The 115,343-nt window shown below is 36.5% G+C and carries 103 protein-coding genes and 2 tRNA genes (2 of these 105 cut by a window edge); 50 read left to right on the top strand and 55 right to left on the bottom strand.

Features of this window, described 5'->3' with window-relative positions:
- The 3 genes in view from ACTJJF_RS09390 to hemH are tightly spaced (at most 14 nt apart) and all read left to right on the top strand, a layout consistent with a single transcriptional unit that may run on beyond the window.
- Nucleotides 1–238, top strand: the end of a protein-coding gene (locus tag ACTJJF_RS09390; RefSeq protein WP_312298364.1) for a NifU family protein. The gene continues 641 nt to the left of window position 1, outside the view; the window shows 238 of its 879 coding nt (coding positions 642–879); its start codon lies off the left edge, out of view; the stop codon is at nucleotides 236–238.
- Nucleotides 239–252: 14 nt separating this feature from the next.
- Entirely contained in the window at nucleotides 253–783 is a 531-nt protein-coding gene (locus ACTJJF_RS09385; RefSeq protein ID WP_440699484.1) for an NADPH-dependent FMN reductase, read from the top strand.
- Between the two features lie 11 nt (nucleotides 784–794).
- Nucleotides 795–1,829: a ferrochelatase gene (gene hemH, locus ACTJJF_RS09380; RefSeq protein ID WP_440699483.1), complete on the top strand. Its 1,035-nt coding sequence runs from the start codon at nucleotides 795–797 to the stop codon at nucleotides 1,827–1,829.
- A gap of 79 nt (nucleotides 1,830–1,908) precedes the next feature.
- On the opposite strand, the gene ACTJJF_RS09375 is transcribed toward hemH, so the two are convergent.
- Both ACTJJF_RS09375 and ACTJJF_RS09370 read right to left on the bottom strand, forming a co-directional pair.
- The gene (locus ACTJJF_RS09375; RefSeq protein WP_440699482.1) at nucleotides 1,909–3,864 is read right to left on the bottom strand and encodes a M4 family metallopeptidase; all 1,956 of its coding nucleotides are present in this window, start codon (nucleotides 3,862–3,864) and stop codon (nucleotides 1,909–1,911) included.
- A 327-nt stretch (nucleotides 3,865–4,191) separates the two neighbouring features.
- The gene (locus ACTJJF_RS09370; RefSeq protein WP_312298370.1) at nucleotides 4,192–5,412 is read right to left on the bottom strand and encodes a type IX secretion system plug protein domain-containing protein; all 1,221 of its coding nucleotides are present in this window, start codon (nucleotides 5,410–5,412) and stop codon (nucleotides 4,192–4,194) included.
- A gap of 73 nt (nucleotides 5,413–5,485) precedes the next feature.
- Between ACTJJF_RS09370 and ACTJJF_RS09365 the strand changes: the two genes are divergently transcribed.
- Nucleotides 5,486–6,124: an MBL fold metallo-hydrolase gene (locus ACTJJF_RS09365; RefSeq protein WP_440699481.1), complete on the top strand. Its 639-nt coding sequence runs from the start codon at nucleotides 5,486–5,488 to the stop codon at nucleotides 6,122–6,124.
- 498 nt (nucleotides 6,125–6,622) lie between these two features.
- Here the strand turns inward: ACTJJF_RS09365 and ACTJJF_RS09360 are convergent, their stop codons facing one another.
- Genes ACTJJF_RS09360 through ACTJJF_RS09350 form a run of 3 tightly spaced genes read right to left on the bottom strand, consistent with a single transcriptional unit; the run spans nucleotide 6,623 to nucleotide 11,801 of the window.
- A complete protein-coding gene (locus tag ACTJJF_RS09360; protein WP_440699480.1) occupies nucleotides 6,623–9,064 on the bottom strand; it encodes a TonB-dependent receptor in 2,442 nt (813 codons plus the stop codon).
- Nucleotides 9,065–9,087: 23 nt separating this feature from the next.
- The gene (locus ACTJJF_RS09355) at nucleotides 9,088–10,569 is read right to left on the bottom strand and encodes a trehalase family glycosidase (protein WP_440699479.1); all 1,482 of its coding nucleotides are present in this window, start codon (nucleotides 10,567–10,569) and stop codon (nucleotides 9,088–9,090) included.
- Between the two features lie 2 nt (nucleotides 10,570–10,571).
- The gene (locus ACTJJF_RS09350; RefSeq protein ID WP_440699478.1) at nucleotides 10,572–11,801 is read right to left on the bottom strand and encodes an MFS transporter; all 1,230 of its coding nucleotides are present in this window, start codon (nucleotides 11,799–11,801) and stop codon (nucleotides 10,572–10,574) included.
- A gap of 123 nt (nucleotides 11,802–11,924) precedes the next feature.
- On the opposite strand from ACTJJF_RS09350, the gene ACTJJF_RS09345 reads away from it, so the two are divergent.
- Entirely contained in the window at nucleotides 11,925–12,830 is a 906-nt protein-coding gene (locus tag ACTJJF_RS09345) for an AraC family transcriptional regulator (protein WP_440699477.1), read from the top strand.
- A gap of 177 nt (nucleotides 12,831–13,007) precedes the next feature.
- Here ACTJJF_RS09345 and ACTJJF_RS09340 read toward each other — a convergent pair whose 3' ends face one another.
- Nucleotides 13,008–13,562: a thioredoxin family protein gene (locus ACTJJF_RS09340; protein ID WP_440699476.1), complete on the bottom strand. Its 555-nt coding sequence runs from the start codon at nucleotides 13,560–13,562 to the stop codon at nucleotides 13,008–13,010.
- Nucleotides 13,563–13,872: 310 nt separating this feature from the next.
- Between ACTJJF_RS09340 and ACTJJF_RS09335 the strand changes: the two genes are divergently transcribed.
- From ACTJJF_RS09335 to ACTJJF_RS09320, 4 genes are all read left to right on the top strand, one after another.
- Entirely contained in the window at nucleotides 13,873–14,469 is a 597-nt protein-coding gene (locus ACTJJF_RS09335) for a TetR/AcrR family transcriptional regulator (RefSeq protein WP_034694942.1), read from the top strand.
- Nucleotides 14,470–14,834: 365 nt separating this feature from the next.
- Nucleotides 14,835–15,995: an efflux RND transporter periplasmic adaptor subunit gene (locus tag ACTJJF_RS09330; RefSeq protein ID WP_440699475.1), complete on the top strand. Its 1,161-nt coding sequence runs from the start codon at nucleotides 14,835–14,837 to the stop codon at nucleotides 15,993–15,995.
- Between the two features lie 40 nt (nucleotides 15,996–16,035).
- Complete coding sequence (locus ACTJJF_RS09325) at nucleotides 16,036–19,218, top strand: efflux RND transporter permease subunit (protein WP_440699474.1); 3,183 nt, start codon at nucleotides 16,036–16,038, stop codon at nucleotides 19,216–19,218.
- Between the two features lie 169 nt (nucleotides 19,219–19,387).
- Nucleotides 19,388–20,800 carry an efflux transporter outer membrane subunit gene (locus ACTJJF_RS09320; RefSeq protein ID WP_440699473.1) on the top strand — a complete coding sequence of 471 codons (1,413 nt, stop codon included), beginning with the start codon at nucleotides 19,388–19,390 and terminating at the stop codon, nucleotides 20,798–20,800.
- A 228-nt stretch (nucleotides 20,801–21,028) separates the two neighbouring features.
- Here the strand turns inward: ACTJJF_RS09320 and miaA are convergent, their stop codons facing one another.
- Entirely contained in the window at nucleotides 21,029–21,949 is a 921-nt protein-coding gene (gene miaA, locus ACTJJF_RS09315; protein ID WP_440699472.1) for a tRNA (adenosine(37)-N6)-dimethylallyltransferase MiaA, read from the bottom strand.
- Between the two features lie 298 nt (nucleotides 21,950–22,247).
- Here miaA and ACTJJF_RS09310 point away from each other — a divergent pair, with 298 nt between their 5' ends.
- From ACTJJF_RS09310 to ACTJJF_RS09295, 4 genes are all read left to right on the top strand, one after another.
- Nucleotides 22,248–23,105, top strand: a complete 858-nt coding sequence (locus tag ACTJJF_RS09310; protein ID WP_440699471.1) for a YicC family protein — start codon at nucleotides 22,248–22,250, stop codon at nucleotides 23,103–23,105.
- An 82-nt stretch (nucleotides 23,106–23,187) separates the two neighbouring features.
- Entirely contained in the window at nucleotides 23,188–23,754 is a 567-nt protein-coding gene (gmk, locus tag ACTJJF_RS09305; RefSeq protein ID WP_440699470.1) for a guanylate kinase, read from the top strand.
- Between the two features lie 110 nt (nucleotides 23,755–23,864).
- Nucleotides 23,865–24,884, top strand: coding sequence for a quinolinate synthase NadA (nadA, locus tag ACTJJF_RS09300; protein WP_440699469.1), 1,020 nt, complete (start codon nucleotides 23,865–23,867; stop codon nucleotides 24,882–24,884).
- Between the two features lie 52 nt (nucleotides 24,885–24,936).
- The gene (locus tag ACTJJF_RS09295) at nucleotides 24,937–25,098 is read left to right on the top strand and encodes a bacteriocin-like protein (protein WP_409514634.1); all 162 of its coding nucleotides are present in this window, start codon (nucleotides 24,937–24,939) and stop codon (nucleotides 25,096–25,098) included.
- Nucleotides 25,099–25,158: 60 nt separating this feature from the next.
- Here ACTJJF_RS09295 and ACTJJF_RS09290 read toward each other — a convergent pair whose 3' ends face one another.
- The 5 genes from ACTJJF_RS09290 to ACTJJF_RS09270 all read right to left on the bottom strand — a co-directional run bounded on the left by ACTJJF_RS09290 (nucleotide 25,159) and on the right by ACTJJF_RS09270 (nucleotide 26,407).
- Nucleotides 25,159–25,362, bottom strand: coding sequence for a bacteriocin-like protein (locus ACTJJF_RS09290; RefSeq protein ID WP_312298390.1), 204 nt, complete (start codon nucleotides 25,360–25,362; stop codon nucleotides 25,159–25,161).
- A gap of 25 nt (nucleotides 25,363–25,387) precedes the next feature.
- Nucleotides 25,388–25,597 carry a hypothetical protein gene (locus ACTJJF_RS09285; protein ID WP_440699468.1) on the bottom strand — a complete coding sequence of 70 codons (210 nt, stop codon included), beginning with the start codon at nucleotides 25,595–25,597 and terminating at the stop codon, nucleotides 25,388–25,390.
- 34 nt (nucleotides 25,598–25,631) lie between these two features.
- Nucleotides 25,632–25,802 carry a hypothetical protein gene (locus tag ACTJJF_RS09280; protein WP_440699467.1) on the bottom strand — a complete coding sequence of 57 codons (171 nt, stop codon included), beginning with the start codon at nucleotides 25,800–25,802 and terminating at the stop codon, nucleotides 25,632–25,634.
- A 50-nt stretch (nucleotides 25,803–25,852) separates the two neighbouring features.
- A complete protein-coding gene (locus tag ACTJJF_RS09275) occupies nucleotides 25,853–26,050 on the bottom strand; it encodes a bacteriocin-like protein (protein WP_409514635.1) in 198 nt (65 codons plus the stop codon).
- A 159-nt stretch (nucleotides 26,051–26,209) separates the two neighbouring features.
- Nucleotides 26,210–26,407, bottom strand: a complete 198-nt coding sequence (locus ACTJJF_RS09270; RefSeq protein ID WP_440699466.1) for a bacteriocin-like protein — start codon at nucleotides 26,405–26,407, stop codon at nucleotides 26,210–26,212.
- Between the two features lie 456 nt (nucleotides 26,408–26,863).
- On the opposite strand from ACTJJF_RS09270, the gene thrA reads away from it, so the two are divergent.
- From thrA to ACTJJF_RS09235, 7 genes are all read left to right on the top strand, one after another.
- On the top strand, nucleotides 26,864–29,314 hold the full coding sequence (thrA, locus tag ACTJJF_RS09265) for a bifunctional aspartate kinase/homoserine dehydrogenase I (RefSeq protein ID WP_440699465.1): 2,451 nt from the start codon (nucleotides 26,864–26,866) through the stop codon (nucleotides 29,312–29,314).
- Between the two features lie 13 nt (nucleotides 29,315–29,327).
- The gene (locus ACTJJF_RS09260; RefSeq protein ID WP_440699464.1) at nucleotides 29,328–30,254 is read left to right on the top strand and encodes a homoserine kinase; all 927 of its coding nucleotides are present in this window, start codon (nucleotides 29,328–29,330) and stop codon (nucleotides 30,252–30,254) included.
- A gap of 27 nt (nucleotides 30,255–30,281) precedes the next feature.
- Entirely contained in the window at nucleotides 30,282–31,586 is a 1,305-nt protein-coding gene (thrC, locus tag ACTJJF_RS09255; RefSeq protein ID WP_440699463.1) for a threonine synthase, read from the top strand.
- Between the two features lie 4 nt (nucleotides 31,587–31,590).
- A complete protein-coding gene (gene folB, locus ACTJJF_RS09250) occupies nucleotides 31,591–31,959 on the top strand; it encodes a dihydroneopterin aldolase (RefSeq protein ID WP_440699462.1) in 369 nt (122 codons plus the stop codon).
- Between the two features lie 35 nt (nucleotides 31,960–31,994).
- Entirely contained in the window at nucleotides 31,995–33,359 is a 1,365-nt protein-coding gene (locus ACTJJF_RS09245; protein WP_440699461.1) for a DUF4403 family protein, read from the top strand.
- A gap of 32 nt (nucleotides 33,360–33,391) precedes the next feature.
- Complete coding sequence (locus ACTJJF_RS09240; protein ID WP_440699460.1) at nucleotides 33,392–33,901, top strand: RDD family protein; 510 nt, start codon at nucleotides 33,392–33,394, stop codon at nucleotides 33,899–33,901.
- A gap of 58 nt (nucleotides 33,902–33,959) precedes the next feature.
- Nucleotides 33,960–34,030 (top strand) — tRNA-Cys (locus ACTJJF_RS09235).
- A 121-nt stretch (nucleotides 34,031–34,151) separates the two neighbouring features.
- Here the strand turns inward: ACTJJF_RS09235 and ACTJJF_RS09230 are convergent.
- On the bottom strand, nucleotides 34,152–34,301 hold the full coding sequence (locus ACTJJF_RS09230; protein WP_440699459.1) for a bacteriocin-like protein: 150 nt from the start codon (nucleotides 34,299–34,301) through the stop codon (nucleotides 34,152–34,154).
- A 610-nt stretch (nucleotides 34,302–34,911) separates the two neighbouring features.
- Here ACTJJF_RS09230 and ACTJJF_RS09225 point away from each other — a divergent pair.
- Nucleotides 34,912–35,139 (top strand): glutathione synthase, encoded by a 228-nt coding sequence (locus tag ACTJJF_RS09225; RefSeq protein ID WP_440699458.1) that lies wholly within the window; start codon nucleotides 34,912–34,914, stop codon nucleotides 35,137–35,139.
- A 448-nt stretch (nucleotides 35,140–35,587) separates the two neighbouring features.
- Here the strand turns inward: ACTJJF_RS09225 and ACTJJF_RS09220 are convergent, their stop codons facing one another.
- Nucleotides 35,588–36,031, bottom strand: coding sequence for a hypothetical protein (locus ACTJJF_RS09220; protein ID WP_440699457.1), 444 nt, complete (start codon nucleotides 36,029–36,031; stop codon nucleotides 35,588–35,590).
- A gap of 292 nt (nucleotides 36,032–36,323) precedes the next feature.
- Between ACTJJF_RS09220 and ACTJJF_RS09215 the strand changes: the two genes are divergently transcribed.
- From ACTJJF_RS09215 to ACTJJF_RS09180, 8 genes are all read left to right on the top strand, one after another.
- Nucleotides 36,324–36,872, top strand: a complete 549-nt coding sequence (locus tag ACTJJF_RS09215) for a YMGG-like glycine zipper-containing protein (RefSeq protein WP_312298408.1) — start codon at nucleotides 36,324–36,326, stop codon at nucleotides 36,870–36,872.
- A 51-nt stretch (nucleotides 36,873–36,923) separates the two neighbouring features.
- On the top strand, nucleotides 36,924–38,558 hold the full coding sequence (locus ACTJJF_RS09210) for an LIC_10190 family membrane protein (RefSeq protein ID WP_440699456.1): 1,635 nt from the start codon (nucleotides 36,924–36,926) through the stop codon (nucleotides 38,556–38,558).
- 50 nt (nucleotides 38,559–38,608) lie between these two features.
- Complete coding sequence (gene aroC, locus ACTJJF_RS09205) at nucleotides 38,609–39,679, top strand: chorismate synthase (protein ID WP_440699455.1); 1,071 nt, start codon at nucleotides 38,609–38,611, stop codon at nucleotides 39,677–39,679.
- Nucleotides 39,680–39,696: 17 nt separating this feature from the next.
- Complete coding sequence (locus ACTJJF_RS09200) at nucleotides 39,697–40,260, top strand: thioredoxin family protein (protein ID WP_312298413.1); 564 nt, start codon at nucleotides 39,697–39,699, stop codon at nucleotides 40,258–40,260.
- 9 nt (nucleotides 40,261–40,269) lie between these two features.
- Nucleotides 40,270–40,809, top strand: a complete 540-nt coding sequence (locus ACTJJF_RS09195; RefSeq protein ID WP_440699454.1) for a TlpA family protein disulfide reductase — start codon at nucleotides 40,270–40,272, stop codon at nucleotides 40,807–40,809.
- Between the two features lie 85 nt (nucleotides 40,810–40,894).
- Nucleotides 40,895–41,236, top strand: coding sequence for a YkvA family protein (locus tag ACTJJF_RS09190; protein WP_312298416.1), 342 nt, complete (start codon nucleotides 40,895–40,897; stop codon nucleotides 41,234–41,236).
- Between the two features lie 121 nt (nucleotides 41,237–41,357).
- A complete protein-coding gene (gene pyrF, locus ACTJJF_RS09185; protein WP_440699453.1) occupies nucleotides 41,358–42,737 on the top strand; it encodes an orotidine-5'-phosphate decarboxylase in 1,380 nt (459 codons plus the stop codon).
- A gap of 53 nt (nucleotides 42,738–42,790) precedes the next feature.
- Nucleotides 42,791–45,613, top strand: a complete 2,823-nt coding sequence (locus tag ACTJJF_RS09180) for an aminopeptidase (RefSeq protein ID WP_440699452.1) — start codon at nucleotides 42,791–42,793, stop codon at nucleotides 45,611–45,613.
- Between the two features lie 80 nt (nucleotides 45,614–45,693).
- On the opposite strand, the gene ACTJJF_RS09175 is transcribed toward ACTJJF_RS09180, so the two are convergent.
- From ACTJJF_RS09175 to ACTJJF_RS09165, 3 genes are all read right to left on the bottom strand, one after another.
- Nucleotides 45,694–46,497 carry a T9SS type A sorting domain-containing protein gene (locus ACTJJF_RS09175; RefSeq protein ID WP_312298421.1) on the bottom strand — a complete coding sequence of 268 codons (804 nt, stop codon included), beginning with the start codon at nucleotides 46,495–46,497 and terminating at the stop codon, nucleotides 45,694–45,696.
- A 123-nt stretch (nucleotides 46,498–46,620) separates the two neighbouring features.
- A complete protein-coding gene (locus tag ACTJJF_RS09170) occupies nucleotides 46,621–47,412 on the bottom strand; it encodes a carbohydrate binding domain-containing protein (protein ID WP_440699451.1) in 792 nt (263 codons plus the stop codon).
- 93 nt (nucleotides 47,413–47,505) lie between these two features.
- Complete coding sequence (locus ACTJJF_RS09165; RefSeq protein WP_440699450.1) at nucleotides 47,506–48,294, bottom strand: T9SS type A sorting domain-containing protein; 789 nt, start codon at nucleotides 48,292–48,294, stop codon at nucleotides 47,506–47,508.
- A 151-nt stretch (nucleotides 48,295–48,445) separates the two neighbouring features.
- Between ACTJJF_RS09165 and ACTJJF_RS09160 the strand changes: the two genes are divergently transcribed.
- Complete coding sequence (locus ACTJJF_RS09160) at nucleotides 48,446–51,673, top strand: hypothetical protein (protein WP_440699449.1); 3,228 nt, start codon at nucleotides 48,446–48,448, stop codon at nucleotides 51,671–51,673.
- Nucleotides 51,674–51,828: 155 nt separating this feature from the next.
- On the top strand, nucleotides 51,829–52,824 hold the full coding sequence (gene dusB, locus ACTJJF_RS09155; RefSeq protein ID WP_312298426.1) for a tRNA dihydrouridine synthase DusB: 996 nt from the start codon (nucleotides 51,829–51,831) through the stop codon (nucleotides 52,822–52,824).
- A gap of 53 nt (nucleotides 52,825–52,877) precedes the next feature.
- On the opposite strand, the gene deoC is transcribed toward dusB, so the two are convergent.
- From deoC to ACTJJF_RS09130, 5 genes are all read right to left on the bottom strand, one after another.
- On the bottom strand, nucleotides 52,878–53,621 hold the full coding sequence (deoC, locus tag ACTJJF_RS09150; protein WP_440699448.1) for a deoxyribose-phosphate aldolase: 744 nt from the start codon (nucleotides 53,619–53,621) through the stop codon (nucleotides 52,878–52,880).
- 4 nt (nucleotides 53,622–53,625) lie between these two features.
- Nucleotides 53,626–54,096: an Lrp/AsnC ligand binding domain-containing protein gene (locus ACTJJF_RS09145; protein ID WP_047490188.1), complete on the bottom strand. Its 471-nt coding sequence runs from the start codon at nucleotides 54,094–54,096 to the stop codon at nucleotides 53,626–53,628.
- 27 nt (nucleotides 54,097–54,123) lie between these two features.
- Nucleotides 54,124–55,065, bottom strand: a complete 942-nt coding sequence (locus ACTJJF_RS09140; protein WP_312298433.1) for an endonuclease/exonuclease/phosphatase family protein — start codon at nucleotides 55,063–55,065, stop codon at nucleotides 54,124–54,126.
- A gap of 369 nt (nucleotides 55,066–55,434) precedes the next feature.
- Entirely contained in the window at nucleotides 55,435–56,106 is a 672-nt protein-coding gene (gene trmD / locus ACTJJF_RS09135) for a tRNA (guanosine(37)-N1)-methyltransferase TrmD (RefSeq protein ID WP_312298434.1), read from the bottom strand.
- On the bottom strand, nucleotides 56,103–57,365 hold the full coding sequence (locus ACTJJF_RS09130) for an NAD(P)/FAD-dependent oxidoreductase (RefSeq protein WP_312298436.1): 1,263 nt from the start codon (nucleotides 57,363–57,365) through the stop codon (nucleotides 56,103–56,105). The genes trmD and ACTJJF_RS09130 overlap by 4 nt, the downstream gene beginning before the upstream one ends.
- A gap of 65 nt (nucleotides 57,366–57,430) precedes the next feature.
- Between ACTJJF_RS09130 and ACTJJF_RS09125 the strand changes: the two genes are divergently transcribed.
- Entirely contained in the window at nucleotides 57,431–58,294 is an 864-nt protein-coding gene (locus ACTJJF_RS09125) for a glycoside hydrolase family 25 protein (protein ID WP_312298438.1), read from the top strand.
- A gap of 47 nt (nucleotides 58,295–58,341) precedes the next feature.
- Here the strand turns inward: ACTJJF_RS09125 and ACTJJF_RS09120 are convergent, their stop codons facing one another.
- Both ACTJJF_RS09120 and ACTJJF_RS09115 read right to left on the bottom strand, forming a co-directional pair.
- Nucleotides 58,342–59,991 (bottom strand): alpha/beta fold hydrolase, encoded by a 1,650-nt coding sequence (locus ACTJJF_RS09120; RefSeq protein ID WP_440699447.1) that lies wholly within the window; start codon nucleotides 59,989–59,991, stop codon nucleotides 58,342–58,344.
- A gap of 144 nt (nucleotides 59,992–60,135) precedes the next feature.
- Nucleotides 60,136–60,648 (bottom strand): 5' nucleotidase, NT5C type, encoded by a 513-nt coding sequence (locus tag ACTJJF_RS09115; RefSeq protein ID WP_312298441.1) that lies wholly within the window; start codon nucleotides 60,646–60,648, stop codon nucleotides 60,136–60,138.
- Nucleotides 60,649–60,874: 226 nt separating this feature from the next.
- Here ACTJJF_RS09115 and ACTJJF_RS09110 point away from each other — a divergent pair, with 226 nt between their 5' ends.
- A complete protein-coding gene (locus ACTJJF_RS09110) occupies nucleotides 60,875–62,767 on the top strand; it encodes an ABC-F family ATP-binding cassette domain-containing protein (protein ID WP_440699446.1) in 1,893 nt (630 codons plus the stop codon).
- Nucleotides 62,768–62,848: 81 nt separating this feature from the next.
- Here ACTJJF_RS09110 and ACTJJF_RS09105 read toward each other — a convergent pair whose 3' ends face one another.
- The gene (locus ACTJJF_RS09105) at nucleotides 62,849–63,904 is read right to left on the bottom strand and encodes a Gfo/Idh/MocA family oxidoreductase (RefSeq protein WP_440699445.1); all 1,056 of its coding nucleotides are present in this window, start codon (nucleotides 63,902–63,904) and stop codon (nucleotides 62,849–62,851) included.
- A 182-nt stretch (nucleotides 63,905–64,086) separates the two neighbouring features.
- Between ACTJJF_RS09105 and ACTJJF_RS09100 the strand changes: the two genes are divergently transcribed.
- The 3 genes from ACTJJF_RS09100 to ACTJJF_RS09090 all read left to right on the top strand — a co-directional run bounded on the left by ACTJJF_RS09100 (nucleotide 64,087) and on the right by ACTJJF_RS09090 (nucleotide 67,866).
- Complete coding sequence (locus ACTJJF_RS09100; RefSeq protein ID WP_440699444.1) at nucleotides 64,087–66,366, top strand: TonB-dependent siderophore receptor; 2,280 nt, start codon at nucleotides 64,087–64,089, stop codon at nucleotides 66,364–66,366.
- Between the two features lie 92 nt (nucleotides 66,367–66,458).
- Nucleotides 66,459–66,974, top strand: a complete 516-nt coding sequence (locus ACTJJF_RS09095) for a hypothetical protein (RefSeq protein WP_440699443.1) — start codon at nucleotides 66,459–66,461, stop codon at nucleotides 66,972–66,974.
- Nucleotides 66,975–67,275: 301 nt separating this feature from the next.
- Nucleotides 67,276–67,866, top strand: a complete 591-nt coding sequence (locus ACTJJF_RS09090; RefSeq protein WP_065399211.1) for an outer membrane beta-barrel protein — start codon at nucleotides 67,276–67,278, stop codon at nucleotides 67,864–67,866.
- A gap of 99 nt (nucleotides 67,867–67,965) precedes the next feature.
- On the opposite strand, the gene ACTJJF_RS09085 is transcribed toward ACTJJF_RS09090, so the two are convergent.
- Nucleotides 67,966–68,601, bottom strand: coding sequence for a peroxiredoxin (locus ACTJJF_RS09085; protein WP_312298451.1), 636 nt, complete (start codon nucleotides 68,599–68,601; stop codon nucleotides 67,966–67,968).
- 95 nt (nucleotides 68,602–68,696) lie between these two features.
- On the opposite strand from ACTJJF_RS09085, the gene ACTJJF_RS09080 reads away from it, so the two are divergent.
- Nucleotides 68,697–69,584: a mechanosensitive ion channel family protein gene (locus tag ACTJJF_RS09080; RefSeq protein WP_440699442.1), complete on the top strand. Its 888-nt coding sequence runs from the start codon at nucleotides 68,697–68,699 to the stop codon at nucleotides 69,582–69,584.
- A gap of 201 nt (nucleotides 69,585–69,785) precedes the next feature.
- Here ACTJJF_RS09080 and sucC read toward each other — a convergent pair whose 3' ends face one another.
- From sucC to ACTJJF_RS09050, 6 genes are all read right to left on the bottom strand, one after another.
- A complete protein-coding gene (gene sucC, locus ACTJJF_RS09075; RefSeq protein ID WP_312298453.1) occupies nucleotides 69,786–70,976 on the bottom strand; it encodes an ADP-forming succinate--CoA ligase subunit beta in 1,191 nt (396 codons plus the stop codon).
- Nucleotides 70,977–71,144: 168 nt separating this feature from the next.
- Nucleotides 71,145–72,020, bottom strand: coding sequence for a hypothetical protein (locus tag ACTJJF_RS09070; protein ID WP_440699441.1), 876 nt, complete (start codon nucleotides 72,018–72,020; stop codon nucleotides 71,145–71,147).
- 156 nt (nucleotides 72,021–72,176) lie between these two features.
- Nucleotides 72,177–73,454 (bottom strand): chloride channel protein, encoded by a 1,278-nt coding sequence (locus ACTJJF_RS09065; protein WP_312298455.1) that lies wholly within the window; start codon nucleotides 73,452–73,454, stop codon nucleotides 72,177–72,179.
- A gap of 2 nt (nucleotides 73,455–73,456) precedes the next feature.
- Nucleotides 73,457–73,843 carry a DUF423 domain-containing protein gene (locus ACTJJF_RS09060; RefSeq protein ID WP_312298456.1) on the bottom strand — a complete coding sequence of 129 codons (387 nt, stop codon included), beginning with the start codon at nucleotides 73,841–73,843 and terminating at the stop codon, nucleotides 73,457–73,459.
- A 1-nt stretch (nucleotide 73,844) separates the two neighbouring features.
- Nucleotides 73,845–74,933, bottom strand: coding sequence for a hypothetical protein (locus ACTJJF_RS09055; protein ID WP_440699440.1), 1,089 nt, complete (start codon nucleotides 74,931–74,933; stop codon nucleotides 73,845–73,847).
- A 166-nt stretch (nucleotides 74,934–75,099) separates the two neighbouring features.
- A complete protein-coding gene (locus tag ACTJJF_RS09050; RefSeq protein WP_440699439.1) occupies nucleotides 75,100–76,428 on the bottom strand; it encodes a hydroxymethylglutaryl-CoA reductase, degradative in 1,329 nt (442 codons plus the stop codon).
- 155 nt (nucleotides 76,429–76,583) lie between these two features.
- On the opposite strand from ACTJJF_RS09050, the gene ACTJJF_RS09045 reads away from it, so the two are divergent.
- Together ACTJJF_RS09045 and ACTJJF_RS09040 are read left to right on the top strand one after the other, a co-directional pair.
- Nucleotides 76,584–77,843 carry a putative DNA modification/repair radical SAM protein gene (locus ACTJJF_RS09045; RefSeq protein WP_065399739.1) on the top strand — a complete coding sequence of 420 codons (1,260 nt, stop codon included), beginning with the start codon at nucleotides 76,584–76,586 and terminating at the stop codon, nucleotides 77,841–77,843.
- A 33-nt stretch (nucleotides 77,844–77,876) separates the two neighbouring features.
- The gene (locus ACTJJF_RS09040; RefSeq protein ID WP_262917019.1) at nucleotides 77,877–78,638 is read left to right on the top strand and encodes a TIGR03915 family putative DNA repair protein; all 762 of its coding nucleotides are present in this window, start codon (nucleotides 77,877–77,879) and stop codon (nucleotides 78,636–78,638) included.
- A gap of 888 nt (nucleotides 78,639–79,526) precedes the next feature.
- Here the strand turns inward: ACTJJF_RS09040 and ACTJJF_RS09035 are convergent.
- Both ACTJJF_RS09035 and ACTJJF_RS09030 read right to left on the bottom strand, forming a co-directional pair.
- Nucleotides 79,527–80,327 (bottom strand): DNA alkylation repair protein, encoded by an 801-nt coding sequence (locus tag ACTJJF_RS09035; protein WP_440699438.1) that lies wholly within the window; start codon nucleotides 80,325–80,327, stop codon nucleotides 79,527–79,529.
- Nucleotides 80,324–80,962: a peroxiredoxin-like family protein gene (locus ACTJJF_RS09030; RefSeq protein WP_440699437.1), complete on the bottom strand. Its 639-nt coding sequence runs from the start codon at nucleotides 80,960–80,962 to the stop codon at nucleotides 80,324–80,326. The genes ACTJJF_RS09035 and ACTJJF_RS09030 overlap by 4 nt, the downstream gene beginning before the upstream one ends.
- A gap of 95 nt (nucleotides 80,963–81,057) precedes the next feature.
- Here ACTJJF_RS09030 and ACTJJF_RS09025 point away from each other — a divergent pair, with 95 nt between their 5' ends.
- From ACTJJF_RS09025 to gap, 4 genes are all read left to right on the top strand, one after another.
- Complete coding sequence (locus ACTJJF_RS09025; protein ID WP_440699436.1) at nucleotides 81,058–81,405, top strand: winged helix-turn-helix transcriptional regulator; 348 nt, start codon at nucleotides 81,058–81,060, stop codon at nucleotides 81,403–81,405.
- A 300-nt stretch (nucleotides 81,406–81,705) separates the two neighbouring features.
- Nucleotides 81,706–82,578 (top strand): DUF4846 domain-containing protein, encoded by an 873-nt coding sequence (locus ACTJJF_RS09020; RefSeq protein WP_440699435.1) that lies wholly within the window; start codon nucleotides 81,706–81,708, stop codon nucleotides 82,576–82,578.
- Nucleotides 82,579–82,661: 83 nt separating this feature from the next.
- The gene (pfkA, locus tag ACTJJF_RS09015) at nucleotides 82,662–83,648 is read left to right on the top strand and encodes a 6-phosphofructokinase (RefSeq protein WP_065399226.1); all 987 of its coding nucleotides are present in this window, start codon (nucleotides 82,662–82,664) and stop codon (nucleotides 83,646–83,648) included.
- Nucleotides 83,649–83,681: 33 nt separating this feature from the next.
- On the top strand, nucleotides 83,682–84,686 hold the full coding sequence (gene gap / locus ACTJJF_RS09010) for a type I glyceraldehyde-3-phosphate dehydrogenase (protein ID WP_065399227.1): 1,005 nt from the start codon (nucleotides 83,682–83,684) through the stop codon (nucleotides 84,684–84,686).
- 69 nt (nucleotides 84,687–84,755) lie between these two features.
- On the opposite strand, the gene ACTJJF_RS09005 is transcribed toward gap, so the two are convergent.
- A complete protein-coding gene (locus ACTJJF_RS09005; RefSeq protein ID WP_430802418.1) occupies nucleotides 84,756–86,114 on the bottom strand; it encodes a hypothetical protein in 1,359 nt (452 codons plus the stop codon).
- A gap of 205 nt (nucleotides 86,115–86,319) precedes the next feature.
- Here ACTJJF_RS09005 and ACTJJF_RS09000 point away from each other — a divergent pair, with 205 nt between their 5' ends.
- A complete protein-coding gene (locus ACTJJF_RS09000) occupies nucleotides 86,320–87,504 on the top strand; it encodes an oxygenase MpaB family protein (protein ID WP_440699434.1) in 1,185 nt (394 codons plus the stop codon).
- 39 nt (nucleotides 87,505–87,543) lie between these two features.
- On the opposite strand, the gene ACTJJF_RS08995 is transcribed toward ACTJJF_RS09000, so the two are convergent.
- The gene (locus ACTJJF_RS08995) at nucleotides 87,544–88,737 is read right to left on the bottom strand and encodes a hypothetical protein (RefSeq protein ID WP_440699433.1); all 1,194 of its coding nucleotides are present in this window, start codon (nucleotides 88,735–88,737) and stop codon (nucleotides 87,544–87,546) included.
- 252 nt (nucleotides 88,738–88,989) lie between these two features.
- Here ACTJJF_RS08995 and recA point away from each other — a divergent pair, with 252 nt between their 5' ends.
- Nucleotides 88,990–89,994 (top strand): recombinase RecA, encoded by a 1,005-nt coding sequence (recA, locus tag ACTJJF_RS08990; RefSeq protein ID WP_047097753.1) that lies wholly within the window; start codon nucleotides 88,990–88,992, stop codon nucleotides 89,992–89,994.
- Nucleotides 89,995–90,252: 258 nt separating this feature from the next.
- Here recA and ACTJJF_RS08985 read toward each other — a convergent pair whose 3' ends face one another.
- The gene (locus tag ACTJJF_RS08985) at nucleotides 90,253–91,704 is read right to left on the bottom strand and encodes a hypothetical protein (RefSeq protein WP_440699432.1); all 1,452 of its coding nucleotides are present in this window, start codon (nucleotides 91,702–91,704) and stop codon (nucleotides 90,253–90,255) included.
- A gap of 149 nt (nucleotides 91,705–91,853) precedes the next feature.
- Nucleotides 91,854–94,754, bottom strand: coding sequence for a prolyl oligopeptidase family serine peptidase (locus ACTJJF_RS08980; RefSeq protein ID WP_440699431.1), 2,901 nt, complete (start codon nucleotides 94,752–94,754; stop codon nucleotides 91,854–91,856).
- 154 nt (nucleotides 94,755–94,908) lie between these two features.
- On the opposite strand from ACTJJF_RS08980, the gene htpG reads away from it, so the two are divergent.
- Both htpG and ACTJJF_RS08970 read left to right on the top strand, forming a co-directional pair.
- Nucleotides 94,909–96,801 carry a molecular chaperone HtpG gene (gene htpG / locus ACTJJF_RS08975; RefSeq protein WP_440699680.1) on the top strand — a complete coding sequence of 631 codons (1,893 nt, stop codon included), beginning with the start codon at nucleotides 94,909–94,911 and terminating at the stop codon, nucleotides 96,799–96,801.
- 415 nt (nucleotides 96,802–97,216) lie between these two features.
- On the top strand, nucleotides 97,217–97,612 hold the full coding sequence (locus ACTJJF_RS08970; RefSeq protein ID WP_212649529.1) for a helix-turn-helix transcriptional regulator: 396 nt from the start codon (nucleotides 97,217–97,219) through the stop codon (nucleotides 97,610–97,612).
- A 288-nt stretch (nucleotides 97,613–97,900) separates the two neighbouring features.
- Here the strand turns inward: ACTJJF_RS08970 and ACTJJF_RS08965 are convergent, their stop codons facing one another.
- A complete protein-coding gene (locus ACTJJF_RS08965; protein ID WP_312298489.1) occupies nucleotides 97,901–98,197 on the bottom strand; it encodes an MGMT family protein in 297 nt (98 codons plus the stop codon).
- Between the two features lie 100 nt (nucleotides 98,198–98,297).
- On the opposite strand from ACTJJF_RS08965, the gene ACTJJF_RS08960 reads away from it, so the two are divergent.
- Complete coding sequence (locus ACTJJF_RS08960; protein ID WP_440699430.1) at nucleotides 98,298–98,444, top strand: hypothetical protein; 147 nt, start codon at nucleotides 98,298–98,300, stop codon at nucleotides 98,442–98,444.
- Between the two features lie 457 nt (nucleotides 98,445–98,901).
- Here the strand turns inward: ACTJJF_RS08960 and ACTJJF_RS08955 are convergent, their stop codons facing one another.
- From ACTJJF_RS08955 to ACTJJF_RS08935, 5 genes are all read right to left on the bottom strand, one after another.
- The gene (locus tag ACTJJF_RS08955; RefSeq protein ID WP_047097747.1) at nucleotides 98,902–99,876 is read right to left on the bottom strand and encodes a deoxyhypusine synthase family protein; all 975 of its coding nucleotides are present in this window, start codon (nucleotides 99,874–99,876) and stop codon (nucleotides 98,902–98,904) included.
- Between the two features lie 257 nt (nucleotides 99,877–100,133).
- Nucleotides 100,134–100,514, bottom strand: coding sequence for a GreA/GreB family elongation factor (locus tag ACTJJF_RS08950; protein ID WP_440699429.1), 381 nt, complete (start codon nucleotides 100,512–100,514; stop codon nucleotides 100,134–100,136).
- 289 nt (nucleotides 100,515–100,803) lie between these two features.
- Nucleotides 100,804–101,442 (bottom strand): hypothetical protein, encoded by a 639-nt coding sequence (locus ACTJJF_RS08945; RefSeq protein WP_312298495.1) that lies wholly within the window; start codon nucleotides 101,440–101,442, stop codon nucleotides 100,804–100,806.
- A gap of 46 nt (nucleotides 101,443–101,488) precedes the next feature.
- On the bottom strand, nucleotides 101,489–101,881 hold the full coding sequence (arfB, locus tag ACTJJF_RS08940; RefSeq protein WP_440699428.1) for an alternative ribosome rescue aminoacyl-tRNA hydrolase ArfB: 393 nt from the start codon (nucleotides 101,879–101,881) through the stop codon (nucleotides 101,489–101,491).
- Nucleotides 101,882–101,909: 28 nt separating this feature from the next.
- Nucleotides 101,910–102,938, bottom strand: coding sequence for an AMP-binding protein (locus tag ACTJJF_RS08935; RefSeq protein WP_440699427.1), 1,029 nt, complete (start codon nucleotides 102,936–102,938; stop codon nucleotides 101,910–101,912).
- Between the two features lie 98 nt (nucleotides 102,939–103,036).
- Here ACTJJF_RS08935 and ACTJJF_RS08930 point away from each other — a divergent pair.
- Nucleotides 103,037–103,107: transfer RNA gene (locus ACTJJF_RS08930), tRNA-Gln, on the top strand.
- Nucleotides 103,108–103,140: 33 nt separating this feature from the next.
- Here the strand turns inward: ACTJJF_RS08930 and ACTJJF_RS08925 are convergent.
- The 11 genes from ACTJJF_RS08925 to ACTJJF_RS08875 all read right to left on the bottom strand — a co-directional run bounded on the left by ACTJJF_RS08925 (nucleotide 103,141) and on the right by ACTJJF_RS08875 (nucleotide 114,880).
- On the bottom strand, nucleotides 103,141–103,449 hold the full coding sequence (locus ACTJJF_RS08925; protein WP_440699426.1) for a hypothetical protein: 309 nt from the start codon (nucleotides 103,447–103,449) through the stop codon (nucleotides 103,141–103,143).
- A gap of 136 nt (nucleotides 103,450–103,585) precedes the next feature.
- A complete protein-coding gene (locus ACTJJF_RS08920) occupies nucleotides 103,586–104,218 on the bottom strand; it encodes an HdeD family acid-resistance protein (RefSeq protein WP_440699425.1) in 633 nt (210 codons plus the stop codon).
- Nucleotides 104,219–104,482: 264 nt separating this feature from the next.
- Nucleotides 104,483–105,589, bottom strand: coding sequence for an agmatine deiminase family protein (locus ACTJJF_RS08915; protein ID WP_440699424.1), 1,107 nt, complete (start codon nucleotides 105,587–105,589; stop codon nucleotides 104,483–104,485).
- 5 nt (nucleotides 105,590–105,594) lie between these two features.
- Entirely contained in the window at nucleotides 105,595–106,209 is a 615-nt protein-coding gene (locus ACTJJF_RS08910) for a hypothetical protein (RefSeq protein ID WP_440699423.1), read from the bottom strand.
- 100 nt (nucleotides 106,210–106,309) lie between these two features.
- Complete coding sequence (locus ACTJJF_RS08905) at nucleotides 106,310–107,098, bottom strand: AraC family transcriptional regulator (protein WP_440699422.1); 789 nt, start codon at nucleotides 107,096–107,098, stop codon at nucleotides 106,310–106,312.
- 152 nt (nucleotides 107,099–107,250) lie between these two features.
- Nucleotides 107,251–108,672 carry an amino acid permease gene (locus ACTJJF_RS08900; RefSeq protein WP_440699421.1) on the bottom strand — a complete coding sequence of 474 codons (1,422 nt, stop codon included), beginning with the start codon at nucleotides 108,670–108,672 and terminating at the stop codon, nucleotides 107,251–107,253.
- 288 nt (nucleotides 108,673–108,960) lie between these two features.
- Nucleotides 108,961–110,034: a hypothetical protein gene (locus ACTJJF_RS08895; RefSeq protein WP_440699420.1), complete on the bottom strand. Its 1,074-nt coding sequence runs from the start codon at nucleotides 110,032–110,034 to the stop codon at nucleotides 108,961–108,963.
- Nucleotides 110,031–112,772 (bottom strand): hypothetical protein, encoded by a 2,742-nt coding sequence (locus tag ACTJJF_RS08890; RefSeq protein ID WP_440699419.1) that lies wholly within the window; start codon nucleotides 112,770–112,772, stop codon nucleotides 110,031–110,033. Before ACTJJF_RS08890 ends, ACTJJF_RS08895 begins: the two co-directional genes overlap by 4 nt.
- A 16-nt stretch (nucleotides 112,773–112,788) precedes the next feature.
- Nucleotides 112,789–113,295 carry a DUF4280 domain-containing protein gene (locus ACTJJF_RS08885; RefSeq protein ID WP_440699418.1) on the bottom strand — a complete coding sequence of 169 codons (507 nt, stop codon included), beginning with the start codon at nucleotides 113,293–113,295 and terminating at the stop codon, nucleotides 112,789–112,791.
- Nucleotides 113,296–113,320: 25 nt separating this feature from the next.
- Complete coding sequence (locus tag ACTJJF_RS08880) at nucleotides 113,321–114,397, bottom strand: hypothetical protein (protein ID WP_440699417.1); 1,077 nt, start codon at nucleotides 114,395–114,397, stop codon at nucleotides 113,321–113,323.
- 183 nt (nucleotides 114,398–114,580) lie between these two features.
- Complete coding sequence (locus ACTJJF_RS08875) at nucleotides 114,581–114,880, bottom strand: helix-turn-helix domain-containing protein (protein WP_312298518.1); 300 nt, start codon at nucleotides 114,878–114,880, stop codon at nucleotides 114,581–114,583.
- A 184-nt stretch (nucleotides 114,881–115,064) separates the two neighbouring features.
- Here ACTJJF_RS08875 and ccoN point away from each other — a divergent pair, with 184 nt between their 5' ends.
- Nucleotides 115,065–115,343: the beginning of a cytochrome-c oxidase, cbb3-type subunit I gene (gene ccoN, locus ACTJJF_RS08870; RefSeq protein ID WP_440699416.1), read on the top strand. 2,001 nt of this gene lie beyond the right edge of the window; 279 of the gene's 2,280 nt are visible here — the first part of the coding sequence; its start codon is at nucleotides 115,065–115,067; its stop codon lies off the right edge, out of view.

Here is a 115,343-nt window from a genome sequence, read left to right as displayed (position 1 = left end):
AGATGAGCAGAAAATTTCTGACATTTTAAATGAATATGTAGCTCCAGCTGTAGAAAATGACGGTGGAAAAATTTCTCTGATGGAATATGATCAGGAGAATAAAACGGCAAAAATGCTTTTACAGGGAGCATGTTCAGGCTGCCCGAGTTCTACAGCGACTTTGAAGAACGGAATTGAAAATATTTTAAAACAATTCGTTCCTGATTTGGTTGAAAGAGTGGAAGCCGTAAACGGATAAAGCCAATTGTCAGAATGCAGTCCGGAAAGAAAATTCTGGTGATCATTGGAAGTGCTACCAGAAACTCCAGCAATCAAAAGCTTATGGAACAGGTATTGAAACAATATCCTGGTATTGATTTTCAGAGCTATGATGATCTTTCAATCCTTCCGCATTTTGACACTTCATTAACAGATTCTGCCACTCCGGAGGAAGTCGTTAAAATCAGAAAAGATATTGATGATTCGGCGGGGATTATTTTCTGCACGCCTGAATATATCTTCAGTATCCCCGGCAGATTGAAGAATTTGCTGGAATGGTGTGTTTCCACAACTGTTTTTTCCGAAAAACCTGTCGCTGTGATTACAGCTTCTGCCAATGGAGAGAAAGGTCATGAAGAACTGTTATTGCTTTTAACAACACTTGGAGCTCAGACTGATGATAAACATCAGCTTTTAATAAAAGGAATAAAGGGTAAACTGGAGCCTGATGGCTCGGTTGAAAGTGATACCTTTGCCAGAGTATCAGAATTAGTAACAGATTTTACAACTTCTGTTTATAATTAAAATATAAAATATTGAATAACAAAGGAATTTTACTGGTGAATCTCGGATCGCCGAGGTCTACTGCGGTAAACGATGTAAAGGAATATCTTGATGAATTTTTGATGGATGAAAGGGTAATTGATTACCGTTGGATCTTCCGTGCTCTTCTTGTTCAGGGTATTATTCTGAAAACAAGACCTGCAAAATCTGCCGAAGCTTACAAAACAGTCTGGACAGATGAAGGCTCACCACTGGTGGTCATTACAGAAAAAATTCAGAAAAAACTTCAGAAGCTGGTAGATGTTCCGGTAGAAATCGGGATGCGCTATGCACAACCCAGCATTGAAACCGGTATTCAGAAACTGGTGGATCAGGGAATTACAGAAATCGTTCTTTTCCCTTTATATCCTCAATATGCGATGAGTACGACGGAAACTGTCATTGAAAAAGCTGAGGAGGTGAGGAAAAAGAAATTCCCGCAAGTGAAGATCAATTACATCCAACCTTTCTACAACAGGGATATTTACATCAACTGCCTGGCAGAAAGCATTAAAGAAAAACTTCCTGAAAATTTTGATGCTCTTCAGTTTTCCTACCATGGAGTTCCGGAAAGACATCTTTATAAAACCGATCCTTCCAATACCTGTAAAATTGATGACGCCAACTGTATCAACAGCCAGGTGGATACTCATAATGCATATTGCTACAGGCATCAATGTTATAAAACAACAGAAGCTGTCATTGCCAGAATGGGACTTCCAAAAGAAAAGACAATTGTTTCTTTCCAGTCAAGATTAGGAAAAGATAAATGGATTGAGCCTTATACAGATGAAACATTGGAAACCATTCCTAAAAAAGGGATAAAGAATCTTGCCATCGTATGTCCGGCTTTTGTTTCTGACTGTCTTGAGACCCTGGAAGAAATTTCCGAAGAAGGAAAGGAACAGTTTATGCATGGAGGCGGTGAGAACTTTCACTATATCCCCTGCCTGAACGATGAAGACCGATGGATAGATGTAGTAAAAATACTTTGTGAGGAAAAACTAAATGATTTTTATCTCGTATAAATTCTCATTGACTCAAAAATATACAAAAGGCCACAAGAAAAACCTGTGGCCTTTTTGAAAAAATATATTAAAATTCAGTTTACTTTTTAATCAGGCTTCCTGCTTTTTCTCCATTTACCATTACAATATACACCCCTGGAAGTATACCGGACGGAATCTGTATTTCCAGTCTGTTTGTTCCATCAGCTATATTTACTTTTTCAGAGATTTCTCTTTTCCCTGTCAGGCTGATCAGTTCTACAGCTCCTTTTCCTGCTTTCCCTTCAAAACTTACCGTAAATCTGTCTGTTGCCGGATTTGGGCTTATGGTATAAGAAGAAGCATTACCGGCAGATGCAATAAGTCCCGCAGGAGAAGTTCCTCCGCCTACCCCTACGGCATTCCAAGCATTGGTAACCTGAGTTACCTCATTACTACCGGCACCGTAAAGATCTGCTGCTGCCTGTAGAGAATAAGTTCTTGTATTCGCATAGGTAGAGGTAGAAGTAAGATAAGTGGTCAGAGTTCTGTAAGCAATAGCTCCTGCCTTATCTAATCCTATTCCTGAAACATTATAGGCGAAACCGTTATCATTGGTTCCTGTTCCTCCGGTTACCAATAAATAATACCAGAAATTCAGAACTCCGGAATTGGTATGTACTCCACAATAGTCATTCGTTGTCTGCCCCGGAACGGCACATCCTGTAGTGGTTGCATCTTTCCAATAGGTTCCTTTATAGGTATCCGGCTGACGGTAAGCATTAGGGTTTGACATATCTCTGATTACATAACTGAAATCTTCTCCTAATGTCCAGCTTGCCTTAGTAGGTCTTGCCCAACGTTCTATTGTATTTCCGAAAATATCTGAGAAGCCTTCATTCAGAGCTCCGGGCTCTCTCTGGTATACAAGATTGGCTGTTTTGGTAGTCAGCCCATGGGTGATTTCGTGACCGCAGACATCAATGGCTGTCAATGGCTTACCTCCGTTTGTGGTGGAACTTCCATCGCCATAAAGCATTCTTGATCCGTCCCAATAAGCATTGAATATATTATTCCCGTAGTGTACGTAGGATTTTATCGTAAAATTATTGTTGTCTATACTTTTGCGCCCGAATTTTGAATAATAATAATCAAGGGTCATTTCAGCTCCCCAATGGGCATCGGTAGCATATTGGTCTTTATTGGTATTCACATTGTTCCATACGTTATCTGAATCTGTAAAATCCACGGCTCCGGATAAATTGGTACTTTTTCTCGCATTATAGGTTTCTACGGCAGTTCCTGCATTTCTTCCCGTTTCTCTCAGCCTGTAACTTCCGTTATAAGAATCTGTAACAATATTCCTGCTTCCACTGTATACTGTTGTGGCGGTTCCAGGTGTATTTACTTCATGAATGATAGCATCTGTACCCAGAACATTTCCATTTTTCGCATCTACAAAAACGTATTGTCTGCTGATTGGCTTTTCTGAGTAAATGTCAAATTTATAAGCCAGTTTCAGGTCTTTTAATTTTTCATCTGAAGGATCTGAATAATATACCAGTTCCCCTTTCGGAGCAAAGCTGGCATCTGCGCTATTCGTTTCTTTTTTTAAAAAATCTTCTTCCTCTTTGTTCTCCCATTTATAAGAATCTGCCCCTACAAATGCTAATGCACTCTGCAGCGCTATCTTTTCAGAAATATTAGCTTTCTTTTCAGCTTTAGGGCTTGTAAGAACCCAGCTTCCTGACTGTCCTACAATCTTACCATCTCTGGTCTGTACAGCCATCATACCGTATTCTACAGGAATATTATTGATTGTCTGCTGAAAGCGGTGGGTTTCAAATCCCAACGCATCTTTTTCATGCCCCAGTTTAAGGCCCTGGCCTGGAGAAAGTCTTTGGGTAGCTTCATCAAATAAAACAGGGCTTCCCTGAAAAGTTGGTCCGTTTTTATCAAACCGCATAAAATCCGCATGCAATCCGCTTTTTCCCGGAATTATTTTGGATGGTGTATTCTGTCCGGACATAAAAGAAAAAGCAGCAATGCTTGCCACTAAGATAAATTTTGTTTTCATAATAATACTTGTTAAATGTGAAAACGAATTTATAAACTTTTAACAATATAAAAACACATACATTAAATAAAATTCAATAGAAAATATAAATAATTAAACAAAACACAATAATGATTTTAAAAAAAAGAGAATTAATTAATAATAATTTTATCTTTATGAATACTTTTGATTAATTTAATTAATTAAAATCACTATTTTGTGATTATTATTTTTTCACTATTCAGTGCATTATAATTTATACGTAAAAAAATAAAGGCTATCTTCTGGAAGACAGCCTCAATTTAAATACGATCTGTAAAATTATTTAAGATTCACCAAGAACTCAAATTAGCGTTTACTGGAAACGGGTGTTCTGAATTCTCCATAACCCATCAGACCATCATAATTTCTTCCGAAAGGTGCATAATACAGGAAAGCCTGATAAAGGTTTTCCGTTTGCCAGAAGTTTCCGTTAACTTCTCCGAAATTTAAAGGACCGCTCCCTTCTTTGGTCACCAGAACATAGTTATAGAAACCTTGTTTCAGAAATATTTTTGCAATGTATTGCTTGGTTGCAGCATCATACTGCATCTGGTTTTCTTTGCTCGGTGTAAAATTGTTGAACCCTCCCAGTACATAAATTTCTTTATCTACAGGATCAGATTCCAGATAAAAATGTACCCATGAATAGTCTGCTTCTCTTTCGGCATCCCTTTCTCTTCCCAGATCATTTCTTCTGTAATACCAGGCGCCGTTTACATCAGGCTGATACTGATAATTCAGCGGAAACGCCCATACCGGATGCAGGTAGGTCTGGTTGACATCATCTTTTATTTCAGTAGCACGAACCATATCCGCAGCCATATTCATATTTTTATTATCGAAATAATAGAATTCATTGTCACCCGGAAACACCAGATTCATCTGTTGGAAAAGCAACTGATTCCCTAAAACAGTACTTGCCTTCTGATTGGCTATCACCATATTCGGGTTATTGTTCTGCATAATATTCAGGGTCATAGAATTGACATTTGAGGAGATATCTCCCCCTTTCGGAGAGGCTTTCACTTCTACCCTCTGATTCAGATTGGGATTTTTTGCATCAGCAATCCTGGAAATATTCAATCCCAGAGAAGCCATATCTTCCACCAGATAAAATCTTCTTTTGAAAAGAGGTTTATCGGCTGAATCTTTATAGACAATCAGTTCATAGTTACCTGAAATCTTCGGCTGAATCTTATCATTCGGGAAGGTAAGTTTGTAATGGGTGTACGCCTGCAAGGTATTGAAAGAATACTGAAACTGATCAAGAAGTGCATTCATACTTCCCGTAGCAAATTCTGTAAAAAACAGATTATCGTCATTCCAGTTTCTGTCATAATGCTTGATGGTATACCTGTATATATCACTTCTGTTGGTAAGGTCATCAAAGCTTAAAACCAGTTGTTCACCGAATTTGATAACCGGTGTTTCATCATTGGTCTGAGGGTTAAACAGCTGGATACTCTGGATATTTTGTCCATAAACCAGTCCGCCCAAAGAGAGTAAGAGTATTCGCAAAGTTTTCATTATGACGAAGATAGCGAAAAATCGCCATTTTCTTAATAATATTGTATTTTTGAAATAAAAAAATAATTCAGATATGCTTCAGATCCAAGGTTTCGTCTTCAATTTCGCCAGCGAAAATACATACATCATTTACAACGAAAATAAAAATGCATGGCTCATCGATCCGGGAAACATGCACCCGCAGGAAACGCAGGCTATTGCCAATTTCATTGCAGAAAAAGGCTTAAAAATCCAGAAGATACTTCTTACCCACGCCCATATTGATCACGTATTAGGACTTCAGTGGGCTTTTGACACCTTTAAGGTTCCGGTAAGTATGCATCAGGAAGATCAGGAAGTTTTGGATATGCTTCAGGCAAGCGGAGTAAGATTCGGGATGAAAGTTGATCCTGTAAAAGCAGATATTGAATATGTAAAAGAAGGTGACGAACTGGAACTGGATGGAGAAAAATTCAAAATCTATCATGTTCCGGGACATTCTCCGGGAAGTGTAGTTTATCACCATGAAAATCAGAAATTCATGATCTCAGGAGATGTTCTTTTTGAAGGCAGTATCGGAAGAACGGATTTATATAAAGGAAACTATGAGCAACTGATTGATGGGATCAAAACAAAACTCTTTATTCTGGATCATGATACTCAGGTTTTCTCCGGTCACGGAAATCCTACATCGATTGGGTTTGAGAAACAGTATAATCCGTTTTTAAAGTAAAGAATCCATTTAAACCTCACGCAGATGATGCAGATAACGTAGATTACTTTAAGATGAAATGATTTAAGTTTATTTAAAAATACTCATGTAGCTAACCATAAGAAGGATTTAAGTAATAAAGAATAGTTAAGATAAATCATTCTGATTTTTAAGCTTAAAGCGAAGCTTATCTTAATACTCTTAAATGCTTAATTATAAACCTTAATGTTTCAAAAAAAAAAATTTAAACATAATTAACAGGTCGCTCCTACGGAGCTCTAATTTTAAAACAAATACGTTCTATTAACAGTCAGCTCCCATTGGAGCTGGATTTGATCCCGTCGGGATCTACTGTTAGAAAAAAATGTAGCCCCATAAAATAAAGCTCCGGAGGAGCGACCTGTTAATTCATGCCGTAAATATTAATATTTTTATTTATACTTTTTATCGAACAGTAATAATAAAAAATACAAAACCGTCAGAAATTCTGACGGTTTTGTTGTTATAAAGAAATAGAATTTAGAAATCCAGTGTGATTGAAGCTCTGGCAGCTGCTCCCATAATAGGTCTTGCCATTCTGATGTTCCCAACTGAAGTCGTTGATCTTGGATCACCTTCTGTAATTCCTATCGTATTAAAGATATTGGTTCCATCTACAGCAAAACGGATTTTACCTAGCTGATAAGACATTCCTGCTCCAAATTCGGTGAATGAAGGCAGAATATTATCATCTGTATTTCCTTCGTTCTGGAAACGTTTGCCGTAGTAATTCATGCTTACATAGGCTCTCCATTCTTTGGTAATATTTACGGCAGGAGAAATATTAAAATAGAACTTCGGCATTCTTCGCACCACATTTCCGTCGTAATCAAAGGTGCTTCCGTCCGCATTCCTACCACTGAAGTCTTTGTATTTTGGATTCTGAATTGTTCCGTTAAAAGTAACTTCAAGGATATTGTTGAAGAGTCTTGTATACCCTTCAATCTCTAACCCAATATTGGAGGTATTGGCAAATTTGTTCTCAGAAGTTCCGTCCGAGAAGACATCAGTAAATGAAAGGTTTTTCAATGTGGAATAAAACGGAATCACCGCAACATCAAATGTACGGGAATAGTATTTATATCCTACTTCAAGCTGATTGGTTGATACAGGTTTGATCTGGCTCAGATCTGCCATATTGTTGTAATACGCTTCTTCGTTAGGAGACCTGAAACCGCTGGAAAAACGGGCATACACCGCATTCTCTCTATTGATCTTATAATTGGTGGCCAATGTATAAGAAACTTTGTTTACATCATAATACCAATACGTGTACTGATTTCCCAAAACAGACATATTATCATCTGCTGTTGTGGTAGCAAAGCTGTGTGTGCCGTCAATAGTCAATCCGGAATTATTCAGATTTGCCTTTGTGGTATTCACGCCATACCCTTTATAATAATCACGGCTGTAGCGGATTCCGCCGTTAAAACTCCAATCGTCTGTAATATTATAATCTAAATTCAGGTAAACATCATTCAGACTTCCCTGGATTTGTGAATTCCTGATCAGGAAAGACATGCTGGTAACCCCGTTATATGTTTTGGAATATCCGTTGTCTGAAGGGGTAAGAGAAGTATCTACCAGGTTCAGCAATTGTGGTCTGTCTGTAACTGTTGTTAAAATATTACTCCAGTTCCAGTATTGGGTTGACTTCCAGCTTGATTTATAAAAACCTGCCGTCACATTTCCCTTATCGAATTTATAGCTGAACTGAAGATCGTTCACAAAATTGTTCATCTTTTTGTCAATAGCCCAGAATCCCAGTTCCTGAACATTGGCAGGATTCACCACTGCTCCACCGCTCACTAATGAATACTGATAATTATTTCCGGCAATACCGCTTCGTTTGGCAAAATCGCCAGCGGTATATGGAGCTCCAGCAGGGAAGATTCCCGTATAGTTCATATCGATATTGGTGTAACGGGTCTTATTTAAAACAGTGAAATTACTTCCCAGGTCATATTTAAACTCCCCACCTACAACATCCACTTTCGGATGGATCCCGTTTTCCAGATCTCTGTTGAAAAAGCCGCCTCCTGCCTGTGGAATAGTAAGCTGCCCGATTCCTCTGTAGCTGTATGTACCGTAATTCGCATCAAATCCGGGAAATTCTTTGAGTGTATTTCCATCCTGAAGTAAAGGAATTGGGAGATAGAAAGTATTTCTGTCATCCAGCTTTTTATAATACATTTTCACATAGCCTTTATCGAAGACATATTTAAGGTTCATTCTGATCTGCCCGCCGTTATTCGCTTTAAAACCTGTTTTTCTGATTCCGTCATCCGTTCTGTAAAATCCTCCGACATTGAAAAACAGTTTATCTTTTACCAAAGCTCCACCAAGATTAAGGTCTGCACGCATCAGTCCATAAGTACTGGTTTCAAGCTTAGCCGTTCCTTTAAAATCATTAGAACCTTCCTTTGTAATAAAATTGATAAGACCGCCGGGAGAATTATTGGCATAGATTGAACCTGAGCCCCCTCTCAAAGCTTCCAGACGGCTTACTGAATTATCTACACGGAAGAAATTATCTGCATTGGCAAACTGAAGCGCTCCATCCTCAAAAACCGGAAGACCATCTTCCTGTACCTGTACAAATTCATAGGCTCCGGCAGAAGGAATTCCTCTTGCAAAAAGGTTATTTCCCACTTCCCCACCTGAAGTTTCCACAGCAAATCCGGGAACTCTCTGCAGCAGGGCAGCAGCACTGATCGGGTTCTGCTTCTGAATTTCTTTGGCATTAAAAGTAGAAATTGCAGTACTAGATTCTATTTTTTTCTTCGGATTGGAATTTCCTGTAATGACAATCTGATCGATGGAAGAAACTTTTGCAGAATCCTGCGGTGTTTCCTGGGCATAAGCATTATTAAAGTATAACGTAGCTGTTGCGGCGATTAAAAAGATCGATTTTTTTTTCATAGCCTTATTTTTTATTGTTAGTTTCAGTTTTGTTGTAATTGTAAATACACTCCATTGGTCCAACCGAATCCGTCCTGATTGGGGTATTCCCCGCCGCCTGCTATTGTTTCTGTGTCTAATGCATTGTATTTTTCCATCAGTTTCCCGGTATTTTTGTAGACCCTTTCTACATTGGAACACCAGTTGTTTTTAATTTTTTCTGCCAGCTCATCAAAGCCGTAATTTTTCATTGCTTTAAATCCTAACCATTGATAAGGAGCCCACGCATTGGGAAGGTCCCATTGCTGTCCTGAATTTTTGGTAGTTGTCACCAGTCCGCCCGGATACAAGAACTTTTCGGAAAGAGCCTGTGCGATGGCTTCGGCCTCATCCTGATCTGCAATTCCAAGGAATAAAGGATAAAGAGCAGCAATATGTTCAGACGGGGTTGTTGTGTTTTTTTTGATATGATAATCTTTGTAAATCTTCATTCTTTCATCCCAGAAGTATTTGTTGATCATCTGTCTTCGATTTGCTGCTCTTTCAGAAAAATATTTTTCTTTTTCAAAAAGACTCTGAAGCGCTGAGGATTTTGTCAGGGTCGTTTCCAAATGCCACAAAAGGCAGTTCAGATCAACCTGTGCCAGGTTCAGCGTTTCTATCGTCTGTATATGTTCTCCGTCTGCAAACCATCTGCTGGAAAAATCCCAGCCGGATTCACAGGCGCTTCTTATATTTCTGTAAAATTCGTCTCCTGAAGCGGTCTCCTGATCTTCAATATCGATCAGGTAACTTTCGGGACGTGGTGCATTTTCTGCATCGTAATAACGGTTCAGGATATCTCCGTTTATTGTTTTCACTATTCTTTTTACGCTGGAATTGTTTTCAAGCCCTTTTTCCCCATTCATCCAGAAAGCATATTCTTTTTCCAGTGTTTCGTGATATTGTGTATAAATTCCTTCGTCTTGTGTTGTTTCAAAAAGAAGATCCAGCATTAATGAAAAATAAGGAGGCTGTGATCTGCTTAAGAAATGGGTTCTACTTGCGTTGGGAACAAATCCTACATTTTGGATCAGATAAGAACAGTTTTCAACAATATTTTCCATCATTTCTACCCTGCCTGAGGCTTTTAATCCCAACATAATAAAATAGCTGTCCCAATAGAAAAATTCATTGAAACGTCCGCCCGGTACTACATAAGGTTTAGGTAACTTCAAAAGGGTACCTTTTTCTTCATAAGCAGTGCGGGTAAGCTCATCCCAGAGTTTTTCAATATGCTCTTTAATCGGAAGATGGTCTTCTCTTTGAATGGAAATTTTTGCGCCCAGGAAGTCAAAATGAGCCAGTACAAAATCTTTAAGGTCAAAGCCATCAGCATCTTTTGCCTTTTCATAGTCTTCATTGATCTTCGCAATTGGGAATAACGGAACTGCATCCGTCATCATTTTCTGATCTTCAAAAATTTCAGATCTCTGTACCTCATCAAACAGACTTTGAATTTCGTTTATGTAAAGCTGGTTACTCATTGTTATTTTTTAGGATTAATTTTTAATTTATTCATGAAAGCTGCCGAGGTGATCAGTAATGAAAGCGGAATCAGAGAAAGGTAAAATGCCTGCTGCCCACTAAATTCCTGAAACACAAAACCGGTAATGATAGAACCTATCGTTCCTCCGATTGCTGAGAAAACAACGATCAATCCTGACATCGCACTGTGCAGATATTTCGGAATAGATGCCAGAATTACAGAATTAATACTTGGATAAATCGGTGCCAGTAAACCTCCCATCAAAGGAAATAAATACACGACCAAAGGGGCATTCATCCAGTTTGTATTCGTATCAATATGAATATTGTGGGTTAATGGTAAAACCAACAGTAAACTAATGGCAAAACCCACCACACAGAAAGAAACTACATAAATCCAGCTGAACTTCTTAGAGAAAAATCCTGATAAGAATCTTCCCAACGCAAAGGCTCCAGCTAAAACCGCTCCCGCCTGGATACTCATAGAAGTAGGCACTTTTAAAATCTCTTTATAAAATGTGGGCGTCCATGTCTGAAAACTTTGTTCCACCAGTACAAAAAGGAATGCACACAATAAGAAACACAACACTTTTTTATAACTGAACAAACTTGCACTGTTTCTTAAATCTCCAAATAAATCTGTTTTCTCACTTTTAGCTTCCTGCTCGTTCAGTTTTGAAAAGAACAGAAACAAAAAAGATAAAGTTGAAAGTCCACCCAGCACCCAATACACATTCAGCCATTCAGTAGATTTCGGATTATGATCATCAATGTAAAGACTGAATAATACATTGCCAGCCAGCACTCCAATCATGAAAAACCCTTCCAGAAATCCCATAAAGCTGGAGTGTTCTTTATCTGTTTCCGTTACCAGCCCGATAGAAGTAAAAACCGATATTTTGATTAATGCAAATGAAACTCCTACTGTTGCAAATAATAATTTGAATACCCAAAAGTCATTGGTAAACGGCATTACAAAACACATACAGCTTACCAGCAATAAAGCAGTCAGCATTGATTTTTTGATTCCTATCTTCGGAAGAAATGAAGCCAGAATGAAAGAACAGATGGCAATCGGAAGATCTTTGAAACCTTCCAAAACACTGGCCGAAGATTTTGAAATCCCAAAATTCTGCTGTACCTGTAGAATGACTGTTCCTACAGAATTCAGAAGAATGGCGAAGACAAAATAGTTTAAAAATAAAACGGCCTTGATGTTAAGATTTTTCATTCAGGTGATTTCTTGTCGGCTAAGATAGAAGCATTTCTGTTAACGATAATTTAACACAGTAAATCAATATTTGAACTATATTAATATATTTACTATTTTTAATGAATAAATATGATTAATTAGATGAAAGTTACTTTTGAAAGGGTTATCCCTAATGAAAAGAGTTCATTCCGTACCATACACAATAATTCTCCCATTTCAGAATTCAAATGGGAATATCATTATCATCCCGAAATTGAGTTGGTATGTGTCATTTCCGGGAACGGAACCCGCCACGTGGGCTATCATAAAAGTAATTATACGAATGGTGATCTGGTATTAATCGGATCCAACATCCCCCACTCTGGATTTGGATTGAATTCTATTGATCCGCATGAAGAAATTGTACTTCAGTTCAAAGAGGAAATTCTTCAGTTTCCTGAACAGGAAGTAGAATCAAGATCCATAAAAAATCTGTTGGAACTTTCTAAATATGGGATTCATTTTCATCAAAAAGTAAAAAAAGTAATGCTTCCCAAACTGAAACTCATGCTGGAATCAGAAGGCTACAAAAGATACTTATTGCTGTTGGAAATTCTTTTTGAACTTTCGAAATGTGAGGATTATGATCTTTTAAACAAGGAAATCATGCCTTATACCATTATTTCTAAAAATAAAACCCGTCTTGAGAATATCTTCACCTATGTAGAACATCATTACGACAAGGAAATTGATATTGAAGAAGTAGCAAAACTAGCTAATCTCACTCTACCTGCCTTTTGTAATTTCTTTAAAAAAGCAACTCAGATTACGTTTACAGAATTTGTGAACCGATACAGAATTAATAAAGCATGCCTGCTGATGGCGCAGGACAGATCTATTTCGGAATGCAGTTATCAGTGCGGCTTTAACAATGTAACATATTTTAACAGAATGTTTAAAAAATATACGGGAAAGACTCCTTCAGAGTTTATCAGGAATTATTCTCATAATAAAGTGAATGTAGATTTGAAGATTGAAAAGGAAACTAAGGTTAAAGCAAGTTTTTGACAGTAGTATAGACTCCTGCGGAGTGACAAAGCGTAGGAAGAAATTTACTATGTATTAAAAATCTGCGTCATCTGCAAAATCTGCGAGAGAAAATCACCCTGCAAAAAACAAAAAAGCCACTCCAAAAGAGCAGCTTTGTATTATTGAATAAAAACCAGTAACTAAATAAACCAGTAATTATTTCCATTTAATATTACATCCCATACTAGGTCTCTGAATTTCTTCCTGAGCTTCCCCAGCCAAAAGATTTTCAAAAGCAATAATCAGATCCTCACCAGTTACATCTTTATTATTTCCCGGTCTTGAATCATCCATCTGACCTCTGTATACAAGATCAAGCTTATCATCAAAGAAATAAAAATCCGGTGTACATGCTGCATCATATGCTTTTGCAATCGCCTGGCTTTCATCAAACAGATAAGGGAAATCAAATCTTCTTTCAATCTGGAATTCGATCATTTTTTCCGGAGAATCTGCCGGATATTTTTCGATATCATTAGCATTGATGGCGATGAATTCAATTCCATGCTCGTTATAATCTTCATATAGTTCATTGATCTTGTCAATTACATGAAGAACAAACGGACAGTGGTTGCACATAAAGATCACCAAAGTACCTTTTTCTCCTTTCAGTTCTTCCAAAGACTGAAGTTCATTCGTTTTTGACGGGTTAGGAAGTTCAAAAAACGGAGCTTTTGTTCCTAATGCCAACATATTTGAGGGAGTATTCATATCCTTATTTCTTTACCGGCAAAGATAATTATTTCTTTTGTTAATTAGGAAGAAGACATTTTCATTTTTAATAAAGTAAGGAGGCTGGAAGCTGGAGGTGGGAAGATTTCAGCCCTCAAAAATAGTTATAGCCAAATTCTATTATTACATTATTCAACCTTAAAAATAACTTCCAGCACCCATTCTTCCGGCATCCAGGCTTTAATTTATTTTCTTTCAAAAGCCGGCAGATCTATAAAACTCATAATATCCTTTGGAACTTATAGTAAAAAGTTTGTAGTTTTGCTAACGCTGTTAGTAAATAAATATCATGGGTCTACATGAACGCCGTCAACGAGAAAAAGAATCCATCCGTGCAAATATTTTGCAGGCTGCTTTTACGTTGGCGAAAACTGAAGGCTGGGGATCGCTTTCTATGCGTAAGATAGCAGATGCTATTGAGTATAGTGCTCCCGTTGTGTATGATTATTTTGAAAATAAAGAAGCTATTCTATTTGAAATTTCTTTAGATGGCTTCCACAAGTTACATATAGAATTATTAAAAGCACAGCAGAAACATGACACTCCGGAAGAGCAGCTTGTTGCCATTGTGGATGCCTACTGGAACTTTGCTTTTAAAAACAAGGAATATTACCAGCTTATGTTTGGTCTTGGAATGCAATGCTGTGGAAAAGGGCAGATGAAAAAAGAATTCTCATCATTCCAGGAACTGATCTATGAATGTACATACGAGATTATTAAGAAAAACGGATCCAACCCGGACAATGCCTGTCATATGTCTCATGCTCTGTTTTCTGCCGTTCACGGCATGATCTCTATTATGATGATGCGTACTGCTGATATCCCTTCTACAATGAACAAGACTACATTGGACGAAACTGTTTCGGCTTTTATTAAGTCTTTGTAAATTTTTTTTGAATTAAAAATTAACACCGTTAGGAAATTTAACACCGGATTAATTTAGTTGATTCCGTGATTCCTGATTAAAATGAAAACCATTTATGGAGCAATTCATACCATTTCAGTTGTTAAATGTAGTCATTTTTTGCTTATAAATTAACACTGTTAGTAAAATTAACACACCTTACACCAACATTATACACTTTAATACATTAAAAACAATTTTCAATTATGGAAACAATCGACTTCATTGGACATTAAAAATTCTGTAATTTTTTTTGAACTAATTATTAACACTGTTAGGAAAAAATACAGCATTTATCAAAACACTTTACTTACCTCTAACACTTCATTAAAAAAATTAAACCAACAATGAAATTACCTGGAAAAACAAGGTTTATTGTACTTATTGCAAGTATAATTCTTTTACAGAGCTGCACAAAAGCCGCAGAAGGAACCAATGCCGCACCTCCAGCTCCAGAACTTCCGGTTTATACCGTTATTACATCACCCGCTACTACATATCAGGAATTCCCAACTGCATTAGAAGGGAAAAACAACGTAGAAATCAGATCTCAGGTAGACGGATACCTGGATAGAATCTATGTAGAGGAAGGGGCTTATGTAAGAGCAGGACAACCGTTATTTAAAATAGATTCAAGAAGCTACGGCGAGCAGATGAATATGGCTCAGGCCAATCTTCAGGCGGCCAATGCTAATATTCAAAAAGCAAGAGTGGAAGTAGACAGACTTCAGCCACTGGTTGCTGCAAAAGTAGTTTCTGATGTACAGCTTAAAACCGCAAAAGCCAATTATGAAGCTGCCGTTGCCGCTGCTGCACAAGCCAGAGCCTCTGTAGGAAGTGCCAGAATTAACGTAGGATTTACAACGATTACAGCTCCCGTAAGTGGTTATATCGGAAGAATTCCTTACAAAAAAGGAAGTCTGATTTCAAGAACAGATGTAAATCCATTGACTTTATTATCTGATATCAGCGAAATCTACGCGTATTTCTCTTTAAGTGAACTTGACTTCATCGCTTTCCAAAATAAATATCCTGGAGCAAGCCTGGAAGAAAAGCTGAAAAATATGCCGATGGTAGATCTTGTGATTGCCGATAACAGTACTTACCCCGAAAAAGGAAGATTAAGTATTGTAGACGGACAGTTTGATAAAACTACCGGAGCCATCAGTGTACGTGCCGTTTTCCCTAATGCCAACGGAACTTTAAGAACCGGAAACACAGGAAGAGTGCGCATGCCTCAGCTGATCTCTAATGCAGTGGTTATTCCTCAGGAATCAACCTTCGAAATTCAGGATAAAACCTATGTATATGTAATGGACAAAGGCAAGAAAGTAATGGGAAGACCTATTAAAATATCCGGAAAAACAGACAGCTATTACTTTATTTCCGAAGGGCTTGCTCCTGGAGAAAAAATCGTATACACAGGAATTGGCAACCTGAAAGATGGTGCTTCCATCAAGCCGAAAAACATTTCTTCTGACAGCTTGTTAAAAGCAAAACCATTATAGTTCTTTCCGAATACAGAAGACTTAAAAAAATAAACTTCTTATGTTAAAACAATTTATAGAAAGACCAGTCCTTTCAACGGTCATCTCCATAATACTCTTATTATTGGGAGCTTTGTCTCTCTTTAATTTACCGATTGCCCTTTTCCCGGACATCGCTCCACCAAGCGTTCAGGTAACGGCATTCTACCCTGGAGCCAATGCTGAGGTCGTAGCCCGTTCGGTAGCCACTCCTATTGAGGAAGCTGTAAACGGAGTTGAGAACATGACTTATATGACCTCAAACTCCAGTAACGACGGTACTATGACCCTGAGTGTTTTCTTCAAACAGGGTGCCGATGCAGACAATGCGGCAGTAAACGTACAGAACCGTGTATCGAAAGCGATGAGCCAGCTGCCTCAGGAAGTGGTACAGGCCGGGATCTCAACCCAGAAGGTTCAGAACAGTATGATTATGTTCATGGGACTGACCAGTGAAGATGCAAAACAATATGATGAATTATTCCTTCAGAACTACCTGAAAATTAATGTTATTCCACAGATACAGCGTATTCCTGGGGTTGCACAGGCTCAGGTATTCGGAACAAGGGATTATTCCATGAGAATCTGGCTGAAACCGGATCGTCTGGCAGCTAATAATCTTTCTCCACAGGAAGTGTTAGGAGCGATTAAAGATCATAACCTTGAAGCTGCTCCGGGCCGTTTGGGACAGGGAAGTAAGGAAACTTACGAATATATCCTTAAATATAAAGGAAAACTGAATAAGGATGAAGACTATGAGAACATCGCCATCAAAGCAAACAGTGATGGATCTTTCTTAAGATTAAAAGATGTAGCAAGAGTAGAATTTGGTTCTTATACTTATACCGCCACCAACAGAGTAGACGGAAAACCGGTTGCCGGATTTGCTATCCTACAGACAGCAGGTTCCAATGCCAACGAAATCCTGACAGAAATTGAAAAGCAGGTGAAAGTAATGGAAACCACGCTTCCAAAAGGAGTTAAACCCATTATCATGTATAATTCCAAAGACTTTTTGGATGCCTCTATCCATCAGGTTGTGGAAACGCTTGTTATTGCTTTCGTATTGGTATTTATTGTAGTATTTATTTTCCTTCAGGATTTCAGATCTACCTTAATTCCAGCTATTGCCGTACCGGTAGCAATTATCGGAACCTTCTTCTTCCTGCAGTTATTTGGTTTCAGTATCAACATGCTTACCTTATTTGCATTGGTACTCGCCATTGGTATTGTAGTGGATGACGCCATTGTGGTGGTAGAAGCCGTCCATTCTAAAATGGAACAAACGGGAATGCCTGTAGAACATGCTACGATGCACTCGATGAGTGAAATTTCAGGAGCTATTATTTCCATCACATTGGTAATGTGTGCCGTGTTTATTCCGGTTGGATTTATGCAGGGACCTGCAGGAGTTTTCTACAGACAGTTTGCCTTCACGTTAGCGATTGCCATCTTAATTTCAGCAGTGAATGCATTGACATTGAGTCCTGCATTATGTGCAATGTTCTTAAATGATCCTCAGGGAGAACATGGTGAGCACGGTCATAAAAAAGGTTTTGGAGCAAGATTTTTCAATGCTTTCAACGCCAGCTTCAACAGCATGACCAGAAAATATATCTATAGCCTTAAGTTTTTAATTAAAAATAAATGGGTTGCGATAGGAGGTCTTGTTGTCATCACAGCAGCCAGTGTATTTTTGATCAAAAAAGCTCCATCAGGATTTATTCCTACGGAAGACCAAGGATTCGTATTGTATGCAGTGAATACTCCTCCGGGAAGTTCATTAGAAAGAACACACAGAGCGACAGCTCAAATTGATAAAATTATCAACGGGGAAAAAGCAACCAACCACCTTTGGGTAGCAGATGGGATGAACTTTATCAGTAATGCCAACGCTTCTCCATATTCTGCAGGTTTTATTAAGCTTAAAGATTATGACAAGCGTGGTGAAATGAAAGATCCTGATCAGATTGCAGCGACATTGACAGGTAAGGTAAGCCAAGTGAAAGATGCCAATGCATTCTTCTTCAACTTCCCTACTGTACAAGGTTTCGGTAACGTTTCCGGATTTGAGTTCATGCTTCAGGATAAAACAAACGGTTCTTTCGAACAGTTGGGAACAACCACTCAACAGTTCATTGGAGAGCTGATGAAAAGACCTGAAATTGCATTTGCCTTTACAACCTATGCGGCAGGAAACCCTCAGTATACCATTGATGTGGATACGGATAAAGCCAATCAGCTGGGTGTTTCTGTAACAGAATTGATGCAGACCATGCAGATTTATTTCGGAAGTAGCTTTGTATCGGATTTCAACAGATTCGGAAAATATTACAGAGTAATGGCACAGGCAGATATTCCTTACCGTACAGATGTCAATTCACTGGAAGGAATTTATGTGAAAAATAAATCAGGAGAAATGGTGCCTGCCAAAACTCTGGTAACGTTAAAAAGGTCTTTCGGTCCTGAGACGGTAACAAGAAATAACCTTTTCAATGCCGTAACAATTAACGGAACTCCAAAACCTGGTTACAGTACCGGAGATGCCATCAAAGCGGTAGAAGAAGTGGCTCAGCAATCCCTTCCGAGAGGATACGGATATGAGTGGACAGGGATTACCCGTGAAGAAATTAAAACAAGCGGACAGACTGCCTTTATTTTCTTCTTAAGTATTCTTTTTGTTTACTTCTTACTGGCAGCTCAATATGAAAGTTATATCCTTCCTTTTGCGATTATTCTTACCATTCCTACAGGGATTTTCGGAGTATTTGCCTTCACAGGATTAGCAGGAATTGATAACAATATTTACGTTCAGGTAGGATTGATCATGCTGGTAGGACTATTAGCAAAGAATGCCATCCTGATTGTAGAATTTGCCGTACAGAGAAGAAAGGCAGGTAAAACACTGATAGAATCAGCACTTCAGGCATCAAGATTACGTTTAAGACCGATCTTAATGACCTCTTTTGCCTTCATCGTGGGAATGCTTCCACTGGTATGGACGCAAGGTGCTTCTTCAAAAGGAAACCACTCTATCGGTTACAGTACCGTAGGAGGAATGCTTACAGGGGTAATCTTCGGGATCTTTATCATTCCGGTAATGTATGTAGTGTTCCAGTACCTGCATGAAAAAATGCCAAGCAGAAAAAAGAAAAGACTTCTGAAAAAACAAATGGAGGAAGAACTTTTAGCTGCTAGTCACTAATAAAAAAATGAATGACAAAAACTTAGAGAAAATTTTAAGATCATAGGTTTACCTATTTACCTGCCTGTTCTTAATGGTTTTAAAAACTACCTATTTTCTCCTACTAAAGAAATTTTTGCATCAACAGAAACCTCTCTAAGTTTTGTCTTCAATTAAAAGTTTAAAAACTATGAAACGAGTAAAAAATATTATTCTAACATTTGTGCTGGCCATCGGCTCTGTTTCGTGTGTGTCTAAACTGGCCTACACGGAACCTGAGCTTCCACTTCCGGAAAAATTCCAGTACACTGCCACTGCAGACACAGCCAGTATAGCTAACCTGGAGTGGAAACAGTTTTTCAGTGATCCTATTTTACAGGGACTGATTGAAAAAGGAATTAAAAATAATTATGATCTTCAGATTGCCTTAAAGCAGGTGGCTGCTTCACAGGAAAAACTGAAACAGGCAAAATATATGCAGTATCCGGATGTTGGGTTCGGAGTAAGCGGACAGATTTCAAGACCATCCAAAAACAGCATGAACGGGCAAAGCTTAAATTTATTTTTAGGCTCGAGCCATGTTGAGGATTATAATGCAGCCTTCAACCTTTCATGGGAAGCGGATATCTGGGGAAAAATCAAAAACCAGCAGGAAGTTTCAAGAATACAGTACCTTCAGACCTATGAAGGTTCAAAAGCAGTTCAAACTCAGGTAGTAGCAGCTATTGCACAAGGGTATTATAATTTGTTAATGCTTGACAGACAATTGGCTATTGCAAAATCGAATCTGGAACTGACCACCAATACCCTGTTAATGACCCAAAAAATGTGGGAAAGTGGTGACAACACCTCTTTAGGAGTACAGCAGGCAGCAGCACAAAAACAGGCAACAGAACTTCTGATTGCTCAGCTAGAGCAGAATATCGCCATTCAGGAAAATGCATTGAGTATTTTAACTGGTGAGCTGCCCAATAAAGTAAACAGAACCATTGAAATGTCTGATACTTCATTACCTCAAAACATTACAGCAGGTCTTCCGGCAGCTATGGTAAGCCGCAGACCGGATGTACGTCAGCAGGAACTGGTTTTATTAGAATCCAATGCCATGGTAGGAATTGCCCAGGCCAATATGTATCCGGCGCTAAAAATTACTGCCAACGGAGGAGTCAATTCATTCAAGTTTGACAACTGGTTCCAGATTCCGGCTTCGTTATTCGGATCGGTTTTAGGGGGAATTACCCAGCCTATTTTCCAGAAAAGACAGTTGAAAACAGATCTGGAAGTAGCCAAAATTCAAAGAGAGAAAAATGTTCTGGCATTCCGTCAGTCAGTATTGAACGCTGTAGGAGAAATTTCTGATGCTTTGGTTTCCAATGAAAATTTAAAAGTTCAGGAACAGAAAGCCACAGAGCAATCTGCCACGTTGAAAGACGGAATTAAAAGTGCACAACTTCTTTACAAAGGAGGTTCAGCCAATTACCTGGAAGTGATTACAGCACAAGGGAATTCCCTGCAGGCAGAGTTGAATCTGGCTTCCATTAAAAGACAGAGATTAAGCAGCATTGTAGATCTATACAGAGCTTTAGGCGGCGGTTGGAAGTAGTAAATTAAATTATATTTGTTTTAAGATGCGGTTCTTTTCAGAGCCGCATTTTTTTATGGTGTTATTAATGAAATAAATGATCATTGAACCATTAAGAACATTTAAGTTGTTAAGTTTAATTAAGAAAAATCAAATAGATTTTTAAGACAATACTTTACAAGGCGAAGCTTTCTTAATATTCTTAACATCTTAATAGCTCCTTCATGGTTTAAAATAATTCAGGAAAATTTATTTCTGAAATTGCTCCGCAAGCCATTCCAACAAATCTTCATAGTCCTTTTCAGAATATCCCAACTGTAAATAATGAATATCATCCGCCTTTCTATACCATGTCAGCTGGCGCTTCGCATATCTTCGGCTGTTCTTTTTAATTTCTAAAACTGCAAAATCAAGATCCCACTCTCCGTCAAAATATTTGAAAAGCTCAGCATAACCTACCGTATTTAAAGCCGTCAAATCTTTGAATTTCTCAAGACCTTTTACCTCATCCAGCAATCCGTTTTCCATCATAATATCTACCCTGCGGTTGATTCTGTCGTACAGCTCTTCTCTTGGAGCTTCTATTCCGATTCTGATTACATTAAAATCTCTGCCATTCTGAGAAACCGAAATATGTTCAGAATATTTCTTATCCGTTTGCCAGATAATATCAATGGCTCTCAACAGCCTGCGGTGATTGTGAATATCTACCACACTGAAATATTCAGGATCAAGTTCCTGTAAAATTTCCTGAAGTTTTTCTATTCCCTCCTGCTCCATGATATTTTGAAGCTTCTCCTGGTTTTCAACATTCGCTTCTGGTAAATCATGCAGACCTTCTATCACCGCTTTTTCATACATCATGCTTCCGCCAACAAGAATGACCGTATCATGAGTAGCAAAAAGTTCATTAAGTTTTTGAAGCGCATCTTCTTCATATTGCCCGATAGAATAATAGTCTTTCACTGAAAGATTTCCGATAAAATGATGAGGTGCACCAGCCAGCTCCTCTTCTAAAGGTGCTGCCGTTCCTATTTTCATTTCTTTAAAAAACTGACGGGAATCACAGGAAATAATCTCCGTATTGAAATGTTGAGCCAAATCAATTGCCAATCTCGTTTTCCCAATGCCGGTGGGTCCTACAACAGAAATTAAATTTTTCTTTTTCACAGCGCTAATTTACGAAAATGGGTTTATTTGAATTTTTATTTTTAAATACAAAAAACTGCGGATTGTTTTGAACCATTAAGGATATTTAAGTTGTTAAGTTTAATTAAGAAAAAAATCAAATAGATTTCTTTTAAGCATTATGCCAAAAGCGAAGCTCATCTTAATATTCTTAACATCTTCATTAAATCTTAATGGTTTAAAATAAATTTAAAATTGAATGATCAGATTGTATACGTTGGAATTTCATTGTATCACATTATACACTTAATTGTTTATCTTTGTAAAACAATAAAAAACTATGATTTTATCAATGACCGGATTCGGTAGAGCCGAAGATGTTTTTGAAGGAAAAAAAATTACTATAGATATTAAATCTCTGAACAGTAAGAGCTTTGATTTGAATATTAAAATTCCTTTGCGTTATAAAGAAAAAGAATTTGAAATCAGAAAAATTCTTAACGATAGAATTATCCGTGGAAAAGTAGACTGCTACGTTAATATTGAGAATCTTGAAGAGTCTAATGATGTAAAAATCAATAAAAATTTAATTGATTCTTATATCAACGAACTTAAAAACATAGCTTCTGACGGTCCCAATTTCGAATACCTTAAAATGGCGGTAAGACTTCCTGATGCCATCTCATCCAGACCTGACGAATTGACGGAAGGTGAATGGGAAGCTTTGGCTAAGATTGTCAATAATGCCGTAGACAGATTCGAAGAATTCAGAAGAACTGAGGGTGGTATCTTACACGAAGAACTCAACAGAAATATTCAGAATATCGACAAATATCTTAGCGAAGTGATTCCTTTTGAAGAAGAAAGAATTGTAAGCGTGAAAGAACGTTATCAGAAATCTTTGAAAGAATTTGAAAATGTTGATGAAACACGTTTCTATCAGGAAATGGCCTATTTCACTGAAAAACTTGATATTTCTGAAGAAAAGGTAAGACTTGCCCAGCACCTGAAATATTATAAAGAAGTAATGGACAATGAGTCTTTCAACGGAAAAAAACTGGGATTTATTTCTCAGGAAATCGGAAGAGAAATCAATACACTGGGTTCTAAAGCCAATCACGCAGAAATCCAGAAACTGGTGGTGATGATGAAAGACGACCTTGAAAAAATTAAAGAACAAACGTTAAACGTATTGTAATGATAGATACGGGGTACGAGATGCGTGGTTGTTCTAAGAATAGATCACCAAACTCGAAACCCGTAACCCGAAACCCAAAAAAATGGATAAAGTAATTATATTTTCAGCACCATCAGGGAGCGGAAAAACTACATTGGTAAAGCATTCACTGGAGACATTTCCTGAACTGGCATTTTCAATCTCATGTACTACAAGACAGCCAAGAGGAAGTGAAGTACATGCCGTAGATTATCATTTTCTGACACCGGAGGAGTTCAGACAGAAAATTTCCGAAGATGCTTTTGTAGAATATGAAGAAGTTTATACTGACAAATATTACGGTACTTTAAAATCTGAAGTAGAAAAAATCTGGAATCAGGGAAAAGTTGTTATTTTTGATGTAGATGTAAAAGGAGGCATTTCATTAAAAAAATACTTCGGTGAAAAAGCGTTGTCTATTTTTATAGAACCGCCTTCCATTGAAGAATTGGAACGAAGATTGATCTCCAGAAACACAGATGATGCAGAAACCATAAAAACCCGTGTCGCAAAGGCAGAAGAAGAAATGACCTACGCCAGCGGGTTTGACAAGATCGTGATTAATGAAGATCTTGATGCAGCTAAAAAAGAAATAGAAAGTTTAATAAAAAGTTTTATAGAAAGAAACTAGAAGTTAGAAATTAGAAGTTAGTTTTTTAGTGTCAGGAAAATTATCCTCATTTTATACTAACCTCTAGTTTCTAATCTCTAACTTTTATAAAAGAAAAAATTGAGGTTGATATGAGTACCGAAACATTAGAAAAAGCTAAATCTGCAATTCCTGTCAGAGGATTTCTGGATATAAAAGATATTGCGATTCCTCAGGGTGAAGAATTGGTGAAAGCCATTCTTAAACTGAAAGAAGAAAAAAATGCGGTGATCCTTGCCCATTATTACCAGCCCGGAGAAATTCAGGATATCGCAGATTTCCTTGGAGATTCTTTACAGCTGGCAAGACAGGCTAAAGATACCAATGCTGACATGATTGTATTCTGTGGAGTACATTTCATGGCAGAAGCCGCTAAAATTCTGAATCCAACTAAAAAAGTAGTTCTTCCTGATACCATGGCCGGATGCTCACTGGCAGACGGTTGTTCCGGAGAAGGGTTAAGAAAAATGCGCGAACAGCACCCGAATGCTTTAATTGCAACTTACATCAACTGTAACGCAGAAACTAAAGCAGAAAGTGATATAATCGTAACCAGTTCAAATGCTGAAACCGTAATAGAAGCACTTCCGAAAGACAGACCTATCATCTTCGCACCGGATAAAAACCTTGGAAGATATTTATCTAAAAAAACAGGTAGTGATATGATCCTTTGGGATGGAAGCTGTGTAGTACACGAAGCATTTTCAATGGAAAGAATTGCCCAGCAATTGGCAGACAATCCGGATGCAAAACTGATTGCACATCCTGAAAGTGAAGAAGCAGTATTAAAACTGGCTCACTTCATCGGTTCCACTTCTGCCCTGTTGAACTATGTAGAAAAAGATGACTGTCAGAAATTTATCATTGCTACAGAAGAAGGAATTCTTCACGAAATGAGAAAACGTGCTCCTCACAAGGAACTGATTCCTGCATTGGTTTTTGATGAAAGCTGTAACTGTTCAGAATGTTTCTACATGAAGCGTAACACCATGGAAAAATTGTATTTATGTATGAAATATGAGCTTCCTGAAATTCTTATCGACGAAGAATTAAGATTAAAAGCATTGAAACCTATTGAAGCCATGCTTGATCTTTCTAAAAGCATAAAATAATTTTTTTGTTATTCAATATTTATTATATTTAGCATTCAAACTAATAATAAATATGAAAAATCTAAAAAAATTAGACAGAAGAAGTCTTAAAAATGTAAACGGAGGCAGTTATACCTGTAACTTAAACTGTGAAATACATGAAACCTGCGGCTTAGGCTGCAATGGAGAATTAATCTGCGTACCAAGAGGAATGTACATTCCAGACAACTGTTAATAAAAACAATAAAAAGCACTGTTTTCACAGTGCTTTTTATTGTTTTAAACAGATCATATTCTAAGACACACCTCCGCTCATACATGACATATCAACAATCACGCACATTTTACAACGATCAGGAAGCATCTGAAAAGCCTCGCAGGGAGCATCGCCAGGATTGTTTCCGTACGTTGTATTCTTAGGACATCCTGTACATGTGGCCGAGCCTGCTCCTTGCAGTGTTTGAAGTTCTTTTCTGTTTAATTTCTTTAAATTTTTCATAGTCGTTTTAATGTAAATTGATTTTTTAGTTATAAAAGTCAGAATAATCAGGGCCATAGCAATCTGCGCTTACGTCTACACAGTTTCTGCAGTTAGTCGGTAAACTCCAATAGTTCCAGCAGTTATGGGTATATTCAGGGCCGTCTCCATAGTTTCCGGTTGTTGGGCATCCTGCGCATCCTGCCATTCCCTTACCTTTAATATCTTTTAATTTTGTTCTTGATAATTTTCTCATATTGTTAAGTTTATTTGATTTATTTTCATACTGATTACAACATCGGCGCATAGCAGGTTCCTCCCGGTTTCAGCCAGCAGCCCCATCCACCTGGACGGAAGCATACAAATTGTTCACCGCCGCAAGCTTCAATCTGAATAGCAGTAAAACCGCCACCGATACTTTTCTTTTCCTCTCTTGATAATTTTTTAATTGTTGCTTTCATGATCTATTGATTTAAAGATGATAATAGGTTTAATTTTCTATTGTTTTTCTTCAACGAGGGTCAAAGCACTCATAACTTACCAAAACCCTCATTTTGCAGCATTCAGGTAAAGCATGATAATCGGCACATGATCTCGGCTGACCTGGTCCGTAAGGTCCGGCAGGACAATATTCAAAACAATCATTAATGTCATTGCCACCATTAATCGATTTTAAATTTTCTCTGTTTAATTTCTTTGATTTTTTCATAATGTTTTGATTTAGTTAACCTTATAAATATATTAAAATATTTCTTCTAAAGTATAAAATTAATCACAATCAATAGAAATAATTAAGAAGCACCGTCAAAAACAGTGCTTCCTTATATTAAATCTCAGACACTGAGCCACCATGATCAATCGTTGCTTTCTAGCTTTCAAGAACCATACAGCTCCCCGGAACAGACGGATCGTAAGGATAAAAATAAAGACAAACTTTACGCCCTTTCAAATCTGTACATACCGCACATCCTTTTGGCCCGCAGTCAAGATCAACAGCACAGCTGTCCATTGTACCCCCCATAACGGCTCTTAAACTTTCTCTGTTTAGTTTTTTTAAATTTTTCATAATATTCTGATTTAGTTTATCTTATAAATATAATAAAACATTTTATGGTATGCAAAAATTAATCACAATCATAAGAATTAGAAATAATATGATAGTAAACATTATAAAAACACCATTCATCAAACAGTATTAAACCGTATAACCCTATATTAATTGAAAAGCAAAACACCCAATTCGAGACAGATAATTGATTTTTAATTATTTAATTTTGAAGAAAACCTGGCTGTTTCAAAAAAATTTGTACATTTGTTCCGTTACAATGAGTTTATTTAGAAACATATCTGATATTTCTATCCTGAAATCACCTATTTCAGGAGTATCTTCCGTTTCTACATTCACAACAACTACAACAACTACCCCATAACGGGGTAAATTTTCACATATTATTTCGGTACCCTGTACTCTTTTTTTTGAAGAGTAACTATTTCATTTTACCTAACCTCAAATAAATAATTGATGAAAATCTTAAAATTCGGCGGAACATCAGTCGCCAATGTTCAAAATATCATTCTTGTAGAAAAAATTATAAAAGAAGAATCACAGAAAGACCGGATTGTTGTCATCGTATCTGCACTTCACGGCGTTACCGATCATCTGATCAAAGGGGCAGAATGTGCTTCTGCGAAAGATGAAACTTATCTTCAGATCATCAAAACTCTTGAAGAAAAACACATTAATCTCGTAAAAGAACTGGTCCCGGTTCTGGCACAAAGTTCATGGCTAAGCTTTGTTAAAAAACATTTCAATGATATTGAAGACATCTGCAATGGTATTTTTGTGCTGGGCGAACTGACAGATAAAATAAAGGACAGAATTACTTCCTATGGAGAATTTCTTTCTTCCAGCATCATTGCAGCAAGACTTCAGCATGAAGAACTGGACTGTTTATGGATGAACTCTGCAGACCTCATCAAAACAGACAGTAACTTTACAAATGCCAAAGTAGATTTCCCCATCACCGAAAATAATGTAAAAAACTACCTTAGTGAACATCAGAATGCTGTCATTATCGGACCGGGATTCATTGCCAGTGATCAGAAGAACAACCCAACAACACTGGGAAGAGGTGGTTCTGATTACACAGCCTCTATCATTGCTGCAGCTATTGATGCAAAAGAATTACAGATCTGGACAGACGTAAGCGGAATGATGACCGCAGACCCTCGTCTTGCATCCAATGCCAAATCTATTGCAGAGATATCTTATCATGAAGCAATGGAACTGTCTCATTTTGGAGCCAAAGTACTCTATCCGCCATCCATTCAGCCTGTGATGGTAAAGAATATTGATCTTATTATAAAAAATACATTTGCTCCTGAAGCTTCGGGAACTTTAATCTCCCATCATCCTAAAGTATCAGAAAGTGAAAAACAGCAGGTAGCAGTAGGAGTTTCTAATATGAGCCGGATTGCACTGCTTACTTTAGAAGGTAGCGGCATGGTAGGCATTCCGGGAATTTCTGCCAGGTTATTCCATTGTCTCAGCCAGGAAAAAATCAATGTCATTCTTATTACACAAGGCTCCTCGGAACATTCCATAACAATTGCCATTCATGAAAAAGAAATTTTCCATGCAGAAAGCGCCATCAATTCAGCATTTGCCGATGATATCAATATGAAAAGGGTGTATGCTGTAAAAATTGAAACCGGACTTTCTATTGTAGCTCTTGTAGGAGAAAATATGAAAAGTAGAAGTGGTGTAAGTGCCAGAATGTTCAGTTGTCTCGGAAATAACGGTATCAATATAAGAGCTATTGCACAAGGCTCTTCAGAAAGGAATATCAGTATTGTGATCACAGAAAAAGACAGCAAGAAAGCAGTGAATGTACTTCATGAAGAATTTTTTGAATCGGAAATAAAGCAAATTCATCTTTACCTCTGCGGAACCGGAAATGTAGGCTCAAAACTTATCCGGCAGATTTACGACCAGAATGCTTACCTGCAGGAAAACTTTTCAATTAACCTGAGAATTGCAGGGATCTCCAACAGTCGTAATATGCTTTTTTCAGATCAGGGGATTTCTTACGAAAACTACCTCAGCTGGAACGATAAGGCCACAAAAGCATCTGTCCGGGATTTTGCAGGTGAGATTCTATCCAGGAACTTAAGAAATTCCGTGTTTGTTGATGTGACAGCAAGCCCCGAAGTTCCGAAGGTTTACCAAAGCTTATTAGAAAGGAGCATTAATATCGTAGCCTGCAACAAAATAGCAGCTTCATCAGATTTTGAAGAGTATAAAACATTGAAAAATACAGCCAGAAACCACAACTGCAGTTTCTATTTTGAAACCAATGTAGGAGCAGGACTTCCGGTTATAGGAACCATCAGTGACCTGATCAAAAGCGGTGACAAAATCAGTTCTATCCAGGCAGTACTGAGCGGAACTTTAAATTTTGTTTTCAACCATTATGACGGCAGCAGAACATTCTCTGAAGTAGTGGCACAGGCACAAAAAGAAGGATATACAGAACCGGATCCCAGACTTGACCTCTCAGGAACTGATGTGGCAAGAAAAATCCTAATCCTGGCCCGTGAAGCAGGATATCCGCTACAGTTTAAAGATATTGAGAATATCGGTTTTCTGCCGGAAGAATGCATGCAGGGAAGCGTACAAGATTTTTATGAAAAGCTGACTCAGTATGAGGATCATTTTAAAAACCTTTTTAGTAATGCTCAACAGGAGGGTAAAATATTAAAATATACCGCAGAATTCAAAGATGGAAAGGCAAAAGTAGGATTGCAGCATGTACCTCCTGACAGTGATCTTTACCATCTTTACGGCAAAGACAATATTGTCATTTTTAAAACCATGAGATATTCCGAACAGCCTTTGGTAGTAAAAGGAGCCGGAGCCGGAGCTGAGGTAACCGCCAGTGGAGTTTTTGCAGATATTATCCGTTCAATTTAAAAAAATACAATATATGAAAAAAGTAAAATTAAAAGTACCAGCCACTGTAGCTAACCTGGTGTGTGGATTCGATATTTTGGGAATGGCAGTCCATGATCCATATGATGAAATGGAATTCAGATTATTAGAAACTCCTGAAATCATTATAAAACATACTGACTCCTTTGGACTTCCCGAAGAAGCCGCCAAAAATGTTGCAGGTATTGTATTGTTAAAGATTCAGGAACACCTTAAACTAACTCATGGTTTTGAAGTAACGATCCGGAAACATATAAAACCGGGAAGCGGGCTCGGCTCCAGTGCGGCAAGCGCCGCCGGAGCCGCCTTTGGCGCTAATCTCTTATTAAAAAACATTTTGTCAAAAGATGAGATGGTTCATTTTGCCATGTTTGGAGAAGAGCTTGCTTCCGGGGTCCGTCATGCAGACAATATTGCTCCATGTCTTTACGGAGGAATCACTTTGGTAAAATCGGCTGATCCTGTTGATATTATTCCCTTGAATGCTCCTGAACTCTTTGTAGCTGCCGTGCATCCTCAGGTGGAAGTGAAAACTTCAGATGCCAGACAGATCCTAAAGAAAAATATTTCTTTGAAAAGCGCTGTGGAACAGTGGGGAAATATTGCAGGACTGGTTGCCGGAATTCAGAAAAATGATCTTTCACTGATAGGCAGAAGTCTTCATGATGTTATCATAGAACCTGTCCGCAGCATTCTGATTCCGAAGTTTGACGAAATTAAACAGAAAAGCCTTGAAATGGGAGCTTTGGGAGGAGGAATATCAGGGTCCGGTCCTTCTATTTTCATGCTAACCGAGAAAAAAGAAACCGCAGAAAAAATTTCACAGATGATGAAATCAGCCTATGACAGCATCGGCATCGAAAGCTTTGTCTATGTTTCCAAAATAAACCCTTCGGGAATTCAGATTGTCGAAGAAGCTTAAATATAAACTTTACCAATACAACAAAAAATGATATACTATAATTTAAAAGACCATCAGGAAAAAATTGATTTCAAAAATGCGACAATAAAAGGGCAGGGAAAAGAAAAAGGATTGTTCTTTCCTGAAAACATTCCCCAGTTTAATGAAGAATTTATTCAAAATCTTCCTCAATGTTCCAATGAAGAAATTGCTTACCAATGCATGAAAGATTTTGTAGGAGATGAAATTCCTTCGGAAATACTTAAAGAAATTGTAGCAGAAACCGTAAGTTTTGAGATTCCTTTAGTAAAAATTAATGAGCAGATATCCGTACTAGAGCTGTTTCATGGTCCTACTCTAGCTTTTAAAGATATTGGTGCGAGATTTATGAGCCGTTGCCTGTCTTATTTTCTGAAAGATCAGCAGAAAAAAGTAACCGTTCTTGTCGCTACTTCAGGTGATACCGGAGGTGCTGTTGCCCATGGATTTTATAAAATTCCGCAGATTAATGTAGTTATTTTATATCCTAAAAACAGGGTAAGTCCGGTGCAGGAGAAACAATTGACGGCATTAGGTGAAAATATTTCGGCTATAGAAGTAAATGGAAGTTTTGACGATTGTCAGAATCTTGTCAAGCAGGCTTTTTCAGATCAAGAAATCAACAGTCAGCTATTTCTGACGTCTGCCAATTCTATCAACATTGCAAGATGGCTTCCCCAACAGATTTATTATTTAATAGCTTTGAAACAATGGATTCAACAGCATAAGGAGCATCCTGTCATCTGTGTGCCAAGTGGAAATTTCGGAAATATCTGTGCCGGACTTCTAGCTCATTTCAGAGGGATGCCTGCAGACCACTTCATCGCAGCATGTAATGATAATCATGTCATTCCTGACTATCTGAAAACACAGAAATTTGAGCCACATCAAGCAGTGCCTACCCTATCGAATGCAATGGATGTAGGAAATCCAAGCAATTTTGTACGAATTCTGGAACTCTTCGGAAATCAGTTTGATTCTTTAAAAAATACAGTATCTGCCTACTCCGTCAATGATAAGGAAACCATAAATACCATTACCAAAGTATATCAAAAGTATAACTATCTCCTTGATCCTCATACAGCTGTAGCATTTGCTTCCCTTGAGAAATATCTGGAAGAAAATCCAGGAAAAAAAGGATTTATCCTGGGGACTGCACACCCTGTAAAATTCCCTGATGCTGTGGAAAAAGTCATCCATACCTCCATACAAATTCCCGGATCTCTGAACGAGCTGATGAAAAAGGAGAAAAAAACTGTTGAAATAAATTCAGATTTTGAAGAATTAAAACGATTTTTGCTTCATAAAATTTGAAACAATGAGCAAAATATATCTTGAAGATGTAAAAATATATGCTTACCATGGCGTTCTTCCCGAAGAGAACATTATCGGTACCTATTATATTCTTAATGCAGAACTTCATACCGACCTGTGGAAGGCTGCCGAATCTGATGATCTGCATGACACAATAAGTTATGCAGACATCAATGATATCCTGCACAATGAAATGAAGATAAAATCTAAACTTCTGGAACATGTAGCGGGAAGAATTATGACTAAAATTCATGACAGTTTTCCACAGATCGATTATATAAAACTGAAAATTACCAAAACTGCTCCACCCATGCAGGGGGAAATGAAGGGCGCCAGTATAGAGCTGGAAAAAAGCTTCAAACCTCAAAATTAAAATCCTTACCTTTCCATTCATAAAAAACATAAAAATTGAAACTTGTTAAATTATTATTTTTAGTAGTCTTTATCAATGCTTTTGGCCAGACCGGTGTTGACAATCAATTGGCCGGCTATAATTTTCCAAAGATCAGATCCAGCATTACAATGCCGGTTACCATTCCTCTTTCGGAACTAAGTAATATGATCAATGCTTCTGTAAAAGATCTGGTCTATCAGGATGATTCTTATACGGATAACAATAATGATCAGTTTAAAGTAAAAGTTTGGAAAACAAGACCGATCCGTCTGGTAGGAGGAACCAGCCAGAATCTACTGATTGAAGTTCCTTTAAAAATATGGGCAGAAAAAGGAATTGGTACTTTGGGAGTATATACCTATCAGAATACCACCTTCGAAACAGTAATGTCCTTCAATACAACCGTTACTTTTAAAAATAACTGGACTATTGCGACCAATACCCGGCCCAACGGTTTTAGATGGGTTACGAAACCCGTTCTTGACTATGGAAGAATCCAGATTCCTATTACCTCCATCGTTGAAAAGAGCTTAAAAGAACAACAGGAAAAATTCTGTAAAACCATAGACCAGCAGATGGCTACTCAATTGAACTTTCAGCAATATGCATTAATGGCCTGGAATACGTTCCTGCAGCCATTCAATATTTCAGAAGAATACAATACCTGGCTGAAGGTGAGCCCTGTTGGAGTTAATATCACTCCTTTAAAATTCTACGGAAACCAGATCAATGCCACTCTGGGAGTTGACATTTACTCAGAAACCTTTACCGGAAGTAAACCGGCAGCTTCTTCACCGGTAACGTCTGTTGCTAATTTTAATTTCAGCCCTACGGTTGCAGATAAATTTATTTTACAGACTACGGCCAATATCCCTTTCACTGAAGCCAGCAGCATGGCCAGAAAAACTTTTTTAAATAAAGAATTTGATATCCGGGATTCTAAGGTGAAAGTAACTGACATCAGGGTTTACGGTCTCGATAACAGAGTTGTTATTGAAGCTCAGACAGACGGTTACATCAAAGGCACCTCTATCATTTCAGGGATTCCTGTATATGATGAAACGAAGAGAAAAATTGTCTTATCAGAAACCAAATTTAAACTGAAAACAACCAATATCCTTTATAAAACGGCTTCTGTTCTTTTCCAGGGCAAGATTGTAAAAATGATTGAAGAAGAATATGGCATTCCCACTCAGGAACTGGAAGAAACTTCCAGAAAGAGCATTGAAGAAGCTTTCAATAAAGAATACTATAAAGGATTAAAGATGAACGGAAAAGTATTCAATCTTAAACCAAGTAAAATTCTACTCAGCAATACAGGCATCACCGCAGTAATTGATACCAATGCCTCATTAAAATTGCTTGTCAACGGATTTTAAAATTATATCTAAAAAAACTAATACCTAAAACCATGAGAAAATATTTAGTAGTTGTAGATCGAAACAGATCCTCAAAGGGAACAAGATTCGCTAATTTTATTATTGATAGATTTATTATTACGCTTATCTTTTTTGCCGCCGGATTTATTTCATCTTTATTGTATGAATTGGCAAACATTGACATTTTCGTAAATATAATCCGAAAATTGTCACAGGTAAACAGAATTACTGATATCCTGATCACCTCGCTGGTTTATTTTATATTTACTTTTTGTATAGAATTCCTTACCAAAGGAAGATCCATAGGAAAGTATATTACCGGAACTAAAGTTATTTGCATTGATGGTACTGAGCCTACAATGAAGGATTATTTCATACGGAATATTTCAAGAATTGTTCCTTTTGATGCCCTTTCTTTTTTAGGTGAAAACGGATGGCATGACAGTTGGAGCGAAACCAGAGTGGTAAACCTTAAAAAATATATCGCTGAAACTCAAGCCAAAAGCGAAATAGACGATCTTGGAGCAAAAGAAATTGCTTAAAAATTTTTGTTCAAAAAGAATTTTTACTATATTTGCACACCTCAAAAATGGTAAAAATGGTACTTTGGCCGAGCGGCTAGGCAGTGGTCTGCAACACCATCTACAGCGGTTCGAATCCGCTAGGTACCTCAGAAAAAACCTCTAATTTATTTTAGAGGTTTTTTTTTATTTTCTGTTTAAAATAAAATATCCGAAATCATTTTATGAAAACAGTTCCCGCTAGCAGGAGCTACGATTTCTCATTTAAAGTTTAAAACTGACAATAAGAAGAATCAATAGGTCTGCACGTGCGCCCTGCACAACACCACCCTTCACCACAAGGCAGCTCATCATTACAATACTTCAAACCTCCTTTGATGGCTTTCAAATTTTCTCTTGAAATTTTCTTTACATTTTTCATAGTTGTTGATTTTATAATTTGATAAGCCTAAAATATAAAATTTTATTATACAACACATTTTCTTTTCATTACAATTGACATAAAATAAGCTCTTCACATTCAGCAAAGAGCCTGATAAATAATGTAAAAAGTAATGATGGATAGAAAATTATCTTATTTAAAGATAAAAGAATGGTCCAGCATGAGTTTATGAGCTACGTCATATAAGACAAAAAAAATCCTCGGAAATTCCGAGGATAAAAACTAATAACCATGAAAACTCAAATTAAACATGAGTTACATAACTACATTGAAAAATCGTGCCAAGAATGATAATTTTCAGAAAAAAAATTAACTTATGATTAAAGATTGTTTTTTTATCATTTAGTTATTTTATTTCAATTTTATTGTATTTTTAAAAACAGGATCATAATTATTTATAATTAATTCAAATAAAACCAAAGACTCATCAGAATCTATAGAAATAAAATAATTCATTTTTAATTAAAATAAAATTCACATAGCTAAATAAAAAATTCTTTTACAGCTTAAAAACAATAATTATAAAAGTAAAATATAGAAATTGGCATAATTTATTCTTTATTTAATCTAATCCACAAAATTTAATATCATGGCACAAAAAACTTTTAGCAAAGAAGATTTCGTCCAAAACAATGAAAAAGAATATCAGCTGGGTTTTAAGGTAAATGAAGTAGGTAAAGGATCTAATCTTATTGTAGAAAGATTAAATGAAAAAGGGGAATATGAGATCGTTCAGTCACCTTTAAGGAAACTCAATGATCAGATATTCATCATTTGGGATTCTCCATTCAATGGCAGAATATTGTTTGATGTATAGATACCAGGTACTGAAGATCTATAATATGAAAAAGCCTCCGGAAGGAGGCCTCAAAAAACACAAATGATGAAAAAAAATTTTATATCAGAAATAAAAATTATTTTATCCCTTAATCTATTTCCAAATTTAGGCCACTCATCCTTTTTATTTTATGAGTGTAATCATATTTTAAAACAAATTCTGTTTCGGAGTAATTCTGATATCAAAAGATATCTGACATTCTGGAATTATTTCAGACCCGTAAATACCTTTTAAAAGAAACGACCTCCTTACGGAGGCCTAAAAAACACAAATGATGAAAAAAATCTATTTAGAAAAATCCAAACAGAATATTGTTATATAATAATTACTTTCCTCTTGTTACAGAATTACAGCAATTATCACTATTTAAATCAATGTCTCTTTTTGAGATTTTGTAAAGTTAGGTAAATATTTTGTTTTCACAAACTTATTCTTCCCATGCAATCGGAACATATATTGTAATGTATCCGTCAGCATCAACATTATCATCAGAAACAGTAGCAACAACTGTTCCATAACCTACCCAGCCACCTTGTCCCTGAATCCCGGAAAAAGTATAAGTTCCTTCAGGAAGATCGTCTTCTGAATATTGAGGAAGTACAGGCTGATAACCGATACTGAAATACTGCTCTCCTGTAACCGTATTTTCTGCAACAAAGCCACCAAGGTCATAACCTGACCCGGAAAGGATTTTTGTTCCGTTTTTTGCAAGAAGACCATAACGAACCGGATAGGTTTTCGTTTTTGCATCTTTATGAGATACTTCCGTGCGGTCTTTAGATGGAACTTCTACTACATCTGTAGAAGAAAACGAAGTTGTAACAGCCAATAATCCTATAACAGCTGATACTGTAAAAATTGATTTTTTCATATGTAAAGTAATTTAGTATTTCAAAAATAGGTAACTCAAATGAATTCAACAAAAATTATTGATTAACTATATTTTACAATTACTCCAAAAAATCACATCAAAAAACAGAAACGCAAACCATATGCGCTAATTATTGGAAACTCCCTTCAATAGTAGAAAATTTATCAGAAATTATCATTCATAGTTTATTATATTATCAACTTTAACATTCATTAACTAAAATTTGGCTTCATAATTGAAAATAAAACTAAAACTAAAGCCGTTTTGGCTTAAGCTTATTAAAATTTGAATTATGAAAAAGATAGTATTAGCAGGATTTTTATCCGTTTTTTTAATGACGGCCTGCAAGAAAGATGATGCGATAGCAGAAAAATCGCTTGAGGCACAAAAGCTTGAATTCCAGGCAAGACAACTTGAAATAGAAAAGCAAAAACTGGCTATCGAGAAAGAAAAACTGGTGTATGAAGCTCAGAAAAAAGCAGACAGTATATCAGAAAGCAAAAAAGCAAAAACTGCAGCAGCAAATAATTCAAAACCACAGGTTATAAGAGAAACAAGAACGGTATACAGAGACAGAAACTCAGGTTCCGGCTCAGGAAGCAGCAACGGAGGATATGCTGACAATGGAAGTGCTTCGCAGGGAACTACTCAGAAAAAAGGAATGAGTAAGGCTGCTAAAGGAACCATCATTGGAGCCGTAGGTGGTGCTGCCGCCGGAGCAATCATTGCTAAGAAAAACAGAGGACTTGGTGCCGTCATAGGAGGTGTTGTAGGAGGTGCAACAGGATATACCATTGGTAGATCTCAGGACAGAAAAGACGGACGGGTACAACCAAGATAATATTTTCGATATAAAATATAAAGATTGCTTATTTTTAAGCAATCTTTTTTTATGATACTAATCCTCCTTTCTTCTGTTTTTATTATTCCTGTCTTAATGGGCTGGGGAAAGATCATGGAAACGGTTTCAGGAAGTTTGTTCGGAGGAATTTCAGGAAAAATATTTTCCGGAATACTGCTCATCAGTCTCCTATGGACAACGATTGCATTTTTTGCACCATTGAATATGTATATTGAAGCACCTACAGTTTTGATGGGGCTGTTCTGTTTTTTTAAATATAAACTCTATCAGGATCTGTACAGATTTTCAAAAAAAGACTGTTTGCTGATAAGTATTGTTTCCTTTATTATTTTATTTGCAGGCTCTTTTCACCCTTATATATTAGATCATTTCGGGTATTATGTACCCACAATCAAATGGCTTACAGAATATGGAATGGTCAAAGGAATATCTAATCTGGATTTTACATTGGGACAAATGTCTCTCTGGCATATTTTTCAGTCCGGACTTTCAAATTTTTCTGATCCTTTCTTAAGAATCAATACAGTTTTACTGATTTTCTATACTCTTTACAGTATTGAAAAGAAACACTGGATACATCTGTGTTTTTTGCCAATCCTGTTTTTATTCTCACAATCTCCGAGCCCTGATCTCCCGGTCATTATTTTCTCTTTGATTATTTTAAATGAAGCTATAGCGGGAAATAAAAATACCTCTCTCCTTTTTGCATTTTCCGTCTTTGTTTTTGCCATAAAGCCCACTATGATGTGGCTACCGGTGTTTATTTTTCTGTATAGCATTTGTATTCTTAGATCAAATTTCAGGAAACTCCTATTTGGAATATCTGTTCTTATTATATTCTTCGTTAAAAATATCTGGACATTCGGGTATCCTGTTTTCCCGGTAGCCATTGCGGGTCCTGATATCTTCTGGAAACCCAATCCGGAAGTATTAAAAATTTCTTCACAATATGCCATCATGAAAACCTATGATATGCAATATACTTATGAGGAAATTCAAAGGTTTTCAACATTTGATTATATTAAAAACTGGTTTACATTACCAGGCATCAAATCCAAAATCAATATTCTTTTTATTGCCAGCCTTATTTTATTTTCAGTATTTGCCTGGATCAAAAAAAGAAAACTCATCACCTTTATCTGTATTTCACTTTTGATAAAAAGCATACTTGTTCTGATGTTTTCAGCTCAGTACAGATTTTTCATAGATGTTTTTTTCGTCGTTTTCTTTGTGCTATTTTACAAGTATTTTGATAAAAAAAAATCAATAGCCGTGTTCTCCGGGCTTGGGTTAATCATCATTTCAATATTATCTTTTCCAGGCATTATCCAAACGTACATTCCCAGCTTCAGAGTGGGTGGCTTTATGGGCGGTTTAAAAAAAGAACAGCTCTACCGTCCCTCAACATATGAGTACAGGAAGTTCAAATCATTCAATATTGGAAATCTGAAATTCAACGTATCTGAAAATTATCCCTATAATTTTGACACTCCATTACCCGCAATTTCCGCCGGTTATATTTTTGATGATATGGATGCAGGAATTTTCCCCCAGTTGATCGACAAAAATGATCCAGGAAAAGGATTTATCTGGCAGAAGATGGCTTCAGAACACAAAAAGGAAGGTGAAAAAGTGATCCATATTATCAAAAACACTGATAAATAGAACAAATCCAGAAACTTTATTATGTGAAGAAAAAAAGGTAATTTTGTACTATGTTCAACACATTAGGTAATCTTCTTAGTCTTACAACATTTGGAGAAAGTCACGGAGTGGCTTACGGCGGTATCATCAATAATTTTCCGGCAGGTTTAACGGTAGATCTCGATAAGGTTCAATATGAACTGAACCGAAGAAAACCGGGACAGTCTGCGATTGTTACTCAAAGAAAGGAAAGCGACACAGTAAAGTTTCTTTCCGGGATTTTTGACGGAAAAACAACAGGTACCCCTATCGGTTTTATCATTGAAAATGAAAATCAGAAATCAAAGGATTATGACCATATTGCAGGAGCATATCGTCCGAGTCATGCTGATTTTACTTATGATCAGAAATTTGGTTTCAGGGATCACCGTGGCGGAGGGAAATCTTCTGCAAGGGAAACCATGAACTGGGTTGTTGCCGGAGCTTTTGCCAAGCAACTTTTACCGGATATTGAGATCAATGCTTATGTTTCTTCCGTAGGTGATATTTTCTGTGAAAAACCTTATCAGGCTTTGGATTTTTCTAAAACTGAAACGAATGATGTACGTTGTCCGGATGCTGAAACAGCTGAAAAAATGATCTCCAGAATTAAAGAGATCAAAAAAGAAGGCAATACCATTGGCGGAACCATTACCTGCGTGATCAAAAATGTTCCTGTAGGAATCGGAGAGCCGATATTTTCAAAACTTCAGGCTGAATTGGCCAAAGCAATGCTAAACATCAATGCCTGCAAGGGTTTTGAATACGGAAGCGGCTTCTGCGGTGCGAAAATGACAGGAAAAGAGCATAATGATGCTTTCAATACAGATTTTACTACAAAATCGAACCTTTCAGGAGGAATTCAGGGCGGAATTTCCAACGGAATGGATATTTATTTCCGTGTAGCATTCAAACCTGTGGCAACGATTCTGAGACCTCAGGACAGTATCGACAAAGATGGAAATCCTGTTGTGGTAGAAGGCAAAGGACGTCATGATCCTTGCGTTGTTCCACGAGCTGTGCCTGTTGTGGAAGCCCTTGCTGCATTTGTATTGGCAGATCTTTTTCTGATCAATAAAACAAGAAACATCAATAATTTTTAATATAAATATTTTTGGTAATGAAAAATTACTGGGATAAAGGAATTTCTTTCGAAGAATACCTTCAGATTGCAAAAGAAAGATTAGAAAATCCAGCCAACGAACAGGAGGCTGAATTTAAACAATATTATGAGCTCGGGCTTCAGAGAATGGACAGAACGGTGAAAAAATACGTTCCGGATGAAGACCAGCTGAAAGAACTGGCTGCTAAAAATTTCGACGGAAAGATCTTAATCATTTCCGAAGCATGGTGCGGTGATGCCAGTGCTACTGTTCCGGCATTGTTCCGGTTTTTTGAAGGCCATAATGAGGTGAAAGTTTTTCTGAGAGACAGTGATAAAAGTCTGATCAATCAGTTTCTGACCAATGGTACAGAATCTATTCCTAAGGTTTTGATTCTGGATAATGAGTTTAACGTAAAAAATTCATGGGGACCTCGTCCTAAGTACGGATATGAGCTTTTAATGAAATATAAAGCAGATCCTGAAGCTTATCCGAAAGACAGTTTCTACAATGATCTGCAGATATATTATGCCAAGAACAGAGGAAAAGATGCTGTTCAGGAAATTTTAGATCTGCTGTAAAAAAGAGATATGAAAAAAAACATTATTTTTCTTGTACTGATTGTTGTTATCGGTATTATTGCTTTTGTTCCGGGAATAAGAAATTTTGTGAAGGACACGTTTTTCCCTGTCGCCACCATTGAAAAAGCAGTTCATGTAGGTGAAGAGGATTACGACGTTGAGCTTAAAGGGATCAATGCGCCAAGTACCAATCTGAAGAATTTTAAGAATAAAGCTGTTTTCCTGAACTTCTGGGGAACCTGGTGCCCACCGTGCAGAAAAGAGTGGCCATCTATTCAGAAACTTTATGATTCAAGAAAAGAACATGTAGATTTTGTACTGATCGCCATGAATGATAAGGAAGAAGACGTAAGAAAATTTCTGAAGGAAAATAATTATACGGTTCCTGTTTATATTGCACAGAGCCCTATTTCTGAAAAAATTCTTCCTAAGGTTTTCCCTACTACTTTTCTTCTGGACAAAAACGGAAGAATCCTGATCAAGGAAGATGCATCAAAGGATTGGGACTCAGAGACTGTGCACCAGTTTATTGACAATATTATCAAATAGTTTTTTTAACTAAATTTTATAATTTGTTGGTACAGGATTTGTGAAATTTATAGCGTTGAAAAATTTATTTAAATCCAAGCACAAAATGAAATATTCAAAATTAAATCTTGCAAAAGAAGCGATCAGTCACAAGGGCTTTGTAAAAAAAATCCCTGATATTTTCAGAATGGTCAAAATGTGGAGAAAAGGCATTTACCCAATGAAATCCATAGACATTATTCTTCCTCTGCTGGGAATTCTGTATGTCATCTCCCCTATCGACCTGCTTCCTGAATTTGCTATCCCGGTACTTGGAGTAATGGACGATCTGGCAGTATTGTCACTCACGATTCCAAAACTCATTAAAGAGGTAGACAAATTTTTACTCTGGGAAGCTGAACAAAAATATAAGGGCACCCAAGTCATTGATGCTGAAATCATAAAATAACAGTTTATTATATTTTCAAACCATCCTGTAAGATCCGGGATGGTTTTTTATTGAGCAAATAGGCGATAAATTTTTAAGCCTTATTTCAATTCCTTAAATTTGCAACATCTAATAAAAAATAATGGAAAGTAAAAAAGAATTCTTCTTAGAGTGCTACAAGCTAGGCATCATTAAATTCGGAAGGTTTACCCTGAAAAGCGGTATTGAAAGTCCTTTTTATGTAGACCTGAGACCTTTGGCTTCAGATCCTAAAATCTTAAAAAATCTTGCAAATTATTTATTGGAAATGCTTCCTTTGGATAATTTTGATTTAATCTGTGGAGTTCCTTATGCTGCACTTCCCATGGCTACGGCAATGTCTCTGGAAAGCTACATTCCATTAATTATTAAAAGAAAAGAAGCAAAAAGCTACGGTACAAAAAAACTGATCGAAGGAATCTACCAGAAAGGACAAAACTGTCTTTTGGTAGAAGATGTGATCACTTCCGGAAAATCTCTGGTAGAAACCATTGCTGAGGTGGAACAGGAAGATCTTAAAGTCTCTGATATCGTTGTGGTGCTGGACAGAGAGCAGGGCGGAAAACAGCTTTTGGAAAGCAAAGGCTACAGGGTACATACTCTTTTCAACATTTCAGAAGTATGTGTAATCCTTCAGGAAACCGGAGAATTATCTGATGAAGAAGTGAAAAGGATTCAGGACTTTCTTCAGGGGAACCATATTCAGTTTGCAGAAGAAATCAGACCTTCTTATGAGCAGAAACTTCAAAATGCCCAACATTCGGTTTCTAAAAAATTACTGGAAACTGCATTGACCAAAAAGTCTAACCTGATTGCATCCGCAGATGTTACAACCACTCAGGAATTACTGGCTTTAGCTGAAAAAGTAGGTCCACATATTATTGCTTTAAAAACACATATTGATATCATTTCTGATTTTGATTACGAAAAAACAATCATTCCATTAAAAGAAATTGCTGCAAAACACCAGTTCTTACTGATGGAAGACAGAAAATTTGCAGATATTGGCAATACCCAGGAGCTTCAGTTTACCAGCGGAGTTTTCAAAATCACAGACTGGGCAGATTTTGTAACGTCTCAGGTGATCGGTGGTTTTGAATCTTTGGACTGTTTCCATAATGTAGGCGTTGTAGCCATTGTAGGAATGTCTTCCAAGGGAGCACTTACAACAGCCAGCTACCGTGAAGAAGCTTTAAAAGTAGCGCAATCTCACCCTAACGTTATCGGAGGAGTGTCACAGAATAAACTTCCTGAAGAGCTTTTATTATTCACCCCGGGAGTAAATCTTGCGAATTCAGGTGATGGTAAAGGACAGCAATACAATACGCCTGAACATGTTTTTAAGACCCTGCATACCGATTTCATCATCGTAGGAAGAGGTATCTATAAATCCGAAGATGCTGAAGCAGCTGCAGTCACTTACAAAACAGAAGGCTGGAATGCTTATATTAATTCTTTGGAAAAAAAAGCAATTCAAAGTTAAAATCCTATAAAGTATATACAAAATAAGTTATATTTGAGCTTTATCACGGATATTTGAAAAAGATCAGCATTTGCCTTATTTTGTTTTGGGGAGTTATACAGGTTTCTGCTCAGAAAGACAGCATCTACATTGAAGCTAAACTGTCTTCTGATAAAAAAAACCTTGAAGTAAAACAAGAGATTGTGTATTACAATCATTCTGATAAGGACCTTCATACTGTAAAACTCCTGAATTGGGTTTCCGCTTACAACAGACGGGGAACTTCTTTAGTGTACAGAAAACTTGAAGACCGGAATAATGATTTGCATTTTGCGAAAGCCGGTCAGCTGGGAAAACTCCTTGAACTGGATATTAAAAATTCAGAAAATGAAATAATCCCCGTGACGGCACTTTCGGATGAGAATCTTTTTCTGCCTTTAAAAGAAGCTTTAAAACCCGGCGAAAGCATCACCTTACAGCTCCAGTACCGGATGCAGCTACCCGATACAAAATTTACGGGATACGGAACCTCCGGCCAGGCTGCTGTATTAAAATATTTCTTTATTGTTCCGGATCATTTTGATCCGGACAATATTTCCAAAAGAAACTATCATGATATTGAAGAATCTGTAAGTTTCAATACTTTCTGGACCGTCAATTTTGATATTCCTGTCAATAGTTTTGTTGAGGGAAATCTTCCGCAGGTTCAGATGAATTCTTTCAAAGGCTATCTCGATTCTGATCCTGAGTTTCTGATTTCTTTAAGCCAATATCCTTCTATAAAAAATAATATTGACGGATCTGATATTGAAGTAAAATTCGGTTACAACCTAAAGCCTGAAGAAAGGCAAAATCTTGAGTTTTATCTGCCTCTTCATTTAAAATTCCTCAAAGAAAAACTTGGCTCACTCCCTGAAAGTATTTTTATTTCTGATAAATTCAGGGCTAAAGAAGATTTTTTCGGAAACAATGATATTACTTTCTGGAAATTCAGATTCCCATTGTTTACTGATGCAGAAAAAACCGACCTTGATTATTTCGGAATCATTGCCAAAAAAATTCTTGATGAAAGCGTTATTGCCGATAAAGAGAAAGACCATTGGTTTAAAAACGGTTTAAAATCATATCTTGAAATTCAGTATCTGAAAAAATTCTATCATGATACAAAGCTTTTAGGAATGTTGCCAGAAACAAAGATATTCGGGATCAAACCTTTAAAATTATTTCATGCTTCCAAAGTAAAGCTTCTGGACCGCTATGGATTGGCTTATCAGTATATCATGCTGCAAAACCTTGATCAGAAGATTGATGAACATTTCCCGGTTTTAAGCAACTTTAATGATATGGCGATCAGCAGCTTTGAAACCGGAAGCCTGTTTAACTATTCTGCTGAGAAAATGGGTGAAGCCCCTTTCAACGATATTGTAAAGAGCTATGTTACAAAAAACTCAGGGAAAAGAATTAATCCTGAAGAATTTCTGACCGACCTTTCTGCTAAAAATAAATCAGCAAGCTATCTGTCTGATTTTTTCAAACAGAAAAACCGTGTTGATTTCAAATTAAAAAATATCAGGAAGGAAGATGACTCTCTACAGATAAAAATTGCTAAAAATACAAATGAATCTATTCCTGTAAAATTGGAAACGGAAACCCAAGAAGGTGAAAAAAAAGTATACTGGATAGATACTGAAGAAAATCAGCGTATCACCAATGTATCACTTCCGACTTCCGACAATATTTATAAAGTCACATTAAATAGCGGTTATATCTTTCCTGAATCAAATTACAGGGATAATTTTCTGTATGCTAAAGGATTATTTTCCAATGCAAAAAAGATCAAACTTAAACTAATAAAGGATATTCCGAATCCTGAATACAATGAAATTTATATCACCCCAAGGGTTCGTTTCAATAATACTTATGACAAATTCCTTCTGGGGGTTAATTTAAAAAATCAGGCTTTCTTTGATCAGAAATTTCTGTATTCGGTGACTCCCACTTACAGTACCGGAACGGGAAAACTGACAGGTTCAGGAGCTGTATCCTACTCTATTATGCCTGCTGAAAGTATCATCCGGAGCCTTACTTTCGGGGTTTCGGGAGCTTATTTTCATTATGATTACGGATTAGCGTACAGAAAAGGATCTATAGCTTCTACGCTGAACTTCAGAAAGAATCCCAGAAGTACAGTAAGCAGAAGTATAGGTGCTTCCTATAATTATTTTGAAAGGGATCTGAGTCCTAAAATGATTGCCAATAATGATTATAGCAAATATAATCTCTGGAGCTTAGGATATGGATACAGTGACAGCCAGATGATCCATGAAAAAAGCTTCAGCCTGAGCACCCAGGGGATGGAAGATTTTAACAAAATAACAGCAGAAGGTTTCTACAGATGGGAATTTGCTCCTAAGCAAAAGCTCAGCTTACGCTTATTTGCAGGTTATTTTTTAAGAAACAACACCAGAAATGACTTGTTCAACTATGGTATTTCAAGGGTTTCGAATTATTCTTTCTCTTATACCCTTCTGGGAGAAAGTGCCAGCAGCGGTTTACTTTCACAGCAATTCATTCTGGCTGACGGAGGTTTCAAATCATTCCTTCCGGGAACTGTGAACCAATGGATCACCTCAGTCAATGTAGATTCAAGCGTCTGGAAAATATTCCATGTCTATGCTGATGCCGGAGTTTATAAGAATAAAGATCTTCCGGCGAAATTTATATGGGATAGTGGTATCAAAGTGAGGATTATCCCGGATTTTCTGGAAGTCTATTTCCCGATACAGTCTTCTCTTGGGTTTGAACCTTCCTTTAAAGATTATGCGAAACGTATCAGATATACATTGGTGCTTAATCTTGGCTCTATTATAAATGCGGCGAGAAGAGGATGGTATTAAATAAAAAAATTATTTCTATAAGATTTATATTTAAAAGTAAAAGAACTGCTCATGATTGAACTGTTCTTTCTTATTGATGACTAATCTTTTATAATTTTCTGTGAGATCGGAACATTATTAATAGTACCTGTTACAACATAAGTTCCTTTTGGAAGTTCCACAATATCAAGGCTTGAAGCCAACTTTGTAGGCGACTTTTTTACCACCTGCCTGTAAGTATCATACACTTTCACGTCTCGGACTTCCGTCCCAAAAAGAATCTTACCGTCTTTAATATAAGGATTCTGCACGAAACCGGTTTTCACAGTTCCCTCGAAAAGAAGATCCGTTAGCGTATCTGCATTGGCATCTTTTCTGACGATGGTTGTTATTTTAGGGGATGGCACGGGTTGATCACCTTTATATTGATCCGCATTCACCCCATACCCTACAAAGTCCAGAACATTTGGTGAATTCGGCCCTGTAACCTGCACAATATTTCCCGCCAAAGCAATTTTGCCGGATACTCCTGAAATCTTTAGTCCTGAAGATGTATTGAGACTTCCGTCAAAATTAGTAATGGTTGTAGCAATAAAATCCGGCGTCGGCAGATTTCCTACACCTCCTTCAATAGCAGCCTCCTGAATCAGATAGGTCTGTTCAGGCCCCAAAGTAAGGTCCGGCAAGGTATGATATTGGGTAAAAGCTCCTATAGCCGGGGCATATTGTATGCTTGCTCCTGTCAAGGAAACCAGATTGTTTCCTATATTTTTGAGCATAATATAATTATATTTTGATGCAGCATCCGGATTGTCTCCTCCTCCATAAAATTCACTGATCACTATTTGAGCACTCGCAAATGCTGTAATAAATACTAAACCAACAAGAGTAAAGATTTTTTTCATGTAATAATTTTGAATTGATTATAAAAAAACATCAAAAACGGTACCACCAAATTAAGAAATAATCGGCATAAAAAAACAGCCATTTCAAGGAAATGACTGTTTATATTTTATCTACAGAGACAATTAGTCTTTTAGAATCTTTTGAGATACTGCCTGGTTATTTACTGTACCAGTTACGATATAATTTCCTTTTGCCAGTTCAGCAACATTTAATGTTCCGTTTTGTTTCACAGAAGCTTCTTTTATCAACTGTCCGAACATATTGAAAACTTTTACGTCCTTAACATCTGCTCCGAAAGTAATTTCGTTGTTTTTAACGAAAGTATTCTTTATTAATCTATATTTAGAGGGAGCAACTTCTCCAGTAGCCAAAGATCCTGCAGTAACCACAGAAAAATCATCAAATGCAACAAGAGTAGAATTATTATAAGCACGAACTTGTAAACGTAATTTAACAACATTTGCAGGAGCAGTTACAGTAACTGAATGCTGAGTCCAAGCAGTACTTGTTGGTAAATAACCATTATTTGGCCCTCTTAGCGGATCTGAAGCTGTATTAGAATTTTGATAGATAGCACCATTTGCAGCATCTAAATAATTAGCCCATATTCTGGCGTCAGTATTATCACCAGTTGCTTTATACCAAAAAGAGATTGTATAAGACTCCCCTGCCGTTACGGGTATTTCCTGTTCAAATCCGGTAGTGGCAGTTGCAGCAGTATATTGTACTGAATTAATTCCGCCGTGTGGCTCTGTAGTTGTTAAAGTAGGCAAATAGTAAGGTGTACCAGTTCCTGGATTAGTTGCTGTCCAACCTGTTGTTCCATTTTCAAAACCTGGATTGCTTATTAAGTTTTGTGCATTTGCAGAAGCTGCAATTGCTATAACTCCTAAAATAGTAAAGATCTTTTTCATAAAATAATTTTTTTAATATTTATTAGGATAAAACTACAAAAAAAACGCCATTAAAATTTAATGACGTTATATATTTAACAATTAGTTAATTAACTATTTCTTAATTACTTTTTCAGAAACGTTTTTACCGTTTACAGTTCCTGTTACAATATAAGTTCCTTGCTGAAGATCAGAAACGTTTAAAGACTGGTTTTCAGAAACAGAAGCAGTTTTTACAACCTGACCTGCCATGTTGAAAACTTTAACATTAGATTTAGCTCCAAAAGTAATATCGTTATTTACAACGGTATTTTTAATGAATACCTTTTTGTTACCTTTAATCTCATTTGTTCCAAGCGTAGCAGAGGTTCCTACTATTTTTACATCATCAATTCTATAGTTTCCAGTATTACTTGTAACAGAAGACCATCTAAGGCTTAAATTTGCTGCATTTTCTACCTCTGCTGGTAATTGAATAGCTACCCCACCATTTACCAAAGCCCAGACATTAGCATTTTTAGCATAAGTGTAAGTTACATTATTCCATGTTGTTCCATCTACACTCCATTGAAAATCAACATTCTGAGCGAAAGCATTAGTTCCTCTTGCCCCCCAGATTATATTAATATTAGTATAACCAACTGTAGATAAAGAATAAGTTAAAGTGTGAATCACTCCATTAGAACCGTTTCCAATAAACAAAGCGTTAGAACCTCCCGAAGCTCCGGCATATACATTTGAAGCAGAAGCTGTACTTCCATTCCATCCATTAGTTGTGCTTGAACTTACCCAGCCCGTTGGTAATGTATTGGTAGTACCAAAATTTTCTGACAAAAGAGTTGTTTGAGCAAAAGACGTAGCAGCAAACATAGCTACCGCTACCAATGAATAAAGTTTTTTCATGATTTAAAAATTTTTGTTATTAATAATTTCGGCCGCTAAATTACATTTAATTTTTTGGAGCTCACAATATTTGAGTTAAATTTCTGTTAATAATAGTTGACCTATTGATGTTAACATTTTTTAATTATTTTTACGCATTATTTTTCAGGACTTGCGGAATTTTATTATCCTAATCGTATTACTTTTCTTAGGCATATTTTCAGGAAATGCTCAGGTATTTTCATGGAAAAACCCGAACGTTCCTGAAGACAGTGTAAAAAGAGACAGTATCCTTGCTGCAAAGCTCGAACGGGACCTTTTTGCCAAAGACACCCTGGACTTTATCCGGACCAATAATAAAGTAGTCATTGATGAAGCTGTACTGGCAAAAAATGATAAAAAGAGATTTTTAGGAGAACTTAATTCAAAAGGATCCATCATCCGTGGAATTACCTTTGGTAACAACCAGGGGCAGTCTGTACAGAGCTCTATGGATCTTCAGATTTCCGGAAGACTTTCCAAGGATGTGACAATCTTAGCGAGTATTTCAGACCATAACCTGCCCATTCAGGCTGACGGATATACCCAGACTTTAGAAGAGTTTGACAAAATCTATATGCAGCTTAACATTAAGGAAAAATCTATTCTCAGAGCAGGACACCTTGATCTTGTAGAAGCCAAAAATTATTTTGCCAAATACCAGCGAAGAAGTATGGGCCTTCAGTTTCAGACAGAATTTGGTAAAGACAGCAAAACTTTTGTAGACATTTCAGCAGGGGTGGCCCGAAGTGAATTTCACCGAATCCGTTTTCAGGGGGTTGAAGGAAACCAGGGACCTTACCGTCTGACCGGTAAAAACGGAGAACAGTTTATCACCCTGATTTCAGGATCTGAACAGGTTTTCATTGACGGAATTCTCATGAAACGTGGTGAAAATCAGGATTATACCATCAATTACAACACGGGAGAGGTTACTTTTACCAGTTTCCGTCCTATTTTCCAGCAGAATTTCATTACCATTTCCTATAATTACGCCAATAGAAATTATTCAAGATACTTATTCACAGGGAAGTTAGAGCATCAGAGAGAAAAATTCAAAGTGGGGCTGAACTGGTTCATGGAAAATGACAACAAAAATGCACCGCTTTCTTTAAGTTTATCTAAAGAGGATGAGCAAATATTAGCAGAAGCCGGAAATGATCCTAATCTGATGTATGCCCCGTCAGGAGTGGTTACGGAATACGATGTCAACAAAATTTTATACCGTCTGAATCCGGCCGGAAATTTCTATGAGTTTTCCACTGACCCAAGTTTAACGCTTTACCAGGTTTCTTTTACCTATTTTGGAGCTAATCAAGGGGATTATAAAATTGCTCAGACTACCAACAACGGGCGTGTTTTTGAATATGCAGGGCCTAACGGAGGAGATTACAGAGCCGTAAGAAAGCTTCCTTCGCCCCAGAAATCACAGGTATATTCCCTTAACTCGGAATATTTACTGAATGAAGGTAAAATAGGGGCTGATATCTCTCTCAGCAACTACGATGTCAATTTATTTTCATCCAAGGATTCTGATCAGAATATCGGATATGCATGGAGGGTTTTTGGAAATAAGAGTTTCACCAAAAATTCATGGAAGGGAACTCCGAGCTTTGAATATCAATACATTGACAAACAATTCCATATCCTGGACCGTATCAACGATGTAGAATTCTCCAGAGACTTCAACTTAACTCAGGAATTTAATAAGAAAACCCAAAACAGGTTTATTTTCAGCTTTTTGAATAAATGGAACAATAAATCTACCTTAAACTACCGTATCAACTATCTGGATGAACAAAACTCCTATAAAGGAATCAAAAACGATCTTGATTTCGGATGGATCACCGGAAAATTCTTTACCAAAGGAAATTTATCTTACCTGAGTACCAACGCAACCCTTCAGGATACCAAATTCATTCGTGGCGGGATTTCTACAGAATTCACCGGTAAAAAAGGAAGCTGGGCCATCGGAGGTAGCATGGAACATAACGAGAAGAAGTATAATGACACGCAACTGATGGATGTTACAAGTTTCAGCTGGAAAGAAATTTTTGTACAGAAGAAAATTGGTGACAGTACCCGCACAAAGCTATTGGCAAAAGTATATATGCGTGACAATGATTCCGTGCGTGACAACAGACTCCAGAATATGAACAATATTCTTGGTTTCATGGCGGAAAGCCAGATCATTAAAACGGAGAAAACTACTTTAAATGCTTTAATCCACTACAGAAAGTTCTTCTATTCAGGTGCAGAAGGTGAAGTGACGAGAAACAATGATTTCGTAGTCGGAAACATTCTTTACAATCAGCAGCTTTTCCGAAACGGGATGCGTCTTCAGGCATTTTATGAGCTTGGAAACGGACAGGAGGCCCAGAGGGAATTCCAATACATAAAAGTGACAGACGGACAGGGAATTTATAAATGGACGGATTATAACGGTGACGGCATTCAGCAGCTTGATGAGTTTGAAATTGCCGAATATTCCGATCTTGCCCAATACATAAGGGTTTACACCAATTCTGTAAGATATATTCCTTCCAATAAAAATAAACTGCAGCTCGCATTATTTGTCAATCCGGCCATTGTTTTCAATTCGGAGAATGCATTTTTAAAGCGATGGAATTTCAATATTTCGTTAAATTCCCAAAACTCTTTCTACAAAAAAGACAAAGTTCTGGTGCTGAACCCGTTTGAAAAAAACAGCGATCAGATCCTTAAAAACCAGAATATTCTGGCATCCGTACAATTTAATCCGACTGATAAATCAGGATGGAACGGAAACTACCGTTTGATTACCAATGACAACCTTATCAATGCGAACTTCAGTAATGAAGAACGTGAGCAGACTTCTCATTTTGTGAATGTAGGGTATTGGTTTAATAAGGAATTCAGGGTCGATTGGGAAAACTCTGTACACGATATCAGAAACTCATCCCAGCTTTTCGTCACAAGGGATTATCGTTTAAATAATTTTGAAACCAAGCCTAAAGCAACCTATAAATTCACTGATGCAATTCAGGCTGAGCTTTCTTCTGCTTTCCGCCAAAAAAAGAGAATGGACGGTGAAGAGTTGCTGAAAGCCTTTGATGTCACAGGAACAATTCAATGGGAACGCAGAAAAACATCGATCCGTGGAAATTTCTCTTTTATCAGTAATAACTTTACCGGAAACAATTTCAGTATCGTAGGAAACCAGATGCTGGATGGTCTTAAGCCTGGAAAAAACCAGGTATGGAGTGTATTTATTCAGCAGGCAATCAACTCTTTTATTCAGTTAAATTTAAATTATGAAGGAAGAAATTCAGGAGACAGAACAATTCACATTGGAAGTATGCAGGTAAAAGCAAGCTTCTAAATTTAAAGTTGATGGTCTAAAAGTAAGAAATACATAACTGAAGCCCCTGCACTATTTACTGCCTTCAAATTCTTTCAAACCTCAAGCCATCTCACCCATCACACCAATAGATAATATCATATTTCGGGATATTTAGAATTTTGTAAATTTGCACCATGATAAAAATAGGCAATATAGAACTGCCGGAATTTCCGCTTTTGCTGGCTCCGATGGAAGATGTAAGTGATCCTCCGTTCAGACGTTTGTGTAAAATGCACGGTGCAGACCTGATGTATTCGGAGTTTATTTCCTCCGAAGGCTTAATTCGTGATGCGATCAAAAGCCGTAAGAAGCTGGATATTTTCGATTATGAAAGACCGGTGGGTATACAGATATTTGGAGGCGATGAGGAAGCTATGGCCATGTCTGCAAGAATTGTGGAAACCGTAAATCCTGATCTTGTGGATATTAACTTCGGATGCCCGGTAAAGAAAGTGGTATGCAAAGGAGCGGGAGCGGGAGTTTTGAAAGATATTGACCTTATGGTACGTCTTACAAAAGCTGTTGTAAGTTCTACCCATCTGCCTGTAACTGTGAAAACCCGTTTAGGATGGGACAGCAACAGTATTAATATTGATGAAGTAGCAGAACGTTTACAGGAAACAGGTATAAAAGCTTTAACCATACATGCCAGAACCCGTGCACAGATGTACAAAGGGGAAGCAGACTGGGAACATATTTCAAGAATCAAACAAAATCCTAATATTGAGATTCCGATCTTTGGAAACGGAGATATTGATTCTCCTGAAAAAGCTTTGGCTTACAAGCAGAAGTATGCATGCGACGGAATTATGATTGGCCGTGCAGCTATTGGTTATCCATGGATTTTTAATGAAATCAAGCATTTCTTTAAAACGGGTGAACATTTACCTGCACCTACAATTGCAGACCGTTTACTGGCAGTACGCCAACATGCGGAATGGAGCGCAGAGTGGAAAGGTGAAAGACTGGGATTGGTTGAAATGAGACAGCATTACAGCAACTATTTCAGAGGAATTCCTCACTTCAAAGAATTCCGAAAAAGGTTCCTTGAAGTATTTACACTGGAAGAAATGGACAGCCTGATCAAAGAAACCCAACAGTTTTACGAGGAGTATCAGGAACAGGTATAAAAGCAAAAACCATCAAATTGAATTTGATGGTTTTTTTATGATTTCATATTGAATTAATATCCTTCTGATGAAGATTCATCTTTGATCAGAGCCAAAGCGGAAGAGGTTCCGATTCTTTTCACTCCCATGCTGATCATTTTTTCAGCATCTGCAGGAGTTCTTACTCCTCCGGCAGCTTTTACAGGAAGTTTTCCTGCATTGTCCAGCATGATTTTTATTCCTTCGAATGTTGCTCCGTTTGGTTTTCCGCCTGTAGTCTCATAAAATCCTGTTGAAGATTTCACAAAAATATGAGGCAGGTCATTCTCAGAGAAACTCTCTTCTGCCCATTCAGCAATCTTTCTGGTAAGATCTGCAATCTGTGCATCTGTTAAAGCTGCGATCTCAATGATCCATTTGGCAATTTTGTGGAGCACCAGTGCCAGTCCGGTACATTTTACAAATTCATTTTTTACCAGTTCAAGATCTCCCTGAAGATAGGCTTTGTAATTGATCACAAAATCCAGTTCATCAGCACCGTCTTCAATTGCTTTTGAAGCTTCTGCAAGCTTTTCTTCAACAGAATACGTTCCTTCATGAAAACCTATTACAGTTCCTACTGCAACATTTGAATTTCTTTCCTGAATATATTTCTTGATCTCTCCTACATAATCCGGGCGGATCATTACGGCAAAAATACCATTATCGATCGCTTCCTGAGCAAGTTCTTTATCTTTCTGAAGTGTTTCTTCGTTGGAAATACCTGATTGTTCTGGTGTTTTCAGGTAAGTGGAATCCAAATATTGGGCTATGTTCATATCGTTATACTTTCAATTGTCTGTAAATACCTTGTTCTAAAGAGATAAAGGTTTCTGTTCTGGTTACCCCTTTCAGTTTCTGAAGTTTGCTAAGGATCTGCATCAGATGGTCATTATCTTTACAAAGAACTTTCAGGAATATGGTATAATTTCCTGTTGTATAGTGGGCTTCCACCACTTCATTGATGTCATGCAAAGACTTTACCACATCCGGATAATGACTTGGCTGATCAAGAAACACACCGATGTAAGAGATTACCTTATATCCAATTTTTTTAGGATTAAGGAATGAAATGGAGTTTTCAATAACGCCTGCATGTTCGAGTTTTTTAATTCTTTGGTGTACTGCAGTTGTAGAAATCCCTACATTTTTTGAAATGTGGGCTAAAGAAGTTTTAGCATTGTCCATCAGCATGTAAATGATTTCTTTGTCGATGGAATCTAAATGATAGCTTGTGTTGCTCGAATTTTTCATTTTCTACTTTTTTATTATTTATGTTTTTTACTGTAAGCTTTTAAATGTTACAAAAACCGGAAAGTGATCACTATATCCTCCCAGATACCGTGTACCGGCATATGTTCGGAAAGGTCGTCCTTCAAAATGTCTGGTTCTGCTGCTGATTTTTTCAGAATTAAATATATGCGCATCCTGAAAAGCCAGCGTCTTATTATCAAGAAGTGATCTTGACATAATGATCTGATCATACAGCAATCCAGATTTATAATGAAAAGTAGAATAATTTCTTGTAGAAAACAACTGTTGAAAAGGGTTTATCAAAACCTTCTCATGATCGTTGCCATAGAGAATTTGTACTAAATTTTCATCATCCGGGTTTTCGTTAAAGTCACCACACAATATAACATGCTCCTTATCTTCATCTACAATTTTCATGATCCGTTGCCGGATTTCATTAAGTATAAAGGCTCTTTTAGGTTTATTGATGTCTTTTTCGCGCTTAGAGGGAAGATGGGCGATGAAGACATTAATAATTTCGTCTTTATATTTAATTTTTGAAAAAAGTACGTCTCGGGTTGTGTCGTAATTTCCAGTGTTTTTATTTCCTATTTCAAAAAAGAAAGTAATGGTTTCAGAATCTATCACCTCTACTTTATTTTTATCATACAACATGGCTACGTCTACCTTTCGTTCATCCATAGAATTGTAATGTACAATTCCATATTCTGAATTAAAGGGTTCCATTTCCACCAGATCTTCAAGAACTTTCCTTCCGGAAACCTCAGACAGACCAATGATAAATGGTAAGGCGCCATTTTCCTCCTTCATTAATTGATATACGTGTGAGATCTTAAAAATTTTATTTTTATATCTCTTTTCATCCCAATTCCTTAAACCTGAGCGGGTAGGATCTAATTTGTGGACAGGTTTCGGATCAGGTAGAAATAAATTTTCAACATTATAAAAAGAGAACAGTTCCGTCGACATTAATTTCTATACTTTTAATTTATTATGTTCTTTTTCTTTAATGCAAATTTATTATTTTTTTCAAATTTTATTGATTCTTAGCACTATGCGTTAAAATCAATTTCCAATAAAAAATATTTCAAATATAACAAAAAATCTTAACAATATCAGTTATAGTGAATTAATTTTTCAATTATTTCAACAATTTAATATATAATTCAAAATACAATACTATACAAAAAGTGAAATAATCAAAATAAAATTACAATTTAAAATTGAAAATATTAATATTTTTCTATTCAACTACATTTATAACAAATATTATTCCATTTATAATTATAACAAATGTAATTTATTAAAAAAAATAGCTCAAATAGGGATATGTACCTTTTACAATAAATCGGGACGTTTTTCTTTGGTAATTCTTACTGCTTCCTCATGACGCCACTCTTCAATTTTACCAAAATTTCCGCTCAATAAGATTTTAGGCACCTCAAGTCCTTTATAACTTTCGGGTCTTGTATAGATGGGCGGTGAAAGAAGATCATCCTGGAAGCTGTCCGTTAAGGCACTCTGCTCATCATTCAAAACGCCCGGAAGCAATCTGATGATGGAATCGGCCAGCACACAGGCAGCGAGCTCCCCGCCTGTAAGAACATAATCACCGATAGAAATTTCTTTTGTGATATGAAGATCTCTCACTCTCTGGTCAATCCCTTTATAATGCCCGCAAAGGAAGATCAGATTATCTTTTATGGAAAGAGAATTGGCTATTTTCTGATTCAACGTGACCCCATCCGGAGTCAGATAAATCACCTCATCATAATTTCTCTGGGACTTCAGTTCTGAAATACATTTATCCAATGGTTCTACCATCATGACCATTCCTGCTCCGCCTCCGTAGGGTTCATCATCAATCTGTCTGTGTTTATTGACAGCCCAGTCTCTTAAATGATGAAAATGTACTTCTGCCAGTCCCTTATCCATCGCTCTCTTCAAAATAGAGGTTTTAAACGGACTTTCCATCAGTTCAGGAAGTACGCTTATGATATCAATTCTCATTGTAATGTTCCGTTTTTCTTAGTAGGTATTATAATTAATCTTAAAGAAGAATCTTTGTTGATATAGCTCCACATCCAGTTGAAGAATATGGCCAGCTTATTTCGAACGCTCAAAATTAGCATTAAATGCAGAAACATCCAGAAATACCAGGCCAGAAATCCCTGGAACTTGATAAATGGCAGGTCAACAACCGCTCTGTGCTTTCCTATGGTAGCTAACGAGCCTTTGTCATCATACTCATATTCTTTCCATTCGTTCTGATTTTTCTTTAAAAGATTTCTACCTAAGTTTTTTGCCTGATTAATGGCTACGTTGGCAACCTGAGGGTGACCCTGAGGATATTTAGGGGTTTCCATGTAGGCAATATCTCCAATGGCATATATATTATCGTAGCCTTTTATTTTATTGTATCTGTCGACAATATATCTGTTCCGTATTAATTTTTCTTCGGGAAAACCGTCTATTACATTTCCTGTAACGCCTGCTGCCCAGATGACATTATTGGATGGAATTTCCTTTCCGCTTCTCAGGTGCACCTTATCTCCGTCATAGTCTGTCACCACTTCTCCGCTCATAAAAGTCACCCCAAGATCTTTCAGATATTTTTCAGATTTATCCTGAGCTTCCTGGCTCATTACGGCAAGAGGTTTTTCAGTAGAACTTACCAGGATAATCTTCAGCTGGTCAAAATTCATATACGGGTAATCTCTTGGGAGGATATCTTTTTTCATTTCTGCAAAAGCGCCTGCGAGTTCTACTCCGGTAGGTCCGCTTCCTACGATTACGATATTCCAGTTTCCGTCATCGCTCCGGCTTTTTTCTATGATCAGTTTTTCAAAGGTCATCAGAACATGATTTCTGATGCTGATCGCTTCCTGGGTATTTTTCATCCCAAAGGCTTTGCCTTCCAGTTCTTTGTTACCGAAAAAATTAGTTTTACAGCCTGTTGCAATGATGAGCTTGTCATAGGTAAATTCGGCTTCATCGGTAATCACCTTATTGTTGGCCGGATCAATTTCCCTGACGTCTGTCATCCTGAATTGTGTGTTTCTGGACTGCTGAAAAATCTTTCTGAAAGGGAAAGAAATGTTGGAAGGTTCTATCCTTCCTGAGGCAACCTGATAAAAAAGCGGCTGAAACATATGATGATTCATCCGGTCCAGAACAATTACTTTTTTGTTCTTGTTATTTAATGTTTTTGCAAGCTGCAGCCCCGCAAATCCTCCTCCAATAATGATGATTTTTTCGCGTGTTTCCATAATACACAAATTTACTGATTTTATTTAGCATTTAGCAGTGAAAAAAGTTAGTTTTGCAAAACTTTATGACACCAAAAAAGTACACCAAAAAAACTGCCAAACAGATCCATAAGAACAGACGGAAGAAGTATTTTTTCCGGAGATGGGTGATATTGGGGATCCTGATAATTGCTTTAATAGGTACCGGATTTTATTTAAAACAATCTGTCAGCTATTATTACGCCTTGTACTTTAATAAATTTAAGCATAAAAAGCTTCACAATAGTGAAAAGGAAGCCGCAAGGATCCAGAGGATCATAAGCAGCAACCTGGATAAGACCTATGGATTCGACATTTCCCATTATCAGAACCGGGAAGATATCAAATGGGACAGCCTGAGTATCGGAAACAAAACCATACCGCTGGAATTTGTGGTAATGCGTGCTACCATGGGCAACAGAAGTGCAGATAAACATTTCAATGATTTCTGGGCAGAAGCTAAAAAGCACGACATGATCCGTGGAGCTTATCATTTTTACAGAGCCGATGAAGATCCTGTAATCCAGGCCAATAATTTTTTAGAGAATGTAAAACTGGAAAGCGGAGATCTCCCTCCTATTTTAGATATTGAAAAAATCCCTAAACGCAAGACCAATAAGAAGTTGGTAGAGGACCTGAAAACATGGTGCAAAATTGTGGAGGAATCATACGGTAAAAAACCTATTATCTATACCTATTACCATTACTATAAAGATTTCCTGAAAGGTGAATTTGAAGGATATCCGCTTTGGCTGGCCAATTATAATGATGTTCCTACCCCATCTCCTGATGATCAGTGGGATTTCTGGCAATTCACAGAAAACGGAATTGTACATGGCATCAATACGAAAGTAGATCTTGACATCTATAATGGAAATTCATGGTCTTTGAAAAGACTGACACTGGATTAGGAGGAAGCCAGATTAATTTCCAGCCTCCATCTTCCTGCTTCCCGTGTTTAGCTCTTTTCCAGAAACTTCAGAATATCTGCGTTTAATTCATCCGGCCTTTCATAAGGAACCATGTGAGTGGTATCTTTATAAATGATCTTTTCCGCATCAGGAATTTGTCTGGTAATCATCTCTGTATGATCCGGTTTGATAACATCTTTGTCTCCTGCAATGACCAATACGGGACTTTTTATTTTATTTAAATCTTTTTTACTAATGTTCGGTTCTGTCAGCATGATCTTTAAAAGCCTGCGTTCATTGACGCCATCTGCTGCACCCATCTGATTCAGCTGTGTCATCTGAGTGGTAAACCGTTCCATAAGCTTGTCTTCCACGCCTTCAGGAAATGCATTCGCTCCAATGATAATGAGCTTATTAAGTTTTTCAGGGTATTTCAGGGCAAACTCAAGTCCGGTATTACCTCCGTCACTCCATCCTGCAATATTGATTTTATCAAGCTTTAAATGATCTGCCAATGCTTTCACATCATCTGCAAACAATTTATAGGTAAAATCTCTTTTGGAAGTATCTTTACTTTTCCCCTGACCTCTTGTATCTACCACAATGACTTTATACTGCTTTGATAAAACCGGGATCTGCTGATAATAATCCCTGATGCTTCCGGAGTTGCCATGCAACAATACCAATGGCTTACCTTCACCATAAACTTCATAATAAAGATCTGTATCTTTCAGAGCAAGATAATGTCCTGCCGTTTCATTTTTACCGTATACCGATTGGCTGGCTTCTACTATATTTTTGCTGTTATCCCGCAGCCATTCCTGACTGTCATCTGCATAGTCACCCTCATCTTCCTTTGTATCTTTCCCGTTTTTATCCATCTTTACATCGATATTAATGGCAGGAGCTGCAATAGACATTTTTTGCCAGTCTCCATAAAACTCTCTTAAATATCCTGTTCTGAAAAGGGCTGCACTTATTTTAATCTTTCCTTCAAAAGCTTTTAGGAACTGTATTCCGACAAAAAACCTCCCCTGTACCCAAATATTACGATCATTAACATCAAGGGTATAGGTTCCGTCTTTGATCATATCTTCAGTAAGTTCTACGGTGATTTCCTCATCCAGAATATTTTTATCCGGAAAACCGTTTTTCTCACTATAGATGCTATATCTCATCAGAACCGGCTCCTTAGAGATAAAACTGGCAATATTCAGATTGATATTTTTGATCTTGGATCTTTTTTTTGCATTAAATTCCAAAGCGGTTTCTCCCAAAAAGCTTTTTCTATCAAATTCCGGATTGACGAAGTACATAACACTTTTTGTTTTCGTGTTTACTCCCCAGTTTTTATCCACAAGTTTTTTAGGTTTGATGGCAATTTCCTTAATATTTTTAGTCCGTTCCTTTAAAAATATTTTCTGCTGATCATGCTTTTTAAAATTCTCCACCGTTTCTTCATACAAGTCGTATCCCGGAACTTCGATCTTTATTTTTTGTCCGGGATCCAGATTGGTAAGATCGATTGAGAAGTTGCCTTTTCCATCAGAAATCGTTCCGGTAGTTTTCCTGGCCACTCCAATTTTCACATAAGGAACAGGCTGGTTTTCGTTTGCAGAGATAATAGTTCCGGAAATTACCTGAGCATTCAGGACTGACGTTATAAAAAGAAAGGATAAGGCGTTATGTTTTTTCATGTTAAAAGTTTGATGCAAACTTATTTATTTAAAGCCACTAGCATTCATAAAGCCTTATTAAAATTATTCTTCTTTTAGTTAAATTATTGTAAAAAAATCAGCTTAAAGGGCTGAAAACTCTAACAATAAACAGATCCCTGATTTTTACAGAATATTCATAATCTCTTTCCAGGAATTTACTCTTTTATAAGTGTCATTTTCTACCAGCTCATTATGTGGCTGTGTAAAGATCAGCCTTTCCCCGGAAAAATGATCCAGATTCTTAGGATAATCATCAATCATTACATCACCGGATACCACTCTTTTGCTTCCGCAAAGAACGATCTGCTCCCAACCGATGAAAGGAAAATGCTCTGCCAGCCAGTCATATTTTTCCCTTAAACTGTTCGGAAACTCCATTCCTGCGGATACAATATACACTTCATATTTGTTGTTCAGATATTCCATTGCTTCACGACTGCCTTCCATTACAGGTAAAGTCCTGAAAAACCCTACTTCGTTGACGTGGCTTTTGCCATTGGGGAAAGCTTCTGCTTCCGGCTTTCCGGTTGTTTCTCTGATTTCGATTTCTCTTCCTGTGTCTCTTTTTTCAAACTGTACCAGCTGATGGTATACATCTGCCATCACCCCGTCCATATCGACAATTACTTTTTTCATTACCTAAAATCGGATTTTATATTATTTATTAAGGTTTCACATGATTATCAGATGTTTCTCTGATAATCCTATCAAATGTACAGAATAGTTCTGGCCGGCAATGGATACAGTTTATTAAAAAAACGTGAATAATCATTTTATAAAAAGGAGTTCAGGAAAATTTTATGGTTACATTTTCGTATTTTTGCGGTTCAATTCAAATTCAAAATCAAAGCATTAATTTCCAATGAATTACGTTTCTGCAGAAAATCTTACCAAATCTTACGGCATCAAAGTTTTGTTTGAAAACATTTCTTTTCACATTAATGAAGGAGACAAAATTGCCATTGTTGCCAAAAACGGAAGCGGAAAATCTACCCTTCTGAAAATATTAATGGGTAAAGAAATTGCAGACAGCGGTACTGTGATCATCAATAAAGACATTCAGGTAGTTCTGTTTGACCAGGAGATCGATTATGACCCCAACCTCAGCATTGAGGAATTTATGATGACTTTAGATTCGGAACCTATTATGGCTCTGAAGAACTATCACAAGTCCCTTCACTCTACCGATCAGGATTTTATTGAAAAGGCATTGGCAGATATGGAAGTTCACAAAGCCTGGGATCTGGAAAATGAAATGAAGCAGATTTTGTCTCAGCTTAAGATCACTGATCTGGATGCCAAGATGGGAACTCTTTCCGGGGGACAGATCAAACGTGTGGCATTGGCAAAATTATTAACGGAAACCAGAGCTGAACACAGACATACGCTTCTGATCATGGATGAACCTACCAACCATCTTGATGTGGATATGGTAGAATGGCTTGAAAATTATCTGAATAAAGCAAAAATCACTTTGCTGCTGGTGACCCACGACCGGTATTTTCTGGACAGTGTCTGTGATATCATCTGGGAAATGGAAGACAGAAATCTGTATGTTCATAACGGTTCATATGCAACCTATCTTGAAAATAAGATGATTCGTGAGGAAAATCTCAATGCAACGATTGATAAGGCCAACAACCTTTACAGAAAGGAGCTTGAGTGGATGCGAAGACAACCGAAAGCAAGAACAACCAAATCCAAAAGCAGGATTGATGCCTTTTATGAAACGGAAAAAGTTGCCAAAACCGATACCCGGAAAGAAGGCCTGGAGCTGGATTTTGAAATGAAACGTCTGGGAAATAAAATTCTTGAACTGAAACATATTGATAAAAGTTTCGGAGATAAGGTTCTTTTGAAAGATTTCAGCTATCAGTTTCAGCGTGGTGAGAAGGTAGGCATCATCGGAAAAAACGGAGCGGGAAAATCTACTTTATTAAACATCATTCAAGGGTTTGAAAAAGCAGACAAAGGGGAAATAGAAACCGGAGAAACTATTTCTTTCGGGTATTTTGCCCAAAAAGGACTTACTTATAAGGAAGACGAACGTGTGATTGATTTCATTAAAGAAATTGCAGAGCATTATCCTCTGGCTAACGGAAGAAGCCTTTCTGCATCACAGTTCCTGAGGTTATTTTTATTTGATGACCAGACGCAATATTCTCCTATTTCCAAACTTTCCGGCGGTGAAAAAAGAAGGCTTCACCTGATGTATATTTTATATCAGAACCCTAATTTCCTGATTTTTGATGAGCCTACGAATGATCTGGATCTTCCTACACTGACGGTTCTTGAAAACTTCCTTCAACAATTCCAGGGATCTCTGATCATTGTTTCTCACGACAGATATTTTATGGACAGGATCGTAGACCATGTTCTTGCCTTTGAAGGAAACGGAAAAATAAAAGATTTTGTAGGAAACTTTTCAGAATACCGTGAAGCCAAAAGCCGTGAAGAATCTTTAGAAAAAAACACAACGGCAAAACCTGAACCGGTAAAAGAAGCTGCTGCAGTTACTGCCAACACTTCATCTTCGAATTCTAAAAGGAAACTTACCTTTAAGGAACAGAGAGAGCTGGAGACGATTGAAAAAGAAATGCCTGAACTGGAAGAACAGCGTGCAAAAATCTTAGATCAGCTTAACAACGAAACAGATTACGAAAAAATAGCCAGGCTATCTTCTGAACTGGAAACGGTTTCTGAAAAACTCGAAAACCAGGAGATGAGATGGCTGGAGCTACAGGAATTATTATAAAAAGCATGAGCTGTGAATGGGTTCAAGATTAAGGTTAATCTCTTTCTTTCTCCAACTCATTCATAGCTCATTTATCATCATCTACAGCACCACCACCCTTTCTTCTTTTGAACTCTCCAGAGAGACATCGATGATTTTCATATTCAGGATTACTTCTTTTCCGGGAGAAGGTAAAGCATATCCGAAAACGATGTGCTCATAGATCTGTTGATAATAATCCATATAATTTCCGGCTTCGCTGGAGGTCACCATTCTTTCTGTTTCTGAATTTTCATTTAAAAAGTTTAAAATTCCATCAGGTGTTTTCAATGGCTGCGTCCATTCCTTACCGTACACAGGAATTGCTCCGCTTACCAGTTCATTTTCCTGATTATCGGTTCTCTCATGAAGGAATGTTCCCCTGTCACCATGAATTTTATAGGCGTAATGATCTTCTTTAGTAAATACCGATGATTTAAGCCGTACTCTAAGATCATTTTTATAGAACAGCAGAATTTCAAAATAATCATTGGCAAACTCAGAACCTTTCATAGAGAATACATCAGCAAAAAGTTTTTCAGGATATCCGAAATACTGTACTGCCTGATCTACGAGATGCGCTCCCAGATCATGAAGTGAGCCTGAACCTACCTGATCCGGACTTTCTTTATGCTGCTTCCCGCTTGGTGTAGTCCGGAACCTGTCGAAACGAATTTCAGCTTCTTTAATATTCCCGAGTTTATCCGAAGCCAGAATTTCTTTTACTTTCAAAAAATCACGGTCAAACCTTCTGTTCTGATATACACTTAAGAACAGTCCTTTATCTGCAGCCAGTTTTACCAGCTCTTCAGCTTCTGAAACATTAACTGTAAAAGGTTTTTCAACAATAATATTTTTTCCCGCCTCCAGGGCTTTTTGGGCATATTCATAATGGGTCTGCACCGGAGTGTTGATAATCACCAGTTCAATATCTGCCTTCTCCAGCATTTCTTCTACGGAACGATAGATGGTTGCTTCCGGATATTTATCTTTAGATTCTTCTTTACTTCTCTCTACTATGCCGGAAAGAAAAAATCCCGGATGTTCCTTTAGAAAAGGAGCATGAAACACTTTCCCACTCATTCCAAAGGCGCAAAGCCCCGCTTTTACCAATTGCATATTCTATTATTTTTTGCAAATATATTCATAAAAAAATCCTGATCACACATATATTGAAGGTATAGAAACAATCCATTTTTCACCTGTAGAACATATGACAAAAATCATAAAATTATTTTTAACTATTCTAAACAAATACTTACATTTGCGCCTTATTTAAAACTTTTCTACATAAAAATAAAATGAAAAGACAACTACTTTCTTTGGGACTCCTATTTACCGCTATTACAGTGAGTTCACAGCTTAAAAATGCTGAAGCGGATACCATCAGAACTCAAACTATTGAGGACATTAATCTTCATAAAACCGGGAATCCTAACCAGGCAAGGCCACTTTCTACAAAGTATAACCTGACGATAATGGAAACCCCTCAGCCGATTGCCATTATTACTCATGAAATTATCGAGCAGCAGCAGGCAAAACAATTGAGTGATGTTCTTCAGAATGTAAACGGGATGTATATTACTTCTTCCAGAGGTAATTCTCAGGACAGTTTTGGCGGGCGTGGTTTTATCTTAGGAAATGACAATATTTTCAAGAATGGAGCAAGAATAAACAGTGGAGTTTTCCCTGAAGTAAGTGGGTTGGAAAGAGTAGAAGTTTTAAAAGGAGCTAATGCAATGCTTTACGGAAATACAGCTGCCGGAGGTATTGTTAATATGATCACAAAGAAGCCTAAATTCAATTTTGGAGGTAGCATAGGTTTAAACGGCGGGAGCTGGAATTCTTATAAGCCAACGATTGATGTTTACGGGCCGTTATCTAAAAATATTGCTTTCAGAGTAAACGGGACTTACGAATATGCTGAAAGTTTCAGAGACGTAGTACAGTCTGAAAAATATTACTTCAATCCTTCATTCTTATTTAATTTAAGTGAAAAATCTCAATTAATTGTTGAGGCTGATTATCTTAAAAATAATTTCACCCCGGATTTTGGGCTTGGGTCTATTACTGAAAAAGATCAAAGTTATAGATTGAATGATGCTGTTTCCAGAAACGTTTTCTTCGGAACCGACTGGCAATATCAAAATGTACAGCAGGCTTCTACGAATGTAACTTTTAATCATCAATTTAACGAAAGATGGTCCCTAAATGCTACTGCTTCGTACCAAAACTATACGAAAGATTATTTTTCTTCTGAAAGAGTACAATGGGGCTACAGCTCTCCCACTGCTACCAGACTTTCATGGAACAGGCCTTTTGGGAAAACATATAATGAACAAAACTATACTTCTGCACAAGTAAATTTAAATGGTGAATTCAATACAGGAAAAATCAACCATAAAGTTTTGATTGGTTCTGATGCAGATTACAGCCAGGCAGATGCTTATACATATACTTTAGCTACAACGTCTAATGTTTTGTATTTAGATGATCCTTCAACATGGGGAAGTGTTGGCATGCCAAACTCTACTCTTAATACAAGAAACAGAATTAACACAAGAAGAATCGGAATATATGCACAAGATTTTATCAGCTTAACAAAACAACTTAAAGTAATTGCAGGTTTAAGATGGTCTTATGTAGAAAACATGCCTACATTAACTACCCGTTTTGCAGCAAATGAAAAATTCGAAGTATCAAATTCCTCAACATCGGACAATGCATTTTCTCCAAAAGTAGGATTGGTTTATGCTCCCAATGAAAACCTTTCGGTATTTGCAACATATACCAACTCATTTGCATCCAATGCAGGATATACTTCAAATCAATTTAATACTGTAAACACCAATCAAAGTATTCCGCAAATTCAAAATCAGTTATCTACATTATCAAGACAAAGCATTAAACCATCTACAGTTGATCAATACGAAATCGGAGTTAAAAAGAATTTCTGGAACAATGCTCTAGCGGTAAACTTAACGGCTTACCAGATCATGTACAATAATTATTATCAGACCTATTGGTTCATTCCTACAGCTACACCCAACGCTGCCCCTGTAAATTCAACAGATACCAATCTTAAAGAATTCGCAGGAAATATGAGAAGCCGTGGTGTGGAATTAGATATTACAGGAAATCCTACAGAAAACATATCGATTATCGGAGGTTTCTCTTATAACAATTCCGTTTATATCGACACTCCTGAAAAAGGATATGTTGAAAATCAAAGATTGGTAAGAACACCGGCTACAACAGCAAATGCATCGGTTTTCTATAAATTTACAAACTATGTAAAAGGTTTAAAAATAGGAGCCGGAGTTTATTACATCGGAGACAGAATTGCCGGATGGAATGATACAAAGTCTACCAATACAAGCAGAAATAATGTGACCAGAATGTTTGATCTAAAAGATTATACAACCGTTTCTGTATCTGTTGGCTACGAATGGAAAAAATTCTCTGTTCAAGGAAGAGTGGGTAACCTTTTTGATGTTGTAAACTATAACGTTCACGAAAATTATTCAGTGAATCCGATTACACCGAGAAATTATTATTTTACGCTGACTTATAAGCTGTAAAAAGTAAAATATAATCACATCTTTATTAAAAGTGGAAATTGCATTTTTGCAGCTTCCACTTTTGAAATTTAAAAACAAAACAAAAAAACGATATGGATAAGATCAAGGACACAAGAAGTTTCATGAGAGTAACACACCGCTACCTGGGGTATTTTCTTGCCGGGATTATGGCAGTGTATGCGGTAAGTGGAATTATTTTGGTCTACAGAGACACAGATTTTCTGAAGAGTGAGAAAAAGTATGAGAAAACTTTATCTGCAAACCTTTCAGAAAAAGAGCTGAAAAAGGAATTGAAGATGAAAGGCCTTGAAGTAGAGAAAACGGAAGGTACCGTTCTTCATTTTAAAAGAGGCACCTATGATGCAGCGACGGGAGTAGCCAAATATTCAAAAATGGAACTGCCTTTTGTACTGGACAAGATGGTTTCTCTTCACAAATCACAATCTAAAGATGCCATTGCTCCCTTAAGTGTATTTTTTGGGGTTGCTTTATTTTTCTTTGTTGTTTCAAGTTTCTGGATGTTTAATCCTAAAACCAAAGCTTTTAAACGTGGAATCAAGTTTACGATTGCCGGATTGATCATTTCAGTGATTCTTTTGCTTATTTAACAGGCTAAAAATGTGAAAAAAAGTAATCTAATGTTTGTCAGTTGAGTATATTTTTATTCAAATTCCTCATTTTAATGAAGTAACAGAATAGAAAGAATATCACTTTCAAACTTTTAATCGTCTTTTTTTCCTTATTTATCATTATGGAATCCTTAGAAATAATGTTAAAAAGTTAAATTGTATAGTACTCATATTCTTAACATTAATTTAGAAAAATTGTCTAAAATTAAGAGTCTGGCACATTTATTGTTTTTTCTATAATTCGTGAATAATAAACATTTAATTATTAAAATAATAAATTATGAAAAAACTTATTTTAACAGGGATATTAGCTGTAGCAGGTTTAACAGCAACTGCAAATGCTCAGATTCAAAAAGGTAATTGGATGGTAGGGGGTAACCTTGCAGGTGCCAACTTCGGATTAAACAAAGGAGGTGGCTATGATTTTAATATTCAGCCGAAAGGAGCTTATTTTATTGAAGATAATGTTGCATTGGGAGGTTATGTAGATTTAGGTTTCAAAGGAGCTAAGGATGCGCCAACTACTTTTACGTATAACGTAGGTGCTTTAGGACGTTACTATCTTAACCCGGGAGAGCAGGGAGTAAACAACTTACTACACCACGGAAGATGGTTTTTCGAAGGTAATGTAGGTATCGGAGGAACATCAATCTCTAAAGGAGGTTCTTCTTCTAACGGGCTTAACTTCGGGTTTGGTCCTGGTTATTCTTACTTCATTACACCAAACATTGGTTTAGAAGGTTTAGTAAAATATGATGCAAACGCTGGGTTCGGAAGCGGTGGATATACTAACAAAATTACTTTTGGTTTAGGATTCCAGATTTATCTTCCAACGTCTAAGGCAAAACAAATCATCAACGACGTTAAGTAATCACTGAACTACTTATAAAAAAATGAAAGCGCCCCGGAAATAAATTTCCCGGGGCGCTTTTCGTACAAATTAAAACTAAACTATAAAAAATCAAATAAATCATGTGTTCGGTTGGGGCGTATATCTTAAATACGGCTTTATTTCTTTCACTCCTTTCGGGAATATTTTTCTGGCATCTTCCGTAGAAATGGATGGCGGTACAATGACATCTTCACCATCTTTCCAATTGACCGGTGTGGCAACCTGATGCTGATCCACCAGTTGTAAGGAATCCAGAACCCGTAAGATTTCGTCAAAATTCCTTCCTGTAGAGGCAGGGTAAGTGATGATCAGTCTTACCTTTTTTGCCGGATCAATGATCAGCAAAGAACGAACTGTAGCTGTAGCCGAAGCATTGGGATGGATAAAGTCATACAATTCTGAAACTTTTCTATCTTTGTCAGCAATAATAGGAAAACGAACCTCCGTCTTCTGGGTCTCATTAATGTCTTTCACCCAGTTTTGATGGTCTTCTACCCCATCTACACTTAAGGCAATCACTTTGGTATCCCTGGCATCAAACTCAGACTGCAGTTTTGCCGTATATCCCAGTTCCGTAGTGCATACCGGTGTATAATCTGCCGGGTGGGAAAACAGAATTCCCCAGGAATCTCCCAGGTAATTATAGAAATTAATATCTCCTGCTGATGACTCTGCCTGAAAGTTGGGTGCTGTATCTCCTAGTTTGATTGACATAATGTTCTTTCTTTATAGTCTACAAATTTAGTAGACTTTTTGGAACTGGCAAATTTTTTGATGAAAATTTATATCTTTAATTAAAAATTTTATTCATGGAGAAGACCGGACTCAGGTATGTAGATCTTGTTTATAAAGTATTGGAAAACTGGTATGTGACATTTGCAGAGCTTACCCCAAAACTTATTGTCGGAATTTTAGTATTTACATTTTTCCTGATCACCAGTAAATACTTAAGTCAGGCAGCCGTAAAACTCTTCCATAAATTTTTCCCGAAAAGCCAGAAAGAAAGCTCTTTAGTTACTTTAATCGGGGTATTCCGTTTTCTGATTATGCTGATGGGGACCTTTATTTCCCTGGAAATTATGGGCTTCAGCGGTTTTCTGTGGAAATTCATCGGAAGTCTGGGAGTTGCAGGGGTAATTGCAGGGGTAGCTTTAAAGGATCTGGTATCCAGTATATTTTCAGGAATGCTTATCGGAATTGATAAAGCCTTCAAAGTAGGCGATTATATCACGATTGGAGCGCATTCAGGAACAGTTCAGGAAATTGGTTTTCTGACAACAAAAATCCTTACGGATGATGGCAAAAAAGCATATATTCCCAATCAGGTTGTCTTCAATGCTCCATTCTATAATATTACGGCTTCTCCGCAACGAAGAATTATTTTAAATTTTGAAATTCCTGCTGATGAAGATATCAGCAAAGCGCAAAAAGGAATTCTGGAAGTAGTTAAAAACCTTGACAATGTGGATAAGCTGGATACTGCTGAAGTAATTTTTACCGATCTGAAACAGGGGTCTTTTAATCTTCAGGTAAAATTCTGGATAAAAATCGGAGCCAATCTGGCACAAACCAAAAGTAAGGCATACCTGGATATTAAAGAACGTTTCGATATAGATAATATCCAGCTGGTAACGCCAACGAGTATCAGCATTACAAGCGGAGATAATATTTTACCTGAAGGCCATCAGGATAAGTAACAAAATAGATATAAAATAAAGACCAACTTAAACTGGGATGGTCTTTTATGTTTGTTGCTAAGCAAACCTAACAGGTTTTTGAAACCTGTTAGGTTTACAATAGTACATTTCCGATGAAATTATCACAAAGCTTTGCATGTGTCAACAAAAAACCGCTCCAAAAAATGGAACGGTTTTTCTTATTTATTGGAAAATTTTAGATTATGCTAAAACTTCTTTTACTTTGTTTGCAGCTTCTTCTAAAGTAATTGCAGAGTGTACCGGAAGACCAGACTCGTCAATTAATTTTTTAGCTTCTACAGCGTTAGTTCCCTGTAATCTTACGATCAATGGAACCGGAAGGCTACCCATTGCTTTGTAAGCATCTACAACCCCTTGAGCAACTCTGTCACATCTTACAATACCTCCGAAGATGTTGATCAAGATAGCTTTTACGTTTGGATCTCTTAAGATGATTCCGAAAGCAGTCTGTACTCTCTGAGCATCAGCAGTACCTCCTACGTCAAGGAAGTTAGCAGGGTTACCACCTGATAATTTGATGATATCCATAGTTGCCATTGCAAGACCTGCACCGTTTACCATACAAGCTACGTTACCATCTAGTTTTACGAAGTTAAGACCAGCTTCACCAGCTTCTACATCCATTGGATCTTCTTCTCTTGTATCTCTAAGCTCAGCTAAGTCTTTGTGACGGAACAATGAGTTGTCATCTAAAGTTACTTTAGCATCTACAGCGATAATTTTGTTATCAGAAGTTTTCAACACCGGGTTGATTTCGAAAAGAGATGCATCGATACCAGTGTAAGCATTATATAAAGAAGTGATGAATTTTGTAAATTCTTTGAAAGCATTTCCTTCAAGACCTAAGTTGAAAGCAATTTTTCTAGCCTGGAAACCTTGAAGACCTAAAGCAGGATCAATGATTTCTTTGTGGATCAAATGAGGAGTTACTTCAGCAACGTGCTCAATATCCATCCCACCTTCAGTAGAATATACAACTGTATTTTTACCTTCAGCTCTGTCTAAAAGAATAGAAACATAAAATTCTTTAGTTTCTGTTTCACCTGGATAATATACATCCTCTGCAACCAAAACAGAATTTACTTTTTTACCCTCAGCAGAAGTTTGTGGAGTTACCAACTGCATTCCGATGATGTTCTGAGCGTTTTCTTTAAGCTTATCCATGTTTGGAGAGAACTTTACACCACCACCTTTACCACGACCACCTGCGTGGATCTGAGCTTTTACTACCCACCCTTGAGCGCCAGTTTCAGCAGTTAGTTTTTCAGCAGCAGCTACAGCTTCATCTACGTTGTTTGCAACGAAACCACGTTGGATAGCTACTCCATACTTTGATAAAATCTCTTTTGATTGATACTCGTGAAGATTCATATTATTTTTATTATTTTATTTTAATATTTAAAGGTTGACAAATTTACTAAAAACAGATGAAATATCAATTTTTATTTTAAAGAAAGCAATGCTGTTCAAAGAAATTTAAAGGAGATAAAAATCATGTTTTTAGACAGAAAAATGTGAATGAAGACCAAGTTTCATCTTTTAATCTACAATTCCGAATTTTTTATTTATAAAATCAATAATGATAACCTTGTTCATGAAAAAAACATTTCCTATAATCCCATCGATGCCATCCTGTTTTAATGAGAAATAATCTCCCTCGGTATACCAGAGTTCATCAGCTTTAAAATATTTTGTCCCTATCTGAACCTTCTTATCGATTTTCACAGCCTTTACAATCAAGGGATTATTAAAATTACGGATATTCAGTTCTTCTTTATATGGAGAATGCCTGATCAACTCTGCAAAATTCTGCTGATAGGTAACAACCGGAAAAATGCTTGCTCCGCTGTCATACTGGAAATTATATATTGTATTGTCAATTTTCAAGGGCAGAATGGGCTTATTATTTTTCACCTGGATGTTTACAAAATCTGCCCTGGATTTCAATTTCTTATCCAAGACATCGGTTACCGTCATTTTGTTGTTAGGAAAATCTATCACCAAATATTTATTCTGAAAGATATCCGCACCTACCACTCCACATACTTCACCCTGATCAAAATTTAAAAGTCCTGACAGTTTATGGTTTTTCAGCGTATAGCCGTCTATACTAAAACTCTGATTTTCAACAGAGAATATTTTATGGCCTGCAGCATCTGAGGCAGGATCAATTTTTTTGTTCCTTAAAAGTTCTGTACCGTCAAAGCATTTGTCATAAATTAATGTTGTATTTGCTCCCAGATCAAACTGAAAAGGATACGTTTTATTTTCAATGGAAAAAGGAACACTCATCGCAATATTATCAATTAATTTGTTTCCGATAGAGTCTTTCTCCCATTTAAAATGAATGGTTTGTGCCGCTATAATGGATGATATCCCAAGAAGTACCGGTGAAATAATGGTCTTTAAATTCATGATATTAATTTTATACTATGTAAAAGAGGATTCACTCAATAGGCAAAGATTTAATAAAAAATACAAAACTCAAGATGAGCACCACCTCTTCCAATCTAATTAAAAAAAAGCCCTTCAACTAAGAAAAGCTTTATATGATTTATACTGTAATTCTTTTTATTCTTCTGCCAATTTTTCCGATTGTGAACCGATAAACGGAATTTTCGGTGCCAGGAAATACCCGGTAAGGCTGGCAAATAATATCGGAACAAAATAGGTAAACCCTGTAAGAGTTCCCAAAATAATCGTTGTACTCATCGGGGTTCTCGTCACGCAGGCATTGATGGCAGCCATACAGCTTACAATAGCCAAAGTAGTGTCAACTGCCGGAAACAGATGATGAATAATCAGTCCTAATGTAGTTCCAACAAAAAACAAAGGAATGATAAAACCTCCTCTCCACCCTGAAGTTACGGTGATGGCAATAGCCAATATTTTAAAAACCAGAATCAGGATCAGGAAATTCAGCCCGAAGTTTCCTCCGATCAACTGATTGATCTCATTGTGGCCGAAATATCTTGTAATAGGAAAATTATAAGCAATCATGCCTAAGATAATTCCTCCTACCAGTGTTTTGATGTAAATGGGAAATTTTCTGTATTCAAAAACTTTTTTGAAAAACTTTACCACAAAGATGAAGATCCATCCGAAAAAAGTTCCTACAATTCCAAATAATGAAGCGTATAGAAAGTCATAGACTCCCGTATAATGATAAGCTTTCAGATCCCAGGTTGCCCCGATTCCCAAATGAATGATCAAAGCAAACATCAGATAGCTGAAGCAACTTGCCACCAAAGCTGGAATAATTGCCTTGTAATATTCTACCGCATGTTTGTGATGCAGAATTTCCAGCGAAAAAAGGCTCCCTCCCAGTGGTGCTCCGAACAAGGCTGTAAAACCGGATGCCATTCCTGCGATACTTAAAGAACGCAGCTCCTCTCCTTTCAGCCTGAAAATTTTTCCCAGCCAGGTACCTGTAGATCCGGTAACCTGTACCAGAGGAGCTTCCGGCCCCAAACTTCCTCCCGAGGCCACACAAAAAAGCGATGACAATATCATGGAAGGATTGTTCTTCGGCTCCAGTTTCCCTTTATTGAATCTGATATTATTTACGATCAGATGAATTTCTCCCGGATCTCCGATAAAATGAATTACCAATCCGGCCAACAAACCGCAGATTGCCATGGTTGGAATCACCTGCCACCCCTGAAATTCAGCTAAAAATTCCGTAAAATGTTCAAGTACGATCCAATATCCTCCGGCAATGATACCCCCAACAAGGCCTGTTACGGCCCACATAAAAAAGGTACGGCTGAATACAAACGGATTGAACCTGATAGGCTGATCTAAAAGATTGAATGTTCGTATTAACCGTCTTCTTCTGTTAATTTTCATTCTTATATTCTGTTTTTGGCAAAATAAAGAATAAGCATCCCCCAGCTTAAGATCATCATTAATCCGCCAAGCGGAGTGATAGGACCTAAAAATTTAAGGTTCATCCCCAGATAATCCTGCATGCTCAGAAAATAGATACTCACTGAGAATAAAAGGGTTCCAGCAATCATTAAAATGGAGGTCCATTTTTCAGCAGATGTTTCAAATTTTAAGATATATCCGATGATCAGCAGGAAAAAAGCTGCATACATCTGGTATCTTACTCCTGTTTCAAAACTTTCCAGTCTTTCCACAGCTAATATTTTCTTTAAAGCGTGTGCTCCGAAAGCACCCAGGATCACAGAAATCATTCCGTAAACCGCTCCAAAAACTAATGTAATTGTTTTCATTTTATAACTCTTCTAATTCTAGGGTTAAATATTTTTTTGTTTTATCATCCTGCCAGGTTCCTGAAATTTTACTTCCATCCATATTTGCTTCTACAAAAGCTCTTGGAATCCATTTGCCGGCAGCTTCATCATAATGATCATTCTCAGTAATTGAAATATGATTTCCTTTCATTTTACCGTCCCATGAGATCAGTTTTTTATTTTTATCATACCAATACAATGCAGTAAAGGAGCTTGTATCGTTTTCACTTTCTCCTTTATATAAGCGGCTGATAAAAACAGTAACGGGAAATTTGCCATCTATTTTTCCTTTGTACAGTTTATTTCTGAAACTGGTGACGCCTGTTTTTTCAGAACCGGAAACTAAATTTCTTGCATAAGGACTCCAGTATTTTTCCAGTTCTTTATAGGAAAACTCTATTTCGTGACTGTCAAGGTCATCCAGAGCTCTCATAGCATGGTTGGAGCATCTTCCGGCAACAAAAGTCAGTTTATCTTTTCCGAAAAAATATCTGATATCTTCTAAAGTATGTTCTGTAAAACAGTCCTCATACATAGCGATCTGATCTTCAGTTTCCTCAGATGGATTTTTCTCAGCTTTCAATTTGACAAGAAAATCAGCAATTCTTTTTTTTACCCTTTTCTGAATAATCTCCTCAATAGTTTTCACTGAATCCGGTTGAAATAAATCTTCAGCATTGATATAGTTTCCTGTCCTCAGATCAAAATTTTTCCAGATTAAAAATCCTTCCGGATAAGCTCCTGAAGCTTCGCCATTTATGGCAATACTCAGAATATTCTCAGGTGTTTCAATTTTATCCCAACTATAAAAATAAAGATAGTTGGAATAGGAGTTTGTTGCTGTGGAAGCTAGTTTAAAAGGATTTCCGCCAGATCCGGGAACATATTCCAGCTGATCCACCTGCAGAAATGTATTGATTTTATTTTCTACCTTCGGATTTTCAGGATAGGAAACAACCGGAAAAACGGTATCTTCAGTTTTAGGATGCAGATTACTGATTTTCACTTTTTGCTGCTGCGAAAAACTTAACCCGGAAATCAATAAAAAAAATACAATACCTTTTTTCACTATTTTGATTTTAAGTACATTAAAATGAACTTGGCAACCAATGTAGAAATCCCCAGTATGATAAACATATTGGCAAATCTCTTGGAACTTCTGAAACCTTCATTGTTTGTTTTCTTCAGAAAAAATCCAAAAAGAAGGAATACAATAGGCAAAATGATCTGTAGCATCAGTTTCCTCTCATTCTGTTAAACTCATTGATCACTTCGTGGTGGCTTACCGTTTTATCTTTAAAATAAGTTACAAAGTGCTGTTTCTCTTCTTCAGTGGCTCCCAGTTGATTTAAAATATTCAATAAGTGCATTTTCATATGTCCTTTCTGAATGCCTGTAGTAACTAAAGAACGTAATGCGCCAAAGTTCTGAGCCAGCCCTGAAACGGCAAGAATACTCATTAATTCCTGTGCAGAAGGTTTTCCTAATAATGCCAGAGAGAATTTTACCAGAGGATGAAGATTCGTAAGTCCTCCTACAACTCCTACCGAAATAGGAAGATCAATCCAGAATCTGAAAACTCCGTTGTCTGTTGTACAGTGCGTCAATGATCTGTATTGCCCGTCTCTTGCAGCATAAGCATGAGCACAGGCTTCTGTGGCTCTGAAGTCATTTCCGGTGGCAATCACTACAGCATCTACACCATTCATCACGCCTTTATTATGAGTAGTTGCACGGTAAGGTTCTATCTCGGCAATGGTAACGGCCTGTTTGAATTTAGAAGCAAATTCTTCAGGAGAAATTCCGCTGTCATCTTTTAAATCTTCCATTTTACACGAAACCTCAGCTCTCACGATACAGTCCGGTGTAAAATTGGAAAGGATATTCATCACAATCTGCAATGAATTCTTTTCTTCCTGCGTGAAATCTTCACTGGTTGCCACTTCCTGTCTCAAAGTTTTCCCGAACTGCTCAAGACATGAATTGATAAAGTTGGCCCCCATTGAATCTACCGTATCGAAGCTTGCTTTCAGCTGATAATAATTCGGCATTTCTGAAGTTTTATCGACAAGACTGATATTTAAAATACCTCCGCCACGCTTTCTCATGTTGGATGTAATATCTTCAGTAGTTTCAAATAATTTTTTCTTTAAACTGAAATTAAAGAAATGTAATAATTTGTGAGGTTCTACATTAAAAATAAAATGGGTGTGCCCAAGCTTTTCCGTATTGATAATGGTTGTTTTAAACCCTCCTTTATCGATCCAGAATTTTGCAGCTTTGGAAGCGGCTGCTACTACTGAGCTTTCTTCAACGGCCATTGGAAGTGCCAATAGTTTTCCGTCGATCAGAAAGTTCGGAGCAATTCCATAAGGCATATAAAAATTGGAGATCGTATTTTCAGAAAACTCTTCATGAAGTTTCTGAAGATCTGCAACTTCGTTCCAATATTGTTTTAATATATTTTGGTATTCCTGATTTCCTTCAAGATATTCGTTTACGAGCCAGTCGATTTTCCCCTGCTTTGGCAGCTTGGAAAAACCTTCGATTGGTTTATGATTCATGATATAAACTTTAATGAGCCGTAAATATAATGATTTTGAGGCTGTTTTTTGTTGATAACTTCTATGAAAAAAGGTTGACATTTATCAATTTTGGAACTAAATTTGAACAAAATTTAAAACAACACCGATACAAATTGTATCAAAATAGTATTGATATGAATTTTGACCGCCTTAAAGAAAAACTTGAAATTCTTGCTGATGCTGCGAAATACGACGTCTCCTGTTCTTCCAGCGGAGGAACGAGAAAAAATAAAAAGGGTGCCTTAGGAGACAGTTCTGCAAGCGGGATATGTCATACCTATACGGAAGACGGGAGGTGTGTGTCTTTGCTTAAAATACTATTGACCAATCACTGTATTTACGATTGTGCCTACTGTGTTTCCAGAAGTTCGAATGATATTAAAAGGGCCGCTTTTACCGTGGAAGAAGTGGTAGATCTTACCATTAATTTTTACCGCAGAAATTATATTGAAGGCTTATTTCTAAGCTCGGGAATTTTCAAAAATGCAGATACAACGATGGAGCGTCTGGTAAGAGTGGCCAAAAAGCTCCGTTTAGAAGAAAACTTTAATGGTTATATTCATTTGAAGTCTATTCCGGGGGCAAGTGACGAACTGATGCAGGAAGCAGCGCTGTATGCAGACAGATTATCCGTAAATCTTGAAATTCCTACTGAAAGCGGATTAAAACTGCTTGCACCTGAGAAAAACAGACAGGATATGCTTAGTCCGATGCGGTATATTCAGAAAGGGATCAGCCAGTATCAGGATGAAAAAAAGATTTTAAAGAAAGTTCCGAAATTTGCTCCGGCCGGTCAATCTACCCAGATGATTGTAGGGGCAACCAATGAAAATGACTTACAGATCATCAAAGTGGCGGATCATTTTTATAAAAATTTCAACCTTAAAAGAGTTTATTATTCCGGTTATGTTCCGGTTTTGGAAGATAAAAGGCTTCCTTCTTTAACGACTGAGGTCCCTATGCTTCGTGAAAACCGGTTGTATCAGTCGGATTGGCTGATGCGGTTTTACGGTTTTAAAGCAGAAGAAATTTTAGACCCGAATGTTCCTTTCCTTGATCTGGAAGTAGATCCTAAATTAAGCTGGGCATTACGACATTTAGATCAGTTTCCTGTCAGTCTTCAGACTGCAGATTATCAGATGATTCTGAGGATCCCGGGAATTGGGGTAAAAACAGCCCAGAAAATTGTAAGTGCCAGACGTTTTCAGATTTTAACGATGGATCATTTGAAAAAATTGGGCGCAGCCGTAAACCGAGCGAAATATTTCATCGATTTTAATGCAGGGAATGCCTATCTGCGGTATTTAACAGATAAGAATTTCAGAAAATTAATTGTTGGTGGTAGTTCTTCCAAGTTCCACAACCAGTTTTCACAGCAGCTGAGCCTGTTTTAACCCGACATCAACGACAATATTTTTATAGACTTAATGATAACAACCTTACTCTACGACGGAAGTTTTGACGGCCTTTTTACAGCGGTATTTGAAGTTTTTGAATACCGGTATCAGGAGGTGGAAATTGTGAGCAGAGAAAAATATCATCAGGAAAATATATTTGCAGAGATTCACGAAGTTATCACGCAAAATACCAAATCTGAACGGGTACTCAATAAATTAGAGCAGAGTATTGGAAAACAGGGTATTCATCAACTTTTAAAAGTTTTTTTATCCGAAGACCGGGAAATGGAACATTTAATTTTATCCGCCGTAAAGCAGTCTGTAAAGCATCAGGGTGAAAATATTCTTGAAAATTTTGCAGATCCTGACATTTTAAAAATTTCAAAAATCTGTAAATCCGTAGGACGTGAAAGTCACAGAATGACCGCATTTGTCCGCTTCGAAAAAATGCAGGACGGTGTTTTTTTCTCAAAAATAGATCCGGATTTCAATGTTATCCCTTTAATCAGAAAACATTTCAAAGACCGCTATCAGGATCAGAAATGGATGATCTATGATCTGAGAAGAAATTACGGTATTTTATATGATCTCGAAAGCTGTGATTTCTTTTATCCGGATGAAAAGCTGGATTTCCACCAGTATCAGCAGAAGTTCCATGATGAAGAAAAAAATTACCAAACACTTTGGCAGCGGTATTTTACAAAAACCAATATCGTTGAAAGAAAGAATATGAAACTGCATATTCAGCATGTTCCAAAAAGATACTGGAAATACCTGACAGAGAAATGGTAGATACATTTCCCTTTTTCCGATCTAAAGATTCAATCCGGATTCCATATTGTGGATAACTTTTCACTTCAATGTATGATTATGATTTTTTCAAATGCCTTCTGACAGCTATTTTTATTAATCCACTAGTTCTGTGATAGATAGAAAAATCTTTAATTGGCATTCTCATATTGTGGATAACTTTTTTCAGTCTCAGATTCACACAGATACTTTTTGGAAGAGAGTTTTTAATCCGAATGAAACAGCAGACAGAATGAATTCATATTCTGATATTGTGGATAACTTTTTCAAATGCCCTTATTAAGCAAATTCACATCAATGTCCTTTCCTGAAGGATTTCAGAATGCATTGAATTTATGAAAGATACATTAATGATTAGGGCACAATTCCATATTGTGGATAACTTTTTAAACCACACATGCGGCAGATTACACAGATGTTTAAAATGAAAATCTAAGCTTTTCAAAAATCCGGGTGGTATTCCCATATTCAAAGCGTTGAGCTTTAAATTTAGCCTGCAGCTATCATTTCTGACTTTGTGGATAACTTTTTCGGATTGGTATGCTGCAAAACCTTCGATTCTAAAGGATTTACCTAAGATATTGGATATCAATAATCCAGCATGTATAAAACTTAAGAATCCCATATTGTGGATAACTTTTTTCACCTCAGACTATTGCAAAAATGCCTGTTTTAAAGAGTTTTCTTAAGTATTTAAGGATCAGAAACCTGCAATGTAATTCCATTCAGAAATATCATATTGTGGATAACTTTTTCGATACATAATAATGACAGAAAAATTCTAAGAATAAACCTTTCTTTCTCTCTCGCAGATTCCGGAGATTACGCAGATTTTAATTTTCAGAGGTATTTTCCGGCCCGTGGATCATTTTATTTCCGGATTGTCCGAAGTGCCTTTTTAACAATATATTGAGTTTCTTTGGTTGGACTCTCCCGCAGCCATTCATCACAAACTTCCACTACAAACTCAGGCTGCGACTTGCCGGCATCATTCAGCCAGTTGCCAACGCTGTCCTGTACATACCGGGCCGGATCTGACCGTAAAGGTTCTAAAATTTCCAGTCCCAGCCCCGGATTTTGCTTCAATTCCTGAATATGCTCACACCACACGCCTCTTGGCCTGGTAGATTCACTGGCAAAGCGTCTGATATTTTCATTCTTGTGGCTTGTCCACTCTGATAAAATAGCGATACTGTCAGTCAGGTTTTTTGAAATATCCGGCCGCATGGTCATCCAACAGATTTCCCGCACTCCAAAATGAGGGTCTGCAGCGAACGGTTGTATTCTTTTGAATTTGTCTTTTAAATCCAATCTGTCATTTCTTCCAATAGTATAAGCAGCCCAGCACCGTACCAGATCTGCCTGGTGTATTAAAAGTTCTGACAGGAATTCATCATCCTCATTGGCCACTGCAAGATCTAATAATCCTGTTCCTATAGCTTCGTTAACTGTATTGACGGTCTGTTTTTTCAACTGTTCAAGCTTTTTCAGGACAGGCTGAAGATATTCTGAACGATTATTTTGCCTTAATAAGTTTGCCAGTAAAAGTTTCTGATCTACTGCCAGCCATTCCGTAAGATTTGCTGTTTCTATTTCTCCCCGGTTCAACTGCTCTAAAATATCTGCGGGAATATCTTTAATGGAGCGGGCTCCTTTTCGCTTTTCTGTCATAACGCCTGTATTAGTTCTTCCACATCTACTCTGTTCATGTAATTTACATCTAAATATTTAAATATAATCCTCCTGTCCTGATCCACTACGAAAACTGCCGGAACAGGAAGTAAGTTTTCATCATTATTATTAAATTCAGAAAGATTGATTCCTAAATTACGGTAATAAGGCAGTACAAAATCCTGCAATTGAAAAACAATTCCTAATTTTTTAGCGAAATCATTATTCTGATCAGACAATACTTCAAACCCAAGCCTATTCTTTTCCGCCATACTCAGAGAATGATCCGGAGTCTGTGGAGAAACAGCGATTAAAACAGCGTTTTTATCTTTTATACGGGAAAGGTTATCCTGCAGAAATTTTAATTCCAGATTGCAGTAAGGGCACCAGCTGCCTCTGTAAAAGGCCAGTATCATTTTTCCTTTCTTCAGAATATCATTGGAATCAATCATTTTACCTGTTGCATTGGGCAGTAAAAACTCAGGCATCTTCTCACCGGGCCGAATGCATCTGTCTTCCATATTTTTTGTTTTTAAATCGTCAACAGACTTTCCAAATGCATTTATAACCTCCTGTGGAAGCTGCGATGAAAGTTCCTGATTCAGCTGTTCAATCTGTTTGGCCAATGTGTTCATGTTTTTAATTTTATTATTTTTACAAAGGTCTAAAAGCCGCTACACATAAGCAATAACGCATATTTTTCACCCATAGGGATAAAAAAGTCAATTTTATGGAAACAAAGGGAAGAGCTGAAGAAAATAAAATCTGTCCGTTGGAAATCGCCGTTAATACCATCAGTGGAAAATGGAAAATTCCCATCGTATGGCAGATCAATGAAGGGAAAAAACGTCCAAGTGAATTTTTGAGGGGAATTGCCAAGGTAGATCGTAGAGTACTCAACCAACAACTCACGGAAATGGTTGATGACGGCATTCTGACCAAACAGTCTTTCAATGAATTGCCCCCAAGGGTTGAATATACCCTTACTGAGCTTGGAGACAAACTGGTTCAGATTCTCTGGCTGCTGAATGATTGGGGAAAACTTCTGATTCCTGAAGAAGATAATACAAAAGTTTAACAGATTTCTGTATTTCTATTGAAGGAAAATTTTGGATGAGATACTGATGTATTTGTTGGAAATGCAAAGACGTAAATTATTTTTTATAGATGATGCTTTAAGCTACAAGTATTTTATATTCGATAAAATCGTATACCGCATATTTAAATCTACGAAAACCTATGTTCCTATTTAGTTAGTTTTTAACAACGTAGGAACATAGAAATAGAGTCGCTGAAATTTTAATATCGAGAAAAAGCTTATCTTCAATGTTTCAATATCCAACAAAAAATACCATATTGGTAAGCGAATCAGATGAATATGAAAAAAATTATTCCGGGAATAGTGATGGCCATTGTTTTATGGAGTTGCGGCCATGATAAGGCTCCAAAAAATAATTTTTCTCAGGAAACAACGGATCTAACACCTAAAAGTTCCGTCCCTATCAATAAAGAAAAGAACACTGTAAAAGAACGATTTTCAACTCCTGAAGGCTATGAATGGCAGGATGAAAAACAGAATTCTTTCGGATATTTTATTGAAAATTTTAAATTGAAACCTTACGGCAGCCAGATTTTAAGATATGACGGCGCTCCTGTTTCTACACAACATCTTCATGAAGCCGTGTTTGATATTGATACAGGAAGTAAAGATCTTCAACAATGTGCGGACGCTGTTATCCGATTGAGAGCTGAATATCTGTATACAATGAAAAGGTATGACGAGATTCAGTTTCACTTCACCAGCGGTGATCTTCTGAGATGGAATGATTATAAAAACGGGACCAGGGCTTTTGTCAGCGGAAATTCAGTGAGTTTCAGAAAAACGGCCGGTTTTGATGATTCCTACCTGAATTTCAGGAATTATCTGGACCTCATCTTCAATTATGCAGGAACAATTTCCCTTAATAAGGAAACTCAGCCTGTACTGAAAAACCCAGATTTAAAGACAGGTGATATCCTGATTACTCCGGGAAGTCCGGGACATGTTGTTTTTGTTGCCGGTGTGTGCAGCAATAAAGAAGGAAAGAAATTATTTTTATTGGGTGAAGGTTTTACTCCGGCCCAGTCTATTCATTTGCTGTCCAATCCTTTTCAGCAGAATATTTCGCCATGGTATGAGCTTGACGTCAATGCTCCGGAAACCAAAACGGCACGTTATATTTTTAAACCTACAAACTTCAGAAGCTTTTAATACTTTATATTCAAAACTATTGAAAAGTTACTACGATAATCTGAACTTGTTTTTGTAAATTTGTGTTCGAAATTTTTTACTAGATGAAAGAGAGTGCTGTAAAAAAGATTGCAGTTCTTACTTCAGGAGGCGACTCTCCGGGTATGAATGCTGCATTAAGAGCGGTAGTAAGAACCGCCAATTACTATAATATCGAATGTTACGGAGTGAGAGAAGGCTACAATGGCCTTATCAACAACGATTTCCTGAAAATGGGAGCCCGTTCCGTAAAAAATATAATCAACCAGGGTGGAACGATTCTAAAGTCTGCCAGATCCGCTGAATTCAGAACAGCAGAAGGCCGCCAGAAAGCGTATGACAATTGTGTAAAGCTCGGAATCGACGGATTGGTGTGCATCGGTGGAGACGGAACTTTTACCGGAGCCAAGATCTTCAATGAAGAATTCGGTATCCGCGTGATCGGTATCCCGGGAACGATCGATAATGATATTTTCGGAACTGATAACACCATCGGGTATGATACGGCATTGAATACCGCCATGGAGGCAATTGATAAGATTCGTGATACGGCAACTTCCCACAACAGGGTTTTCTTTGTGGAAGTAATGGGTCGTGATGCAGGGTTTATTGCTTTAAACAGTGGTTTGGCTACAGGTGCTCTGGATATTCTTATTCCTGAGAAAAAAGACAGCATGGATGATCTTTTTACCAACTTCAGAAAAGCTGAAAAAACAGGAAAAGCATCCAGCATTGTAGTGGTAGCTGAAGGCGAAAAATTAGCCAACGTTTATGAGCTTGCCGAAAAGACCAAACAGACATTCCCTGACTATGATATTCGTGTAGCCGTTTTAGGACACATGCAGAGAGGAGGTTCGCCGAGCTGTGCAGACAGAGTGCTTGCAAGCAGACTGGGATATGGTGCAGTAGTAGGATTGATGGAAGGGCAAAGCAATGTGATGGCAGGAATGCGTTCCAACGATGTGGTATACACGCCTATCGAGGAAGCTATTAAAAAACATAATGAAATCAACAAAGATCTGATGTTGATCTCAGAAATTTTAGCAATCTAATTATTTTTATAAATCTAATAAAAACAAACTATTATGTCAACAATCAAAGTAGGTATCAACGGTTTTGGTAGAATTGGACGTCTTGTTTTCAGAGCAATGACTGAAAGAGACAACATTGAAGTTGTAGGAATCAATGACCTTATCAATGCAGAATACATGGCTTACATGTTAAAATATGACTCTGTACACGGTATTTTTCCAGGTGAAGTTTCCGTAGAAGGAAATGATCTTGTAGTAAACGGAAAAAAAATCAGAGTAACTGCTGAAAAAGATCCTAACAACCTTAAGTGGGACGAAATCGGTGCTGATTATATCGTAGAATCTACAGGTCTTTTCTTATCTAAAGATTCTGCTCAGGCTCACATCAACGCCGGTGCCAAGAAAGTAATCCTTTCTGCTCCTTCTAAAGATGATACACCAATGTTCGTAATGGGAGTAAACCACAAGGAACTTACTGATGATATCAAAATTTTATCAAACGCTTCTTGTACTACCAACTGTTTAGCTCCTTTAGCTAAAGTAATTCACGATAAATTCGGAATCGTAGAAGGTTTAATGACAACTGTACACGCTACAACAGCTACTCAGAAAACGGTTGACGGTCCTTCAATGAAAGACTGGAGAGGTGGTAGAGCTGCTCTGAACAACATCATCCCTTCTTCTACAGGTGCTGCTAAAGCAGTAGGAAAAGTAATCCCTTCATTAAACGGAAAATTAACAGGTATGTCTTTCAGAGTACCTACTGTAGACGTTTCTGTAGTTGACCTTACGGTAAGATTAGAAAAAGCTACTTCTTACGATGAGATCTGTGCTGCTATCAAAGAAGCTTCTGAAGGTGAATTGAAAGGTATTCTAGGATATACTGAAGATGCAGTAGTATCTCAGGACTTCGTAGGAGATAAGAGAACTTCTATCTTCGACAAAGATGCAGGGATCATGCTTTCTCCTAACTTCGTGAAACTTGTTTCTTGGTATGACAACGAAATGGGTTACTCTAACAAGTTAGTAGATATGCTTGTACATGCTGCTTCTTTGTAATCGGTAATGAGCGATAAGCAATGAGTAATATAAAACCTTCCTGATGGGAAGGTTTTTTTTGTATTAATATTATTTTTTTTCACTATTACTCAAATTATAAGTCACTCCAAAAAACCATGCTCCCTTATAAATATTATCATATCGTATTTCGGTATCTGCAACATTAATAAATGCATATCTATCCGAGTCTGCAAGAGCTGATAAATTTGATTTATTTATTCTTTTAACTTTTATAAATGAATAACCAAAAGTTGTAATTAATCTATTTTTTTCTAAAAAAAATAAAGAAGCTCCACCATAAAAACCTGCACTGGCATTATCTGCTAAACTGATCCCAAAAGAAAAACCTGGTTGAACCAAAGTTTCTGGATCATTATGATAAACATGTATTAAACCACCTAATGCATTTGTGATCTTATCTGTATTTCCCTTTGCTATTTCTTTGTTTCCAAGAGAGTTTGTATAAGAAGTATAATTATCATTACCTATAAAGCTCAGAAAATAACCAGCACTGAAATTGATCTTCCACCCCCCAGAAGTAGTAAATTTAATTGGAGAATAAGAATACACTACCTTCCCCTTATTATTCTTAAGTTGTGGAGTAATAATATTTACATCCTCAGTCAATTGTTGAGCAGGCAAAATGATGTTAAAGTTTGTTGTTATAATTCTCTTGTAAAAGGAAATTCCATTATTTGCTTTTAAAGATATTTTATCAGTATTTAACGAAACATTTTTATAAATTTCAGATGCTAATAAAAAATCTTTATTATAAAAATTACTTAGATTTAATTGTTTAGTTAAACCAACAAATTTTTCGTAATCTTTAGTAAGTTGAGAATAAGCTAAAGATAAGGACTCCAAATTCGATTCAATTTTCTTATAATCTTCAATGGTTGGATCAAAGTGAGAAAAATGAGAAAAGTATATTTTTTTAGAACTTTCAACTACAGCAATTGAATCAATAAAAATCGAATCAGAAACAACAAAATTAAGTTCATCATCTAGCAACATTTGTGACCGTACTAATTGATAACTTTGAAAAAAAGATTTCAAATCATCGTGTACACTATTATACAAATTTTCATATTCTTCTGTTCTACTTTTTTTATTTCCATTATCAAAGACTGTCATCACAGCCGAATTGACAACTATAACCTCTGCTATATCTGGATTTGCTGACTTTATATTATTTAAAAACCACTGTGGTGGTTCAAATTCCACATTTTCAACTTTAGTATTAGAAAATCCTGAAACTTTAAAAACATTTACACCTTTTAATAAAAACTCAACATATGTATTTTTTTCCAATATACTTGGTATTTCTTTATCTTTAGATAAGTCTATCCTAATTACTTTAGCTTTTTTTTGCCCTAAAATCACTCCCACCCACCCGAGCAGTAGCAGTAATAAAATTTTTGTTTTCATGATTATTTGTTTTTAGATTAATGATTATCGGTTTGAGTGCTGTTAATTTGTATCAAAGATTGGATTTATTGGAAAGCAAAGAAATTACCCTTTTGTAGTATTTTTCAGGAATAGAAAGCTTGATGTTTACTTATATTCTAAATGATAAATCTCACCATAAAACTTCGGTGTAAAACTTGTATTTTTATAGGTAAAGGAATGAACAATGATACAACCAAGGTTTGAAGACGCTCCACATTTCAGAAATTTTTGGGAACATGGCAACGGAAGACAGCTGATTGAGCTTTCCGGGGCTGAGGTTAGTTTTAAAGACTTTGAGAAGTTTGCTTCTTTCTTTTACCATGTTGATGAAACAGGTGATCAGGTTGTAAAGGATGTTTATCTGACTAAAAAATTTCATGAAGCTTCAAGAGAAATAGAAGGTTATATCAGAAATGGAGTTTCTGAGACAGATTCAGTTCCCGAAAGTGTAAAAAAGCTTTTCGCACAGACTCAAAAAGTACCGGAATGGCTTGATTACGGTCTTCTCAAAAGTGGTGCTGAACTTTGTATGAGAAGCAATCTCGATTCTTTGATCTCCTTAAGAGACTACTGCCTGATCGGCGGTTATGATTATGCCTACCTCAATAAACCGCTTATTGCTACGGAAGCTTTGAAAAAAGGAGCAGTAAAACGTCTTTCTGAAACACTGGATTTCTGGGTAAATGCTACCCGCTATGATGCCCTGAACATTCATGCAAAAGGATACGAGTTTGCTATAAAAACCCGCCTGATTCATTCCTATGCAAGACTTTCCATCAAAAAATATTACAAAGGATGGGATACGGAGAACTGGGGCGAACCTATCAATTCATGGGATATGATGGCCACCTACATCGGTTTCAGTCTCGTTTTTCTTCACAGCCTTATCAAACTTGGAAATACCATCTCCATGGAAGAAGAACAGGGAATTTTCCACCTGTGGAAATATGTAGGCTACCTTCTGGGAATCCCGGAACAGCTTCTTCCTGATGACAAAAAACAGGCTACGGAATATTTTTATTTGTGGACCTCCGTTCAGCCACCTTCTGACAAAGATTCTGTGCTCCTTGCCCACTCTTTGCTGGATGAATCTCTGGAAAATCCTATCTTAAAATTTGAATTCCAAAGAAAGAATTTAAGGTATCTGCACATCTGCTGTACCTGGTTTCTGCTGGATGAGGAAGTTTGCAAAAGACTACAAATTCCGGAAGTTCCTTATAAGACCCTATTTCCAAAATCAAAGATCCTTTTCAACAAAATCTATGACACACTCGTAAGTCGGGACGCCAGAATCAAAAGAGGAAATAAGGATCAGATGAAAGTATTGAAAGACTATCTGAATATTACTAAAAATTCAAATTTCCATTAAAACACCATTTTTTTTTAAAGAAAAAAGCTTGAAACTATGCTAATCGAAAGAAAGTTTCCGGTTCCTGAAATTCCAGATCAGATACAGTAAAAATAAAATAAGCCAAACCCCGGTGACAGCAATTATAAAAATTTCTGTGATAGAAGGATGAAGATAATTCGGCTTGTAAAACAGACGGTCCAGGGTTCTGAATTTATCTTTTAAGTCATTCCTTTCGTAAGTATTTCGGATCGCATTCAGAGGTTCTTCCTTATGATCCCGGTAATAAAAGACATCTTTAGTCAGATCTTTCGGAACAATCTGTGTTTCTATATTATATTTTTTTAAAAGAGCATCCAGTTTTTGAAAAGAAGAAAGCAGTGAATCCTGACTATATTTATAAAGTAAATTATATCTTTCGACTGCATTTTGATATTGTTGCTGCCGTTCAGGAACTTTATGCAATGGAGAGAACAAAAGATTGTTTTCAAGAAAAATACACATTTTGTCATCATATTCAGGATGTACTTCTATTCCCTGAAATATAATTTCGGTACTGTCCCCTATCTCCTTTTTAGAAATAATTCTTTTTTCCAGTTCTCCTGAATCAAGTCCGAGAACAGCAAGCACTGACCTTGCTTTATTGTTTAATTTTTTATGGTCTGCACTCAGCATTGTCAGGGTATCAATACTGTAGTATCTGGATTCTGTTGAGAAATAATCCTTATTATGATCCGGCTCATAGTACACCGTATCTATCACTTCTATTACAGGGTAAGGTTTAGGATATAAAATATTTTTTGGATTAAATAGTTTCTCTGAACTGTAGGAAGTATAATTGTATAAAAAAGGCTGTAAGACATTCAGCAACGTTTTATCTTTATTAAGATCCTTTTCCGGCAATTCAGTCCGTAGCTTTGCATTGAACCCAAAACTATAACTGATGAAAAAAGTCAGGGACAAAAAGGAAATTAATAGCAGTACAATACCTATCCCCAGTTTTTTTGAAAGTTCATATTTCTTTTGGGAATGATTTCTAAGGAGAAAAATAACGAAGAAAAACAGAAAAAGGCCTGATATGAAAACGTGAGAAATGGAGACATCGTCATAAAATTTAAACCTGTAAAATTCCGTATAAATATTAATTTTATTTAGCCCTTCAAATTTTATATAGCCGTAAATGAAGTAGGCCAAATGTATCACAGCTAATACTGCAAAGGATTTAATCAGGAATAGTTTTAATTTTCTGTCCATAGAATGATCTTAAAAATAATGTTTTAAGATAAGTATTTTTTATTGGATGGATAAAGCTCTGGTAAAACCTGTCATCATTTTCCGCTTGCAGCCGTAATTTTATATTTACATTTATTTTTCATCTCCTTCGTTATGAATAACATCAGTCTTAAAATTTTATTATTTTTTAACTCTAAAAACCAGTTTCAGGGATAAATAATATTAGTTTTTGATTGAGAAATTATGTATTTTTGAGAAATTATTTTAATAGAGATGAGTAACATTGATGATAAGAAAAAAGCACTCGCATTAGTGCTTGACAAGCTAGATAAAACATATGGAAAGGGAACTGTAATGACTTTAGGTGATGAATCTATAGACAATACGGTAGAAGTAATTCCTTCCGGTTCTTTAGGATTAGATATCGCATTAGGTATAGGCGGATATCCAAAAGGAAGAATCATTGAAATATATGGACCTGAATCTTCAGGTAAAACAACCTTGACCCTTCACGCTATTGCTGAAGCTCAGAAAGCCGGTGGTATTGCTGCATTTATTGATGCTGAGCACGCTTTCGATAGAACCTATGCAGCAAAGTTAGGAATCGATCTTGAAAACCTTATTATTTCCCAGCCGGACAACGGTGAGCAGGCTTTAGAAATCGCTGACAACCTGATCCGTTCAGGAGCAATTGACATCGTAGTGATTGACTCGGTAGCAGCTCTTACGCCAAAGGCTGAAATTGAAGGTGAAATGGGAGATTCTAAAATGGGTCTTCACGCAAGATTGATGTCTCAGGCATTAAGAAAGCTTACAGCTACTATTTCAAGAACAAAATGTACGGTAATCTTCATCAACCAGTTGAGAGAAAAGATCGGAGTAATGTTCGGAAACCCTGAAACCACTACCGGAGGTAACGCTCTTAAATTCTACGCTTCTGTAAGAATCGATATCAGAAAAGCAAGTGCACCGATCAAACAGGGTGACGAAGCGATCGGTAGCCGTGTGAAAGTGAAGATTGTGAAAAACAAAGTAGCTCCACCTTTCAAACAGGCAGAATTTGATATTATGTATGGTGAAGGAGTTTCTAAAGTAGGAGAAATTCTTGATACGGCAGTAGATATGGGAATCGTGAAGAAAAGCGGTTCTTGGTTCAGCTATGAAGAATCTAAATTAGGTCAGGGGCGTGATGCTGTAAAAGATGTTTTAAAAGACAATCCTGAACTTGCCGAGGAATTGGAAAACAAGATCAAAGAGGAAATGAAAAACAACAAATAAGTTTTTCAAAAAATATAGAAAAGGCAGTCTTCGGATTGCCTTTTTTGTTTTGCTGTTCATTTTAAAAGAATACAGCTATGATTTTTTGAACTGCATAGACACATAGCTTTATCAGCGACAAAATTTTCTCTGTATTCCCTAAATTAAGATATTCGATTCCATTTCTTTATTAAATAAAAATTTTAATCTTATTTCATAACCGGAAAATAAAAAAGAGCCTGAAAATTCAGACTCTTTTACTCTTATGTAATTATTTTATTAATCCGCAATCTTACCCTGAAGCTGTAATGCCCCGGTAATTTTCATCCCTTTTGTAAGGTTTTCAAATCTCATGTTCTCTTTATTGACAAAAGCATCGATGGTAAAGAAGTCTTCAGCTTCTTCATGCGTGATCAATTTTAACTTCACGATGTATCCCTTAATACTTCCGTCTTCAAGCAATTCTGTCTCCTTAAAGTCTATCACTTTAGCAATGAAATCAAAACATGCATAATTAGGAAGAGTCTGGCTTGGCATATACGTAGTAAACTCTTCACTCATCTTCGTCCCATCAGGTAAATCAGTACCTTCATGAGCATCCAATATTAAAACAATACCACTGATATTTACATTCAGATGTGGCTGTGTAAGATAGATATTCCTGTTTTCAGCATAATCGGTGGCAAAGAACCAGATTCCGAAAGTATTCCTGGCAGGACCCGCCACAATCGCCTGCAAGTTCAGGGCATTTTCCCATTCACGGACAGATCTTGTTTCAAAATCCAAAGTATAATCCGTTTTTACTTCCGGCATAATAGTGCTAAGCTCGTCTGTAATAACTGTTTTAAATCTTACATCTTCAAATTCCGTTTTGCCTTTGCTCTCTCCCAGCGGATCCGCAACCGTAGATTGCATTAAAACACTCGTCAGATATTGACCGTAATCTTTAGTCTGGAAATTTTCGTGACCAAAAATCCCGCTCCAGGTATTGATCAGGTTGTGTACATTTGATTTTCTTACAATGATTCCGGCCTCATTTGTGGTTTCAGGAGCTGCAATTCCTTCTGTATTGGTAAAATACTCTTTCCCATCGATCAGCTGATGATTCATGATCCCATTATTTTCCTCATGCGAAAATTCTGCAAAACCTTTATAGGTAACCGTTTCGTTTTCAAAAATATAAGGTAACCCTGTTTTTGCTTTATCAGCACCTTTAAAGTGGTAAGAAAGTGAAATCGCTTTGAATTCCCCCTCCTGAGTTGCAGGATTATGGTTATCATTGTGATCAAACTGGGAGTGATATAAGATCATATAAGACCTGATCTTTCCTTCCTGAAGTTCTTTTTCAAATTTTTCTTCCATTTTGCTGATGGCCTCGTGTACCGGAAGGGCGTAAGCATCTTCAGTCACCATATAAACAAAGCCTTCTATTTCGCCATTGTCTTTCTCAAAAGCAGAAATAGGAGTATACTCTCCCCTTAACTGCAGCGCAATGGAATACACGATATAATCATTATACGTTTTGATTTTTTCGTACTCTTCATTCACCGACGGCTCTTCTACCAGCTGTGGCTGTGAAGGGATTTCCTGTTTTATCTCCGGTGTCACCTCTACCACTTCCTCTGCTGCCTCCTCTACTATTTTTTCCTCCGGTATTGCAATTTCTTGAACCGGAGTACTGATATTTTCCTGTCTGTTGTTTTTCTTCTTAAAAAAATCAAAGATTCCCATACTGTTTATTATAATTGGCGGTAAATATAATAAAAGTGATCAACAGGCCCATCATAAAAAAAATGCCATTGTGTCAGTTTATTTGCGTTGTCTATTGGAGAAATATTTAAAATAACCCCGGCGGAGCCTTTGGCTCCGCCGGGGTTATTTTAATCAGGTTTATCATCTGTAAGCTCAAATCCCCAGTTTTTTCCTTTTTGGGTGGCTGGAACACCTTTTGTCATCCAGACCGGAGCTTTAGCACCTTTGAGATAGTAGTCAAAAAACTGCTGCTCACGAATTTGAATATCTTTTCTGTTCTGACGTTTCATGAGGTTGTGATCATCACCGTTGTAATTCAGTAACCATACGGGTTTTCCGAGACGGCGCAATGCGGTAAACATTTCAATTCCCTGATACCAAGGCACTGCTCCATCTTTATCGTTACTCATAATCACTACAGGAGTTTTTACTTTATCAATGGTGAAAAGCGGTGAGTTTTTAATATAAAGTTCCGGAGCCTCCCATAGATTTTTTCCTAGTCTACTCTGAGATTTTTCATACTGAAACTGTCTGTTCATCCCCGAAGTCCATCGGATTCCTCCGTATGCGGAAGTCATATTAACAACAGGGGCACCACTCCAGGCAGCTGCATACATATTGGTATGAGCGATGAGATAGGCTACCTGGTAACCACCCCAGCTTTGTCCCTGAATTCCGATTTTGGTTCCGTCTACCCAGGAGTTTTTCTTTAGATTTTCAACTCCCGAATTGATGTAATCCATAGCAGATTCTCCCGGAAGACCGTCTGTGTAAGAAATATCAGGGGTGAAAACCAGATATCCGTTGCTCACGAAATAAGAAATATTCAATCGTGAAGGTGTGGGTGCCGGTGCTACATAGCGGTTCAGATTATCCGAAAGCTTTTCATAGAAATAAACGATCATAGGATATTTTTTGTTCGGATCGAAATCTTCCGGTTTGTATAAAATTCCTGTAGAAGTATTTCCTTTTGGCGTTGTCCAGTGTACCAATTCGTCCGTTCCCCAATTATATTGTTTTTGCTGAGGATTGGTATTACTCAGCTTTTGCTGTTGTGAGAAATCAGAGGTTACAAAAATATTGGGAGAATCTGTGTAGGATTCTTTTACTACAATATATTTTTCTGCATTTTTTGCTTTTTGAAGACTTCTGTATCCCCAAACGTCTTCCATCTGAATTTTCGCAGGATCAGCTTTCGACTGAACAGAAGTTCTGAAAATTCCGTTTGCCTTGGAGGTATTATCAAATGCTGATAAATAGATAGAAGATTTCCGGTTCAGGCTTTTAATATCCTTATCCAGCTCGTATGTATCAAATGTTATTTTATGCTTACGCCCAAATCCATTGGTAATATTTCTTGGCTTTTTTGAGCCGTTCAGGAAGAATTCCCAGAGGTCGTAGCGATCTTTTATAATCACAGATTCATCTTTATCTGTCCAGGATGCGATACCATATGGATTGGGAAAATCCGGCATATCAAATTCTTCATCAACAAAAGAAACGGGTAAGCCTGTATTTAAAGGTAGGGTTTGTTTAGTTTTCACATTATAGCTCAGCCACTGCCCTTTTTCTCTGTCAAAAATCACCACAAATTTACCTAATGGAGATACTGCAACGGCTCCATTCAGGTTTTTAATAATTTCTGTTCTGTCTCCTGTTTTATGATCAATAAGGAAATAGGATTTCTTTGTGGCACCTTCCCATTGTGAAGAAATACGGTTATTCAAACTGGTAATACCCAAAGCAAATTCGGCATTCCCCTCATTTACCAGACGTAAAGTATCCAGATCCTCACCGTCAATATTCGTAAAGAAATCCGGTTTTTCCGTTTGCATTACGGCAGCATAAGATTTTTTCAGGTCATTTTTCAACTCCTTTAGCTGTACTGTTTGAAGATAATCATCTCTATAGTTCCAGATATCTACAACGGCATGGTCATTGGCAATCATTGCTGTATCTTTTGCAACAGGTTTCGGAGCAACCCCAAAATACAGTTGTTTACCGTTTTTGCTGAATAAAGGTAAACGGTTTTCAGAAATCACCCAGTCTTTTTTCATTTGGGTATTTTCATTGGTAATCATTTCCTTTTTATTTCCTTTAAAATCAAAGTAATATAATTTATACAGTTTTACTAAATCATTCTGTGCCGAAGAAGTTCCTACAAATGCCAGCTGGTTTCCTTCTTCATCAAAGGACAATTGTGAATAATCGCCTTCCATTTCCGAAACTTTGGTTACAGTTCCTTTTTGAAGATCGACTACCTGTACAGTTTGAAACGCATATTTTTTCGGCTTTGATTTATCCGTGTCTTTTTTATCCGCAGGTTTTTCGTCTCCGGCATTTTTTCCTTCTTTTTTATCTTTATTAGGCTTCTCTTCCGGTTTTTTAGTCACAAAAACGAGTTGCTTACCATTTTTACTGAATTCATAGCGAACTACATTATCGTAAACTGTACTTTTCCCATCCAAAAGATTTCGTACTACCAGCTGTAAGGGCTTTACGTTTTTATCATCGTCCTTATTTTCGTCTCCGTTTTCTTTATCAGAAGCATCATCTGAAGATTTATCTTTTGTATTTTCCAGAAGATAAGCTATATAAGATCCTGCTTTCTCAGGAATTCTGAATGTTTTCACATCAGGAATTTTCTCTGTATGACCACTCAAAAAATCAACAATTGCAAGACTGTCTTTTGTTAATTTACTTTTTTTAAGCTTTTTATCCTTTACTGCTTTTATATCCTTATACTGCGGGCGGATCTGAAAAACAGCAAATCTCGAATCGTTTGTAAAATTTACTTTTGTAGCTCTTGGAAACGTCTGTGAGGTTTTATTTTTAACCGAATATAAAAACAGGTTATCATTTCCTTCCTGTGCATCCACAGAATAGGCAATCCATTTTCCGTCATTTGAGATTTTTCTCGTGCCTATATTTTGCCAGCTGTCATAGACAGAATGATCTAAAGGCTTTTTCTGTCCATACATCCAGGAGGTTATGATGAGCAGAATAAAAACTGTACATTTCAACTTCATTGTAGTAAAAATTTTTAAGGATTAAAAGTATGATATTTCTTCGACAAAACCGCATCATATACTTGTTTCCCCAGCAGAAAAATGTCATTCTGTCACATTCTTCCCGATGGTATTTTTTTTGAGAAAGATTTGAAAATTAAAAATCTAAAATATGATGACTAAAGGAAATATTAATGTATCTGTGGAAAACATTTTCCCGCTTATCAAAAAGTTTCTTTACAGTGACCACGAAATATTCTTAAGAGAATTGATCTCCAATGCTACTGATGCTACCCTTAAATTAAAACATTTAACAAGTATCGGCGAAGCAAAGGTTGAATATGGCAATCCGAAGCTTGAAGTAAAAATTGACAAAGAGCAAAAAACACTTCGCATCATCGACCAGGGTATTGGTATGACAGGTGAGGAAGTTGAAAAATATATCAACCAGGTGGCGTTTTCAGGAGCGGAAGAGTTCTTAGAAAAATATAAAGATTCAGCAAAAGATTCAGGAATCATCGGACACTTTGGTCTTGGTTTTTACTCGGCATTTATGGTTGCTGAAAAAGTGGAAATCCTTACAAAATCTTATAAAGACGAGCCGGCTGTACGTTGGATCTGCGACGGAAGTCCGGAATTTACCCTTGAAGAAACTACGGATAAAACAGATAGAGGTACAGAAATCATTCTTCACATTGCAGAAGATTCTCTAGAGTTTCTGGAAGAAGGAAGAATCCGTGATCTGTTATTAAAATACAACAAATTTATGCCTGTTCCGATCAAATTCGGGACAAAAACCCATACCCTGCCATTACCGGAAGACGCTCCTGAAGATGCAGTGGCTGAAACGGAGGAAGTAGACAATATCATCAACAATCCGGTTCCGGCATGGACCATTGCTCCAAACGAACTGACGAATGAAGATTATATGAAGTTCTATCACGAATTGTATCCAATGCAGTTTGAAGAACCTTTATTCAATATCCACCTGAACGTGGATTATCCTTTCAACCTTACCGGAATCCTGTTCTTCCCTAAGCTGAGCAACAACTTAAATATTGATAAGGATAAAATTCAGTTATACCAGAACCAGGTATTCGTAACGGATGAGGTAAAAGGAATTGTTCCTGATTTCTTAATGCTTCTGAGAGGGGTAATTGACTCTCCGGATATTCCGTTGAATGTTTCCCGTTCTTATCTTCAGGCAGATGGTGCGGTAAAGAAGATTTCATCTTATATCACGAAAAAGGTTGCCGATAAAATGGCTTCCCTGATCAACGAAAACCGTGAAGATTATGAAAAAAAATGGAACGACATCAAAGTAGTTATTGAATACGGAATTGTTACAGAAGAAAAATTTGCTGAAAAAGCAGACAAATTCACTCTATACCCTACAACAGACGGGAAGTATTTCCTTTGGGATGAACTGGTTGAAAAAATCAAACCTGCACAAACGGATAAAGATAACAAATTAGTTGTTTTATATGCTACCAATGCTGATGAACAACACAGCTACATTCAGTCTGCAAAGGATAAAGGATATGAAGTTCTGTTATTAGACTCTCCTATCACTCCACACGTCATCCAGAAACTGGAAACATCCAAGGAAAATATCTCTTTTGCAAGAGTAGACGCTGACCACATCAACAATCTGATCAAAAAAGACGAGCCAATCATTTCAAAACTCAATGAAACGGAAAAAGAGTCTTTGAAAAAGAATGTAGAAGAAGCCATTCAGGATTCAAAATTTACGGTACAGCTTGAAGATCTGGACAGTAATGATGCTCCTTTCACCATTACCCAACCTGAATTTATGCGAAGAATGAAAGAAATGCAGGCTACAGGCGGTGGCGGTATGTTCGGAATGGGAGGTTTCCCGGAGATGTACAATCTTGTAGTCAACTCAAACAGTGAGCTTTCTAATCAGATTTTAAAAACTGAGAATGCTGAAGAAAAAGAAAGTTTAATCAAATATGCTTTGGATCTAGCCAAACTCTCACAAAATTTTCTGAAAGGAAAAGACCTGACAGATTTTATACAACGAAGCTATAAGCAACTTGAAAAATAATTTACTGAAGACTGTTTCATTTTGAAGCAGTCTTTTTTTATTTGAGCATGTTGGGAAACGCAAGGACGCAAGTTTTTCTCACAAGGCTCATGCTTTAAGGCGCAAGGATTTTATCTGCCATAAAATTGTGTACTGTATATTTTATTTTCTATTTCACGCTGATTTTGCAGATTACGCAGGTACTAATAAAAATCTGCGTAATCTGTGTGATCTGCGAGAAAATTTAATAAATGAGACTCTTTGCACCTTTGCGTTTTCCAACAATATAAAAATCATCAACAACTCATTTAAATAACCTGAATATTATAAACCTGTCCCTTCTTTTCTCTTAATCTTCATTACTTTATTGTATATTTTATTCGTTTTCTATTGTATAACTTCTGCTTTTTTGCCATTTTTGTATAAAATGTAGGTCATGCAAAAAGAAAAGTTACGTCTCATCAGAAAGCAAAAAGGCTATACTCAGCAGCAGGTAGCTGATTATATAGCAACAGATGTATCCAACTACAGCCGGAAAGAAAGTGGTGATGTGAGAATTGTTCAGGATGAATGGGACAAACTTGCCCGTTTCTTTGAAGTACCTGTTGAAGATATTTATGAAGATGAATCAGCTGCAATAATTGTTAATAATGACCATCCCGTATTCAATGACCAATCTGCAGGAGGTATTAATACTCAACAGCAATATAATAATATTCCGGGATCTATTATAGAAAATCTACAGGGATATATTGCTTTGTTAAAAGAAGAAAACGAAAGGTTGAAAGAGGAGTTGAAAAATTCTCAGACTTCTTCAAGGTCAAGAAAATAATACAGTTTGAACACTTAAAAATATTGATGTCACTTCTATTAAATTATGGAGTGACATTTTTTTGCTTTGTAGTGTTGATGGTGAGTTTTTTTGACGCAAAGGATTAATTTTCCTATGCTTTATTTCAGGAGGCAAAGAGTTGCGATTTTGTCGCTGATGAAGCTTTGGGGTAATACATTCGCTTAAAAAATCAATGAATTTGATTCCCTTCTTTGCACCCTTAAAAATAGAACGGCTTATAGATAGAAACTTTGCATTAAAAAGATCATCGTTTCCGAAACTTAAAATTTACAATTCATTCAACGGATCCCAGAACAGTTTTTTGAAATTTTTTATTCTAAGATTTTCCACAGTGATTCCTTCCGCTTCCAGCTTAGGCTGAAATTCCGGAACAGATAAAACGCCTGAACTTGATATTACGCGATGAGCCGGAACATCTTTTGGGCAGCCTCCCATTGCTTTTCCTACATGACGGGAATGATTAGGGTAACCTACTGCTTTCGCTATAGCACCATATGTAGAAACCCTTCCCTTTGGAATAAGCCTGGTTACTTCGTATACCTGCTGTTTGAAAATTTCATCCATATTTTCTGTTTTTAAATCCTAAATTTTATAAACATCATTCGTTTTTGCATCATTTTTGAATTCTTACCAGCTCAATGATGTTTCATTAAAAGATAAAGATATGAAAAAATCATTTTTCCGTTTACTGAATGCAATCAATAAGAAAGTCCTTCCGAAATTGAGTAAGAAGGATCCCAATAACCTAACAAAAATAGAAAAAGGAATTCTGGCGTACCGTTATTTTGTGCTGGTGAATTCTTTGGATTGATTTTTATTTTCCCACAGATTTCAATGATGCTTAAATATTGGCTCGCAGATTTAGCTGATTACGCAGATTTGTTGAAAATCATAAAGGCGCAAAGGATTTTGATTAGAATTGAACATATTTTTAAGGCACAAGAAGATAAGATTTTCAGCAAGCTGTACTCCTATTTTTTTAACCACATAGGAAACATAGTTTTTTTGAACGGGATATAAATTATTTATTCGTGCATTCGTGGCAATATTCAGCAGTATATAATTTTATCGCAGATAAAATCCTTGCACCCTAAATAATTATGCATGCAAAATAATTTGCGCCTTTGCGATTTCCAACACTAAATACCTTTTCACAGAATCTGCGTAATCTGCAAAATCCGCAAGATATAAAAAACTGAAAACCTAGAAATAAAAAAGCGCTCCCAAAATGGAAGCGCTATATAGTAATCTCGTAAAGAGTTTATTACTTAAGCATTCTCAAGAATATAAGAGAACATTAATGGTGCACAGATCGTTGCATCACTTTCAACGATGAATTTCGGTGTAGTGATATCTAATTTACCCCAAGTGATTTTCTCATTTGGAACTGCTCCTGAATATGAACCGTAAGATGTAGTAGAATCAGAAATCTGGCAGAAATAAGACCAGAAAGGAATGTCATGCATTTCCATATCCTGATACAACATTGGTACTACACAGATAGGGAAGTCTCCTGCGATACCTCCACCAATCTGGAAGAATCCAACTCCTTTTCCGCCTGAGTTTTTAGTATACCAGTCAGCAAGGTAAGTCATATATTCGATACCTGATTTCATTGTAGTTGCTTTAAGCTCACCTTTGATGCAGTAAGAAGCGAAGATATTACCCATTGTAGAATCTTCCCATCCCGGTACTACGATTGGCAGGTTTGCTTCTGCAGCAGCAATCATCCAGGAGTTTTCTCTAGGAATCTCATAATACTGCTCCAATACTCCCGAAAGGATCATTTTGTACATGAATTCGTGAGGAAAATATCTTTCTCCTTTTGCTTCAGCATCTTTCCAGATTTCTACGATGTGCTTCTGTAATCTTCTGAATGCCTCTTCTTCAGGGATACAAGTATCTGTAACTCTGTTCAGACCTCTTTCCAAAAGATCCCACTCATCCTGAGCTGTCAGATCTCTGTAATGAGGAACTCTTTCATAGTGAGAGTGTGCCACAAGGTTCATTAAATCTTCTTCAAGGTTAGCCCCTGTACAAGAGATAAAATCTACTTTACCCTGACGTATCATTTCAGCAAGAATTTTTCCTAACTCAGCAGTAGACATTGCACCTGCCAGAGTGATCATCATTTTTCCGCCATCTTTAAGGTGGGCAACATATCCTTTAGAAGCATCCACCAATGCAGCTGCGTTGAAGTGCAGGTAATACTTTTCTATGAATTCAGTTATCGGTTTGCTCATTTTTTTAATTTTTGCAAAGATAAAACTTAAAAACGGAATGCAATCAAAGCGTTTGAAGAAAGTCTCCCAGAGCTGTACTTTTTTATCATTTGTTAAATAATCAGACTGAAATATGTTTTGGTCTTTATGCTTTTTTTGTCCAAACGTAAGGTACAAAGCTTTGCGTTTTCCAATATATTTATTCTCAAGAAAACAGAAAACGCAGCCCAAAAATGGACTACGTTTTCTTCGTAAATTCAACCCTATATGACAAAGTGTTATCCTTCCCAGGCTTCCACTTTTACAATTTCAATTTTTCTTTCGCCATCTTTAAAAGGCCAGTGGATGATATCTCCTACTTTGTATCCAACTACTGCAAGAGCAATATTGGAAAGAATGGAGTGTTTATTCTTCTTAAGCTTTTCTTTGGTAGACGGTACAAAAATATATTCGTGTTCAAAATTCAATGTATGATCCTTTAAGGTCACTTTTCTGTCAACCGTTACAATATCAGCCGGCAGATCTCTTCTCAGAACCTGCTTTGCTTTTCTGAGCTCTTCGGTCAGTCTTTTTTCTTCTCCGATGCTTACTTTTTTCCTTCTGAGTGTATCTTTTATAGCATCATAAATTCCGGTAGTAACAATAATATGTTGTGACATTTTTTTCAATTTTACAATTAAAGTGCAGCAATTCCCGATGACCCAATGTAGAATACAGGTAATATCTGCCTTCTATAGGAAAACCGCAAAAAATAAATAAAAATCCGGAAAATCCCCTGCCTTGGATCCTGACAGGGCTTAATTGATAAAGTCCTTGGAACTTTTCAGAAAAGAATCTCTGTGTAAATAAAGTAATGACAGCAACAATCCTGATCGTCGGCATCCTGCTGATAAAAAGATTGTTGCTGTCATTATATGAGATGTTTTTTAATTCTTACAAATATAAGACTTAAAAACGGAATGCAGCAGCTGCACTTAAAGAAACTCTTGTAAGACCTTCTTTCTGATCATTTCCAAGATCCATTGTGCGGCCGTTCACATTCATTTTATTAAGCGTTCCTGCAGTAAAACCAAATTTAGGTCCGATCAGGAAATTTTTGGAAACTTCATACTGGTATCCGATTCCTGCTTCAAGACCCAGGTTTGAACCTGTTCCTTTGATATATCCTGTTTTGGTTGTATAAGAAATTACCCCAATGGACACATCAGCAGCAAATTTATGTTTTGTAGGCTTGCTATAATTGGAAAACATCACTGAAGGACCAAAGAATGTGATATTATCTTTTGTACTGACAGGCACAGAAACAGTTTGCCCATTTGCATACCCTCTTAATGTTCCACTGCTTGATGCATTATAATTGGAAAACTTCGCTCCAATACCGATATTCTTCAAATTGTAATATGCTGCAATTTCGAAATGAACTCCGCTTTTCAGTCCTTTAACGTAATTTCTTTCTTCCATTGAAAGCCCGGAAGCTGTTTCAGCCACCCTCCATGCATATCCTACAGCAGGACTGATGGTCACTTTTTGAGCAAATGAAAATAAAGAACTCGAAATAACTCCTAACAGGATCAGTTTTTTTATCATGGTTTAAAAATTTCCGCAAAAATAAGATTTTCAGAATAAGAACAGGTTAAAATCTGAAACGTCTGTTTTCTTTTTTGTCAGAAAGTTTTTTCTTGCTGTCCAATCTTTTCTGTTTCTGAGCTTTTGAAGGTTTTGTAGCAGTTCTTTTTTTAGGAACAATCAAAGCTTTATTAACGATTTCGATTATTTTTTCAATGGCTTTGTTTTTATTCATCAGCTGGGTTCTGCTTTCTGAAACCGTCAGGAATAAATAGCCTTCGGCATTGATTCTGTTTTTCAGTTTATTATGAATCAGAAATTTTTCATCTTCATTGAAGAATTCTGAAGCATCTACTTTCCAAAGTACGGTAACAGCCGTCTCCACTTTGTTGACGTTTTGCCCACCTGCTCCGCTGCTGCGGGAGGTTTTGAAACTGAGTTCTTTTGAAAAGTTTTTCATTGTTCTATTTTAAAATGCTCATAAAGCGTTATAAATCTGCTGTTATATTTTTATGTAATGCCGGTCTGTTTACTTTTCCGTTGGGTGTCCTGGGAATTTCTTTGATGAAAATAATTTCCTTGGGTTTGTGGAAATTTTTCTCAAAAGGTAGTGTTGAAATTTTATTTTTTATTTCTTCGGATTCATTCCCTTCAATAATCAATATCAATTTCTGGCCCAAACTTTCATCCGGCAAGCCTATAAATACGGCTTCATTGGGGATCTCCTTTTTGACAAGGGCTTCAAGGGCTTCCGGGAAAATTTTCGCTCCACCGGAGTTAATAACATTGTCTATTCTTCCCAGAAACTTAAACTGTTTATTATTTTTAATTTCAACTAAGTCATTCGTTTGCAGTATTTCATCATTCACATTGGGTGCATAGATTTTCAGACAGCCTCTTTCATCCAAGGCAATGCTTACATTTTCAAAAACCGTAAAATAATCTTCCTGCACTGGCATCAACTGTTTCAGCCCGATATGAGATAAGGTTTCTGACATTCCGTAAGTTTCAAAAATACGGTTTGAATGAATTAAATTCTTCGCCCAGATTTTACGTTTCAAACTTTCTGAAGTGGCAGCTCCCCCTATGATGAGGTTTTTTATCAGATGAAGTTTATCCAGTGAATTTTCTACCTGAAGTGGAGTCATTGCGCAAAAGCTTACTTCTTCCGTTATATTTTCCAAAGGCCTTAAAGAAGGATCTGTAATAATTAATTTTAACTTTCTCTCGATGGAACGGACGATCATCATTTTTCCGGAAATATATTCTACCGGCAGGCACAGTAATGCAGTATCACCTTCCTGTAATCCTAAAAAATTGCAGGTCATCACTGCAGAATTGATCATTTTCTTTTTTTCAATTTCAAAAATTTTAGGAACTCCGGTAGACCCTGAGGTTTGAACGTTTACCATTGTACCGTCAGAAACCCATTCTTTGAGAAAAGTTTCCACTTTTTTTTCAAATTCCGTATAAAAGGATAATTGATTAATATTGAGATTATTGAAGTCTATCAGCATATTTTCCGTAAATAAAATCTACAGTAAATTTAAAAAAAAATTCAAAAAGTTCTTGTATATAAAGAAAAAAGCTGTAAATTTGCACCACTAAAACAAACAGACTCATGGTGTAGCGGTAACACTACTGATTTTGGTTCAGTCATCTGGGGTTCGAATCCCTGTGAGTCTACAAACCATCCTTTTTTAAGGGTGGTTTTTGTTTTTATTTTAAAACATTCTTTTTTCCTAAATATTTTAAGATTGATGCCAGTTTATATAGATCATAGCTGATCATCTGACGTTCACCGATTATAATTTTTTGTAAGAATTCCCAATCTTCTGTAAGACTTCCCATTGTAAAATCTCCGGGTTTTTCATACGGACTATAGATGTCTTCATCCAAAATATTCCAGTACAGGTCATCTTCAAGTTCCACAACTTCTGCATCATCCAGTTTATTCAAGTCATCTGAGAGATGCATGATAATTTTTTTTATATCTGAAACTTTTAAAACCTGGTTATTGCTTTCCATGACTGATTATTTTTTGATTGAAAATCCTCTATGTCTCTCCTGCTTACGATGGAATAAAAATAACAATATACTTTAACAAAAATCGGGAGAAATAAAAAAGACCTCCGTTAGAGATCTTTTTAACATATAATGAATATTATTTTTTAAGATCATCGATCTCATCCTGTATAGATTTGATTCTGTCTCTCAGTTCCTGACTTACTTTACCTGGAATCTTTTTCACTTTTCTCAAATCAAGGGCCAGCATAATGGAAGCAATTCCCATAAAAATAAAGGAAACTCCTGTTAACGTAACTAAAGAAATCCCTGTGAATACCGGATTGAATATCAATAATAAAGAAAAAATGATGCCTCCCACACTCGCAAGGGCCACATTTCCCCAGCTCATTATTTTCATACTTTTCAGATCAAAGGCAAATCCCAACAGCTGAAAAGAACGGAACAGTAAAGTAAATCCTATGACAAACGGAAGTACAGTCATTGAAATCTTAGGGTTGGCGATAAGATAAACCCCGATTGCCGTGGTCAGTAATCCACTGACAAGAAACCATCCCCAGCCTTGTAAAGATTTGCTGTTCTGCAGGGAAAAGAATATTTCTGTGATTCCGGAGAATAAAAATGAAACGCTAAAGAAAACAGAAAGTGTCACATACGTAGCAAGAGGTACGCTGAATACATAAAAACCGCAGATCAGAAATAGAATTCCGAAAATCAAAGGGATGTACCAATGTTTTACAGTGTTGGTAAGTGTCTGAAATAAATTAGCCATAGGTGTCTTTTTTAGTCTTGCCTACTTTGGAGAGCGGTGTTCGGCTTGTCCGCAGGAATTCCAAACAGGTCATAATTTTCACCTGAATTTGAAATACAACCTTTACCAAGGTACAAAAAATAGTAGATAAACGCACCAAAATCAGCCATAAACAGGCGTTAAAAAATTGAAATTAAAATGTTATACATAAAAAAGTATCTCATAGAAATGATGAGCATACGTCATTTCTATGAGATACTTTAAGAGATTTCCGGTTTTATTTCCTTATTTCAAAAGTTTTCCTGCAGGCTGCTGCTGGGTAACACAGTGTACCATCCCTCCGTTTTCATACAGATTCCTTACATCTATTCCAACAACTTTCCTACCCGGATATTGCTTCTGAATAATTGTATTGGCAACTGCATCATTAGGGTCTCCGTAATTAGGAACTAAAACCACGGTATTGGCTACATAGTAATTCACATAGGAACCTTTTTCATCCAGCTGTTTACCGTAGGCTGTTTTCACCTTATTTTTGGTAGCAGGTAAATAGATTTTTTTATATTCTTTTCCGTTGACATTGGAAGCGGTGTAAAGTGTATTAACATCTTTTTCGGAAAGCCCGAGATCAAGAAGCTCATCTTCATTCATGGTGATCATGGTATGATGATCAACAAACTTCATAAAACCGTCAATGTGCATATCGGTAACATCCAATCCCGTCACTCCATCCAGCCAGATCACTTTTGATACTCCATAATAGGTTTCAAACATTTCTTCTGCTTCTTCCTGAGTGATCCCTTTGTTTCTTGTTGCTCCTTTTTTCTGACTGATCACAGAACTTTTACAGGCCATCAGAACTCCGTTTCCATCTGTTTCCACAGAGCCGCCTTCGTTGACCATTTCTTCATTGAGATCAATTACTTTTATGCCCAGATCATTTCCTATACGCTGAGGAATTTCATCACAATTTTCAAAGTCAAACTTTTCGCCCCAGCCGTTGAAGCCCCAATCTTCAATTAAGATGTTTCCTTTCTGATCTTTTACGAAAATAGGCCCGTTATCTCTGATCCACACATCATCTGTGGGGTAAATCCTGAAATCAACATTTTTCAGCGGAATTTTATTTTGTTCCAAAAGGCTTATAATTCTGCTCTTTTCTTCTTTATTATACGCAATAATATGAACTTTCTCTCCTTCCTGTAATGCTCTTGTCATATCAATCCAGGTCTGTTCTACCCTTTTACGATAGGTGGCACCATGCTGATAATGATGAGGCCATTGCAACCATGTTCCTTCATGAAGGGAAGATTCTTCGGGAAAACGATAAGTAGTCTGTGCCATATTTACTATAAAACTCAATAATAGAGTGAGTGTGAATAATTTTTTCATATGATTTAAAATTTCTTTCCTATAAAAACTCCGAAATTGATATCGGTCTCAAAGCTATTTCCTGTTTGTGAAATTGTACTTCCTATCCCGAATTGCATCTTTTTCCTATTTTCTATTCCTAAACGGATGATCTGGCTGCTGGCCTGATGTTCTTTAAAGCTGAAGTCTGAGTCTACGATCAACATACTGTAGAAATTAAGCTTTTTATTGATTTTCGGGGTGTATTCCAACAAGGTATAAAGCCCAAGCCCAAATTCTCTTGTCTGTGTAGAATAAGTAAATGCAGGGAAAACACTGATATTCCAAACTTCATTTTCCTTTCCATACGCCAGCCCTACAGAGGGCATGATGTCTTCTCGTGAAATATGAACTCCTGCAGACGCCCCTACATTTCTTCCGATCCCATAATTGAGATTCTGATATACTTCCGGATTTACTTTTTTTGAATGGTAGTCATAAGTGATTGTTGCCGAAGCAAAATAATTCCATTGGCTCTTAAAATCCCTATTGTAAATTCCCAGCACTTCTGCTTCTTTGTTTGCGGCATACGTCTGCAGGAAAACCTGAGCTTTGCCACAAAATGGAAGTAATAAGGTAAAGAGAAATAAGTTTTTTTTCATTCTGATTTGTTTTCTTAAATGCTGATCAGTCAAATATTCTGTTCTTTGACTGTGCAAAATTAGATCTCAGAAAAAACAAATCTTGTCCTAAAAGGACATTCTACTCATGCAGCGGAAAATAAATATGGGTGATTTCCGGTTCGGGATATTCTTCAATCACATCAGAATTATCCAGCAAAAAATGCTGCTCTGTAAGCCAAAAAAGATAAAATGAACGGTAGGTTTCTAAAATATTCTCATAAGGTCCCTCATGTGTAAATCGTACGTATTTTCTTCCGAAAATATTCTGTTTGGAAAATCCTTTCAATGAATCTCCAGAGATTACAGCAGCTCCATATCTACAGTGAGAATGGCTGGTGATCAATGGCTGGTCACGAATAATTCCATAGGCAGCTTCATATATTTCATTTTCCGGTTCTATCTCTTTCCAAAGGGCATCAATTTCCGGATTGTTATAATCTTTAGCTTTAATAAATTTACAGTATACCCTCATGGCATCTTTATACCTGATCTCGAATTTAAGATCTGTATTTCCGGTTGCTATAAATGTTTTGAATACTTCCTTTTTCTGTTTTCTGGCTTCAGCAGGTGAAACTTCGTATTGTTTTTTAAACGCCTTTGAAAAAGACTGGATGTTAAAATACCCCATCTGCCAGGCAATTTCAGAAATTTTATCTTCTGTATAGATCAGTTTTTTATAGGCCGTTTCAAGCCGGAGACGCTTTTGAAACCCTGAAATTGTTTCATTGAAGATTTTAAAAAATATCCGTTGAAAATTCCGATACGAATAATGAGATATTGCTTCTATTTCATGAGCAGTAATCTCCCTATCAAAGTTCACTTCAATATGGTCAACGATTTTCTGTATCTCATTAAAGTTTGTCTGCATGACATTTTGATATTAAAAACAGCAATTAAAAGAAACCATTATGAGCCCATTTCATAAAATATTTGCATTACTAATTTAAAGAAAATAAAAACAAAAAGATGAAAATCAAATGATTCTCATCTTTCAAAACACCTTCAGTTGTTATTATATCATTATCCAGGTTTTTTATAAAGTTTATACATTACAAACAAAAATCCTAACCATACCGGAATCAGAATCACCTGTATTTCCATTCCTGTAATGCTCATTAATCCTAAGATCAGGACCAGAAAGGCAATGCAGATATAGTTGGATACAGGATAGAATATGGATGGAAATTTGGATTGAATCCCTTCCCTGGTAATTGCTTTTTTGAATTTCAGATGGGTGTAGCATATCATCAGCCAGTTGATAATCAAGGTAGATACAACAAGTGCCATCAGATATTGAAATGCTTTTTCCGGCACCAATTTATTGATGATGATACAGATTCCTGCAAAGCATGAAGAAATAAGGATTGCATTGGTAGGAACTGAATTTTTATTAAGTTTTTTCAAAAATTTAGGAGCATTTCCCTGCTGAGCCAGCCCGAAAAGCATACGGCTATTGCTGTAAACACTACTGTTATAAACTGATAAAGCAGCCGTTAATACAATAAGATTCAGAATATTGGCGATCAATGAATTGAACTGGATTACTTTCCCAAAAAGGCTGAATTCAAGGCCATTCAGATTCTGAAAAACCATTACGAAAGGACTTGAGCCTTCTGTAATCTCTCTCCATGGGCTTAATGAGAATAAGATTACCAAAGCACCTACATAGAAAATAAGAATCCTATAGATTACCTGGTTGGTTGCCTGAGGAATTGTTTTCTCCGGATTTTTGGCTTCAGCTGCAGTAATCCCGATCAGTTCCAACCCTCCGAATGAAAACATAATCATTGCCATTGCTGCAAATAATCCGGAAAATCCGTTTTCTGTTTTATTGAATAATCCCTTCGGGAAAAAACCATCATCGTTCCACAAATTGGTAATGGTTGCTTTTTCTCCTCCGGTTCCGCTTATCAGAAGATAAACCCCGAACACAATCATAGCAATGATCGCTATTACTTTGATTATGGAAAACCAGAATTCGGTTTCGCCATAGACCTTTACAGAAGCGAGATTAAGTGCAGTGATGACCACAAAAAAGAATAAACTGGATACCCAGAGTGGTATTTCCGGCCACCAGAAATGAATATAATGTCCTATAGCCGTAAGCTCGGCCATACTTACCAGAATATATAGAATCCAATAATTCCATCCTGAAGCAAAACCCGGAAAATTTCCCCAATATTTATAGGCAAAGTGACTAAAACTTCCCGATACGGGTTCCTGTACAACCATCTCACCAAGCTGACGCATGATAAAAAAGGCAATGATCCCGGCTAAAGCATATCCTAAAATAACCGATGGCCCGGCTAATACGGCTGCAGGTCCTATTCCCAGGAATAACCCTGTTCCTATGGCACCTCCAAGGGCTATTAATTGTATGTGTCGATTTGTTAATCCTCTAACTAAAGTCTCGTTTTCTCCTGTTTTTTTTTCGTTGCTCATTGAATGAATTATTCGGTCGCTAAATATATAAAAACTTTTCAGAGAAATTCATATTCCATGGGGTAAATTGAGAATTCACAAGTATCAAGACAAAAGTTATCTGTTTCTTAGCTTTCCAGATTTTAATAGATGTAGCTAAGCTCATAATTTTATCCAGATCATCTCTATTGATGTCATAAACTAGAATTTTACCATTTACTTTTTCATTTAAAAAAATGATCTTTGCATTCATTCTCATTCCCATCATATTTTCAACAATAGATGGATAATTCTTGCTAGAATTGTAAATTATTTTACTTTTTTTAATGGTACCTCATTATTTCCCGGATTAATTAAATAAATAGGGGTCCCTGAAATATAAAATTTATCATCAGATTTTTCAATATAAATTGTTCCCATGTCATCTTCGAATGAAGAGTTATAGATAATTTTTATTTTATCTTTATTAATTGTTTCAGCTTTGATATTAGAATAACTTTCTTTACTTCCATCATCATCAATATTAATTGAAATATTATCTAACGATTTTATAATAATATCAAAAACTATTTTAGCATTATCTCTGTTAATTGCTTCAGAATGATAAGTACCTTCCCATTCTTCCTTTTTTTCTAATCCTTGGTTTATATTTTTTGATAAAATATCACTTCTATAATATTTAAAGGTTTTTCCGCCATCTGTAGATGCTTTTATTAAGATCAGGTGATCGTCAGACCAATTAACTTGATATATTTTAAAATTTTCTAAGATAAGACTTTTGTATTCTCTTAAATTTTTATTTGAATCAATTTTTAATATCCCTAAAAAACTGTTGTTATCATATATTTGATTATGAAAATAGGCTAAATAATTAATCTGAGGTGATAGTACAGGGTTTTCTATTTTATCATCACCAGGTGAAACTATTTTAACTATTTTTCCATTTAATTTATTGATTAATTCAAAATCACTAAAGTCTATTCCTTCACTGACTGAATTAGCTGAAACAGCGTACATATTTAAGGACGGATAAAATCCTAAGTAATTATACCAAATTTCCCCCTGTTTCTTTTCTGTTTTATTATCATTTTCCCCCTTAAGCTGAAGTGTTTTATTATTAATGTCAAGAAAATAATTTCCTTTATTCTTTTTTATAGGAGTTTGTTGAAATGAATTTTTAGTAATTTTTAATTTATTAAAAGCATCTTCACTAATTTCTTGAATATTTAATTTTGGAAGTACATCATATTTATCTGAAAAGCCTATTGTTTCGTATTTAGCTTCAGTAATATTAATTATCAATTTAGAATGTGAATTATCAATTTGCTTTTGACAGCTAGTAAAGCTGAAAATTAGCAATAATAATAAACTTAACTGTTTCATTTTTCTTTTATTATTTTTATAATGTTTGTATTAAATTCTCCTGAGTGTAAGTGATCTTCATGGCCGGGGGAATAATTAGTTCCCGTTAGATTAGAATACCAACCTCCCTTACCTCGATAGATTTTTTCAAAATGGAAAGCTTTAAATGCATTTACTTTTTTTTGTTCTAATACTTGAGTAGAGTAATATGCTGTATCTGCACAGTCCCCGTTAGGGTGTGTAACACTTGGGTAGCTTGTTGCATCTGCAAAACACATACCTGTACATAAAACATCCTCCCTTCCTAATTTAGCTAATGCCCCTATAAATCCAGCATAAGCATCAGGGTTGCAATATCGTCTTTGTGAACGTTGAAATGAATATAAAATTTTAATATCATTTTTCTTATAATTTAAACTATCTTTCATTCTAACAAGTGGGACTTTTCCTTGTCCTTTACTATATTTTCTGTAACCATATTCAGTACCTGAAACACAAATATCTCCATTTGAATATTCATAAGCTGTCTTTGCATTTCCCCCTGAAGGATAACTATATGTATTTATATAACCTTTTGGAATTGAACTTATCTTCTTTCCATTATTTCTCTTATCAACTGTAAACCAGTCTACAATACATATTTCATGTTCGTTTTTTTCTTTATCATGATACACATATTTATATTTTTTCGCATACTCCTCCTTAATTTTTTTAGGAATATGTTTTTCTATTGTTCCATTCTCATAAATGTGATAAGTTACTATATCTTTTGCATTTATCTTTTCATTTGTAGTATTATTTACACCACATTCAAATTTTTTAACTTTATGAGATTTGCCCAAATTTCCAACGTCTTCCAAAGCTTCCTCCATTTCCCAAACATATGTAGAACCAACCACATCATCGGGATATTCTTTTGTCCCATCTTTCTTTATTTTATATTCATGCTTTTCTCTTTTAAATAAATCATTAGAATCATATGCGGCATTTGAACTATTATAAACAACATAATTTTTATTTGAAGCATGTTTCGTTGAGTTAGGATAATTTACTGCAAGATATAAAGCTGTTCTACTGATTAATAAATTATCGAATTTTTTTTGCTTAAAATGTTTTTCTACAAACTCTAGCTGTTGTTCCGCAGTCAATGACATTAGGTGAGTTCGTGTTGTACCAATATCTGATGCAGCTCCTTTACCAAATTGAATTAATCCAATGTATTTGTTGGCCTTACTTTCATCAGTATCTTTTCCAAAAGTTCCAATTTTAGGACTAAAGCTATATGCTGATTCTAATGCTATGATTGTCATTAACCAATTTGCTCCTTCAAGATCCTTTTGTGGAAGTCCTAAATTCTTAGCAATTTGTACAACTTTCTTCCTAAACTCACAACTTACTTTTCCTCCCCAAACTAGGTCTTTATATTGTTCTTTACAAATACAACCAGAAGGAGTTTTCTCTTGCTTCGGCTCTTTCACCATCGTTGCACTTCTCCCACTCTCCACCTTTGTAGGCTCAGCATCAACACTCACAGGCATCACGGCAGAAGTTACAGAAGTATCATGGTGTATCACTTCTATAAAATAATCCTGCCTTGCGATGTCACTGCCACCATCATTGGCTTTATCAAACATCTGCTTTGTAAGCTGGACATTATTGATGTAATTGTTGTCACCAATTAAAACACAATCTTTTTCAAAAATCATATCATTAGTCCATTTAATATTATCTTCCTCCCATATTTTCACCTTTACTTTTTTGTCTTTCATCTCTTTTGCAACAATCTTTATTCTTACGGTAGCTCCTACTTTCGAAGAATGAAGTCTGTTCCCATTGTTATCCACAAATTCAGCACTCAGGATCTTTCCTTGTGGATCATCACTTTTTTTTCCGCCTGTGGTGACTGGAAATTTTGCTGAACTTCCATCAGGTTTAGGTTTGGATTTCTCTGGAGCAGGAGGTATTTTAGGTTTTGTTGGTGAGGGTGTCTGTTTTTTAGGAACCTCTCTTTTTCTTGGAGGTTCTGGATTATGAGTAGAATTAACTACATTAACGTTTGGACTTGCTTTTTGTATATGTTTACTAACCACATCAGCCGTTACATAATATTCGTGAGTGGGTCCCTCACTTTTATCACCTGATGCAGTGCGTGCATTGGCAATCAATACAGCCATTGTGTAAAAAGGTAATCTGAAAACAGCTTCTGCCATTCCTCTCTCATTCACTCTGCTAAGAACAGGGACAGGGTTTATTTTATTCAAAATATTTACTATAGGATTGTGTCCTTCTCTCTGAGCATCATCTTCCCAAAGGGTAAAAGCAATATTCATCTCGAACATCTCTACACAATATGCCCTTGCAATAATAGTATCTTTATAACTCAGCTTTTTACCTTTTGGAATAGGTTTATAGTTAGCATCCAGAAGTTCCACCCTGGTTATTTTAGACTCTTTAGCCCGTTGTGGATGTACAATAAGTTCTCCATAGTCTTCCCCCTGACGTACAATGATCTTAATTCCCTTATGAAATAAACTTTTCTGCCCGAAAATATACGGAACCATTTGACCTTCTTTATCGCTTCCGCCTTTTCTCCAACCTGTTTTAGTCTGTACCATCACTTCCCAATGTGCTTTGGGTGCTTGTAAAGGATTTTTAATAGGTTGCAAAGGATTTAGCCAGCCATTTATTGTAGAAACAGAATACATTTCCTGTTTTCCGATCACAGGCTTATCGTTTCCGATGATTGTTAATTTTCTCATATTTGTGTTTGTGTGTTTATTCGCAGATATTTACATCTTCTTCCTGTTCATCCTGAAATTCTTTGTAGTCAAGCAATGGATTAATATTCTGTTGCTGTTTTGGATCTGCATTTCTGATATTCTGTTGGGTTACCTCCGCAGTTTGCCCATGTTCTTTTATGGTTATTTTTCCTCCTGTTGTACACATCAGTTCAGAAAGTTCTGTAATACAACTTTTGTTCATGACTTTAGTTTTTTCATAAGATTTCTGCCATTTTCCTGCAGGAGCAAAAGCACATGGTAAATAACCTCCAGAACTTGGTTTTAACTTGCACTGCCCAAAACTAGGTCCAGATGGAGTAAACTGTATATCATCTTCTGTAACGGCTAAGTAATCGGCTTGCCCTTCTCTATTATTCCAATAATGTTTCTGGTGTGAGGTTACTTTAAACTGTGGAAACTGGTTGCCTTGATTGCACTTTGCTTTTCCTTTTTGGACCACGAAATATTTACCATCGTGAGGGGATGAATTTTCTGACATCATTTTGTGATTTGGGTGTTTTTTAAATTTAATAGTTATCTGTAATTCTTTCTAATAAAATATCTTCTCTTCGGATATTTTCATGCCCGAAATATTGAAATCCTGCTTCAATTTTATACAATGACAAATTTTCTCTGTTAAAAATATATTCTGCAAAATGTTCGCAATCTATAGGTTTCTTTTCTATATCTGTTTTCTCATTAAACCTGGAATCTATAAAATGTAATCCTTCCAAATTTCGACTATCAATAGAACTCCCTTTTTGTTGAATCTTTACTCTTTCATCATCTACAATATCTTTAGATAATAATATGTTTTGAAATTCAAATCGTATTGGCTGAGCATCAAAAATCCAGGGATAAAAATCATAATAAACATTTGAAGTAACCCAATTTCCTAATTGAGTTCTGTAGAATTCACCAAACATAAAAGAGTTAAATAGCGTATTTTTAAACTTCTGTGAAATAATTTCGGAACTTTCTACAATATCTTTCATCTTTTCAATATAATCAGAGGAATATTGATCGGGGAAAAAGTTCTTTATGAAATTCATTTCAGAAAACATATCTTCTGTTTTCTTTGTCAGCGCTATATCAATAAGTTTTCCGTCACGATCTATAATATATCGAATCGGATAAATAACTTCTATGCACATTTTGGCAAGGGTGTCCAATTTGGAATCTGAAATGTCCTCATTTTTTCTGAAATCAAATGCTGAAAAGAGAAAATGATAATATCCATTTTTAATTCCTTCAAGATCTAATCTTACTTTGTTTTCATACTTTGATAGAATGATATCATCAGAACAGGTAGTCTGAGTAATTTGATAAGTTCCTTCCCAGAATTTAAAGTCAAAAGGGAATTTTCCTTTAGCCGGGAAATCATAAAAGCTTTGATTATTATCTCTGATTTTTTTGTTGAGCTTGAGAATTTCAGATGTTGATGGAATATAAAGTTTCATTCCCTGAGCAAGATCTCCCTCAAAGCGTTCAGACAATAGACAATTTTGGTTATGATATTCCCTTAAGTATTCCGGATTTTCAAGTTGCATCTCATTACAGAGATCAGCAAGAGATTCTCCTGATTGAGTGTAATAAGTTATCATACATTTTGTGTTTTATATCACTAAATATAGATAAAATATAATATTAGAAATGGAAATTTTTGATAAATTTTAAAACTGTAGTAGAACTATTGATTAGAATATCATTGGTTTCCGATTTTTATAATCCAGACAAAACAGCCAAAATAGATATACAATAAGAAATGCAGGGACAAAAATTCAATTTTATTCTAAAAATTCCTTCGGAACCGAAATATTATTTTTTTTCATATACTCCAAAAGTCCCTGGTATTTGTCTTCATAATTGTCATTCGTTCCACATTGATGAGAGATGCTGCAGATATCGGAAGGTTTAATGTCTAAAATAGCTGAGATTTTAGTCAGGATTTCGAGGTTGATTTTCACTTTAGAATTCTCAATATCAGAGTATGCCTTCTGGGAAATCCCCATTTCAAAAGCCATATACTCCTGCGTAAGATCTTTACTCCTACGGATTTTTCTGATATTTTGTCCACATACTTTCATCGTTTCTGTTTTAGTAGTTTTCGGTATATTTTAGAAGATTATCTATTAGCCTCTAACAAAGTTAATAAATACCTTTGGCAAAACATTATACACGTTACATGATATTTATTTTCATCATAGAAAAAGCTAAAAAATAAGCCTCTTTTCAGAGAAAATATCACTTCGGTAAACACTATTGGAATTTATGGAGACGCAAAAATTTAATTATGACAATAATATTGTCAGAGCATTCCTCTATGCTACTATCGCATTCGGACTTGTAGGATTTCTGCTTGGGCTTACGGCCGCATTGATGCTTTTTTATCCTGAATTGCCTGAATTTTTATTCGGGACGGATGATACCACAATTAAAAGTTTAGCATCGGGTAATATTCAGGGATTGATCAATACACAGGGAGCGATGGGCTTCGGAAGAATCAGAATGCTTCACACAAGTGCCGTCATCTTTGCTTTCGTATGTAAT

Source organism: Chryseobacterium sp. 22458, from assembly GCF_052044975.1.
In the GTDB taxonomy this organism is placed as follows: Bacteria; Bacteroidota; Bacteroidia; order Flavobacteriales; family Weeksellaceae; genus Chryseobacterium.
This window is presented reverse-complemented; position numbering and strand designations above follow the sequence as displayed.

Coding starts and splice junctions, on each gene's coding strand:
- ACTJJF_RS09035 (WP_440699438.1), bottom strand. CDS start 80,327: ATGACAGAAAAGCGAAAAGGAGCCCGCTCCATTAAAGATATTCCCGCA.
- ACTJJF_RS09345 (WP_440699477.1), top strand. CDS start 11,925: ATGAAAGTTACTTTTGAAAGGGTTATCCCTAATGAAAAGAGTTCATTC.
- sucC (WP_312298453.1), bottom strand. CDS start 70,976: ATGAATCTTCACGAGTATCAATCAAAAGAGATTTTATCAAAGTATGGA.
- ACTJJF_RS09175 (WP_312298421.1), bottom strand. CDS start 46,497: ATGAAAAAAATCTTTACTCTTGTTGGTTTAGTATTTATTACAGCATTT.
- ACTJJF_RS09295 (WP_409514634.1), top strand. CDS start 24,937: ATGAAAAATCTAAAAAAATTAGACAGAAGAAGTCTTAAAAATGTAAAC.
- ACTJJF_RS09365 (WP_440699481.1), top strand. CDS start 5,486: ATGCTTCAGATCCAAGGTTTCGTCTTCAATTTCGCCAGCGAAAATACA.
- ACTJJF_RS08970 (WP_212649529.1), top strand. CDS start 97,217: ATGCAAAAAGAAAAGTTACGTCTCATCAGAAAGCAAAAAGGCTATACT.
- ACTJJF_RS09310 (WP_440699471.1), top strand. CDS start 22,248: ATGATTTTATCAATGACCGGATTCGGTAGAGCCGAAGATGTTTTTGAA.
- ACTJJF_RS08900 (WP_440699421.1), bottom strand. CDS start 108,672: ATGAGCAACGAAAAAAAAACAGGAGAAAACGAGACTTTAGTTAGAGGA.
- ACTJJF_RS08920 (WP_440699425.1), bottom strand. CDS start 104,218: ATGGCTAATTTATTTCAGACACTTACCAACACTGTAAAACATTGGTAC.
- ACTJJF_RS09140 (WP_312298433.1), bottom strand. CDS start 55,065: ATGTCGACGGAACTGTTCTCTTTTTATAATGTTGAAAATTTATTTCTA.
- ACTJJF_RS09335 (WP_034694942.1), top strand. CDS start 13,873: ATGGGTCTACATGAACGCCGTCAACGAGAAAAAGAATCCATCCGTGCA.
- ACTJJF_RS08995 (WP_440699433.1), bottom strand. CDS start 88,737: ATGGACAGAAAATTAAAACTATTCCTGATTAAATCCTTTGCAGTATTA.
- ACTJJF_RS09210 (WP_440699456.1), top strand. CDS start 36,924: ATGATACTAATCCTCCTTTCTTCTGTTTTTATTATTCCTGTCTTAATG.
- ACTJJF_RS09025 (WP_440699436.1), top strand. CDS start 81,058: ATGGAAACAAAGGGAAGAGCTGAAGAAAATAAAATCTGTCCGTTGGAA.
- ACTJJF_RS08895 (WP_440699420.1), bottom strand. CDS start 110,034: ATGAAACAGTTAAGTTTATTATTATTGCTAATTTTCAGCTTTACTAGC.
- ACTJJF_RS09270 (WP_440699466.1), bottom strand. CDS start 26,407: ATGAAAAATTTAAAAAAACTAAACAGAGAAAGTTTAAGAGCCGTTATG.
- ACTJJF_RS09070 (WP_440699441.1), bottom strand. CDS start 72,020: ATGAATTTAAAGACCATTATTTCACCGGTACTTCTTGGGATATCATCC.
- ACTJJF_RS08955 (WP_047097747.1), bottom strand. CDS start 99,876: ATGAGCAAACCGATAACTGAATTCATAGAAAAGTATTACCTGCACTTC.
- pfkA (WP_065399226.1), top strand. CDS start 82,662: ATGAAAGAGAGTGCTGTAAAAAAGATTGCAGTTCTTACTTCAGGAGGC.
- ACTJJF_RS09290 (WP_312298390.1), bottom strand. CDS start 25,362: ATGAAAAATTTAAAGAAATTAAACAGAAAAGAACTTCAAACACTGCAA.
- aroC (WP_440699455.1), top strand. CDS start 38,609: ATGTTCAACACATTAGGTAATCTTCTTAGTCTTACAACATTTGGAGAA.
- ACTJJF_RS08950 (WP_440699429.1), bottom strand. CDS start 100,514: ATGTCACAACATATTATTGTTACTACCGGAATTTATGATGCTATAAAA.
- pyrF (WP_440699453.1), top strand. CDS start 41,358: ATGGAAAGTAAAAAAGAATTCTTCTTAGAGTGCTACAAGCTAGGCATC.
- ACTJJF_RS09170 (WP_440699451.1), bottom strand. CDS start 47,412: ATGAAAAAGATCTTTACTATTTTAGGAGTTATAGCAATTGCAGCTTCT.
- ACTJJF_RS09350 (WP_440699478.1), bottom strand. CDS start 11,801: ATGAAAAATCTTAACATCAAGGCCGTTTTATTTTTAAACTATTTTGTC.
- ACTJJF_RS09125 (WP_312298438.1), top strand. CDS start 57,431: ATGACACCAAAAAAGTACACCAAAAAAACTGCCAAACAGATCCATAAG.
- thrC (WP_440699463.1), top strand. CDS start 30,282: ATGATATACTATAATTTAAAAGACCATCAGGAAAAAATTGATTTCAAA.
- ACTJJF_RS09355 (WP_440699479.1), bottom strand. CDS start 10,569: ATGAGTAACCAGCTTTACATAAACGAAATTCAAAGTCTGTTTGATGAG.
- ACTJJF_RS09130 (WP_312298436.1), bottom strand. CDS start 57,365: ATGGAAACACGCGAAAAAATCATCATTATTGGAGGAGGATTTGCGGGG.
- ACTJJF_RS09065 (WP_312298455.1), bottom strand. CDS start 73,454: ATGAAAATTAACAGAAGAAGACGGTTAATACGAACATTCAATCTTTTA.
- ACTJJF_RS08910 (WP_440699423.1), bottom strand. CDS start 106,209: ATGAAAAAAAACTTATTTCTCTTTACCTTATTACTTCCATTTTGTGGC.
- ACTJJF_RS09095 (WP_440699443.1), top strand. CDS start 66,459: ATGGATAAGATCAAGGACACAAGAAGTTTCATGAGAGTAACACACCGC.
- ACTJJF_RS08885 (WP_440699418.1), bottom strand. CDS start 113,295: ATGATGTCAGAAAATTCATCCCCTCACGATGGTAAATATTTCGTGGTC.
- ACTJJF_RS09190 (WP_312298416.1), top strand. CDS start 40,895: ATGAAATATTCAAAATTAAATCTTGCAAAAGAAGCGATCAGTCACAAG.
- ACTJJF_RS09060 (WP_312298456.1), bottom strand. CDS start 73,843: ATGAAAACAATTACATTAGTTTTTGGAGCGGTTTACGGAATGATTTCT.
- folB (WP_440699462.1), top strand. CDS start 31,591: ATGAGCAAAATATATCTTGAAGATGTAAAAATATATGCTTACCATGGC.
- ACTJJF_RS09225 (WP_440699458.1), top strand. CDS start 34,912: ATGGCACAAAAAACTTTTAGCAAAGAAGATTTCGTCCAAAACAATGAA.
- ACTJJF_RS09325 (WP_440699474.1), top strand. CDS start 16,036: ATGTTAAAACAATTTATAGAAAGACCAGTCCTTTCAACGGTCATCTCC.
- ACTJJF_RS09360 (WP_440699480.1), bottom strand. CDS start 9,064: ATGAAAAAAAAATCGATCTTTTTAATCGCCGCAACAGCTACGTTATAC.
- gap (WP_065399227.1), top strand. CDS start 83,682: ATGTCAACAATCAAAGTAGGTATCAACGGTTTTGGTAGAATTGGACGT.
- ACTJJF_RS09230 (WP_440699459.1), bottom strand. CDS start 34,301: ATGAAAAATGTAAAGAAAATTTCAAGAGAAAATTTGAAAGCCATCAAA.
- ACTJJF_RS09045 (WP_065399739.1), top strand. CDS start 76,584: ATGAATTTTGACCGCCTTAAAGAAAAACTTGAAATTCTTGCTGATGCT.
- ACTJJF_RS09195 (WP_440699454.1), top strand. CDS start 40,270: ATGAAAAAAAACATTATTTTTCTTGTACTGATTGTTGTTATCGGTATT.
- ACTJJF_RS08935 (WP_440699427.1), bottom strand. CDS start 102,938: ATGCTGATAGACTTCAATAATCTCAATATTAATCAATTATCCTTTTAT.
- ACTJJF_RS08915 (WP_440699424.1), bottom strand. CDS start 105,589: ATGAAAAAATTATTCACACTCACTCTATTATTGAGTTTTATAGTAAAT.
- ACTJJF_RS09100 (WP_440699444.1), top strand. CDS start 64,087: ATGAAAAGACAACTACTTTCTTTGGGACTCCTATTTACCGCTATTACA.
- ACTJJF_RS09330 (WP_440699475.1), top strand. CDS start 14,835: ATGAAATTACCTGGAAAAACAAGGTTTATTGTACTTATTGCAAGTATA.
- nadA (WP_440699469.1), top strand. CDS start 23,865: ATGAGTACCGAAACATTAGAAAAAGCTAAATCTGCAATTCCTGTCAGA.
- ACTJJF_RS09000 (WP_440699434.1), top strand. CDS start 86,320: ATGATACAACCAAGGTTTGAAGACGCTCCACATTTCAGAAATTTTTGG.
- ACTJJF_RS08905 (WP_440699422.1), bottom strand. CDS start 107,098: ATGCAGACAAACTTTAATGAGATACAGAAAATCGTTGACCATATTGAA.
- ACTJJF_RS09040 (WP_262917019.1), top strand. CDS start 77,877: ATGATAACAACCTTACTCTACGACGGAAGTTTTGACGGCCTTTTTACA.
- ACTJJF_RS09385 (WP_440699484.1), top strand. CDS start 253: ATGCAGTCCGGAAAGAAAATTCTGGTGATCATTGGAAGTGCTACCAGA.
- ACTJJF_RS08890 (WP_440699419.1), bottom strand. CDS start 112,772: ATGAGAAAATTAACAATCATCGGAAACGATAAGCCTGTGATCGGAAAA.
- ACTJJF_RS08960 (WP_440699430.1), top strand. CDS start 98,298: ATGAAAAAATCATTTTTCCGTTTACTGAATGCAATCAATAAGAAAGTC.
- htpG (WP_440699680.1), top strand. CDS start 94,909: ATGACTAAAGGAAATATTAATGTATCTGTGGAAAACATTTTCCCGCTT.
- ACTJJF_RS09220 (WP_440699457.1), bottom strand. CDS start 36,031: ATGAAAAAATCAATTTTTACAGTATCAGCTGTTATAGGATTATTGGCT.
- ACTJJF_RS09285 (WP_440699468.1), bottom strand. CDS start 25,597: ATGAGAAAATTATCAAGAACAAAATTAAAAGATATTAAAGGTAAGGGA.
- gmk (WP_440699470.1), top strand. CDS start 23,188: ATGGATAAAGTAATTATATTTTCAGCACCATCAGGGAGCGGAAAAACT.
- ACTJJF_RS09240 (WP_440699460.1), top strand. CDS start 33,392: ATGAGAAAATATTTAGTAGTTGTAGATCGAAACAGATCCTCAAAGGGA.
- ACTJJF_RS09020 (WP_440699435.1), top strand. CDS start 81,706: ATGAAAAAAATTATTCCGGGAATAGTGATGGCCATTGTTTTATGGAGT.
- ACTJJF_RS08880 (WP_440699417.1), bottom strand. CDS start 114,397: ATGATAACTTATTACACTCAATCAGGAGAATCTCTTGCTGATCTCTGT.
- ACTJJF_RS09115 (WP_312298441.1), bottom strand. CDS start 60,648: ATGAAAAAAGTAATTGTCGATATGGACGGGGTGATGGCAGATGTATAC.
- ACTJJF_RS09215 (WP_312298408.1), top strand. CDS start 36,324: ATGAAAAAGATAGTATTAGCAGGATTTTTATCCGTTTTTTTAATGACG.
- ACTJJF_RS09320 (WP_440699473.1), top strand. CDS start 19,388: ATGAAACGAGTAAAAAATATTATTCTAACATTTGTGCTGGCCATCGGC.
- ACTJJF_RS08925 (WP_440699426.1), bottom strand. CDS start 103,449: ATGGAAAGCAATAACCAGGTTTTAAAAGTTTCAGATATAAAAAAAATT.
- ACTJJF_RS09375 (WP_440699482.1), bottom strand. CDS start 3,864: ATGAAAACAAAATTTATCTTAGTGGCAAGCATTGCTGCTTTTTCTTTT.
- ACTJJF_RS09145 (WP_047490188.1), bottom strand. CDS start 54,096: ATGAAAAATTCGAGCAACACAAGCTATCATTTAGATTCCATCGACAAA.
- trmD (WP_312298434.1), bottom strand. CDS start 56,106: ATGAGAATTGATATCATAAGCGTACTTCCTGAACTGATGGAAAGTCCG.
- ACTJJF_RS09340 (WP_440699476.1), bottom strand. CDS start 13,562: ATGAATACTCCCTCAAATATGTTGGCATTAGGAACAAAAGCTCCGTTT.
- ACTJJF_RS09110 (WP_440699446.1), top strand. CDS start 60,875: ATGAATTACGTTTCTGCAGAAAATCTTACCAAATCTTACGGCATCAAA.
- ACTJJF_RS09370 (WP_312298370.1), bottom strand. CDS start 5,412: ATGAAAACTTTGCGAATACTCTTACTCTCTTTGGGCGGACTGGTTTAT.
- ACTJJF_RS08945 (WP_312298495.1), bottom strand. CDS start 101,442: ATGATAAAAAAACTGATCCTGTTAGGAGTTATTTCGAGTTCTTTATTT.
- ACTJJF_RS09280 (WP_440699467.1), bottom strand. CDS start 25,802: ATGAAAGCAACAATTAAAAAATTATCAAGAGAGGAAAAGAAAAGTATC.
- ACTJJF_RS08965 (WP_312298489.1), bottom strand. CDS start 98,197: ATGGATGAAATTTTCAAACAGCAGGTATACGAAGTAACCAGGCTTATT.
- dusB (WP_312298426.1), top strand. CDS start 51,829: ATGATAAAAATAGGCAATATAGAACTGCCGGAATTTCCGCTTTTGCTG.
- ACTJJF_RS09105 (WP_440699445.1), bottom strand. CDS start 63,904: ATGCAATTGGTAAAAGCGGGGCTTTGCGCCTTTGGAATGAGTGGGAAA.
- ACTJJF_RS09080 (WP_440699442.1), top strand. CDS start 68,697: ATGGAGAAGACCGGACTCAGGTATGTAGATCTTGTTTATAAAGTATTG.
- ACTJJF_RS09120 (WP_440699447.1), bottom strand. CDS start 59,991: ATGAAAAAACATAACGCCTTATCCTTTCTTTTTATAACGTCAGTCCTG.
- ACTJJF_RS08985 (WP_440699432.1), bottom strand. CDS start 91,704: ATGGGAATCTTTGATTTTTTTAAGAAGAAAAACAACAGACAGGAAAAT.
- deoC (WP_440699448.1), bottom strand. CDS start 53,621: ATGAACATAGCCCAATATTTGGATTCCACTTACCTGAAAACACCAGAA.
- arfB (WP_440699428.1), bottom strand. CDS start 101,881: ATGAAAAACTTTTCAAAAGAACTCAGTTTCAAAACCTCCCGCAGCAGC.
- ACTJJF_RS09200 (WP_312298413.1), top strand. CDS start 39,697: ATGAAAAATTACTGGGATAAAGGAATTTCTTTCGAAGAATACCTTCAG.
- ACTJJF_RS09005 (WP_430802418.1), bottom strand. CDS start 86,114: ATGAAAACAAAAATTTTATTACTGCTACTGCTCGGGTGGGTGGGAGTG.
- ACTJJF_RS09165 (WP_440699450.1), bottom strand. CDS start 48,294: ATGAAAAAACTTTATTCATTGGTAGCGGTAGCTATGTTTGCTGCTACG.
- ACTJJF_RS09085 (WP_312298451.1), bottom strand. CDS start 68,601: ATGTCAATCAAACTAGGAGATACAGCACCCAACTTTCAGGCAGAGTCA.
- recA (WP_047097753.1), top strand. CDS start 88,990: ATGAGTAACATTGATGATAAGAAAAAAGCACTCGCATTAGTGCTTGAC.
- ACTJJF_RS09275 (WP_409514635.1), bottom strand. CDS start 26,050: ATGAAAAAATCAAAGAAATTAAACAGAGAAAATTTAAAATCGATTAAT.
- ACTJJF_RS09030 (WP_440699437.1), bottom strand. CDS start 80,962: ATGAACACATTGGCCAAACAGATTGAACAGCTGAATCAGGAACTTTCA.
- thrA (WP_440699465.1), top strand. CDS start 26,864: ATGAAAATCTTAAAATTCGGCGGAACATCAGTCGCCAATGTTCAAAAT.
- ACTJJF_RS09090 (WP_065399211.1), top strand. CDS start 67,276: ATGAAAAAACTTATTTTAACAGGGATATTAGCTGTAGCAGGTTTAACA.
- ACTJJF_RS08980 (WP_440699431.1), bottom strand. CDS start 94,754: ATGAAGTTGAAATGTACAGTTTTTATTCTGCTCATCATAACCTCCTGG.
- ACTJJF_RS09260 (WP_440699464.1), top strand. CDS start 29,328: ATGAAAAAAGTAAAATTAAAAGTACCAGCCACTGTAGCTAACCTGGTG.
- ACTJJF_RS08875 (WP_312298518.1), bottom strand. CDS start 114,880: ATGAAAGTATGTGGACAAAATATCAGAAAAATCCGTAGGAGTAAAGAT.
- ACTJJF_RS09050 (WP_440699439.1), bottom strand. CDS start 76,428: ATGAATCATAAACCAATCGAAGGTTTTTCCAAGCTGCCAAAGCAGGGG.